The sequence below is a fragment of the Acinetobacter sp. ANC5681 genome, assembly GCF_023488045.1.
Classification (GTDB): Bacteria; Pseudomonadota; Gammaproteobacteria; order Pseudomonadales; family Moraxellaceae; genus Acinetobacter.
The window spans coordinates 1-100,696 of the sequence record NZ_JAMFKZ010000011.1 but is presented as its reverse complement, the minus strand read 5'-3'; the positions used below and the strand labels follow the sequence as shown (position 1 = coordinate 100,696).

General features: G+C 38.7%; 83 protein-coding genes, 5 pseudogenes and 1 CRISPR repeat array. Of the genes and pseudogenes, 37 read left to right on the top strand and 51 right to left on the bottom strand.

What is annotated here, in order from left to right; translation table 11 throughout:
• Positions 1–54: 54 nt before the first annotated feature.
• A CRISPR array of direct repeats spans positions 55–6,989; the repeat unit is 28 nt; unit sequence TTTCTAAGCTGCCTATACGGCAGTGAAC.
• Between the two features lie 131 nt (positions 6,990–7,120).
• The 8 genes from cas6f to M5121_RS08580 form a co-directional block, all read right to left on the bottom strand.
• The gene (cas6f, locus tag M5121_RS08615; RefSeq protein WP_249570935.1) at positions 7,121–7,735 is read right to left on the bottom strand and encodes a type I-F CRISPR-associated endoribonuclease Cas6/Csy4; all 615 of its coding nucleotides are present in this window, start codon (positions 7,733–7,735) and stop codon (positions 7,121–7,123) included.
• 2 nt (positions 7,736–7,737) lie between these two features.
• On the bottom strand, positions 7,738–8,760 hold the full coding sequence (csy3, locus tag M5121_RS08610; RefSeq protein ID WP_249570934.1) for a type I-F CRISPR-associated protein Csy3: 1,023 nt from the start codon (positions 8,758–8,760) through the stop codon (positions 7,738–7,740).
• A gap of 28 nt (positions 8,761–8,788) precedes the next feature.
• Entirely contained in the window at positions 8,789–9,778 is a 990-nt protein-coding gene (csy2, locus tag M5121_RS08605; RefSeq protein WP_087547275.1) for a type I-F CRISPR-associated protein Csy2, read from the bottom strand.
• A complete protein-coding gene (locus tag M5121_RS08600) occupies positions 9,775–11,043 on the bottom strand; it encodes a type I-F CRISPR-associated protein Csy1 (RefSeq protein WP_087547276.1) in 1,269 nt (422 codons plus the stop codon). The genes csy2 and M5121_RS08600 overlap by 4 nt, the downstream gene beginning before the upstream one ends.
• Before the next feature lie 9 nt (positions 11,044–11,052).
• Entirely contained in the window at positions 11,053–14,415 is a 3,363-nt protein-coding gene (gene cas3f, locus M5121_RS08595; RefSeq protein ID WP_249570933.1) for a type I-F CRISPR-associated helicase Cas3f, read from the bottom strand.
• A complete protein-coding gene (gene cas1f, locus M5121_RS08590; RefSeq protein ID WP_249570932.1) occupies positions 14,412–15,380 on the bottom strand; it encodes a type I-F CRISPR-associated endonuclease Cas1f in 969 nt (322 codons plus the stop codon). The genes cas3f and cas1f overlap by 4 nt, the downstream gene beginning before the upstream one ends.
• A 148-nt stretch (positions 15,381–15,528) precedes the next feature.
• Positions 15,529–16,578: an HNH endonuclease gene (locus M5121_RS08585; protein ID WP_136700184.1), complete on the bottom strand. Its 1,050-nt coding sequence runs from the start codon at positions 16,576–16,578 to the stop codon at positions 15,529–15,531.
• A gap of 2 nt (positions 16,579–16,580) precedes the next feature.
• Positions 16,581–17,171, bottom strand: a complete 591-nt coding sequence (locus M5121_RS08580) for a class I SAM-dependent methyltransferase (protein ID WP_136700185.1) — start codon at positions 17,169–17,171, stop codon at positions 16,581–16,583.
• A 67-nt stretch (positions 17,172–17,238) separates the two neighbouring features.
• Between M5121_RS08580 and M5121_RS08575 the strand changes: the two are divergent.
• A pseudogene (locus M5121_RS08575) lies at positions 17,239–17,406 on the top strand (DUF4236 domain-containing protein); the annotation flags it as partial.
• A gap of 100 nt (positions 17,407–17,506) precedes the next feature.
• The gene (locus M5121_RS08570) at positions 17,507–17,821 is read left to right on the top strand and encodes a hypothetical protein (protein ID WP_136700186.1); all 315 of its coding nucleotides are present in this window, start codon (positions 17,507–17,509) and stop codon (positions 17,819–17,821) included.
• Between the two features lie 69 nt (positions 17,822–17,890).
• On the opposite strand, the gene M5121_RS15915 is transcribed toward M5121_RS08570, so the two are convergent.
• Positions 17,891–18,100: a hypothetical protein gene (locus tag M5121_RS15915; RefSeq protein ID WP_329603207.1), complete on the bottom strand. Its 210-nt coding sequence runs from the start codon at positions 18,098–18,100 to the stop codon at positions 17,891–17,893.
• 248 nt (positions 18,101–18,348) lie between these two features.
• Between M5121_RS15915 and M5121_RS08565 the strand changes: the two genes are divergently transcribed.
• The 8 genes and pseudogenes from M5121_RS08565 to M5121_RS08530 all read left to right on the top strand — a co-directional run.
• Positions 18,349–19,020 (top strand): hypothetical protein, encoded by a 672-nt coding sequence (locus M5121_RS08565; RefSeq protein WP_125268711.1) that lies wholly within the window; start codon positions 18,349–18,351, stop codon positions 19,018–19,020.
• Positions 19,020–21,302, top strand: coding sequence for a hypothetical protein (locus M5121_RS08560; RefSeq protein WP_249570931.1), 2,283 nt, complete (start codon positions 19,020–19,022; stop codon positions 21,300–21,302). Before M5121_RS08565 ends, M5121_RS08560 begins: the two co-directional genes overlap by 1 nt.
• On the top strand, positions 21,286–24,471 hold the full coding sequence (locus tag M5121_RS08555; RefSeq protein WP_249570930.1) for a site-specific integrase: 3,186 nt from the start codon (positions 21,286–21,288) through the stop codon (positions 24,469–24,471). Before M5121_RS08560 ends, M5121_RS08555 begins: the two co-directional genes overlap by 17 nt.
• A gap of 130 nt (positions 24,472–24,601) precedes the next feature.
• Entirely contained in the window at positions 24,602–24,964 is a 363-nt protein-coding gene (locus M5121_RS08550) for an antitoxin Xre/MbcA/ParS toxin-binding domain-containing protein (RefSeq protein WP_005403920.1), read from the top strand.
• 107 nt (positions 24,965–25,071) lie between these two features.
• Positions 25,072–25,215, top strand: a pseudogene (locus M5121_RS08545) (transposase domain-containing protein); the annotation flags it as partial.
• A gap of 188 nt (positions 25,216–25,403) precedes the next feature.
• A complete protein-coding gene (locus M5121_RS08540; protein WP_044431308.1) occupies positions 25,404–25,706 on the top strand; it encodes a helix-turn-helix transcriptional regulator in 303 nt (100 codons plus the stop codon).
• 4 nt (positions 25,707–25,710) lie between these two features.
• Positions 25,711–26,970, top strand: coding sequence for a type II toxin-antitoxin system HipA family toxin (locus M5121_RS08535; RefSeq protein ID WP_249570929.1), 1,260 nt, complete (start codon positions 25,711–25,713; stop codon positions 26,968–26,970).
• A gap of 17 nt (positions 26,971–26,987) precedes the next feature.
• Positions 26,988–27,683: pseudogene (locus M5121_RS08530) on the top strand (type II toxin-antitoxin system HipA family toxin); the annotation flags it as partial.
• Positions 27,684–27,700: 17 nt separating this feature from the next.
• On the opposite strand, the gene M5121_RS08525 reads toward M5121_RS08530, so the two are convergent.
• The gene (locus M5121_RS08525; RefSeq protein WP_249570928.1) at positions 27,701–31,048 is read right to left on the bottom strand and encodes a DEAD/DEAH box helicase; all 3,348 of its coding nucleotides are present in this window, start codon (positions 31,046–31,048) and stop codon (positions 27,701–27,703) included.
• Positions 31,049–31,463: 415 nt separating this feature from the next.
• On the opposite strand from M5121_RS08525, the gene M5121_RS08520 reads away from it, so the two are divergent.
• Positions 31,464–31,727, top strand: coding sequence for a type II toxin-antitoxin system Phd/YefM family antitoxin (locus M5121_RS08520; RefSeq protein ID WP_000557943.1), 264 nt, complete (start codon positions 31,464–31,466; stop codon positions 31,725–31,727).
• Positions 31,714–31,977 carry a Txe/YoeB family addiction module toxin gene (locus M5121_RS08515; protein ID WP_004907133.1) on the top strand — a complete coding sequence of 88 codons (264 nt, stop codon included), beginning with the start codon at positions 31,714–31,716 and terminating at the stop codon, positions 31,975–31,977. The genes M5121_RS08520 and M5121_RS08515 overlap by 14 nt, the downstream gene beginning before the upstream one ends.
• A 71-nt stretch (positions 31,978–32,048) precedes the next feature.
• On the opposite strand, the pseudogene M5121_RS08510 reads toward M5121_RS08515, so the two are convergent.
• The 12 genes and pseudogenes from M5121_RS08510 to M5121_RS08455 form a co-directional block, all read right to left on the bottom strand.
• Positions 32,049–32,198 (bottom strand): annotated as a pseudogene (locus tag M5121_RS08510) (IS5-like element ISAba27 family transposase); the annotation flags it as partial.
• Positions 32,199–32,249: 51 nt separating this feature from the next.
• Positions 32,250–32,575 (bottom strand): annotated as a pseudogene (locus M5121_RS08505) (transposase); the annotation flags it as partial.
• Between the two features lie 443 nt (positions 32,576–33,018).
• Positions 33,019–33,684 carry an RluA family pseudouridine synthase gene (locus tag M5121_RS08500; protein ID WP_005218885.1) on the bottom strand — a complete coding sequence of 222 codons (666 nt, stop codon included), beginning with the start codon at positions 33,682–33,684 and terminating at the stop codon, positions 33,019–33,021.
• Between the two features lie 177 nt (positions 33,685–33,861).
• Positions 33,862–34,314, bottom strand: a complete 453-nt coding sequence (locus tag M5121_RS08495; protein WP_249570927.1) for a hypothetical protein — start codon at positions 34,312–34,314, stop codon at positions 33,862–33,864.
• A gap of 579 nt (positions 34,315–34,893) precedes the next feature.
• Positions 34,894–35,781 carry a DMT family transporter gene (locus M5121_RS08490; protein ID WP_249570926.1) on the bottom strand — a complete coding sequence of 296 codons (888 nt, stop codon included), beginning with the start codon at positions 35,779–35,781 and terminating at the stop codon, positions 34,894–34,896.
• Between the two features lie 66 nt (positions 35,782–35,847).
• Positions 35,848–36,426: a DUF4126 domain-containing protein gene (locus M5121_RS08485; protein ID WP_087547297.1), complete on the bottom strand. Its 579-nt coding sequence runs from the start codon at positions 36,424–36,426 to the stop codon at positions 35,848–35,850.
• A 125-nt stretch (positions 36,427–36,551) separates the two neighbouring features.
• Positions 36,552–36,695 (bottom strand): zinc ribbon-containing protein, encoded by a 144-nt coding sequence (locus M5121_RS08480; RefSeq protein ID WP_004665293.1) that lies wholly within the window; start codon positions 36,693–36,695, stop codon positions 36,552–36,554.
• A gap of 161 nt (positions 36,696–36,856) precedes the next feature.
• Positions 36,857–38,110, bottom strand: coding sequence for a hypothetical protein (locus M5121_RS08475; protein WP_125318384.1), 1,254 nt, complete (start codon positions 38,108–38,110; stop codon positions 36,857–36,859).
• A gap of 169 nt (positions 38,111–38,279) precedes the next feature.
• A complete protein-coding gene (gene acnD / locus M5121_RS08470) occupies positions 38,280–40,898 on the bottom strand; it encodes a Fe/S-dependent 2-methylisocitrate dehydratase AcnD (protein ID WP_249570925.1) in 2,619 nt (872 codons plus the stop codon).
• Positions 40,898–42,055, bottom strand: coding sequence for a bifunctional 2-methylcitrate synthase/citrate synthase (prpC, locus tag M5121_RS08465; RefSeq protein ID WP_151812924.1), 1,158 nt, complete (start codon positions 42,053–42,055; stop codon positions 40,898–40,900). Before prpC ends, acnD begins: the two co-directional genes overlap by 1 nt.
• 157 nt (positions 42,056–42,212) lie before the next feature.
• A complete protein-coding gene (gene prpB / locus M5121_RS08460; protein ID WP_004956800.1) occupies positions 42,213–43,094 on the bottom strand; it encodes a methylisocitrate lyase in 882 nt (293 codons plus the stop codon).
• On the bottom strand, positions 43,087–43,797 hold the full coding sequence (locus tag M5121_RS08455; RefSeq protein WP_151826132.1) for a GntR family transcriptional regulator: 711 nt from the start codon (positions 43,795–43,797) through the stop codon (positions 43,087–43,089). The genes prpB and M5121_RS08455 overlap by 8 nt, the downstream gene beginning before the upstream one ends.
• Before the next feature lie 443 nt (positions 43,798–44,240).
• On the opposite strand from M5121_RS08455, the gene M5121_RS08450 reads away from it, so the two are divergent.
• Both M5121_RS08450 and M5121_RS08445 read left to right on the top strand, forming a co-directional pair.
• On the top strand, positions 44,241–45,446 hold the full coding sequence (locus M5121_RS08450; protein WP_249570924.1) for an amino acid aminotransferase: 1,206 nt from the start codon (positions 44,241–44,243) through the stop codon (positions 45,444–45,446).
• 255 nt (positions 45,447–45,701) lie between these two features.
• Positions 45,702–47,072 (top strand): phosphohexomutase domain-containing protein, encoded by a 1,371-nt coding sequence (locus tag M5121_RS08445; RefSeq protein ID WP_161419981.1) that lies wholly within the window; start codon positions 45,702–45,704, stop codon positions 47,070–47,072.
• 53 nt (positions 47,073–47,125) lie between these two features.
• Here the strand turns inward: M5121_RS08445 and galE are convergent, their stop codons facing one another.
• Genes galE through M5121_RS08345 form a run of 20 tightly spaced genes read right to left on the bottom strand, consistent with a single transcriptional unit; the run spans position 47,126 to position 68,150 of the window.
• Complete coding sequence (galE, locus tag M5121_RS08440; protein ID WP_161419977.1) at positions 47,126–48,142, bottom strand: UDP-glucose 4-epimerase GalE; 1,017 nt, start codon at positions 48,140–48,142, stop codon at positions 47,126–47,128.
• Entirely contained in the window at positions 48,135–49,808 is a 1,674-nt protein-coding gene (gene pgi, locus M5121_RS08435; protein ID WP_249570923.1) for a glucose-6-phosphate isomerase, read from the bottom strand. The genes galE and pgi overlap by 8 nt, the downstream gene beginning before the upstream one ends.
• Positions 49,809–49,810: 2 nt before the next feature.
• Positions 49,811–51,070, bottom strand: coding sequence for a nucleotide sugar dehydrogenase (locus M5121_RS08430; RefSeq protein WP_249570922.1), 1,260 nt, complete (start codon positions 51,068–51,070; stop codon positions 49,811–49,813).
• Positions 51,071–51,087: 17 nt separating this feature from the next.
• Positions 51,088–51,963: a UTP--glucose-1-phosphate uridylyltransferase GalU gene (galU, locus tag M5121_RS08425; protein ID WP_249570921.1), complete on the bottom strand. Its 876-nt coding sequence runs from the start codon at positions 51,961–51,963 to the stop codon at positions 51,088–51,090.
• An 11-nt stretch (positions 51,964–51,974) separates the two neighbouring features.
• A complete protein-coding gene (locus tag M5121_RS08420) occupies positions 51,975–53,849 on the bottom strand; it encodes a nucleoside-diphosphate sugar epimerase/dehydratase (RefSeq protein WP_249570920.1) in 1,875 nt (624 codons plus the stop codon).
• 43 nt (positions 53,850–53,892) lie between these two features.
• Positions 53,893–54,420 carry an acetyltransferase gene (locus M5121_RS08415; RefSeq protein ID WP_034426728.1) on the bottom strand — a complete coding sequence of 176 codons (528 nt, stop codon included), beginning with the start codon at positions 54,418–54,420 and terminating at the stop codon, positions 53,893–53,895.
• Entirely contained in the window at positions 54,413–55,426 is a 1,014-nt protein-coding gene (locus M5121_RS08410) for an MraY family glycosyltransferase (RefSeq protein ID WP_249570919.1), read from the bottom strand. The genes M5121_RS08415 and M5121_RS08410 overlap by 8 nt, the downstream gene beginning before the upstream one ends.
• A gap of 7 nt (positions 55,427–55,433) precedes the next feature.
• The gene (locus tag M5121_RS08405; protein WP_249570918.1) at positions 55,434–56,372 is read right to left on the bottom strand and encodes an NAD-dependent epimerase/dehydratase family protein; all 939 of its coding nucleotides are present in this window, start codon (positions 56,370–56,372) and stop codon (positions 55,434–55,436) included.
• A gap of 2 nt (positions 56,373–56,374) precedes the next feature.
• Positions 56,375–57,133 (bottom strand): glycosyltransferase family 2 protein, encoded by a 759-nt coding sequence (locus M5121_RS08400; protein ID WP_249570917.1) that lies wholly within the window; start codon positions 57,131–57,133, stop codon positions 56,375–56,377.
• Positions 57,134–57,138: 5 nt separating this feature from the next.
• Positions 57,139–57,909 (bottom strand): glycosyltransferase family 25 protein, encoded by a 771-nt coding sequence (locus M5121_RS08395; protein ID WP_249570916.1) that lies wholly within the window; start codon positions 57,907–57,909, stop codon positions 57,139–57,141.
• Positions 57,910–57,916: 7 nt separating this feature from the next.
• The gene (locus M5121_RS08390) at positions 57,917–58,996 is read right to left on the bottom strand and encodes a hypothetical protein (RefSeq protein ID WP_249570915.1); all 1,080 of its coding nucleotides are present in this window, start codon (positions 58,994–58,996) and stop codon (positions 57,917–57,919) included.
• Between the two features lie 10 nt (positions 58,997–59,006).
• Positions 59,007–59,987, bottom strand: coding sequence for a glycosyltransferase family 52 (locus tag M5121_RS08385; RefSeq protein WP_249570914.1), 981 nt, complete (start codon positions 59,985–59,987; stop codon positions 59,007–59,009).
• The gene (locus tag M5121_RS08380; protein ID WP_249570913.1) at positions 59,977–61,176 is read right to left on the bottom strand and encodes an oligosaccharide flippase family protein; all 1,200 of its coding nucleotides are present in this window, start codon (positions 61,174–61,176) and stop codon (positions 59,977–59,979) included. Before M5121_RS08380 ends, M5121_RS08385 begins: the two co-directional genes overlap by 11 nt.
• Complete coding sequence (locus M5121_RS08375) at positions 61,177–61,881, bottom strand: acylneuraminate cytidylyltransferase family protein (protein WP_249570912.1); 705 nt, start codon at positions 61,879–61,881, stop codon at positions 61,177–61,179.
• Positions 61,881–62,942, bottom strand: a complete 1,062-nt coding sequence (locus M5121_RS08370; RefSeq protein ID WP_249570911.1) for a nucleotidyltransferase family protein — start codon at positions 62,940–62,942, stop codon at positions 61,881–61,883. Before M5121_RS08370 ends, M5121_RS08375 begins: the two co-directional genes overlap by 1 nt.
• Positions 62,935–63,579, bottom strand: coding sequence for a PglD-related sugar-binding protein (locus tag M5121_RS08365; RefSeq protein WP_249570910.1), 645 nt, complete (start codon positions 63,577–63,579; stop codon positions 62,935–62,937). The genes M5121_RS08370 and M5121_RS08365 overlap by 8 nt, the downstream gene beginning before the upstream one ends.
• Complete coding sequence (locus M5121_RS08360; RefSeq protein ID WP_249570909.1) at positions 63,580–64,674, bottom strand: N-acetylneuraminate synthase family protein; 1,095 nt, start codon at positions 64,672–64,674, stop codon at positions 63,580–63,582.
• Positions 64,664–65,800 (bottom strand): UDP-N-acetylglucosamine 2-epimerase, encoded by a 1,137-nt coding sequence (gene neuC / locus M5121_RS08355; RefSeq protein WP_249570908.1) that lies wholly within the window; start codon positions 65,798–65,800, stop codon positions 64,664–64,666. The genes M5121_RS08360 and neuC overlap by 11 nt, the downstream gene beginning before the upstream one ends.
• A 5-nt stretch (positions 65,801–65,805) precedes the next feature.
• Positions 65,806–66,954 carry a LegC family aminotransferase gene (locus M5121_RS08350; RefSeq protein ID WP_249570907.1) on the bottom strand — a complete coding sequence of 383 codons (1,149 nt, stop codon included), beginning with the start codon at positions 66,952–66,954 and terminating at the stop codon, positions 65,806–65,808.
• A complete protein-coding gene (locus tag M5121_RS08345) occupies positions 66,954–68,150 on the bottom strand; it encodes a UDP-N-acetylglucosamine 4,6-dehydratase (protein ID WP_249570906.1) in 1,197 nt (398 codons plus the stop codon). Before M5121_RS08345 ends, M5121_RS08350 begins: the two co-directional genes overlap by 1 nt.
• A 421-nt stretch (positions 68,151–68,571) precedes the next feature.
• Between M5121_RS08345 and M5121_RS08340 the strand changes: the two genes are divergently transcribed.
• The 5 genes from M5121_RS08340 (at position 68,572) to bamJ (M5121_RS08320) (ending at position 73,924) form a co-directional block, all read left to right on the top strand.
• Positions 68,572–69,672, top strand: coding sequence for a polysaccharide biosynthesis/export family protein (locus tag M5121_RS08340; protein ID WP_249570905.1), 1,101 nt, complete (start codon positions 68,572–68,574; stop codon positions 69,670–69,672).
• Positions 69,673–69,674: 2 nt separating this feature from the next.
• The gene (locus tag M5121_RS08335; protein ID WP_249570904.1) at positions 69,675–70,103 is read left to right on the top strand and encodes a low molecular weight protein-tyrosine-phosphatase; all 429 of its coding nucleotides are present in this window, start codon (positions 69,675–69,677) and stop codon (positions 70,101–70,103) included.
• A gap of 16 nt (positions 70,104–70,119) precedes the next feature.
• Complete coding sequence (locus tag M5121_RS08330; protein ID WP_249570903.1) at positions 70,120–72,309, top strand: polysaccharide biosynthesis tyrosine autokinase; 2,190 nt, start codon at positions 70,120–70,122, stop codon at positions 72,307–72,309.
• Between the two features lie 177 nt (positions 72,310–72,486).
• The gene (gene bamJ / locus M5121_RS08325; RefSeq protein ID WP_249570902.1) at positions 72,487–73,194 is read left to right on the top strand and encodes a BamJ family beta-barrel-assembly machinery protein; all 708 of its coding nucleotides are present in this window, start codon (positions 72,487–72,489) and stop codon (positions 73,192–73,194) included.
• Between the two features lie 46 nt (positions 73,195–73,240).
• On the top strand, positions 73,241–73,924 hold the full coding sequence (gene bamJ, locus M5121_RS08320; RefSeq protein WP_249570901.1) for a BamJ family beta-barrel-assembly machinery protein: 684 nt from the start codon (positions 73,241–73,243) through the stop codon (positions 73,922–73,924).
• A gap of 44 nt (positions 73,925–73,968) precedes the next feature.
• Here bamJ (M5121_RS08320) and murJ read toward each other — a convergent pair whose 3' ends face one another.
• Both murJ and ampD read right to left on the bottom strand, forming a co-directional pair.
• Positions 73,969–75,519 carry a murein biosynthesis integral membrane protein MurJ gene (gene murJ / locus M5121_RS08315; protein WP_249570900.1) on the bottom strand — a complete coding sequence of 517 codons (1,551 nt, stop codon included), beginning with the start codon at positions 75,517–75,519 and terminating at the stop codon, positions 73,969–73,971.
• A 62-nt stretch (positions 75,520–75,581) separates the two neighbouring features.
• Entirely contained in the window at positions 75,582–76,160 is a 579-nt protein-coding gene (gene ampD, locus M5121_RS08310) for a 1,6-anhydro-N-acetylmuramyl-L-alanine amidase AmpD (protein WP_249570899.1), read from the bottom strand.
• 145 nt (positions 76,161–76,305) lie between these two features.
• Between ampD and nadC the strand changes: the two genes are divergently transcribed.
• Entirely contained in the window at positions 76,306–77,151 is an 846-nt protein-coding gene (nadC, locus tag M5121_RS08305) for a carboxylating nicotinate-nucleotide diphosphorylase (RefSeq protein ID WP_161420029.1), read from the top strand.
• On the opposite strand, the gene M5121_RS08300 is transcribed toward nadC, so the two are convergent.
• The 4 genes from M5121_RS08300 to M5121_RS08285 all read right to left on the bottom strand — a co-directional run bounded on the left by M5121_RS08300 (position 77,148) and on the right by M5121_RS08285 (position 80,650).
• Positions 77,148–77,315: an ABZJ_00068 family colistin stress protein gene (locus M5121_RS08300; RefSeq protein WP_249570898.1), complete on the bottom strand. Its 168-nt coding sequence runs from the start codon at positions 77,313–77,315 to the stop codon at positions 77,148–77,150. The two genes, nadC and M5121_RS08300, sit on opposite strands and share 4 nt — an antisense overlap.
• Before the next feature lie 311 nt (positions 77,316–77,626).
• On the bottom strand, positions 77,627–78,343 hold the full coding sequence (gene rph, locus M5121_RS08295; RefSeq protein WP_004665354.1) for a ribonuclease PH: 717 nt from the start codon (positions 78,341–78,343) through the stop codon (positions 77,627–77,629).
• Positions 78,344–78,451: 108 nt separating this feature from the next.
• Positions 78,452–79,594 carry a fatty acid desaturase family protein gene (locus M5121_RS08290; RefSeq protein ID WP_249570936.1) on the bottom strand — a complete coding sequence of 381 codons (1,143 nt, stop codon included), beginning with the start codon at positions 79,592–79,594 and terminating at the stop codon, positions 78,452–78,454.
• Between the two features lie 30 nt (positions 79,595–79,624).
• A complete protein-coding gene (locus tag M5121_RS08285; RefSeq protein ID WP_249570897.1) occupies positions 79,625–80,650 on the bottom strand; it encodes a flavin reductase family protein in 1,026 nt (341 codons plus the stop codon).
• Positions 80,651–80,963: 313 nt separating this feature from the next.
• On the opposite strand from M5121_RS08285, the gene M5121_RS08280 reads away from it, so the two are divergent.
• Together M5121_RS08280 and M5121_RS08275 are read left to right on the top strand one after the other, a co-directional pair.
• On the top strand, positions 80,964–81,614 hold the full coding sequence (locus M5121_RS08280) for a TetR family transcriptional regulator (protein ID WP_161420026.1): 651 nt from the start codon (positions 80,964–80,966) through the stop codon (positions 81,612–81,614).
• 107 nt (positions 81,615–81,721) lie between these two features.
• Entirely contained in the window at positions 81,722–82,357 is a 636-nt protein-coding gene (locus tag M5121_RS08275) for a TetR/AcrR family transcriptional regulator (protein WP_004665358.1), read from the top strand.
• Between the two features lie 48 nt (positions 82,358–82,405).
• Here M5121_RS08275 and M5121_RS08270 read toward each other — a convergent pair whose 3' ends face one another.
• Positions 82,406–83,026 carry a thiol:disulfide interchange protein DsbA/DsbL gene (locus tag M5121_RS08270; protein ID WP_249570896.1) on the bottom strand — a complete coding sequence of 207 codons (621 nt, stop codon included), beginning with the start codon at positions 83,024–83,026 and terminating at the stop codon, positions 82,406–82,408.
• Between the two features lie 181 nt (positions 83,027–83,207).
• On the opposite strand from M5121_RS08270, the gene ubiG reads away from it, so the two are divergent.
• From ubiG to M5121_RS08220, 10 genes are all read left to right on the top strand, one after another.
• Positions 83,208–83,921, top strand: a complete 714-nt coding sequence (ubiG, locus tag M5121_RS08265; protein ID WP_249570895.1) for a bifunctional 2-polyprenyl-6-hydroxyphenol methylase/3-demethylubiquinol 3-O-methyltransferase UbiG — start codon at positions 83,208–83,210, stop codon at positions 83,919–83,921.
• Positions 83,921–84,619 (top strand): HAD family hydrolase, encoded by a 699-nt coding sequence (locus tag M5121_RS08260; RefSeq protein WP_087544425.1) that lies wholly within the window; start codon positions 83,921–83,923, stop codon positions 84,617–84,619. Before ubiG ends, M5121_RS08260 begins: the two co-directional genes overlap by 1 nt.
• Before the next feature lie 31 nt (positions 84,620–84,650).
• Entirely contained in the window at positions 84,651–85,397 is a 747-nt protein-coding gene (locus M5121_RS08255; RefSeq protein ID WP_005163614.1) for a YciK family oxidoreductase, read from the top strand.
• Positions 85,398–85,576: 179 nt separating this feature from the next.
• Complete coding sequence (locus M5121_RS08250; RefSeq protein WP_087536667.1) at positions 85,577–85,960, top strand: RcnB family protein; 384 nt, start codon at positions 85,577–85,579, stop codon at positions 85,958–85,960.
• A 111-nt stretch (positions 85,961–86,071) separates the two neighbouring features.
• Complete coding sequence (gene argA, locus M5121_RS08245; protein WP_249570894.1) at positions 86,072–87,427, top strand: amino-acid N-acetyltransferase; 1,356 nt, start codon at positions 86,072–86,074, stop codon at positions 87,425–87,427.
• A gap of 310 nt (positions 87,428–87,737) precedes the next feature.
• Positions 87,738–88,730 carry a sulfonate ABC transporter substrate-binding protein gene (locus M5121_RS08240; RefSeq protein ID WP_249570893.1) on the top strand — a complete coding sequence of 331 codons (993 nt, stop codon included), beginning with the start codon at positions 87,738–87,740 and terminating at the stop codon, positions 88,728–88,730.
• 141 nt (positions 88,731–88,871) lie between these two features.
• The gene (gene ssuD, locus M5121_RS08235) at positions 88,872–90,047 is read left to right on the top strand and encodes an FMNH2-dependent alkanesulfonate monooxygenase (RefSeq protein ID WP_249570892.1); all 1,176 of its coding nucleotides are present in this window, start codon (positions 88,872–88,874) and stop codon (positions 90,045–90,047) included.
• Positions 90,044–90,847: an aliphatic sulfonate ABC transporter permease SsuC gene (ssuC, locus tag M5121_RS08230; protein WP_249570891.1), complete on the top strand. Its 804-nt coding sequence runs from the start codon at positions 90,044–90,046 to the stop codon at positions 90,845–90,847. Before ssuD ends, ssuC begins: the two co-directional genes overlap by 4 nt.
• A gap of 13 nt (positions 90,848–90,860) precedes the next feature.
• Positions 90,861–91,667: an ATP-binding cassette domain-containing protein gene (locus M5121_RS08225; protein ID WP_249570890.1), complete on the top strand. Its 807-nt coding sequence runs from the start codon at positions 90,861–90,863 to the stop codon at positions 91,665–91,667.
• A gap of 242 nt (positions 91,668–91,909) precedes the next feature.
• Complete coding sequence (locus M5121_RS08220) at positions 91,910–92,521, top strand: TetR/AcrR family transcriptional regulator (RefSeq protein ID WP_004907340.1); 612 nt, start codon at positions 91,910–91,912, stop codon at positions 92,519–92,521.
• A 48-nt stretch (positions 92,522–92,569) separates the two neighbouring features.
• On the opposite strand, the gene M5121_RS08215 is transcribed toward M5121_RS08220, so the two are convergent.
• On the bottom strand, positions 92,570–93,136 hold the full coding sequence (locus M5121_RS08215) for a phosphorylase family protein (protein ID WP_249570889.1): 567 nt from the start codon (positions 93,134–93,136) through the stop codon (positions 92,570–92,572).
• Between the two features lie 184 nt (positions 93,137–93,320).
• On the opposite strand from M5121_RS08215, the gene ribF reads away from it, so the two are divergent.
• The 5 genes from ribF (at position 93,321) to M5121_RS08190 (ending at position 98,877) form a co-directional block, all read left to right on the top strand.
• Positions 93,321–94,322 (top strand): riboflavin biosynthesis protein RibF, encoded by a 1,002-nt coding sequence (gene ribF, locus M5121_RS08210; protein ID WP_004907352.1) that lies wholly within the window; start codon positions 93,321–93,323, stop codon positions 94,320–94,322.
• A gap of 63 nt (positions 94,323–94,385) precedes the next feature.
• Complete coding sequence (gene ileS / locus M5121_RS08205) at positions 94,386–97,223, top strand: isoleucine--tRNA ligase (protein WP_249570888.1); 2,838 nt, start codon at positions 94,386–94,388, stop codon at positions 97,221–97,223.
• On the top strand, positions 97,216–97,755 hold the full coding sequence (gene lspA / locus M5121_RS08200; RefSeq protein ID WP_087539515.1) for a signal peptidase II: 540 nt from the start codon (positions 97,216–97,218) through the stop codon (positions 97,753–97,755). The genes ileS and lspA overlap by 8 nt, the downstream gene beginning before the upstream one ends.
• Positions 97,748–98,230, top strand: coding sequence for an FKBP-type peptidyl-prolyl cis-trans isomerase (locus tag M5121_RS08195; RefSeq protein ID WP_249570887.1), 483 nt, complete (start codon positions 97,748–97,750; stop codon positions 98,228–98,230). Before lspA ends, M5121_RS08195 begins: the two co-directional genes overlap by 8 nt.
• A 104-nt stretch (positions 98,231–98,334) precedes the next feature.
• The gene (locus M5121_RS08190) at positions 98,335–98,877 is read left to right on the top strand and encodes an NADPH-dependent FMN reductase (RefSeq protein WP_249570886.1); all 543 of its coding nucleotides are present in this window, start codon (positions 98,335–98,337) and stop codon (positions 98,875–98,877) included.
• Positions 98,878–99,613: 736 nt separating this feature from the next.
• Here the strand turns inward: M5121_RS08190 and M5121_RS08185 are convergent.
• Positions 99,614–100,330 carry a Cthe_2314 family HEPN domain-containing protein gene (locus M5121_RS08185; protein WP_162620844.1) on the bottom strand — a complete coding sequence of 239 codons (717 nt, stop codon included), beginning with the start codon at positions 100,328–100,330 and terminating at the stop codon, positions 99,614–99,616.
• Between the last annotated feature and the right edge of the window lie 366 nt (positions 100,331–100,696).

The following is a 100,696-nucleotide window of genomic DNA, read 5'->3' as shown; positions in this document are numbered from 1 at the left end:
AGCTGCCTATACGGCAGTGAACCGTGAAATCTATGAAACAACAGTGAATGCAATTTTCTAAGCTGCCTATACGGCAGTGAACATATAACGAGTCAGATTTTGAAGCATTTATGTTTTCTAAGCTGCCTATACGGCAGTGAACTTGGCGTGGTAACAACGCAGCACGAAACGCAATTTCTAAGCTGCCTATACGGCAGTGAACGCCGCCAGTTGAAGGATTTGCAGCAATCAACGTTTCTAAGCTGCCTATACGGCAGTGAACAGTTCCTAATGTCAGACCTATTGAAATCGACTTTTCTAAGCTGCCTATACGGCAGTGAACGTGAGACTGCATAAAGGGTTTTACCTGCGCCGTTTCTAAGCTGCCTATACGGCAGTGAACACTCTTCACTACTTATTGCGGCTTTTTTGCTGTTTCTAAGCTGCCTATACGGCAGTGAACGAAGACTTGGATCAATCGAATTACATCATCAATTTCTAAGCTGCCTATACGGCAGTGAACGCCAATCCATCATAGGTGCTACGGATATACGTTTTCTAAGCTGCCTATACGGCAGTGAACTCACTTTCAAAGACCTTGTGCTTTGGTTCTACTTTCTAAGCTGCCTATACGGCAGTGAACAATATCAGCCCAGTCTTGCATCATTTTTCTACTTTCTAAGCTGCCTATACGGCAGTGAACACCAAACTATTTCCAAACCAACGCCACCTATGTTTCTAAGCTGCCTATACGGCAGTGAACAAATTAGGTATTAAAAAACCCGACTCTTGGTCTTTCTAAGCTGCCTATACGGCAGTGAACACATGGTGTTCCGTGCGCTTGTTGCAACCAGTTTTCTAAGCTGCCTATACGGCAGTGAACATCCACGTCCCAATCATCACCAATTTCACCAGTTTCTAAGCTGCCTATACGGCAGTGAACATTTACTGATGGAATGAGTTGGGAAAATTATGTTTCTAAGCTGCCTATACGGCAGTGAACGATATTTTAATCGAGGATTGATTTTTAAGAATTTTCTAAGCTGCCTATACGGCAGTGAACCATAGTCGACTCGCTTTGCCATAGCTCCCTGTTTTCTAAGCTGCCTATACGGCAGTGAACGATTGGATATGCACCGACAGGATTCAGTAAATTTTCTAAGCTGCCTATACGGCAGTGAACTCAATGATGAAGAATTGAGTGATATTTTCGCATTTCTAAGCTGCCTATACGGCAGTGAACGTAACGGCTTGATCCGTTTGCCGTTCCCCGAACTTTCTAAGCTGCCTATACGGCAGTGAACGTAATTGATCGTTGAGATAATCAAAATGATCATTTCTAAGCTGCCTATACGGCAGTGAACTGAGACTTTTTATCAAATCAGATTGACGGGCAATTTCTAAGCTGCCTATACGGCAGTGAACAACAGGGATCAGAACAGAACGATGATAACAGTTTTCTAAGCTGCCTATACGGCAGTGAACGCCCACTTGTTTAATGTCAAAGTTGGGTAAAATTTCTAAGCTGCCTATACGGCAGTGAACGTGATGAGAAGCCAAAAGTAAAACGTGATTGTTTTCTAAGCTGCCTATACGGCAGTGAACATCATCCTGTTTTTACCGCTTTAGAAAAATCATTTCTAAGCTGCCTATACGGCAGTGAACTTGATGATCGAATTGGTGATAGTGCGAGTAACTTTCTAAGCTGCCTATACGGCAGTGAACGGCTTTCGACTGTTCCTGCAATAATGTACGACTTTCTAAGCTGCCTATACGGCAGTGAACAATCTGTTCGTTGTTTGGTTCCTGAACCACTTTTTCTAAGCTGCCTATACGGCAGTGAACACAACAAAGCCGACAAGTTTTTAAGCTATATCTTTCTAAGCTGCCTATACGGCAGTGAACTAAACCAAACTGAATGATTTCTTGTTTGGCTTTTTTCTAAGCTGCCTATACGGCAGTGAACATGTTTGCAGGCGGATACGGGCGTATCGCACGTTTCTAAGCTGCCTATACGGCAGTGAACTGATAATTGCAGCTTGTGTAGAGTTACTTACATTTCTAAGCTGCCTATACGGCAGTGAACATAGTTACTCCAGTAACTGCTTGATCCGTTGTTTTCTAAGCTGCCTATACGGCAGTGAACCAGGTGAAGAAAAAATACCCACAGGCGGTAATTTTCTAAGCTGCCTATACGGCAGTGAACGGTGCCGTTAATGCCACGTATTTCTGTTTCTATTTCTAAGCTGCCTATACGGCAGTGAACGCATTTATGCACCTTTTCGGCCTGAGACTTTCTTTCTAAGCTGCCTATACGGCAGTGAACGTGCAGGTTTGTAAAGATCAGGATGTTTACTGTTTCTAAGCTGCCTATACGGCAGTGAACTTTTGCCCATATAAACGTTTGAGCTTGAAAATTTTCTAAGCTGCCTATACGGCAGTGAACTTGGTGAACATTATCACTTACATCGACCTTATTTTCTAAGCTGCCTATACGGCAGTGAACGTATCCTGTATCAAGCTGTACAGTTAATGAAATTTCTAAGCTGCCTATACGGCAGTGAACATTGCCGCAATTAAACTTATCGCTGATGCAGCATTTCTAAGCTGCCTATACGGCAGTGAACATTTGAGAAGCGAATAAAAAGGGGTGAGCCATTTTCTAAGCTGCCTATACGGCAGTGAACAAAACAATCCCACTGTGCAGAAATCATCATGTTTTCTAAGCTGCCTATACGGCAGTGAACTGTTGCATTTGATTACTGGTACACCTGGTGCATTTCTAAGCTGCCTATACGGCAGTGAACTGGATTTCACAGGCGCAACAGAAGAACTTTCATTTCTAAGCTGCCTATACGGCAGTGAACATAAGCTTGGTTGCTCTAGGGGCTATTATTATTTTTCTAAGCTGCCTATACGGCAGTGAACGTGATTGGTGGGGCATCACCGATAGTGTCAGTTTTCTAAGCTGCCTATACGGCAGTGAACAGCAAAGAAGTTCAGGAGTTGTTTTTTGAGTTGTTTCTAAGCTGCCTATACGGCAGTGAACTCAGGATTAGATAATACGCTAAGTTGATGCTTTTTCTAAGCTGCCTATACGGCAGTGAACGCCATTAACTACATGCATACCAATTACACTCATTTCTAAGCTGCCTATACGGCAGTGAACGACTCCATTTGATTACCAACGATTGACGGTTGTTTCTAAGCTGCCTATACGGCAGTGAACATAATATTTTTGGATATGATGACATTCAAAGCTTTCTAAGCTGCCTATACGGCAGTGAACTTTTAAAAGCGTCTCCAGCTAAGCTTCTACTTTTTCTAAGCTGCCTATACGGCAGTGAACTTTACGCTTTCTATCGCTTGATTATTTCAGATTTTCTAAGCTGCCTATACGGCAGTGAACGCTTCGTGATACCAAAATGCTCGCGCATCTTTTTTCTAAGCTGCCTATACGGCAGTGAACAATTCGTTTTTAGTGTAGCTATTAGCTTATACTTTCTAAGCTGCCTATACGGCAGTGAACGAACACTCAGATGAAAAAAAATAGGGGGATATTTTCTAAGCTGCCTATACGGCAGTGAACTTTGTCTGCTTTAGGATCATCGAGAATATCTATTTCTAAGCTGCCTATACGGCAGTGAACGATTCAGGAATCACACGATCATATTCATCAGTTTTCTAAGCTGCCTATACGGCAGTGAACAGTGTTTACCCGCAGAATTAATCGCTTTTAATTTTCTAAGCTGCCTATACGGCAGTGAACCCCTCTCCATCAGTTCTAACACTGATGCCTGCTTTCTAAGCTGCCTATACGGCAGTGAACAGTCCGTTGATAAATCAGTCACGACCGATTCATTTCTAAGCTGCCTATACGGCAGTGAACCATTAATCGTGCAGCGACATCTATACCCGTTTTTTCTAAGCTGCCTATACGGCAGTGAACGGATCTAGTTTCGATTTTTCATAAAATGGAATTTTCTAAGCTGCCTATACGGCAGTGAACTTTTTAAAATCCACATGCACACCTCTATTTACTTTCTAAGCTGCCTATACGGCAGTGAACTTGTACCAAGCTGAACATGGTAACGAGTAATATTTCTAAGCTGCCTATACGGCAGTGAACGTATAGATCGTTCTATAACTTAGCGATTGTGCTTTCTAAGCTGCCTATACGGCAGTGAACGAATACAGATGCTTATCTAGTGGTGAGCAGATTTTCTAAGCTGCCTATACGGCAGTGAACGCCAAATTCCTTATAAAACGGCTCGCCGTATTTTTCTAAGCTGCCTATACGGCAGTGAACAATCCTAAAATCTCAGAATCAAGCGGAATATATTTCTAAGCTGCCTATACGGCAGTGAACATGAAGGTACGGTCAATGAGTTTGCTCAGTATTTTCTAAGCTGCCTATACGGCAGTGAACATCCGCTTTCATCGGCCATCAAGCTGATCAAATTTCTAAGCTGCCTATACGGCAGTGAACCCATTACAGCTGGCCACAGTAATACTGACCCCTTTCTAAGCTGCCTATACGGCAGTGAACACTACTCATCTACTCCACCAGTAGCAACAGCATTTCTAAGCTGCCTATACGGCAGTGAACGCAAATATAGTTGCAAGAGTTGCAAAAAGATATTTCTAAGCTGCCTATACGGCAGTGAACTCCAGCTCGTGCCCTGATTGTTCTGGGTTACGTTTCTAAGCTGCCTATACGGCAGTGAACAGTAGTAAACACTCGCCAATTTTGCGCCATAATTTCTAAGCTGCCTATACGGCAGTGAACAATGCCCAATTGGTCAAACTCTCGATGCTTCATTTCTAAGCTGCCTATACGGCAGTGAACGATCCGTTTGCCGTTCCCCGAATGGTCATAACTTTCTAAGCTGCCTATACGGCAGTGAACGGTCAAACATTCACTGGTTCAACTCCTGAACATTTCTAAGCTGCCTATACGGCAGTGAACCAATGGTGGTACTTGGGGCTAAATCTTCAAAATTTCTAAGCTGCCTATACGGCAGTGAACTTGCTGACGTAACCTTGGAACAAGTGTCGAACTTTCTAAGCTGCCTATACGGCAGTGAACTGATCCAAGCCTTTGCAAATTTTATGGATAGCTTTCTAAGCTGCCTATACGGCAGTGAACTTTTAGCCGCATCTACTCAGTATACATATGCATTTCTAAGCTGCCTATACGGCAGTGAACTTACGATATAGCAAGCCAGTTCGATCAACAAATTTCTAAGCTGCCTATACGGCAGTGAACCCCCGTCAAACCCAATCAATAGTTTCTTTACGTTTCTAAGCTGCCTATACGGCAGTGAACATAACGGTGACTATCGTTGCGATCGTAGTTCGTTTTCTAAGCTGCCTATACGGCAGTGAACTTTCGGATAGTCAGTGCAAAGGACTTTACGTTTTTCTAAGCTGCCTATACGGCAGTGAACCTTAAAGACAATGGTACTGGGCGATTGGTTGCTTTCTAAGCTGCCTATACGGCAGTGAACAGTAGTAAACACTCGCCAATTTTGCGCCATAATTTCTAAGCTGCCTATACGGCAGTGAACGGCTTGAGTGTAAAATTATGATTGATTTAGTTTTTCTAAGCTGCCTATACGGCAGTGAACAATATCCGAATGACCGAGCAACGTTGACACATTTTCTAAGCTGCCTATACGGCAGTGAACTGGTGGTGGAAATAAAACACTGATTACCAGTCTTTCTAAGCTGCCTATACGGCAGTGAACCAGTGTTTGCTGTGTTACCTGCATGAACAGGCTTTCTAAGCTGCCTATACGGCAGTGAACTTGATCCGACCTGCATAATGCTCAGGATTATATTTCTAAGCTGCCTATACGGCAGTGAACAGAAAGATGGCAAGACAAAAATACTGGGGAATTTTCTAAGCTGCCTATACGGCAGTGAACCCAAAGTTCTGCACCAGTGTCACCAATGTATTTTTCTAAGCTGCCTATACGGCAGTGAACATCACGTAATGGCTTATTTCCTGCTTTAACTATTTCTAAGCTGCCTATACGGCAGTGAACTTACCATTTGTTGTAAGTCGTGGGAATATTGATTTCTAAGCTGCCTATACGGCAGTGAACCAGTTAATCCGACTCCAGTACTTGATGAAAATTTTCTAAGCTGCCTATACGGCAGTGAACGAGATTCAAGGATTTTATTCCCCATTTCATCATTTCTAAGCTGCCTATACGGCAGTGAACCTGACCCTGATGCTCTATGTAAATCTCTTACTTTTCTAAGCTGCCTATACGGCAGTGAACTTACGTCACCAACTGGAGGAGTATTTGGCTGTTTTCTAAGCTGCCTATACGGCAGTGAACATGCTCTATGTAAATCTCTTACTGGTGTTGAATTTCTAAGCTGCCTATACGGCAGTGAACTGTTCGGCTTGTTGTTTATATCGCCAACTGGGTTTCTAAGCTGCCTATACGGCAGTGAACCCTGATACTGTGACCAGTTGTGTGTCGTCATCTTTCTAAGCTGCCTATACGGCAGTGAACTGAATTGCGAGACTGGTGGCTCGTACCAGTCATTTCTAAGCTGCCTATACGGCAGTGAACATCACGTAATGGCTTATTTCCTGCTTTAACTATTTCTAAGCTGCCTATACGGCAGTGAACTGGGGAAACCTGATTTATGCAGTGAATGCAGCTTTCTAAGCTGCCTATACGGCAGTGAACAACCTTGTGAATATCCACTTGGGCATCCACTATTTCTAAGCTGCCTATACGGCAGTGAACAGCTAGGATTTTCAGTATTAGCATTTTCTTTATTTCTAAGCTGCCTATACGGCAGTGAACTTTGCGACCAATTATCTGAACCTGACGTTAATTTTCTAAGCTGCCTATACGGCAGTGAACTCGCAGAATCCCACCAATTTGTTAATGTGATATTTCTAAGCTGCCTATACGGCAGTGAACTCTTGAATAGTGGAAATGCCGTATTGAGTGTCTTTCTAAGCTGCCTATACGGCAGTGAACAATAGTTTTAACATAAAAAATAAAGCTATAACAGCAAGTTATGCTTAAAATCCTATAAAAGACCCAAGTATTAACTTACTATTATAACTTATTGATTTTATTAAGCTGTTAAAGAGTGAAAAAATATTGGGTTAAAATTCGGGTACGGATGATACTGAACTTAATCCATAAGTGCTAAAAACCTGAGTTTCAGATTTTTCAGCAGATTGCTTTTCGATAAACAATTTAAAACGTTTTTCACTTTGCTGATCTGAAGTGCTCAGGCTTTTCATTTCAATATAAGGCATGTTGGTTGTCGTAACTACATTGCTGTATCTGGCTAATGCCTCATCAAAGCCAATATCTCCACGTTTAATACGATGCCGTGCCAAACGCTGGGCATTGGTTTTCACTTGCTTACGCTTGTAAATGGCATAGCCTTTAATATCGCTAGGTACTTCACGAATTGATGTAATATGCACATAATCTTCTAAACGTTCCAGCCATTTTCGAATATCTAATTTTTTTAAATCAGCTTCAGACTCAGCAAATAAACGAAGTTTGTTACCTAGATTGATCCTAGCTTTTTGGTTTTCTACTTTTTCCTCAAAAATATATTGAGGGAAAGAAGCACCAATTCCCACCTTATCTGAATCATCCTTTATTTCAGCCAATGCGATATGTACTTGTGTATACAGCTTTGACCAAATGAAATATGGGGAAATTTCAGCCTGATCAATCAAGGTAATTTCCTGATAAAATTTCATAATCAGTCATTTCCACCAAAGACGCCACCACGGATTAAATTTGCAACCACAAAATGTTGATCATCTTTAGAGATCTCTTCATTTTCTAGCCAGTTAATAAGTAGAGTATAGAAATCTGTTTTACTGATTCGATATGCTTGACCACGGTTTGGTACTGAGCCATATGGTTCAACTGCAATAGGTGCTTTTAAGGAATCACTATTTTCTACTGTGTACCAATCGTCAATCGTTCGAATAGCATTACCAATTTTTTCAGAGTGGATACCGGCACACATACCTTGATTCGTTTTAATCTGATATAAATATTTAGACTTTTGGCCTTTTGGTGGTTTATCTACAAATTCTTGTGATGGAAATATATGTTGCCCTTCACCAACTTTAGCAAATGCCGTCACCTCTAATAATAAATAATTATCTTCACTAAAGCTTTTAGCAACTAGCTCTGCAATTTCCATCGCTTGTTTATCTTCTAGCTCATCAAAATTATTTAATGAATGCTGATAAGCATTTTCAAAGTTCCAAATCTGATTAGTGTCTGTATTTCTAATTTGTAAAGCAATATTTTCTGCACCCAAACGATTTCGCCATAAGAATCGAGCATTGATCAAGTTTTGAACATAGCGTTTTGCTAATGTTAAAAATCCAATGTCTTGCTGATATGTTGCAAATTTTTCTTTTAATTTAATCTCAAAATCTGGACGATTATGCGTAGTAGGTTCAGCAATATTTCCTAAGAATTTCACTGTAAAGAAAACTTTTAAAGTATCCGCTTCAAATGGTAGACGCGCATCATCTCCCCATACTAAATTTGGGTCAGTTTTCTCGGCATCATCTACGCCATATTGGCTTTTTGTACCTCTATTACGCTTTTCATGTAGATCGATATTTTTCCATGCTGTTGAATTAGCGCGCTCTGACCATAAGCCTGACTGCATTAAGGCATCCGAAGGTTCAATTTTACGATTAAATGCGAGTACGCTTGGTACTTTCGCGCTATCAGTTGCTACTTTAGGTTTCTTCGCCATGTTATTTTTTCCTTTTTAGTTTGAAAGATTAATTGAAATCAAAGTTAAATGAACCATCATCTAAGGCTGGTTGTGGTTGTTCAATAGGTTCTATATTTGCTTGAAAATTTTGCTTCTGTTGGCATAAATACCATTCGTCTTCTATGTGATATCTCCAAATCAAATCAGATAAGTTCTGTATTCGGTGTGTACTACGCCATTCACCAATACTATGTACAGATTCAACAAATCGGAAGGGATATCGTGGATCACGATGGTGTTCAACTTCTTGCCCCTCATACAATGGACTAATCCCTTTAAAACCAATCATCAAGGGTACAAACCAACCTCTAGGATTGGGTTTATCTTTACGTACCCATTGCACAGTACTTTGATCTTCATCAATTTTAGATTCTGCTTTATAGGCAAAAAAATCTGTCCATAAATCGAATAAATCAGAATTTGGATCATCTATTTTTGATTGTTCCACATGCTTTTCTAAGGTGGATGTCGCATCAAGTAATACAAAGCTAGGTAAGAGCTTTCTTTTTAATTTGTTGAGATCTGATTCTTCAGTCCAAAAGCTAATATTTTTAATATTCGTAATACTTCCACCGACTAAACGTGCTTGATATACCCATTTTTTTAAAGATTTTTGATAAAGTTTTTTTTGTTCATCTACACCTGACAACACCTGTTTACATTGTAATAGTAAGGAAATTGTTAAATCCATTTTCCCTTCTTCAATAATAGGTGGTGTTTTATTGGCTTCTGCACGATATTTTTGCCCTTGTAATGTCACAGGCGGGCGTTTACTTTGAATAAATCGAACATCATATTGTTCATTGGTATGCAAGGTAAAATCATGACTAAAAATCGCACAACCTACAATTTCTATGCCAAACTCAGCATTAAATTTACGGGAGATCGCATGAGTAAAGCCTAAAAAACCTGTGATTGCTGGAAAACCATAGGTAAATCCCGCAATACAATTTGCATCTTCCACGCTAACTTTTTCTAATAAAATATATGAGGTCATTCAATTGACTCCACTGTTAATACTGCATGAAAATCTTTAAAAACAGGATGTAGTGCATTAAACCAAATTGCTTTTAATTCTCTATGCTCATATTTCTCACCCATATTTTTATTGATCCACTTCGAAACTTGTTCTGTAAATTCATCAATAAATGCTTTATTTTCCTGTTGCTTACTTTCAATTGGATCTAAAAACGCACGTAAATAAGGTTCAATTTCTAGATCATTTGCCCAACCTTTGGCATAACTTTGCTGAATCCATAAAATTTGATGAATCACTTCATCTGCGATTGATTCGAGTAATTCTGTTAAAACATTTCTTCGATTTAAATTAATGCTCAGATTCTCTTTTTTCATGACATAGAATAATCTTTTAATTTCTTTGAATATTTCTACACTATGAGTTGTGCGACAACGTGCTAAAAAGTTTTCCATATTCGGAGGTGGTAAAGCATCTTTTCTCCACTGTGGCGGATTTGCTTGGAAAAAATATAAGCCTCCCCGACGTGTTCCATTTAATTTAGACGCATTTTGATGATTACTTTTCGTCACACTTAAAAAAGCAGTTTTAGGAAAAAATGTATAAACACCTTCATAGCTTAGATTTTGTTTTCTCGCTTGATTAACAGGCGTATCCTTAGAACGACTATATGTGATTTTTTCAAAAATTTTATGTGCCAAAGCACTCGATTTAACAGGCGAAATGACATGATAATGATCATCTACTGGAATATAGACTTGTTTGGCTAAGACGTGACTATTTAACTTTTTTGCCACATAGGCTTCTGAAATTTGCATTTGCCATTGTTTTCGAACATCGGCATTGTCTGATATTTTACTAAAATAAATTTCATCTTCCGCTAGAAATTGCCCTAAGTTTTTGTCTAAATCAATAACGTTAAAGCTTAAGAATTCGGCAACAGGTGCATAACTCGCATCAGTATAAGCACTGTCTGATTCATTTACATTTGCTGTTTGTGTCGTCAGTAAATAATGATATTTTTGTTGTGGAATCAAATCGATTAAATTAATGGCTTTATTACTAGAATGAGTGAGTTTTGCTACATGGCTGACATTCAAACTCACTTTACTCGCATTTTCAGCAATATAAGTTATCCATGATACAATTTCATGATCGCTGTGGATCTTAGATAATTGCTCATCGGTAAAAGCCTCTTTCAGTTTTTTTCGCTCAGCTTCTACTTTTTTATCTATACGTTGCCTTAAAAAGCTTTCGATACTGGCATGTATCACATCAACATTCATTATAATCTCCTATAATTTTTTATCTAAGAACACGCCTAAAAAAGGGTGATAGTAATATTGAATATTTTTATCATCCAACAGAGATACTTCCCCATAATTTAAAACAACTTGCCTTTGTGAACTTTCTAAAATTTCTTCAATATCATGATAACGTTGATTTTCATCTGTACTAAACCACATTTGACTGTTTGGATGAAAACTTAAATTTTTATAGCTCCGAATCTCATCAACCATAGAAAATGTATAATTTTTTTCATCGTAACTATACCACTGCATTTTTCCTGTGCTAGTAGGTATAAGATAAAGACTTTTTTCAGCTTGAAATTTTCGAAATGGCTGACGTCGTTGTAACTCCCCGCTCCAAGAGAGTGAATTACACCACCATAAACGTGCGTTATTATCTTCTTCACGTGCACCCAATAACGTCATGGCATAGGCCGTTTGTTCCAGTGTTACTAAGTCGTTAAAAATAGGTAGCTCTGTTCTTGTGGGTGGTTTAATAAAATAAATACTTGGAATAGCATTGATATATTGATATTGCTCTATTGTCAGTAAATTTCGTATTTCTTTATTCTCACTTAAATGACGACCACTTTTATAATTTCCTTCAAAACCAGGTTTAGTAAATGCTACCGTTTGCTTTTGTAAAGCACGAATGTTTTGATTCAAAATAAATAAGTTTTCCTTATTCACATTTTGTTTTCGATGTCTTTGAATACGCCCTGCTAACTGTACCAAAGATCGCATAGAACTCGGCTCAGCAATTGCCCAATCATAGTCATGATCTCGTCCAACCTCACAGACAGATGTCGCCAATACGATAAAAATATGTTTTTTAATTTTTGGATATTTATGGATTGCATTAGAAATTTCTGGTTGCATCCAAATTTTATCTGCTCTTTTTCGATTTAAAATTCGATCTAGTTTTTCTTCAATAAAAGAACGCTGTGCTAAGGTGAATTTACTATGATAAATACAGTAATGAAGCATCGTTTGTTCATCAATATGCTGAGTCAGCAAATTTTGAGCAACCTGAACAAGAGGATTAATATTCGCAAAGCGAATCACACCTAAAGAAATTTCCACACCGTTTTCACTTGTCTGATGATGATGTGTATGTGCTTCAGCAATCCCTTTTAATAAAGTATTGACTACTTTTTCTTGAATATTTAGGCCTTCTTGAACCTCTAATATTTTGGCTTTTCTTAATCTATTTTCATCTGCTTTGAGTTTTTTAATACGCTCATTCACATAGAGAGTATGATGCTTACAGAATTCAGAAATAGTTGAACTTTCTAGCTCTTTTACTGCAAACTCATCAAACCAAGCACATACAATCGGCTTTTGTTGTTGATGACCTAACATGGCTTGTTGATATTTTTGTCGACCTAAAGCATAGGATTCATATAAAGCAAAAGCCATAGCAGGAGGAATGGTCGCACTAGATAATAAGACTTTAGCACCTAACATCCCTGCCCAATTGACCAAGCGCGAAAGTGCAGGTAAATCATCTGGTCCAAACTCATCAGGTTCATCTAAAATTAAATCTGAGCTGAGTAATCGTAAAATGGGGGCAATTTGTCGCCCACCTCTTAAGCTTTCTGTCGCTGGGATTAAATAATCGATTGTGCTGACCAAAATTGGGGCATGTAATAATTTTTGAATTTTAGGGTCTTTCCCAAACCATGTTTTTAATAAGCTATCTGCATCTATATCAGGATAATCCACATCAAAGCTGTCTTCGGTATCTTCTAGGCTTTCACTGCCACGCATAGCAAATTCATTTTTTTCTAAATCGGCTAATAATTGCTTTTGTTGTTGAGCATCTTTATCTTGTTGAAAAGCCTTTTGTAGGCGTTGTATCGCACTTGAACCAATAATGGTCGCAATATCACTGTCATCTAAATTCAAGTTTTGCTTTAGGGCATCTCCTGTTTGTGTTGTTAATGTACGAAGACCTAAAGCAATACTAAAGCGGGTGCCTTTTTCGATATCAGATAAAGCGTACATGATACGGGCATTGGCAATCGTTTTGCCCTTTCCTGTACTTGCCATATTAATACCAAAGAAACCACATTCATTACTACGAATATTCAGTTTTTTGCATAGCTTAACGGCTTTATCTTGCCACTCACTCAACTGGGGATCTGAATTTGAAAATCCTCGATCCAATATTCGATTCACCCCCAATTCAGGGAGTTCAGCAATAAACTGTGGAAGTTTACGACTGTAAATATAAGCATAAAAACTAACTGCTAAATTATGTTCATCTAATTTTTGTTTTAATTTTTGTTCATTATCTGTATTGGCATATGCCTGATAAGTTTGATCTTGTAGTTCAACTCTCGCATTTTGTGCTGAATACCAATGATCGGTCATCATTAACATTAAACGTGATAAATGCATGGTTAAAGGATCATCTAACCAGTTCAATTGTTGAATTTGAGCAATTTGATTACAACCTCTTTTTGAAAGTAATTGTGCTTTTAACCGCCACTCTTGGCTACGTACAGGTAAACCATGACTAAACATCCAGTTTTTTTCTATTTCTGTTGCAGTCCAGTCATATTTAATGCAATTCGGCGAATTCCATTTCACATCACATTCAGATAGCCAATATTGGCTTAAATTTTCAAATTTTGATAAACCTGACTTATGGATATTTAAGACAGGTGGGCTATTTTCAAAAAAAGGATAAATAGGTAAACGATGATGACTGAGTATCAGCCATGCAACTAATTGTGCAAATTGTGGTAAATAAGCAAATGTATCTCCGAGTTTTGGTCTTGAACGCATTTCCGATAATTTTTCAAGCCATCTACATTCATCAGAAGCCTGTAAATTCCCTAATTGGGTAAGCCACTGTTGATCACTTTGATCTACAATAAAAGCTTCAAATATTTTTAGTGAAATCCATTCGTGTCGGTATGGTTCATAACCCTTTTCAGTTTTAATTTCAGGGTTTAACTTGGCTTGAAATAAATCATTTGCTTTGCCAAAATCATGAAATAAACCTGCGATTCCTGATGCAATTGCAACCAATTCCAAATTTTGCCATAAATGCGATGATTTCCAAGGGTTTAGACTTTTCTGCGTCGTATTAACTGGCACCACACCCTCACGATTAAACTTATTCCGATTCCCCACAATCCATAGCAACTCACTTCGACGTCTACCCCGAATCCAGTGACAACTTACCGCTGTACTTTTGGTCACGGTTTTACGCAGCAATTTTTTAACTGCAATTAAACCTTCCTCAGTAATCACTGTCTGCCAGGTGTTATCACCAATTCGGTCTGCAAAGGCATCTAATACCCGACGCGTTCGTGGAATGGCTTTCTTTTCACATTGACTAATAAACGTCACAATCATAATGTTTCTCCATCTACATCATGATTTTTACAAGCTTGTCCTTTGACTTGATCAAACATAAAGTCCAGACATTTATGCTCGGTAAATTTCTGCAAAATCTGCTGTCTAAATTCTTGTTCAGTCATTTTTTCTTTGGCGCAAATAAAGGCATAAGGCAAAACCACAGCATCCTTAATTAAATCTGCCACATCAAACACTAAAGCCCCTCGACGCGTCTTGCCATGCATGACTGCAAAACCGTGTGGAATTCCAAGTACCCAAAGTGTTGTCGCTGCTAAACCATAAGCCAGATAATTGCCATGATTTAAAAAATCATTGGCTAAATCACCTTGTTCAGGATTGCGACTAAAATCCTTTAAACCTGTACGAGTCGCTGCAATTTTATAAAGTTGTTTTGTGGTCGCAGCTTCTGCAAGTAGTAAGTCTCCAACTTTAGTTTGTTGTGAAATTCTTGCTGCATAGCCCGTTAAAGCCTGTTGAATATCTAAATCATCCACATGAAAGGTATATTCTTTTAAATCTCGGTCTTTCGACCAAATCTTCTGAATATATTCAACTCGTGCCAATTGAAAATGTTTAGCAACATCTAAGCGTTTGGCTTCATCAAACCAAAATTGCATCCAACCTTGCATATACTCAGTTGGACGGTATTCACTTTGTGGTGTCATCCATTCAATTTCACAGCCCATAAACAAAGGCGTGCCACCTCCACCTGCAAAACCAACCAGAACACCTGCACTTGCGAGCATGCGCATTGCTGCTTGAGTAATTGATGTGCCTGTACCCAATAGAATCACTGTAGTATTGGCAATCGGAATATTCCAGTACTGATTTTCGTTTTTAGCCTCGGTCAGATAAAGAACTCGACCATCTTTCTGCATCACACGGCAATGTTCAAGATAGTACAAATTGGCACGTTTCGAATGTAATATTGCTTTTAGATCTGATGGATTAAGCTGTTCCATTCTTATCATCAATTATGAAGAAGAGTTGTCCTTAAAATATCCTGTTCGAATAATTATTTAAAGAAATTTTAGGAAATTAACGTCACATATTGACGCAGTCTTTTTCAAGAATTTGTGTGATTCATACAGTTAAAAATATTTTTAAAACTTAATACACTGCGGCAAATATCTTCTTGTCTTTTCCGCCCAACCAAACTAAATACTCATTCTCTATTGCCTGCTTATACGCCCAATCGGCAACCCGATGCGAACGTTGCAGATCGGTTAGAAAACCTAATTGAGAAATTTCTCGAATAATAGATTGATCATGCAGATGATTACGTTCCTGCCACTGATGTAAGAATTGCTGTGATGCTAAATAATTACTTTTTTGTGAGTTGCATTTTTCATCCGCCAGGACAAAATTATGTCCGGTATCGGCAGGATATAAAGACCATGGAATAAAATGATCCACGGCATATTTTGAATTTTTGAGACTTTTTCCACAGTAAAAACACTGGCATTGCTGTAAGTCAATTAAGAAGTCCGCGACCTGCCCCAATTGATTACGACTTGGAGCAAACATGAATTCATCTAGGTCAGGCAAACCATCCAGTACCACCAGGTTCTGCTTGTTTAGCCGAACAAAATCAATCCAGCGCTTCTGGCACAACTCTTCAATAATTTCACTGAACTGTCTCAAACAATACATCACTTTGGGTAAAAGCTTGAGGGACTGTTTGGAGTCTTCAAGGCAATAGAGAAATTCTACCGTTTGACCATTCAGATTCTGCAAATATACTACCGGCATTTGCTTAACCCTTGTCGCAACTGTTCGCTTCAGCCTGTTCCAGTAAAGTACATCCTTTCTCAACGCGGCCAAGGTCTTGAATTGTTGCTGTGCATTCTGAATTTCACTGATGATCTTTGCCTGCTTACCAGTACTTTGATGAATAGTAAAAGGCTCGTACTGGTTAAACTGAAACGGCATTGACTGTTTCCAGTACAGGTCAATAAACTTTTCAGCAATATCCTGATAGTCCAAATGCAACACAGCGCCGGTATCTTGACCCTGTTCAATCGCCAGACGCGTGATACTTATCAGCAAAGCAAACTTATATGTCGAAGTAAATGCCCCTGACTGCAAAATCTGCTGAATATGCTTCAAGAATTTTAACTGTTCTTGAGGGGTTGGTATTTCGGCTATACTGAATAACATATCTAAGCCTGCACTTTTCTAATCAGAATATTCAGCCACTCTTCTGTACGGTCTGAACGTTTATCTACAGTAATCCATTGCTGTAACAGTAAAGCCTGATCTATTTGTTTGAGTAAGTCGTAAGCTTGCTGCTCATTCAAGTCAGTAAAGCTGCGCCCTTCTTTCTCACGGTCTGTATCGCCATATTTAAAAGACATATAACACACACCATTTGGCTTTAATGCTTTAAATATGCGCGCCAGCACTTCAGTCAGGCGATTTCTTTCACAGTGCAAAAGAGAAGCACAAGCCCAAATCCCATCATACTTAGCTACTTCATTCAGCTCATAAAAACTTTGCTGACGTACCTCGATGCCTGTCAGCTCTCTCGCCTTTTCAACCAGCTCGGCAGAATAATCAATTGCCTCAACTTGATAGCCTTTTTTCTTAAATGCCAGAGTGTCACGCCCAGAGCCACAGCCCAAATCCAGGATCAATGCCTGTTCCGGCAAATATCTTAGAAATGGTGCGTAAAGACTTTCCATCTCAACCTGATAGGTATTTTCAAAAAATGCTTGAGCATGTTGATTGTAATAATTTGATGTTTGATTCATTGTCTAAAAGCCAATATCTTATGTTAAAGAACATACTGATATTTCACTAGATAAGTCAAATGATCAGTCCTATTCCAAGCACCAACCCTATAAGAACAGAGCTGGCAACCAAGAGAATCCTGCTCACGAACAACAACCACTCTATACATCAGATACCGAACAACCCAAATCGAATGTCTGGATTTGGGTAATTTTTGGATTATTTTGTTTTATTGTAGGGGCAATTATTTTTTAAATTTAGCCATTCTTTGCACCCATAACATTCATTCCGCTAGGCAAAATTTAATTCATTTATTACTATGGACGGATGTTAAATATAATAAAGGCTGCCGCTGATGTCTGATAATGACAGTACTCTGGATTATGATGAAAATGATTTAATCGATTCTCCCTTGTCTCAAATTTTACAAGAGAATAATGAGCAAGTTGAAATTCTCATTTATCGATTACCTGATAGTAACTGGACACTGGAAGTGGTAAACCAAAATGGTACTTCTACGGTATGGGATGAAACATTCCCGTCAGATCAGGAAGCTCTATCTGTTGCTATAGATGGAATTAAAGCCGCAGGCGGTATTCAAGCATTTTCCGAACTCAGTGACCTCGAAGCAAAGAAAAATATTTTTCCTGAATCCCTTACTCGCCATTAAAAATGAAGCTGCTAGCGTGGATATGAATCAGTATTTTCTGGATTCTTAGAACCTATCGTGATGATAGGTTCACTTCAAGCCTAACCCCTCTAGGGTCGAAGGGTCAAAATTTTCATCAAACACAAACTCATCTGCTCGCCCTTTTCTTAATGTCGCTAAGGCATAAAAGAAACATTTCTCACATAACTGCAATTCATATCTTTCCCCGTCATGCTTGGAACCATAGCCCCAATGCGCCGATAAAGTGCCAAACTCTAGTTTCGTTGATTGGTTGCATATATCACATACAGCATCTGTAACGACTTCTACCTGTTTCTATTGTTTAATTTCCATATTAAGAAACTCTTAGTTTTAAAATAAATAGCATTGCTATAAGTTGTGACCCCGTTCTTAAAAATATAAAAAATCACAATATATTGTATATAGTTTGTAAATATACACAAAATATAGGGTAGATCAATCTTGTTTAATATTTCAAAAAATTATAAGAATATTCACTTGATTATTTTTTACACTTATGAAGGACTATGGAAAACGCTTTTGATTTCAATGAAAAATTTGGCACACCTAAAAAATTGTTGTGCAAAAATTTTAATAAAATCCAAATCAGTATCCACCCTGATTTTTCTGGAATTTATCTTTGCTATCAAGAGGCTTTCAAATCCTTAAAAGCTGATCTATCAATATTGACTTCTTACCCTGAAATCCGTGTCTGGAAAGACCCTAATAGATCTGGCTATACCATCGCAAATGCCTGTCAGTGGCACTTATATTGGTCTAAGAACACACCTAAGAATATCAACTTACTCGTCCATTCTTTTCCTCAAGATGAAGACAAAATTGAGCTATTAAAAAAAGAGGCAAGTTTGGAATTCATGAGATTTCTGGCCTCTTATCACCATGATCTGGATCGAATGAATCCTGCAAAAATGCAATCGCTGATCAATGCACATATCTCATATGAAGTTATCTTGGTTTTAAACAAAGAAAATTCTTTCAAACCTCACCGTACTATGAGCTTAGACCTGCTAGCAAAACTACTCTCATTCACACGAAATCAGCTGAATTATCGAAATAAAGTTATAAACCGGCAAAGACAGAAGATTTTTGATCAACTGCAACAAACCAGTGGAATTGTGCAACAACTTTTAAACAATGTGGACTTCGTTCTCACGCCAGATCAGCTATGGAAAGCATAATGTCAGAATATAACCCAAACCATCAAAATGCTGCTGATATTCCGCGGGTATCATTAAAACAGACACTGGAAAAACTCTTTGGTAATGAGCAGTTCAACCGTGCAGAACATATTCAATATATTGCTGATTTACTGACTTTACACCCCACTGATCAATATCTGAAGGAGCTGAATCTCGATCTATTAGATTTTGATCTACAAACTAATTCTGTTGTTGCTAGACCCGCTGCCTTGGTCTCCTCTCGAAAACATACTGTTAGTGCAACACCCGTTACTTGGTATGTGAACTCAATTGCACAATTAGCAAAGTCAGAAGAAAATGCCTTAACCTGGAATATTCTAGTTTTAAAAGCAGCAATTTATTTAATTGCTCTTCCTGAGCTCAAGCCAGATCTTTTTAAACAAGCGCACGCCGAACACTTCAATACCGTAAAGCGCTTATTCCAGCGCTTTAGGACTGCAAATAAAAATTTAGATACTGAAAAAAAATATCATAATACAGAAGAATATAAACGCCTCTGGAATGTCTATCTTAAAGATCTAACGCTGAGCTTAGAGCAATTTATTCAACATCTGATCACATTAGATACGGATGAATTGCCTGAGTTTGATCGCAATCTACTCAATGATATTCGCATTACTTTTAACTATGTTTTAAAAAACAAAGCGAAGATTGCACGTGCAAGTATCGATACGCAGCTTCAACATCAGTTTCTTGATGAAGAACAATTCATTGAAGAAAGTATCGAAATCAAAAAAGGGGCTAAATCTAAAGCACTGAATATAGAAACCTTAATCGATGAGCCGATTAATCGGCAAATTGTTGTCAATCCAACTGACGTCACACCACTCGCAGCACATTCAGAAACGAGTCAAAGCTATGTTCTACCGCTTGTTGCAAAACATATTCAACGCAAAGAACATTTACTCACGTCGAGTAGTTTTTTTCCGAATCCATCTAGCGTGAACCATCTACTGAAAAGACTTCATGTGGACTACTCTGAACATCAAAATAAAAGTGCTTTGATCCTGATGCTCGCATTTTTAACAGGCAACAGTGTGAATGAGTGGCTATATATACAAAGCAAGCGAGCTAAAAACTTAAATAACCGCCAAAAATTGATCCATAAAAATGATCAGTTCTTCTTAAGCAGTAAATTTAATGTATTTGAGAACCGTGATTTTGAGTATTCAAAAAGCTTGCTTAATCAGACGATCTATTTAGACATTCCAATCCCGAATCTATTCATTGAGGATCTCCGCAAAATGGATTCGGTTAGTTTCGAGGATATACAGCAATATTTACGCAAATTAAGACAAGAATTATTGATTCCAAAACTGTCTGTCGTAAAGGTGAGTTCTCTACTGCATCATACGGTTCTTGCAAAAACAGGGAATAAACAACTCGCAGATTTAATCACAGGGATTGATGCCAATCAGTCATCATCTGTTTCTTATTGTCATCAGAATATTCCACAATTACATGCACAATATGTTGATATTCTAAAATCACTTTGTGCAGATGTAGCAAACACATATGAAAGTTGTGTACCTTCGCTCCCTGATTCAATAATTCATTTTGGTAGTCGTAAGGCTCCAAAACCACAGGTCATTACAGAGATTTTTGCTGTATTGAAATTTAATATTTTTTCACAAGCTGAAGACGATCTGATTGCTATATACAACCACTACAACATATGGATGTGGCATACCCTCCTTCTTTTTACAGCAGCACGCCCCGTTGCTGAATTCCCTGGATTTCTTAAAAACTTTAATTTAAAACGCCAAATTTTGATGGTTTCTGACAAAGAAGTAGGCGGCCGCAATGGATTCGGACGTCTAATCCCACTTTGTTCATTTTTAGTTGAAGAGATAAAAAAATTCCTTAAATTTTTAGAATATTTTTCGACTCAAATCATAATGAGCCATCCAGCTTTAAGTGATGTTATACAACAAATAGAAGCAAGTAAGCTGCCCTTTTTGGGGATCATCCAAGATGATGAGTGGAAACCACTAAGTCCTTCTACAGTCAAAGATTTCCATCCTGAATTAGGACTTGATCATGCAAATTGGCATCGCCATACAGCTCGTGCATTTTTGACTCATAAAATTACCGAACCTGAGATTTTAGCTCTCTTTGGACATGAGCTCATGCAACAAGAAGCAGCACATCCTTTTTCCAGTTTATCACTATCTCAATTTTCTAAAATTGCGAATGTTTTAGAGCAAATGAAAGATCAATTTAAAATTAGCGGGATTGAAGTAAATGTCATCATTCAATAAAAAAATCCCAAAAAAACGCTATGCTGAAGATAGACGTCAACTTCAACGTAATGAATTAGAAAGGAACCTACGAGCCGATGCAGAACAAGAGCTCCGACAGTACTTTGATGAGCAAAAATTCTCAAATGAAGACTTAATTCAAGCTTATCCTGCAATTTATGAGTTTATTAAACGTAAAGCACCGAATCTTGCCTGGAAAAAATATGCTCATGAATTCTTCCGAACATATATCAAAGACCTCAATAAAAGTAATAACCTAGACCTCCCACTACCTTATCTCACCTTTGAGATGAAACGCGATGAACCAATTTTCACCCTAGATTGGATCCAAGCCGGTCATGAAATTGACATCATCCTCGAAAAACTGTGGGATTACTGGATTCTTGCTCAAGATAGTTCCGCTTTTTCTGATGATGAAATTATTGGGAATATTCTGCTTTGCTCAATGTTATACGGTGGATTAAATCAAACAGCTTCATTAAATGCTTTGCTCGAACATTTAAACAACCCTGAAAAAATCCAAAAAATTTGCGATTTTAATATCATCTTTTTAGAGCCACTTTCTCCAAGCTATGGCGATCTATTTGTTGATGAAAAAACAATACGAAAATCACGTAATTTTGTTCCAGATCAACTCACACGACTCTGGCTCATTCACTTCAATACAAGACAAATTCGTGACATCAGTCTAGACGTGAATGCGTATCTGCACCTCATTTTTCAAAAAATAAAACATCCATACACCAACAAGACTTTTAAGTTTTTACGTGACTACGCCAATTTTAATTGGCTACAACTGCAGAATGCAGATGTTGATCCTGCCCTTTCACAATGTTTGTTAGAAAACACACTCACGTGTGGTTTATCAGAACATGAGTTTGAAAACTTTGCATTCCCAAAATTTAAAACTCAATTAAGTGATGAAATCGAACGAAATGTCTCTTCTACAGCCAAAGTCCTACCAGATCTCAATACGTCTGAAGCAGTAGAGAATGTGATATTTATTCATAAAAACTTGCTGAAAATAATTCGCACATCATCAACGGACCAACCTATTGCTGAACTCATTATTGATTTTTGCCTGCGTCACCAAGAGCAGTTTAATGAGTTTTCTAAACGTATTATTTTGTGGCTCATCAGTCTCTATCTACCAAGTTCAGAGCAAATAAAAAAATTATCAGCCACCTTTGATTTTGATACAACTCAGTACACGAAGGCATTTCAAGACAATCAAAAACTCGCAGATAGTTCAATCTATACATATTACACTCGGATCGCAGAACCGTTTTTAACTCATGCCTTACAATACTTCGATGCCGACGATGACATTAATGATCTGCTGAACAAAATCTATCAACAAATCATTAGCAATACACGACTTGCTGATGAAGCAGATCGACCTGAGTTCAAAAAATCTAAAGACCAAACAATCCGCATGTTGAAACGCTTTCACACCTTTCAACAAATTGTTTTTCAAGTGGAAGATTTCGAACTTGAATTTATTGCATCGCAAAGTCGACCACGGGCACGCATCATAGGTCACACAGCCTTCCAGGTCATATTAAAGAAGTTAAATCAGCTCTTACATGACCAATCCATCTCAGACCATCACTATAAATTATTAAAAATCATTTATATTTTGGCTTACCGTACTGGTATGCGTATTAACGAAATACTCGGGTTACGTGTAAAAGATATCGAGGGTTTAAATCAATTTTCTATCTGGGTTCAACCTTATGGTTCAAAAAAACAAGGGAATCAACATCTGCTCAAAACGGATAGTGCGGAACGGATTGTGCCTGCATACGCTTTGCTAAAAGATGATGAGTACCAATTCTTTAGCGATTTTGTTGTTGAAAAACGTTTAGAGAATAAGAAAAGTTTATATTTATTCAGCAACTTGAATGAAAATAAAAAACTGAATAAACATACTGTCACCGTACCCCTAAAACTGATATTAAATCAGGTCTTTAAAGGGCATCATTACTCCTTTCACTCTTTTCGTCACACTGCAGCGAATCATTTATCGCTTTTACTGAACTGTGAATATGCACCACTTGTGCAAAAGCTAACCGACTATAGCGAAAACGAATATCAAAAAATTCGAGCTGAGCTACTTCAAAATCAACATGGACAAAACCATTGGTTTGTTATTGCACATCTCTTAGGACATATAGAGCCAGTTGAAACATTCAAAAGCTATATTCATTTAAGTTATCTCATAGCTGGTCAAAAACTACTAAAACATCATCCAGATATGCCTAATGAATTGGCTAAAAAAATTATGGGACACAATGCAACGTTTAAAAATTTGCAAATAACAAATGGTGAAAAAGACTTTAATTTTGAAAAAAACCAGGCCGTTCTAGCAACTATATTATTGAACGATCAAACAAAATGGCTTCAAAGTAATGCTACTGACATTTTAGATGAACTGTCGTTACAAATAGATCAATCCCATGATTTTTTTGCTTTCTTTGTTGGAACAGAAGATTCTAAAATTTCACTTCAACGCTTCTATGAAACGCTCAATATATTGGAGACTACTAAAGATCCTAAAAGTACAGCTCAACGTATGTGCTTGCCAGAAGAACTCGTCAATTATTGGTATGAAAATGCTCTAAATTTAGCAAACATTAAATCAAAAAAAGGGAATCCACGTTTATTTAGTATTGATAGCTCAACCCACTTAAAACCAGCAATGCTTGATAGCACTGAAGAGCTTCATGCGGTGACTTATTTTTTTGAACATCTACAGAAAATAGCTCGTAAAAATCCAATACAAATTGCATGCGTCCTGAATATATTTTTGAATCGAGTGACCGCATCACACACAGGTATCCATTATCGCTGGAAGGATATCGATCAACTCGAACATTTTTACTCCCAAGTTAAGGCTTTATTTCCTGCCAAATTTTGGCACTTACTTGGACAAGATTTGCAAACAAAGTTAGATGCTAAACAACAGCCTCTACTTTTCAAATTAGCAAAAGCATCAACAGATAAACATCCACCAACTCAAGAGGAGTTTCCTCGTCTACAACTCTACTCAGTAAAAGATGGTCATGCTCTTGCTGCATTTAAATTTTGCTTACATCTAGCATGTATCGGCAGACCTCGATCTCTTGAACTTAAAGCTGAAGGTCTAAAAACAACCACATGCTGTTAAATAATTTAACCGTTGTTTCCTTATCTAAAGTCAAATTTAATATATCTTTAGTAAACATTGGATGTCTAATCAACGATAATTAAATCGTATAAACTCTATGAATTAGCAGCGTCTGAAACAGGGATCGGTCATGTATACAACATCAGAAAAAACTGCAAAACAGAAAATGATATTAGCTAAGGCAGTTTTAGCTGCTGCTAAACGACTTGGTCTTGCACAGGATCAACTAGCCTTAACACTCAATATAGATTCGGTGAAAACTTTAACATCTCTTGAATTAGATCCCACTTCAAAACAGGGAGAAATCGCCCTCACTTTAATCCGTATTACCACATCACTAGATGCTCTGACAGGTGGGGATACAGCCTGGATGCAGCATTTTATGAGATCACCCAATAAATTGATGAGTGACATTCCAATAGAACAGATTCAGAACCCTCAGGGATTGGCCTCTATTTTACAATTGGTGGAAGGTCTTCGGGCTAAACTTTAAGATAAGCAAAGTATTACAGAAAAATTTGAAAGTGATGGCCCTCTCCAATAATTCAAATGCAAGGAATAAGAATTTCCCCTCTTCTCAAGATGTATATGTCTGGCCTAATTCCGTCAATAATACAGTCAGCAAAGCTGAATGGCCTAGATCCGTATGCCTATTTAAATGATGTGCTGAAAAGGCTGCCGACACATAAAGTGACCCAAATAGAAGAATTACTAACACACCGCTGGAAACCTGAACCGAATTAAAATAGCTATGGGGCTCAGCGGACGCTTACGTATTAGATTCCTTTAGATTTTAAATATCTAATTAGACTTCTTTAATCTAATAGGATCTAATCAGCCCATAAAACACCTTCCTTACATCAAATGGTTTATTTATATAAATCCATTATTTTGTGTTTTAATATACATATATACACATAAGACCCAATATTATGGATTTAAACTTCAAAAAACCTGAAGAGATTGTTACTTTATTATGTGAAAGGCTTCGCAAAGAACGACTTTATCTGGAAATGACTCAGGCAGACGTCGCTACACGTGCTGGTATTAGTGTGAATACAGTATCTAATCTGGAAGCTGGTCGAAATGTTTCATTTGAAAATTTAGTACGCGTTGCCATGGTATTGGGCCGATTAAAAGAATTAGAGGAACTCTTCAAACCTCATTTAAACAGTGTAAATGACATTCTCCGCTATGAGAGCAATACGGCTCGCCAACGTATCAAAAGGAAATAAGTCCATGCTCAAAAAACTTAATGTTTACTACAATGGATGGGGTGAATATTGGCTTTGGGGTACACTGGTCTCCTCAACTGCAATCACAGGTCGGCCATTAATTGCCTTTGAATACAGTGCAGAAGCGATCAGTAAGGGTTTAGAACTTTCCTCTTACCTACTTCCATTAAAAGGTGACTCATTAAGAACGAACTTTCCTACACATCAAATGGGATTGCCAGGTCCTATATATGATGCCCTACCCGATGGTTGGGGCATGCTTCTTATGGATCGCTTATTTAAAAAAAATGGACTCAATCCAGCACGGATTGGGCCATTAGAACGACTCACGTATATTAATACACATGCAATGGGGGCATTATCCTTTGAACCTTCAGCACCTGAGTTAGCATTAACTGAAAATATTCCACTGATTAAACTCGCTCAAGAAGTTCAGGAAGTTCTCAAAGGAGAAGGTGCAGAATTTTTACAGCATTTATTAATTATGGGTGGATCTCCACAAGGTGCAAGGCCAAAAGCGCTCGTCTACCGTGATCCTGTCACCAACGAATTCTCAACAGTTAGCTCACATCAACATGAAGCTTGGCTGATCAAATTTCCAGCTCAGCAAGAGCATCCTGAAGTTTGTGCAATTGAAGCTGTTTATGCAGAATGTTTACGTCATTGTGATATTGACACCCCTGACACTCAATATTTTACTCTTCCGAATGGATTAACCGCATTTGCATCAAAAAGATTTGACCGCCACGATGGCATGCGTATCCCTATGCAAAGTTTAGCGGCCTTCACCGGAGCTGATTTTAAATCACCAGGGAGTTTAGACTACAGTAAATTTCTTCGCGCTGCACACTTTTGCACCAATGATGTTCGCGAAAAAGCAATTGCATTCAAGCGAGCTGTTTTCAATGTAGTCTTCAATAATCGAGATGATCATTGCAAAAACTTTTCATTTCTGATGTCCCAAAATGGGCAATGGAAACTCTCGCCTGCCTATGATGTTACTTTCTGTGAAGGGCCAGGTGGATATCATCAAATGGATATCATGGGTGAGGCACTGGATATTCCTCGACAAGCTCTTGTAAAACTTGGTACTCAGGAAGCGGAACTTTCTGCCCAAGAAGTCGATGAAATTATTAGTTCGATTTGTAAGGTTGCAATCCGATTCAGCAATATCGCTCATGATCTATTACCTGGACAAATTCAAGCAGAGACTATCCAAATGATCCAAAATAGGATTGAGCATAATATCAATTTATTGCACTAAATAGCTTTTACAAAGCTTCTATGAAGAGCCTTGCCAAAATGGTCGGAATAGATGTCCCTGAGATTCGCTTGGTGGATATGGCACTCTTACAAAACCTTCCAGCATTAAATTTACCCCAAGAGCAATATGCTTTTGCAATCAAAAGATTTGATAGACAGAGTACTGCTGATACTACAGAGCTTATTCACATCGAAGACTTTGCTCAGATCTTCGGTGCATATCCACAGCAGAAATACAGCACCACAAATTATGAGCAGATAGGAAAGATCATTTATCACTATTCAGATAACAAAATTTTTGATATTCAGCAATTTGCCAGCCGTTTACTCGTCAATATTTTACTCGCCAATGGAGATGCACACTTAAAGAACTGGAGTATGATTTATCACGATAAAACAACGCCAAGATTATCCCCTGCATACGATATATTGATGACAAGTGTATATATTGAAAATGAGCGTCATTTCGCCTTAAATCTTGCCAAAAATAAAGATTGGTATTTAGCTGAGATGAAACACTTTGAACAATGGGCTGAAAAAGTCGGTGTTCCATGGCGTGTTATTGAAAAACAACTTCAGGCGATCATGGACAAAGCACGGTCAGTATGGCCAGTGCTATTACTAGACTTACCTATGATTTCTGTTCATAAAGAAAAATTAAGAGAACATTGGAAAAAATTGCATCCAGACTTTCAGATACTTACAGATGATTAGGGTAATCTGAAACCAAACTAAAATTTCTCAAACAAGTTCATCACTTCATTTTCCGTCAGTTTCGCTTCGCCTTCATGATCTGTACTTAGAATAGAATGTGCCAGTTCTGCTTTATTTTGCTGTAAGGCAAGAATTTTTTCTTCTATGCTTTTATTAGTAATCAGCTTATAGACAAATACCGGCTTGTCCTGTCCAATCCGCCATGCACGATCTGAAGCTTGATCTTCAGCAGCAGGGTTCCACCATGGATCATAGTGAATGACCGTATCTGCGGCAGTTAGATTCAAACCGACCCCTCCTGCTTTCAGACTGATTAAAAATACCGGCACTTGTCCAGACTGAAACGCTGTAATGACTTCATCTCGCTTTTTGGTCTTTCCAGTCAGCTTCACATAGCCAATTTCTGCGTGATGGAGCTGTTGTTCAATCAGTTCCAACATTGAGGTAAACTGAGAGAAGATAAGAATTTTTCGCCCCTCTTCCACCATTGGAACGACCATATCCATCAACTGTTCAAGTTTGGCAGAGTGTGCCTGCCCAATTTTCACTGAATCCAGCTTTAGTAAGCTAGGATGGCAGCACACCTGACGTAGCTTCAGTAAGGCATCTAAAATTTGGATTTGACTACGCTTAAAGCCTTTTTCTGCCACAATTTTCTGAATATTTGCCTGCATCGTGGCGCGAACAGCCTCGTATAGCTTGGATTGCTGGTCATTCATATCAATATTGACTTCAATCGTGGTTTTTTCAGGCAATTCCTTGGCAACGTCAGTTTTCAAGCGACGTAAAATAAAGGGTTTAATGCGGTTTACCAACTTTTGCCTTAGCTGCTGATCACCGCGTTTTTCAATCGGATTACGGTACTTTTTATTAAAGATTTCTTGTGAATATAAAAATCCTGGCATCAGGAAATAAAATAGTGCCCACAGCTCACCCAAATGATTTTCCATAGGTGTACCGGTTAGACATAGACGATGTCGTGCTTTTAATTGGCGTACTACCTGTGCAGCTTTGGCACGCGGATTTTTGATATTCTGCGCCTCATCCAAAATGAGTTGATGATATTCATATTGCTTTAGTTGCTCTTCATCTCTCGCCAGAAGCGGATAGGTGGTTAACACAATATCATAGTGCGGAATCTGCTCAAAATACTGATGGCGATCGGGCCCCTGTAGCAACAATACCTTGAGCTCAGGGGTAAATTTCTCCGCTTCTTTGAACCAGTTATGCATCAGCGATGTGGGTGCAACAATTAAGGCGGGTCTGTCCTGCAAATGACCAGCCTGCTTTTCCATGAGTAAGTGGGCTAAAGTTTGTGCTGTTTTACCCAAACCCATATCATCCGCCAGAATCCCGCCATGCTGGGTTTCCCTTAAAAACTGTAACCAGCCTAAGCCCTGCTGCTGGTATGGACGCAACTCCCCCTGAAAACCTTGTGGTGTCGGCAGTTGTTGCTGATAGCCTTGTTTGAATTTCTGTACAAATTGCTGCAGGCGATCACTGACCTGCCATGTCATCCCAAGATTATGCTGCAATTCTAATAATTGACTCGCATCATAGCGATCAATACTGCGCTCTTCTTGCTGTAAAATGCTCTGCAGATGCAACAATACCGGCTTAATATCCCTAGCGGATAGAGCCAAATCAGGTTGATCCACTGCAGTTTTCAGGGTGAAAATTTGACCGTCATTCAGATGACTAAAAATCCGTGGATCAAGTAAATCAGGCTGTTCTTTCACCAAAGCCACAAGTGCATCGAGTAAATCATAGCTATTGCCTGCACTGTCCTGAACGGTCGCCCCGATATTGAACCAGTCTTGTTGGCTTTCAGATTCAGTGATAGAAATATTTAAATTTTCAACATATTGCAGCTTAAATGGGCTGTGTTCCAGATGCTCTATCTGCCATCCCATCAATTCAATTTGATTGAGGGGCATCAGCTGTTTGATCCAGTCTCCATAGAAAGCAAAAACCATAGAATCAAGACGTTGTTTATCCAGTTTTAATTGCTGGTCATAACTAAGATCTTTCACCCACTTCATTGATTCGACCAATAGCTGTAAACGCTGGATTGACTGTTGTTCCTGAACTAAGTTCCGAAGCTGTCGCACCATTTTGCCATGCTGCTCACCAATAAAACTGTCACCTGATGTACCTGCTTTTATTCGTCCGCCTACATAGGAGAATTCAATTTCGGCACAAACAGACTCTTCCCATTTCCAATCAAATTTATCTAAAACACCGAAGCGTAAAATTGGCTGGGGACTTCCCTCAAGGACATCAATATGCTGAATAGACTCGGGCTGAGGCAGATTTTTCACATCTGAATATTGATGAGTCAGTTTCTCAAACTCTGGCAAGAGCATAGTTGGAAGATCAGGCATCTGTAAAAAATGGTACAGAAGATTTGCCGTATATTCACCATATAACTGGCCCACCGTGTTCTGTTGAATATCCACATAACATGGTGGATGGCTTGCGAGAATCTGAATATGAGGATTTGATTTTAAATCGAGTCGAATATCACCATTGACCAATTCAATGTTTAAATGCTCTGTCTGTTTGTTTAGACCTTGTTGCCAGATCAGTTCGATGTGATAGCCTTGTTCTGACCATTGAAGTGCAGCATGGCTCTTTTTTTTCCAGTACACATCGCCACTTTGAATAAAAGATTTGAAATGCTCCAATAAAATGCTGGAGATATCAAGATTGCTTTGATAAAAGCGTTCGTCGCTGTTTATTTTGGCGTAATAATAAATCTGGTTAAATAATTGTCGTTTTTGTTCAGGTAAAGTCAGATGCTTTCTGGTGATATTTTCATATTGGGTATAATAACTTTCCCCCGCAATTGAGCCGTTTTTATTGCGTCTGGCCTTCTGAACATCAACTGTCAATTTCTTTAAGCTGACAGACTGATCTAGCAGGTAAATTAAATAATTGTTTGTTTTGACAGATTGCTCTGGTTCAGTCTGTTGTAAATACCGTTTAAAATCATTCAACCAGCGCTGTGCCTGATCATCCCCACGTTGGCGTTTTGCGATTCCCTGCGGGGATTGAGAGTCAGCATAACGCTGCTGAAATTCCTGACGATATTCTTGAAAGAATAACCGCGCTAAAGCAGCAGCATGTTTACAGTTATATCCAACCGGACAAGTGCAGTCGTCATCGATTAAACGGTCTTTTTGGGGATTATAGGTAATCGCGGTATCGTAATAATCTGTCCCTTCAATTTGGGCATACATCGTAACCCCGTCTTTGTCCTCAAAGAACTCAATCGTTTCCCTATCAATGTGTTTAGCATAGCTCAGACTGCGCTGAAGAGTTGCTGTACTAAAGCGAGATAGAAAATTGATCAATGACGACATGATTACCAGATACTAAAAATGTTTATACAATTATAACGGACAAAGCTGTCATTTCAGAACAGTAGGGCTTTGTTGCACAAAGATTTATAATTTGAAGCATCCCCCAACTCACTCAAATTTAAATTATAACTCGCTATCTGGTAGTGAACTTTGGTGTTTTTTCTATTGGCTGGGGCTTTGTTGCATAAATATGTAAGCAACTGATTTAAATAAATTTAATTTTGGATCAAAAAATAATCAAAACTTTTAAAATCATATAGTTATGAAATCTTTGTGCAACAAAACCTATTTGATATAAAACTGTTACAACATTGACAACATGTACAGAATCCTGTACATTTTAGATTGTAAAGTTCAATCACTATCATCTAGTCAGTAGCGTTTTAATACAGCTTACTTTATGAGGGAGAAATATATGCATGTATTTACATATACAGACGCACGTAACAACTTAAAATCTGTTTTAGATAAAGTTATTGATGATGCAGATGTCGCTTTCATTACAAGAAAAGAAGGCGGTCATGCTGTAGTAATGGGACAAGATCATTACGACAGTTTAATGGAAACGTTGTATCTCCTTTCATCTCCAAATAATACCACTCGTTTAAACGAATCAATTGCTCAATTACGCGCAGGTAAAACCAAACAAAGAGAGTTGATTAAAGATGACGAGTCGTAATGTCGAATGGACTGAAAATGCCTGGGATGAATATATCTATTGGCAAACACAGGATAAAAAAATACTCAAACGTATCAATACCTTAATCAGAGAATGTCAAAGAACACCCTTTGAAGGAACTGGAAAACCAGAACCTTTAAAAGCAAATCTTTCAGGATTCTGGAGCCGTAGAATTGATGAGAAGCATAGATTAGTTTATGAAGTGACGGATGAACGAATTTCCATTGTTCAATGTCGGTTCCATTACTAATAATATTCCCTATTCTTAGTATGAGAGAATATTTTATAAGTACTTATTGACCAGATCTCTTGCGAAAGTGATTATTTCAAGTTTATCCGGTTTACGAGTGCAGCAATTAAGTTAATGCGTAAACTGAATCTTTTCCGTCTATTTCGATAGCGTTCACTTAATATTCTAAATGTTTTCAATTGACTATTAATGTGTTCGATCACAACTCGTATTTTTCCAAGGCTTTGTTGCATAAAGATTTTAAAGATAGAGCTTTCCTAAGTTATTCAAATTTAAGTGGCAACTTGGGTGTGAGGTCGGCCGAGCTCCGTAAACTTATTTAAGATGGCCACACGTGCATGAATCTCGTTGACTTGGCTATCAAAATTCCGAGCATTGAGTTTATCGCCTAATAATTTGATGCAGTGCATCTTGGTTTCTACCAGACTTCGCTGATGGTAACCCGACCATTTTTCCATAGTGTCCTGCCTAAACGTTTAACAGTGCGAAGTCATTCATTTCGCTCTAGCGAATGAACTTTTGTATCTTTCCAAGGCTTCGCATTTTTTCTGGGTGGAATAATCGCATGGGCATTTCAATCTGTGATCAACTGGCGACACCCCTCTCATTATAAAATTATACCAGTCAGTAAAATACCCTTAGATTAAGCATATGTATGTTGGTTATTATTGTTGATTATCACAATAAATTTGTGACCCTAAATCAAAGTACCCCACCCCATCTTAAATTACGTCACACAAAATAAAAACTCTATATAACTGTTATATATAGAGTTTATTAAGGTGCTAATTATGTTGTTTAGTGTATTTTATGTCGGTGACTCTTGCCAAGGTTGGTGGTTTTTTTATATATTATTTTTATGTCAGTTTTTAGACGCAACAATTATATGATCATCAAAAAATGATAGAAATTTTTAACTACTCGCATCCATCTCATCCAACAAAGGCTCAAAACATTATATGATTTTATAATCTATTATAGATTTTCAAATTTGACTAGCCATACTATGTTTTTCTTTGAGAATGCTCTTTTGAGCATACTTTAAAAAGGAACTACCGACTCAAGCTCGATCGCAGATTGTTTTAATGGATGTTGGAAAGCAAGATAGGTGGCATGCAATGCCATACGTTTAAAATGGAATTTGGCAGGTTCAGGATGATAAAGTTTATCGCCCATAATGGGATGCCCAATATGCATCATATGTACACGAAGCTGATGTGAGCGTCCTGTCACTGGTTCTAAACGCACTCTACTTTGATCCGTTGTCACGTCATACTCAATTGATTGGAATAGCGTTTTGGCAGGCTTTCCCAATTCAAAATGCACCATCTGACGAGGACGATTTTCCCAATCGGTAATCAAGGGCACTTCCACACTGCCGTCTTGCTGAATCTGTCCTTGCACAAGTGCCACATAATATTTTTTAACCGTTCGTGCTTGGAACATTTTGCTAATCGCAACTTCAGCATCTCTATGCTTCGCGAACATCAACAATCCTGATGTTGCCATATCTAAACGATGTGTCACTTTAGCAGAAGGATATTGTGCTAAAACGCGTAAATACGCACTATCTTGATGTTCAGGCAAACGCCCCATAACCGACAATAGCCCTGCTGGCTTATTAATCACCACTAAATCTTCATCCTCATAGATCATCTCAAGTGGATCTTGCGGCGGTAGATAAATAAAGTTGTCATTTAGGGGCATGAGCAGTAAAGGTTCTAAATAAAGCGGGGCAATTATAGCGAGTTCTCAGCCAAAAACGAATTTTGAGATGAAATCCTGAACAGAGAACTCGTTCTATTGAAATGCGATTGAAGATGTCTAGAGTTAATGCCGTTGCCTGTTTTAATTATTATTGTTACGACATTAACTCGTATATTTTTATGATGCTGTTTTTATCGCTTTATTTAAACTGTCTTTATAAAGCTGCTCTAAAGTTACAATGTCTCGATTTAAAAAAGTAATCAAATATTCTTTGGCACGACTCAAGGTTAAGTAATTAAAAGAAATCGTGTCTTTGCTCTTACGTGTCACCAATCCGAATAAATCTTTTTTAGGAATAAACACAGGAATATCGCTTTCTAATTTAAATTCAAGCTGCTGTGTTTGTGAAAAGGCATCTATTGTGATGCGTAAGGTTTGTTCAGTGTAATCATCTCGTACAATAAAGCTGGTACTTACACCATCTAGCTGTAACTGACGAACCAATTGCTGACGCCATCCCATCTCATCGAAACGAGCAACGATCGTTTCTAAATCAAAAGCACCCAAATGATCAGCTTCATTTCGATTAGTTTGATGCGGATAACGTATTTTAAGATCGAATTCTTTCATTATTTTTATGACCTCTTCCAATATGATCAATTTTCTAGTTTCAATTATATCATTTTGTTTTTTATTATAAAAACAGGAGTTTATATTCAAAAAATAAATATTATAAGACCTATTTCACACTTATATTTAAATTCATTGATCGGGTTTTTATTATTTATATCTGATTGGTCATATTCTGTTTATATTAAATTTTTAGGGTATCAAGGGAAAACATGTTGTTTACTTCAACACCTATGACTTTGTAAGCCATAACCTTTGCCTATAGAGTTTTGATCTATAGCGTCCTAAGCCGAATCGAGACCTTTTGGGTTTGTACACACTTGCTTTATAAGCATCGGTGCATGCTACTCTTTTCGATCCCCTTACGGAACTTTAATCGTTCCTCAACCCTTGAGACATAGTTTAGGCAGATCAGTGCGGGATTGTTTTCCTAAAAACTGGTATTTTTCACCACTAATGAAATAATTTTGCATATCTCATAAAAAAATAAGAATTATTTTCCATTTCAATAAAAAATAGCTGATTTAAATTTCAATATATTCCAATTTAGATGTGTATTTTTTCATTTAAAACCTAAATTTATGCCCAGATCACCATAATGGCCGCCACAATTACCAGCCATAAACCTAAATGATCCGTTTTTGCCAACTTTTCTTTAAAGAAAAATACTGAGATCAGTAAGCTAAATAGAATTTCGATCTGACCCAGTGTTTTCACAATCGCCACAGTTTGCATACTCATGGCACTGAACCATCCCAAAGATGCTAAAAAACTGCAAATACTTACACGAAAGGTCAGACCAAGACGTTGCCACATGTTATACAACGTACTGCGACTAAAGATTCCCAAATACAGCAATAATGCAATGCACTGAAAACTAATCAAACTGCATAACACCCATCCTGCACGATGCAAAAATGGCAACATGCTCAGCTCTAAACTGGCTTCACGTACCAGAAGTGAAGTAATGGCAAAACATAAACCACTGCCTAAACCAATGATTAAAGTATTGAAGGAAAGTTGCGTACTATGTCGACCTTTACTCAATAAAAAAACTGCGACTGCCCCAATCAATACACCAACCCAGCCCAAAGTGGTCAACCGCTCCTGTAGAAAAACCACTGCAATCAAGGCTGCCAAAATCGCTTCGCTTTTAGCCAACCCGATACCAATCGCATAGTTCTTTTGTTGAAATAGTTTCACCATCAACGCTGTCGCAAAAATTTGGCTGATTCCTGCAATCACTACATAAAGCCAAAATGTATTGGAAAAATGGACTTGAACAGTGACAGGTTGATGCAGATAAAGGAATGCTAAATAACTAAACGCAAAAATCGGAGAAAAGATAAATCTGGCCAATGTCGTACCATAAGCATCGACTGTGGTACTGAGCTGTTTTTGAAATGCGTTGCGCCATGCTTGCATAAACGCAGCCATGATCGTGAATAGAATCCAAGTAAATGCCATAAACGCCAACGCACCATCAAAATGTGTGTGTAATTTACTCGCTTCCTTATGATTTTTCGAGTGTTATTAACACGCTGACGGATTGATCTGATTTTTTCTCTTTTTATGTATCCAACGTGCGACCACAATCACGAGAATAATCACAAATACCGTAATCACGACAGGCATCACAAATGCCAAGATCGACAAGACAATTGAGCCAATCAACTCACCTGTTGCCACTACAAAATTCCCCAGTCCACCAGTTGTTGCAGTTGAAACCCCACGTGCAGCTACCGTGCTCATTTGCACCACACCTGCTGTTCCACCACCCACGATTAGCGCGGCTGCCCAAGTCGCAAATTGTGACATTTCTCCACTACTGACTGCCATCGTACTAAGTGTGCCTGCCACTACAGCAGCAGGCGTAGCGATGGTATCCAAGAGATTATCGACCCACGGCACATAGTAAGCTGCGATTTCACAGATGGTTGCAAATCCAAGTGCAGCGCATACGGCAGGGATCGCTAACCATTCAAAACCTTTTGCAGGTTCATACCAACCCATCAGGGTTGCAATGCTCATCACCAATAAAGGAACAAAGACACGAAAACCACAGGCTGCGCTTAATCCTACGCCGATACAAAGTCCTAAAATTGTTTCCATCTGGGTTTTCCTTATTTTTGTCGGATATCGCTATCTTGTTATTTCATATTTTACAGTAACAAAAAAGCCCTATCGAGTGACAGGGCTTTCATCAAAACAGTGGGTAACTGTTTGGTGTTTGCGGCTTAGGCATTCTTACTGTTGAATTGATTGCCAAGGCATTTGGTACACGGAGGTAAACGATCAGTACCAATTTCTAAATAGGTGCGATGTCCGCATTGGACACAAAAATAGAAGCCAGTTCCAGGTCTTTCGCCAGCAGTAACCATCTTTGTTCTCCATAGATTTTAGAAATGGTTCATATACTATAGCGTGATAGTTTTGATTATTTATTGACCTTGCTGACGAGTGGTGGTGTCGGAAAGGTGAAATAACTTTCTATCTATGGCTTACTTTCGCAATAATTTCATACCATTTAAATATGAAATCTTTATAATCCCTCAACATACTCAATAATTTCATCAATTTCATCTTTGCTAGCTTGAATTGTCATTTTGTCTTGGATATCAGATAGAATGCCCAATGCTATAGCTTTAGGTCTATGCTGAAATAACTCTTCCGTAACCCTAGTATTATTTTCAAACATTCTCGCCACAGTCATGAGTTGGGTGCTATTAAGTTTTTCAAATAAAACTTTAAGAATTGTATATGCTTCTGAACGCCCCCAATAATTTCCGCATATTACAGCTAATACTTCTTGATAAACGTCCTCAAAAGCAATTGAAGGAATTGCTGTTCCAAACTGTACTAAAGCTTTTGCTGCTTTAACCTCATCATTCCACCCATAAGCTGTGTTTTTCGCCTGAGCTAACTTTTTTACAGCCCTTCTAAATAATGTTGCTCGAGCTGCATCTGGAATATATTTTATTCCTTCTACTTTCAGTAATGTCTCTAAAACACGAACTTTAGCACCTTTATCTGAACTAGTATCAGCTTCTTGATCTAAAAGATATGTATGATAACGCTGACCCGCTGAACATTTTAGATCTTCATTCGCACGCTGCCAGACGGCTGAGAATAATGCTTTCGCATTTTCAGAGGCTGGGGCTTCTCCTTTGCAAATCATATCAAGTAAGAAGCCAAAGGTAATACGAATATCACTTAATTTAAACGCATTAATTTGATCTCTTAGTAAAGCTAAATTTTCGTCATCTAAAATTGATTTTTTTATAGGATCAAATAAACCTGAAGGTGAATGTCCTGGATCTGGCATTTCTGCTTCAAATAAATTTTTCTGTAAAATCAAAGCAATTCCGAAAACATCCTCTTGCTCAACAGTATTATCACTTGCATGGGCTGGAGACGCATGATTTCTCATCCAATTAATCATTTCCAAAGCTTTTCCAGCTTTTTTATTCAAAACACCTAGTTTTATTGATCCATTAATAAGCACTAGATCATCAACACCCGCCCATCTCTCAGTAAGTGTTTCTCCATTATTTTCATATTTCTTCCTTCCAGATTCATCTTTAATCGCCGAGTTAAAAAGTTCAACTCCATATAGCTCAACCCTCCGACGTAAATTATGTACAGAAGCATTCCAAATATTTAATAGTGCATGATCAGGAAAACCAATATCTAATAATTTTCTAGCATCACTTAAAAAATTAATTTCCACCTTAGTAACAGCGGGAAATTGAGAAACGGTTGTATTGGTTAAAATAGCTGGTAACGTTGAAGACATAACTCCACCTAAATAATTAAAAAATAATCAGTTTTTAGATTTAAAGTTTAAAATAAAAACATATATAACATTTTCATAATATCATTAGTATTTATCTCTTTTAAATTAAAAACCCCATCATCAAGATAGGGTCTTTTTTAAACAATATCAATTATTTTTAGCTAAAGTATTAAGCCACTTGACCTTCTAAAAAGTCTTGTGCAAAACGCTGTAATACACCGCCCGCTTCATACACAGAAACTTCTTCTTCTGTATCTAGGCGACAGGTCACAGGCACTTCAACAATCTCTTCTTTACCATCCGCTGTAGCACGTTCAATCACTAAAGTTAAAGTCGAACGCGGTGAGATATTACCAATCACGCTATAAAGCTCAGTACCATCTAGCTTTAAGGTTTTACGGTTGACACCTGCTTTAAACTCTAGCGGTAAAACACCCATACCCACCAAGTTAGTACGGTGAATACGCTCAAAACCTTCCGCCACAATCGCTTCAACACCTGCAAGACGCACACCTTTCGCTGCCCAGTCACGGCTTGAACCTTGACCATAATCCGCACCCGCTACAATGATCAACGGTTGCTTGCGGTTCATGTAAGTTTCAATCGCTTCCCACATACGCATCACTTCGCCTTCAGGCTCTACACGTGCTTTTGAACCTTGTTTAATCGTGCCGTCGGAACGAACCACCATTTCATTAAACAGTTTCGGGTTAGCAAATGTTGCACGCTGTGCAGTCAAATGGTCACCACGGTGTGTCGCATATGAGTTGAAGTCTTCTTCAGGTACGCCCATTTTGTGTAGGTATTCACCCGCAGCCGAATCCATCATGATCGCATTTGAAGGCGATAAATGGTCAGTCGTGATGTTATCACCCAAAATTGCAAGCGGACGCATGTTGGTCAACGTACGTGGTGCAGCCAACGCTCCTTCCCAATACGGCGGACGACGGATGTAAGTACTCATAGGACGCCAGTCGTAAAGTGGGCTTTCCGCTTGCTCAACTTCACCGAGGTCAAACATAGGAATGTAGACTTTACGGAATTGTTCAGGCTTCACAGCTTCTTTTACCAGTGCATCGATTTCAGCATCAGATGGCCAGATATCTTTCAGGTAAATTGGATTACCGTCTTTGTCTGTACCCAATGAATCTTTTTCGATGTCAAAACGAATTGTCCCTGCAATCGCATACGCTACGACAAGTGGAGGCGATGCCAAGAACGCTTGTTTTGCATATGGATGGATACGACCATCGAAGTTACGGTTACCCGAAAGTACCGCTGTCGCATACAAATCACGGTCAATGATTTCTTGTTGAATCACTGGATCAAGCGCACCTGACATCCCGTTACAGGTTGTACATGCATACGCCACGATACCAAAACCAAGTTTTTCTAGGTCTTTGAGTACACCAGCTTCTTCAAGATAAAGTGCCGCCGCTTTAGAACCTGGTGCAAATGATGATTTCACCCAAGGCTTACGTACTAAGCCCAGTTCATTGGCTTTACGTGCCAATAGACCCGCCGCCACAGTGTTACGTGGGTTTGAAGTATTGGTACAAGAAGTAATTGCCGCAATGATGATTGCGCCATCAGGCATTAAACCATCAGTACGGTTTTCAACAACACCTGCAATACCTTTTTCTTTCAAGTCAGCAGTCGATACACGTGCATGTGGGTTTGATGGACCTGCAATGTTACGAGTCACGGTTGAAAGATCGAAACGAAGTACACGTGGGTACTGCGCTTTGCTCATATCCGATGCCCAAAGACCGATTTCTTTGGCATATTGCTCAACCAATGCCACTTGTGCATCTTCACGACCTGTCAGGCGTAAATAATCAATCGTATTTTGGTCGATGTAGAACATCGCAGCCGTTGCACCGTATTCAGGTGTCATGTTCGAGATGGTTGCACGGTCACCAATCGACATGGTGTCTGCGCCTTCACCAAAGAACTCAAGGTATGCACCAACTACGCGTTCTTTACGTAAGAATTCAGTGAGTGCCAATACGATATCCGTAGCCGTGATGCCTGCTTGACGCTGACCGACTAGCTCAACACCGATAATGTCTGGAAGACGCATCCAAGATGCACGACCCAACATCACATTTTCAGCTTCTAAACCACCTACACCCACAGAGATCACACCAAGTGCATCCGTATGTGGTGTATGTGAGTCTGTACCTACACATGTGTCTGGGAACGCTAAGCCATCACGATTTTGGATCACTGGAGACATTTTCTCCAAGTTGATCTGATGCATGATGCCGTTACCCGCAGGGATCACGTCGACATTTTTAAATGCGGTTTTCGTCCACTCGATAAAGTGGAAGCGGTCTTCGTTACGACGATCTTCTACTGCACGGTTTTTCTCAAACGCGTCAGGATCAAAGCCGCCATATTCCACTGCCAAAGAGTGATCCACGATCAACTGCGTTGGAACGACTGGGTTCACTTTAGAAGGATCGCCACCTTTGTCAGCAATCGCATCACGTAAACCAGCAAGGTCGACGAGTGCGGTTTGACCTAAGATGTCATGACAAACTACACGCGCAGGATACCAAGGAAAATCCATGTCCTGACGGCGTTCAATCAATTGCTTTAAATAATCAGTTAAGTTTTCCGCATCAGCTTTACGTACAAGCTGCTCTGCTAACACTTTAGATGTGTATGGCAAAGTTTCATATGCGCCTGGCTGAATATCTTCAACGGCTTGACGCACGTCATAGTATTCGAGCTGGGTATTGCCATTCTGATTTGGCAGCGGTTTACGGTATTGATTTGACATTAACCACGCTCCGCCAATGGTTTGAATTCTAGGTTTTCAGGGCCAGTGTAGTTCGCGCTTGGACGAATGATCTTGCCATCTTGACGTTGTTCAATCACATGTGCTGACCAACCTGCGGTACGTGCGATTACGAATAATGGCGTGAACATTGCCGTTGGAACTCCCATCAAGTGATAGCTCACCGCACTGAACCAGTCGAGGTTTGGGAACATGTTCTTTACTTCTTTCATCACTGCTTCTAAACGTTCAGCAATGAGGTACATTTTGGTGTTCTCTTGAGCATATGCAAGATCACGCGCCACTTTCTTGATCACTTCGTTACGTGGATCAGAGATGGTATAAACAGGGTGACCAAAGCCTATGATCACTTCTTTCTTTTCTACACGGCTACGGATGTCTGCTTCTGCTTCATCCGCATTGTCATAACGCTGTTGAATTACAAATGCAACTTCGTTCGCACCACCATGTTTAGGGCCACGCAACGCACCAATACCACCTGTAATTGCTGAATACATGTCTGAACCTGTACCCGCAACAACACGTGAAGTAAATGTAGAAGCGTTGAATTCATGCTCTGCATACAAAATCAAAGAGGTATGCATGGCTTGAATCCATTCTTCAGATGGCGCTTCGCCATGAAGTAAATGGAGGAAATGTGCAGCGATTGAGTCATCATTGGTTTCAACTTCGATACGACGACCGTTGTGGCTAAAGTGATACCAATACAACAACATTGAACCCAAGCTTGCCATCAATTTATCAGCGATGTCTTTTGCACCTGCTTCATTGTGGTCTTCATGTTCAGGCGTTAAACAACCTAAAACTGATACACCTGTACGCATCACGTCCATTGGGTGTGCAGACGGTGGCAGTTGCTCAAGTGCAGTTTTTAATGCTGCGGGTAAGCCACGAAGTGCTTTCAGTTTTGCTTTATAGGCTTTCAGCTCAGCTTTGTTGGGCAGTTTGCCGTGTACAAGCAAGTGTGCCACTTCTTCAAATTCGCTACCCACTGCAAGGTCAAGAATGTCATAACCACGATAGTGCAAGTCGTTGCCGCTGCGGCCTACGGTACAAAGTGCTGTGTTACCTGCAACTTGACCACTTAACGCAACTGATTTTTTTGGCTTGAAGCCTGTTGGCGTTTCATTACTGCTCATAAGATTGTCCTTTTTATGGTGTTTATGTGTTTGCACTTTTACCTCCTCTAAATCTCCCCCTTATAAGGGGGAGACTTTCACGAAATCAAAATGTGATCTGATTGGTGAGGTTCCTCCCTTTTTTTAAGGGGAGGTTAGGAGGGGTAAATTTCAAAGATTATTTATTCTTTGCGAAAGTTCCATCTAGGTATTGTTCAAACGCATGGTAGTTAATGCGTTCATACAATTCTTGACGGGTTTGCATGGTGTCAACAACGTTCTTCTGTGTGCCTTCTTGACGCAAAGTCACATACACATTTTCTGCTGCTTTGTTCATCGCACGGAATGCTGAGAGTGGGTACAACGCAATGCTCACATCCGCAGAAGCCAATTCTTCAGTGGTAAACAATGGTGTAGAACCAAATTCTGTGATATTCGCCAATACTGGAACTTTGGTCAGATCAGCAAACTGCTTGTACATTGCCAATTCAGTGATCGCTTCAGGGAACAACATATCCGCACCTGCTTCGATATACGCACCTGCACGGTCAATTGCTGCTTGTAAGCCTTCAACTGCAAGTGCATCAGTACGCGCCATAATCACAAAACTTTCATCGGTACGAGCATCAACCGCAGCTTTAATACGATCAACCATTTCTTGTTGGGTCACGATCGCTTTGTTAGGACGGTGTCCACAACGTTTTGCACCCACTTGGTCTTCGATGTGCATTGCTGCTGCACCGAACTTAATCATTGATTTAGTAGTACGTGCAATGTTGAATGCTGAAGCACCAAAACCAGTATCCACATCAACCAATAATGGGAGATCACAGACATCCGTAATACGGCGTACATCCGTCAATACATCATCAAGGTTACTAATCCCTAAATCAGGTAAACCTAACGAACCTGCGGCAACACCACCACCTGACAAATAAATTGCTTTATAGCCTGCACGTTTTGCTAACAATGCATGATTGGCGTTGATCGCACCAACCACTTGTAATGGTTTTTCATTTGCGACCGCGTCGCGGAATAGCTGACCAGCAGATTTAGCCATGTTGATGTTCTCCTTGGGTTTGCAGCAATGTTTGCTCAACAATTTTGTAAGATGCATTGATGTGACGGTGCATCAGCATTTCGGCAAGTTCACCGTCACCTTCTGCGATCGCATCTAAAATGCGGATATGTTCGTCCCAAGCTTTGCTCGGTCGATTTGGGGTGTTTGAAAATTGAATTCGGTACATACGGATGAGGTGATACAGCTCATCACATAACATTTTTTCTAAGGTTTTATTGCCACTGCTTTTGATAATGCAGTAATGGAAATCGTCTTGACCTTCTTGTAGGTAATAACCCTTACCTGCTTTAAAATTTTCATCTTCAGCATGCATTCGCAACACATCACGCAATGCTAAGATTTGTTTTTTATCAATATGCTGTGCAGCCAGCTTACAAGCTAAGCCTTCAAGTGAAGCACGAATTTGGTAAAGTTCTTTAAATTGTTGTAGAGAAAGAGAAACAACTCGCGCGCCCACATGTGCGGTACGCTCAACCAATCGCTGCCCTTCTAGACGATGAATCGCCTCGCGCAATGGGCCACGACTAATCCCGTAAATACGTGCTAACTCAGGCTCAGAAATTTTACTGCCCGCAGGAATTTGTCCTAATACAATCGCCGATTGAATTTGCTTAAATACGTGTTCCGTCAGAGTAATACTCTGACTCATGCTGATGGCTTGAGGAACAAGGGTATCTTGCATATTGTCGACAATCTCTACGGTTTTGATGATTTTATAACGGGATAATAGAAATAATGCAATAGGATTGTCGACAATAAAATAGACCTGTGCAGTCAGTCAGACATTCCATCCATTCTGATTAGAATCATTCAAAACCGTCATAAAAATCATAATAATTATAAATAAAACAAATACTTATGATTTTTACACAATTAGTCTATGCTCAATTTTGTATATCTTTGGACTCATTGATATTGCTTATGCTACGACTATGGTATGACAGCTTGATTGTAGACAATCTTTATAATCGAGCACTTTGCTACAAATTTTTGTAAGTAAATACTGCACTAGAAATGTAAATAACAGCGTGCTTCATCATCGCTTTATTGGTACATTATTGGGCATCTGGAGCAGCGCTCCACAAGACACATCCATGCACCTTGTTGAATAAAAGGACATTGTTAATGTTTCAACATATCCCACCTTATGCAGGCGACCCGATTCTCTCTTTAATGGAACAGTTTAATGCTGATCCACGCGCTGAAAAGGTTAATCTAAGTATTGGTTTGTACTATAACGAAGACAGTATCGTTCCTCAGCTTGATACCATTATCGAAGCGCAAAAACGTATTGCACCTAAAAATACTCAAACCAAACTTTATCTACCAATGGAAGGTTTTAAACCTTACCGTGATGCGATTCAAGCGTTATTGTTTGGTGCAAATAGCCCTGCAATTCAACAAGGTCGTGTTGCTACCATCCAAACGCTTGGTGGTTCAGGTGCATTAAAAGTTGGTGCAGATTTCTTAAAAACTTATTTCCCAAATTCAGAAGTGTGGGTGAGCCAACCAACGTGGGATAACCATGTTGCGATTTTCAACGGTGCTGGCATCAAGAGCAACTACTATCCATATTTCGATGCTGAAACACGTGGCGTTGATTTTGACGGCATGTTGTCGACATTAAAAACTTTGCCAGAGCAAAGCATCGTGTTGTTACACCCTTGCTGCCATAACCCGACAGGTGCTGATCTAAATCCAGCACAGTGGGATCAAGTGATTGCGGTATTAAAAGAGCGTAACTTGATTCCATTCCTGGATATCGCTTATCAAGGCTTTGGCGATAGCATGGAACAAGATGCTTATGCGATTCGTGCTTTAGACCAAGCTGGTCTGAACTTCATCGTAAGCAACTCGTTCTCTAAAATCTTCTCACTTTATGGTGAGCGTGTTGGTGGTTTAACTTTCGTATGTGACGATGCTGAAGCAGCAAAATGCACATTCGGTCAGTTAAAAGCAACTGTACGTCGTATCTACTCTAGCCCACCAACAACTGGTGCATGGTTGGTTGATCAAGTGCTCAATGACGCTGATCTGAATCAACAATGGCAAGGCGAAGTCAAAGAGATGCGCGAACGTATTATCAAAATGCGTAGTATCTTAAAAGATGAGTTGACTAAAGCACTTCCTGACCGTGACTTTAGCTACCTTGTAAACCAAAAAGGTATGTTCAGCTACACAGGTTTGACAGGCGAGCAAGTCGACACCTTACGTGAAGAATATGCAATTTACCTTGTACGTAGTGGTCGTATCTGTGTTGCAGGTTTAAATATGAATAATATTTATAAAGTTGCAAAAGCAATGGCTGAAGTGCTAGCAAAATCAGCTTAACATCTCCTTGCGGAGCTATAATCGCTCCTCATCTCCCTTTTAAAAGGTGGACTTTGTGCATCAAAAAAGGTTGTTTCACGTGAAACAACCTTTTTTATTTTTACAAAACCAGCTTCATTAAAACTAAAATTTATCCGACAACTAGAGCCAAGAATAAATGTACTAAATGATTAAATCTGTATCATTCAATGTTCAATCCAGCTCAGTCTTTGTATACTGCAACACATGAATAAACAACAAACAGCACCTTTAAATATGACTCAACTGACCTGCTTTAAAGCCTACGATATTCGCGGAAAACTAGGCACTGAACTCAATGAAGAAATCGCCTATAAAATTGGTCGTGCCTACGGACAAATCTACCAACCTGAAAAAGTGGTGATTGGTTGTGATATCCGTTTGAGTAGCGAAGGTTTAAAACAAGCAACCATTCGTGGTCTCAATGATGCGGGTGTCAATGTTCTAGATTTAGGCATGACGGGCACTGAAGAAGTCTATTTCGGCGCTTTTCATCTTGATGTTCAAGGTGGGATAGAGGTAACCGCAAGCCACAACCCAATGGATTATAATGGCATGAAATTGGTTCGTGAAAATGCACGTCCAATCAGTGCTGATACAGGCTTAAAAGACATCCAAGCTCTCGCTGAATCAGGTACTTTTATCGAAGTTCAGCAGAAAGGTTCGACTGAAAACTATAATGTTTTGCCTGAATTTGTCGATCACTTATTAACATATATCGACCCACAAAAAATTAAGCCACTTAAACTTGTGGTCAATGCAGGCAATGGGGCTGCGGGTCATGTGATTGATGCGATTGAACAGAAATTTCAAGAACTGAATATTCCTGTTGAATTTATCAAAATCCATCATGAAGCCGATGGAACTTTTCCTAATGGGATTCCAAATCCAATCTTGATTGAAAATCGTGACAGTACCCGTGACGCAGTGCTGCAACATCAGGCGGATATGGGGATTGCCTGGGATGGTGATTTTGACCGCTGCTTCCTGTTTGATGAAAAAGGACAATTCATCGAGGGCTATTACATCGTTGGTTTATTAGCACAAGCTTTCCTGATCAAACAATCAGGCGAAAAAATTGTGCATGACCCACGTTTGGTTTGGAATACTTTTGATATCGTAGAGCAATATCAGGGTATCGCGGTGCAATCAAAATCTGGACATGCTTTTATTAAAGATGTGATGCGTGAACACAATGCTGTTTACGGTGGAGAAATGAGTGCACATCATTATTTCCGTGACTTTGCTTATTGTGATAGCGGTATGATTCCTTGGTTACTCACGATTGCCCTACTCTCAGAAACAGAACAATCACTCTCGACACTCGTTGAAAATATGATTGCCAAATTCCCTTGTAGCGGCGAAATGAATTTTAAAGTAGCAGACACACAAGCAACGGTTCAAAAGATCTTTGATCATTATGCAGACCAAAATCCATTAGTAGACCGTACCGATGGTGTTAGCCTTGATTTTGGTACATGGCGCTTGAATGTCCGCGCATCGAATACAGAACCATTACTACGCTTAAATATTGAAAGTCGTGCTGATAAAAATCCGCAACCTATGCAAAATTATGTGGATGAGTTGACAGATTTGATTCAAGGATAACCGAAAAGTTAAAAAACAGGGAGCTGTTACTCCCTGTTTATATGAAACAATAATTATTGATATCCATTTGGATTTTGTTTTTGCCAATTCCAGCTATCCGCCAGCATATCTTGCAATGTATATTGCGGCTTCCAACCTAACTCTGCTATGGCACGGGTATTATCTGCAAATGAAATGGCCACATCACCTGCACGGCGTGGTGCAAATTCAAACGCAACAGGCACACCATTAATTTGCTCAAAGGTATTTTTGACTTGTAATACGGATGAGCCATTGCCCGTCCCAATGTTCCATGCACGGCAACCCTGTGCCGAGAGGCGATTATTTAAGGCACATAAATGGGCTTTGGCCAAATCGACTACATGGATATAATCACGAACCCCTGTACCATCTATGGTGTCATAGTCATTGCCATAGATAGATAACTTGTCACGGCGACCTACAGCCACCTGAGTCACATAAGGCATAAGGTTGTTTGGAATGCCTTGAGGGTCTTCCCCAATCTGACCACTTTTATGCGCCCCCACTGGGTTAAAATAACGCAGTAATGCAATCGACCAGCGAGAATCTGCCTGTGCCAGTTTTTGCAACATCTGTTCAATGATCAGCTTAGTATAGCCATAGTTGTTGCTTGGCATGCCTGTTGGCATCTCTTCATTCAACGGAGAAGTATTGGCCTCATCATATACCGTTGCAGATGAGCTGAATACCAAGCTGAATACACCTGCGCGTTCCATCGCCTTGACCAACTGAATACTGCCCGTAATATTATTGTCAAAATAAGCCAATGGAATCTGCTGGCTTTCACCAACCGCTTTCAGACCAGCAAAATGAATGACTGCATCAATCTGATGGTCTTGGAAAACTGAATCTAACTCAGCCTGATTGCGAATATCACCCTGCACAAACACCAAATTTTTATTTGCTAATGCTTGTACTCGACGCAAAGACTCTTCAGAGCTGTTTGAGAGGTTATCGAAGACAATCACCTCGTGACCTGCAGTAAGCAACTCTAAACAGGTATGGGAGCCAATATAGCCCGCACCACCCGTCACTAAAACTTTAGCCATCTGTTTTTCCTAATAATATTTTCAACAAACCTTGTGTTGATGCATCAAATTTAGAGAGATCATCCTGTTCACGGTTCAAAATCGGTAACAGCTGATTGGCAATTTCTTTGCCTTTTTCAACGCCCCATTGATCAAAAGGGTTAATATTCCACAACACCGACTGCACAAAAACCTTATGTTCATACATCGCAATCAGCATCCCTAAGCTATAAGGATTCAGCTCTTTTAGTAAAATAGTGGAGCTAGGTTGATTGCCTTCATATTGTTTATACGTTGGTAAATCTTCTAGCTCATCTGCTGCCAAGGCTTGATTCCCAAAGGCCAACAGGCGCGACTGTGCCAAACAGTTGGATAAAGCCAAATGATGCTGCTCAGCCAAGGCCTCTGCACTTTCAGCATAGGTAAACTGATTGGCATTATAGCGTTTCACAGGGGCAATAAAGTCACAACTGACGGAGTGCGTGCCTTGATGCAGCAATTGATAAAAGGCATGCTGTGCATTGGGCCCAACCTCTCCCCACACAATTGGGCAAGTGGCTGAACTGACCTTTTCTCCATTGCGTTGAATCGATTTCCCATTAGATTCCATTTCAAGCTGCTGCAAATAAGCTGCAAAATATTTGAGACGGCCATCATACGGTAAAACTGCATGGGTCTGGATATCCAGAAAATTGTTATTCCACGCGCCTAATAGCCCCATCAAAACAGGAATATTCTGCTGAAATGGTGCGGATTGAAAATGCTGGTCTATCGCATAAGCACCTGCTAACAGTTGCTTAAATCCGTCAACACCAATGGTCAGGGCAATTGGTAAACCAATACATGACCACAAGGAATAACGCCCCCCAACCCAATCCCAGAGCAACAGCTGTTTATCAGCAGCAATGCCCCACTCTGTCATCTTGTCAGGCTTAGTCGAAACCCCGATAAAATGATTTTGCAGAATCTTCTCATTTTGCCCCAATGCCTTTTCTAACCATTGACGTACGGTTTGGGCATTAGAAAGTGTATCAATAGTGCCAAATGATTTTGACGAGATAATAAATAAAGTTGTTTCAGGGCGGAGTTGATGCAGTAACTCAGATAACTGACTACCATCCATCGTTGAAACAAAATGTACATTTAAAGGTTTTGTAGTTGCGACCTTAAAGTCAGACAGCGCATGCGTCACCATGAGTGGCCCGAGATCAGAACCTCCCACACCAATATTGACCACATCTTGAATCACCTCACCCGTCGCACCACGATACTGCCCAGCATGGATTTTATCCACTAAAGCATACATTCGCTCCAACTGTTGCTGTACCAGTTGATTGACTTCGGAAAAGTCTGGACTCGATTGTGGTAAACGTAAAGCCCAATGCATTGCTGCACGATGTTCTGTATAGTTAATCTGCTCAGATGAAAACAGTGTTTTGATCAACCGTTTTAAATCTTGTGCCTGCGCTAAATCCACTAAGCTATTTAAAATCGTTTGATCAATACGATGCTTACTAAAGTCCAAAACAATTTGGTCATACTCAACCGAAAAACGTTTAAAGCGTGCAGAATCTGCTGCAAATAATGTATTTAGATGAACCTCTTTAAATTGCTGTTGTAAAGATATCAGGTGCTCCACGACGGAAGCCTGCTCTTTTACAGCAAAAGGCTGAATCTGCTCGATCATCTTTAACGTCCCACGCCCATATATGCAAAACCTTGTGCTTTGACATAGTCAGGATCATAAATATTGCGACCATCCAAAATTAAAGGATGCCTCATCAACTGTTCAAGCTGCTTAAATTCTGGACTCCAGTATTGTTTCCAAGCCGTAAGTACACAAAGAGCATGCACATTTTTTACCGCATCATACTGATTTTCACAAAGAATCAGATCGTCACGTTGACCATACATTAGCTTTATTTCATCTAAAGCTTGAGGATCATGAAGGTGAACCGTTACCCCTTGCGCCCAGAGTGCTGCAAGCATTTGGTGAATAGGTGATTGCTGAATACTTGAGGTATTTTCTTTAAAAGAAGCACCCCAAATTGCAACAGATTTTCCCTGTAAATCCCCATGATAATAGTTCCAAAACTTACGGAACAAGATTTCTTTTTGTTGCTCATTAATTTGCCATACTTGTGCAAGCAATTGGCTTTTCACGCCTGTATTTGCAACTGTATTAGAGAGTGTCAGAATATCATGAGAAAAATTTTCACCGCCAAAACCAGTACCAGGGGCTAAGTAAGCTGAACCAATACGGTTATCCGCTGCCATACCCTGACGTACTGATGCAATATCAATCCCAAGTTTCTCAGCAACCACGGCCAAATCATTGATATAACTGATCCGTGTTGCCAACATGCCTGAGATACTGAGTTTGGTAAACTCAGCATCTAGAATCGGCATAAATAGATATTGCTGCGCCAAAGGGAAAAAAGGACGAAGTAATTCTTTGACTTTGGTCTGAACATTAGGTTGAGTACATCCCACGATCAACTGCTTAGCTTGGGTCAGACTCTGTAACGCATTTCCCTCTTGGATGGTATCTGGTAAATAGACCCAGTCATCCTCAGAAAGGATTTGTTGAAAATGCTCAGTCCCATGTAAGCCAAAGGTGGATGCATTGATCATCAGTTTAGGATGAATAATCGGACGCTGTTTTAGTGATGCTAACAGTTGAAAAACTTGCTGCTCTTGAGTTTGATTAAAACTAAATAAGTAGGCATCAATGTCTAAAGGAATACCATCCAGATCACGATAAATCAAAAATCCACTACTGAGTTGTTTTTCAAGTAAGCGACTGACATTTTCATCATGAAAAGAATATTGCTGACCACTTTCATTTGGGTTGAGGTGGGAACACCAATATACAAAATGCCCAGATTCAGACAATAATGCAGACATCACGCCTGCATATAATGTATTGCCAAAGATTGCAACTTTCATAACTACACGCCCTAAAACTATAGGACTAATTCTTGAATTAAGCCCTTAAACTCTGCGCCCAATTTTGGATGCTCGATACCATAGTGTAATACAGCTTTTAAATATCCAAGCTTACTACCACAATCAAAGGTTTGTCCCTTCATACGGTAGGCTTCCACAGTTTCTGATCGCTGCAATGCTGCAATCGCATCCGTGAGTTGGATTTCATTCCCTGCCCCACGGGGTGTATCTGCTAATAGACCCATAATCTGAGCGGGTAAAATATAACGTCCCACCACCGATAAATTTGAAGGAGCTGTGCCGACAGCAGGCTTTTCAACAATGCCCTGCATCGTAATACTTTCACCTTCGTTCGGTATAACTGCAACATCCACAATACCATATTGATCGACTAGATGATCAGGCACCGCTTCTACCATGATTTGTGCTGCTTGCGACTGTTCAAAGCGCTGAATCATGAGTGACAAATCATTATCACAGCTTTGATTCTTGACCAGTACATCAGGCAATAACACCGCAAAGGCTTCATCGCCCACGATATCTTTGGCACATAACACCGCATGGCCCAGACCTAAAGGCTGTGGTTGGCGCACACTCACCACACTCACATGCTTAGGTAAAATATCAGTAATTTCTTTCAGCAGGTCAAATTTCTTTTTTTGTTCTAAAGTTGTTTCAAGCTCAAAATTACGATCAAAATAGTTTTCAATTGAAGCTTTTGAGGAATGAGTGACCAAAATAATTTGTTCTATACCCGCCTCAACTGCCTCTCGTACTACATACTCAATTGCTGGACGATCGACTACCGTCACCATTTCCTTTGGAATGGATTTACTTGCTGGTAAAAAACGAGTGCCTAAACCTGCAACAGGTAAAATTGCTTTTTTGATCATACAATACTCTCTTAATTAACTCGTACTTCGCCGCTACGTTTATAGCCATCAACATAATATTCTAACTGACTTAAAGCCCAATCTACATCATGATCTGCTGCAGTCATTTGATTGATTCGACTGAATACAGACTGAATCTCTTGTAACGGATAATGCTTTTCAAAAGAACGTAAAATACGAGTATGCTCAGTATAACCTGTGTTATCTTGATCAATGAGTAGTTCCTCGTAAAGTTTTTCTCCTGGACGTAAACCACTATAAGCGATTTCAATATCACCATCCGTTGTATTTGCTTCTCGAACTTTTAAACCACTTAAAGCGATCATTTGTCGTGCTAAATCCTGAATTCGAACAGGTTCACCCATATCGAGTAAGAACACATCACCACCTGAACCTAATGCCCCAGCTTGAATGACTAACTGAGAAGCTTCAGGAATCGTCATAAAATAACGTGTTACATCAGGATGAGTCACCGTAATTGGGCCACCTTTTGCAATCTGCTGTCTAAATAAAGGTACAACCGAACCAGAAGAACCCAATACATTTCCGAAACGTACGATACTGATCTGAGTATTTGGTTTCGTCTCAGCCACGGCTTGACAATAAAGCTCGGCCATCCGCTTCGATGCACCCATGACATTCGTCGGTCTAACTGCTTTATCCGTTGAAATCAATACAAAGGTTTCCACGCCTTTTTTTACAGCGGCATTTAAACTATTTGCGGTTCCAATTGCATTATTTTTTAATCCAGCAATTGGATTACACTCAACCAATGGAACATGTTTATAAGCGGCGGCATGATAGACTGTCTGCACATGATATTGTTCGATAATACGTTCTAATTTTTGTTGATCTTGTACAGTCCCTAAAATGGGAACAATCTCGCAACTGGCAGTTTGCCTTAACTCTTTATCAATATCATATAATGCAAACTCAGTTAATTCATATAAAACCAGCATTTTAGGTTGATTTTTTATGATTTGTCGACAAAGCTCTGAACCAATCGATCCGCCAGCACCTGTCACCATAACAATTTTATTTTGAATATTTTTAGCCAATAAATGGGCAATAGGTGGAACAGGATCTCGTCCTAAAAGGTCAATAATATCGACTTCCTGAATATCCGACACGCGAATTTCACCATCGACCAGTTTGGTTAGACCTGGAATTTCGGTAATTTTAATATGTGCAGGTTCTAAGAATTTGACGATCTCACTTTTACGCATCCGCCCGACAGAAGGCAGTGCAATCAAGACTTCATCGACATTTTTTTTAGCCAGTAATTTTAATGCGCTGTCTGCGTCATAGACTTTTAAACGTCCCAACTGCTGCCCAGTGAGTGACGGATCATCATCAATAAACAACACGGGTAAGTGTTCATGTGAATTGTATAGTGCCGCTGCAATTTGCTGTCCAGCATTGCCTGCACCATAAATCGCGATGCGTTTTTTTTGTACATCGGCTTGTAAATAAGAACGCACGATAAAGCGAATAAAACCGCGGCTAAACCAAACCCATGCAAACATGAGAAATCCGAACATGAGCGGAATAGAGGTAGGGATAAAGGCATCGGTAAAATAAGCCAGCGCATACAACCCTGCCACAGTCAAAGCAGTACCCAACCCCAACTTGAACATAAACAGTTCGCTGTAGGTGCGCACAATAAAGCGATACACCCCGAAAATAAACAGCGAAACAACTGCAATCACGCTTGCCCAAATTGAACCATAGGCCAAATTAGGCACAACTTCTGCACCTAAATCAAACTGGCGAATGGCATAGCACATCCACAACAGCACAGGAAGAACACAGAAGTCTAAAACAACCAAAAATGCAAGTTTGACTAAGCGTGGGGATTCTACAGCAAGTTCAATTATGGATTTCATAGATATACAATTATTAATATTTGAATTTTAAAACACCGTATTTTTAATGCAGAATACAGGTTCCAACCTCTAAAAATGAATGTGTAGCAACTCTTTGACCACCTGCTACTTTTACCCCTACACTTAAATGGGCAAATGCTTCAATGACAACATCATGATCCAATAATGCACCAATATTTAAAATTACGCCATCGTTGATCACAGTTTTACGACTAATGATACACCCTGCCATGACACTCACCCCTAGGCCAATTTGTGCTGTTGGACTAATCATGCTGTGTGGGTGAATGACCGATGTCAATTCTATACCTAGCCCCAACACGGTTTGTTGCCATTGCAATCTTAAAGCATTATTACCCACCGCCACTATCGCTTGAAGATGCATGGTGTCTAACTGATGCAAACTGGCAATATTTGCAACAATGTTATATTCCGCCACATGCTGTGTTGCAGGCCAACGATCATCGGCAAACATAATCTCTTGCCATTGTCCACTCAATTCTGCAGCTTCTGCAACGGCCAAACCGTATCCCCCTGCACCTAAAATTAACAAGCTGGGTTTATTAGGCATCTGCATGACCTGCCTTGAATTTTATAGCCACAATTAACAATGGTATATAGGCAATCAATACCGCCAGTTCAGGGTACGCCCATGCTTGTGTAACCGTTATATAAGCGATAGGAAATAACCACAATAGATTAATTGCTGCAACCGCCAACGTCACGGGAGTATGACTCCCGCATTTGCGCGATAAAATTTGATAGCTATGGCTTCGATGTGCATCATACATTTTATAACCGCTCAATACGCGTTTTATCAGGGTATAGGTCGCATCGACCACAAATACACCTAGACAAATGATCCACGCACAAAACAATGCCAAGTTTTCTTTGAGGGCGATGAGCGCCAAAATACCCAAAGTGAGGCCGAGAAATCCGCTACAGGCATCGCCCATGAAAATTTTAGCCTTGGGAAAGTTCCACAGTAAAAAGCCAAATACACAGGCTGCCAATAACCAAAGTATGTCTGAATTTAATGTGCTATTGAGTACATAATACAAAATAGCCATACTAACGACAGTGGTAATGGCTTCAACACTGGCAATGCCATTAATCCCATCCATAAAGTTGTATAGATTCAACAACCACACCAAAAATAGTACCGCAATAATATTGGCTATAAAGCCAAGTTGCAGACCATTAAAAGCCGTAACTTCGCTAAAGCCACCCAAGCTGATCACCACACCAATTGCCACCAAAAAATGAACGGCTAAACGCAGCATGGAGTTAATATGTCCATGGTCATCTAAAAAACCAAGTAAAGCGATGACAAAACCCGCTGCTATCAGGGTTAAACCTATATGTACTGTCAGCTGCTGGCTATACATTAAAATAATCAAAGCCAATAAGTAGCTACCCACAACCGCAACCCCACCTCCACGTGGCGTAGGTACATTATGCGAACTACGTTCATTGGGGTTATCTATTATATTTTTCTTGAGGGCGTAGGCACGCATATAACCTGTGAATAGTAATGTCAGTATAAAAAATACGAAGCTCAGTGCAAAAATTGACATGCGTAAACTACTCTTTCATTTTTAAATAATTTTGACCCGCTTGCAGCATCGCTTGCTGGGTACTCAATGGCGCTGTCCAACCCAACAACTTCTGAGCTTTGGTCGTATCGACTTCTAGTGACTCAAACAACTGTTCATAGAGTTTGGATCTGCCAATACATGCTGCACCTAGTTTCATAAGCGGTTCCGGAATATAAATAAAATGTGCTGGTTTTCCCATGCCCTGTTTTAAATATTGCACCAACTCACGTGTAGAAATAGGAGTTTGATCTGCCACTAAAAAGGTTTGATTGGCTGCATTTGGATGTTCAATACAGGTTTGAATAAAGTCTACCAAGTTTTCTAGTGCGACAAAGCTGCGTTTATTGTTTGTGCCTGCAAAAGGTAAAGGTAAATTGCTCGCAACTAGTTTGAGTAACCGAGCAAAGTTACCTGGTGCATGAGCAGCATAAACTAAAGGTGGACGAATAATGACGAGCTCTGTGTCTGATCCTGCAAACAGCTTTTTGAGCTCTTGTTCAGCCTCTAATTTGGAAACCGCATAATCTGCATGAGGTTGTGGTAAAGCATCTTCTGTAAATGGTTGCTGCAGTGTCACTGAACCATTCACACCGATAGAACTCATAAATATAAAGCGTTTTACTTTTGTATCTAAAGCCTGACGTGCTAATTGTAAAGTGCCTTCTACATTGACTTTACGAAATTCGTTCAACGGGTCTGTTGTTTGTTCATTTAAAATATGGGCACGGCCAGCTAAATGAATAATGACGTCTATATTTTCAGGTAAGTCTGCTGCAAAAATATTAGCAGCAACAAGTTGCTGTACATCAGGTATTAATAAATCTATAGGTTTACGTGTCAGCACTTGTATACCATGTAAACTGCTGATCTGTTGAACTAAGGCTCCACCCACAAAACCAGAAGCACCTGTGACTAAAATTTTCAAGATCAAACTCTCTTAAACACAGCTTTAAATACATAGAAAGCGAAATAAAACATTGAAGAAATGACATTTAATTTTAAATGGTGACGATAAATATTCCATGTCCATAGCGCAGACCTTAATTTATTACCAGAGAGACTGGCACCATTTTCAGCCACTCTATAATATGCAAGTGGCTCTTGAATACCAAAACCTTTTACATTATTTGAAGAACTAAACAACTCCAACCAAAATAAATAATCTTCATGACCTATTTTTTTTTGCCGTATGGCAGGAAATTTTTTGAAGTTATAAATAGCTGTTAAGTTACCAATTGGATTTCCTTTTAATAATTGCTTTTTATTTAAAAAATTTGGAGCTCCAACAACTTTACTAATACCACTACTATTAAATCTATAGTAAGAACTATAAATAACATCAATGCCAGCATACTTATTAAATATATCTAACTGCTTTTCTAACTTATTTTCTTTCCACTTATCATCAGAATCTAAAAATGCAATGAAGTCTCCTAACGCATGATCTAAACCAGTATTTCTAGCAGATGCAACGCCTTCATTAACTGTCTTATCAATAAATTTTATTCGGCTATCCAACTGAATAAAATTTTTAACAATTTTTTTGGTATTATCTGATGAACAATCATTCACCACTATTAGTTCAAAGTTTTTATATGTTTGATCCAACACACTTTCAATAGACTCTGCTATCGATTTTTCTGCATTATATGCAGGCATAATTATTGAAACTAGATGGCTAGGCATATATTTTATCCTTTAAATTTTTTAAAAAATAGCATATTAATATAACCATCTAATCTACGTAGGATGATTTTCATAAATAATTTAAGCCCTAGTTTCACATAAAAGAAATGATGTAGTCTTTCATTACCAATACTGCTATTACCATTAGTAATCTGGTCTATATCAGGATGTTCTAATAAATCTGTTATGTAAAACTGTATATCAGGATACTCTTCTGCAAGACCAGCCCAATCATCTGCTTTTTTACAACCGTCTTTATGATAAGACAATATTCTTTCAGCTGCCTTTCTATCAACAATATAACCCATTGTATAATACAAAAATCTTCTGAATTTTTTATTTACTTTTAAAACATTAATTCCACTAAATAAAAAATTTTTTCCTCTTAGGTTTTTACACAAGGTTAAATCAACTCCACCTAATAGAAAGACAAAGTTTGACTTTAATAGAACAATATCTATATTTTCAAAATTTATATCATTTTTAAAAATAACATCATCTTCTAAAATTAATGCATACTCATTGTCTGATTCCATAAACTTAGCAAGTATTTCCAAATGTGACAAAGTACATCCGAGCTCTGACGGTGACAATGGTGGAAATGATTTTTTAACACCTAGATTATAATAATCAATACTATTTAATTCTCGACCGTCCACCCCTACTCTAGTAAAGTCCAATGGATTCAATTTATTGGATGAAAAAAATGAAGTTATACGACAACCATTAAGATTATCTATTGATACCACAAATTTTGAAATTTTAGAAAAATCCATAACTCACCTATAAAACAAAATTACGTTTATCAACCTGATAAAAATAAGCAGCAATTAAAACATAAAACAATGTGAGATCAAGAACACTAAACAAGCCCACTTGATCATAAAAGTACCTAAAAACCACTACAAAATAAAGAAAAATAAAAAACCACTTTGCCCTAAATGCTAAAAAAATAAAAATAAAAATATTGAATATAAAAACATAAAAACCAAATCTTGAATGCATAAAAAGAAAACTATTATGAAGATTATATTCTAAAGTTGCCAAATAAGAGCAGCAATTATAAATATTACTACCCCAAAAAAAATCTGAAATTGTTTGAACCGAATTTATATACTCACCCTTAATAATTTCTCTTGGACTAGATAAGCCCTGACCAAAATTAGTATTTTCATCTAAGAACAAGAAAATTTTTTCTTGAAAAAAATATATAAAAGTAAATACTACTGAAACAAAGCCTATTAAAAATCTATTTTCCCCTGAAAAATACAACCCTAAAACAAGTAAAAACAATGAAATAAAAATACCTGTCCGGCCAAACAAAACAAAGCACAGGACTATATTTAGAATATAATAAATTAAACTTAATTTTTTATTATTAAAATAAGAAGAAACCATTATATTAACAAGAAGAAGATTCAAAACACCACTTACAAGATTCCTACTGGAACCAAAAAATATTTCATTAAAAAGCTCTATATTTGAAAAACCATTTCTAACAACAAAGTATGAAATATAACTTGCAAACAAAAGGTAAACAAATTTAGTCAAAAAAACCTTATTACTTAAAGAAACAAGATAAATACCATAAGAAAATGAAGACAAAAACCCCAAAATATATAACAAAAGTTTATCGAACTCAAAATTTACACTAAGAAGTCCGAAAAACAACATACAACATAAGTTAATTAAAATAATAGAAAAAATAAATAAATTAAATCGACCAAAAAAAATCGCACCTAAGATTATTATTAAATAATATCCACTTAGAAATAGAAATCCACCAACAACCAAGTATAGGAATAAAAACAAGTTTGCCACAACAAAAAACAACTCGCCCAAATTTTGTTTTGAAAAAATCATTTATCTACTCCTAAGTAAAAGAATTCATATCCATCGTTTCGATTTTTGATTCTTGAAACAACCTATAAATTCCACTATATTTGCTATATAAGAAATCATCATATAATGCTATCTTTTTTAAATTAGGGGCATTTATGCTAAGTAAAGCAGAGCTAATAAAACCCACTACTACAATACTAACATTCGGATTTTCTTTAGAAAAATTTTCAATGTAATCTTCAATTATCATTTGGCTATTAATAATTTCACAAGGAATGTTATAAGTTATCTCTCTTGGATGTGGATAATAAAAGTCTACTTTAAGATTAGAACATACTGTCTTAATTTTATGCTCTAGATAATCTCCAAACTCTTTATAAGGTTGACCTAGAAAAAAAGTTCTGACATCACCCACATCACCCACATCACCCACATCACCCACATCACCCACATCACCCACATCACCCACATATTTGGTCTTCTTAGAAATGTTTTTCAACCCTTTGTATATAGTAGAATGTAAGTTAGTATTATTTCGAATCCACTCAATATCAACTTTAATATTAAAAACTAATTTTAAAAACCTTCTTTTTAACCCAATAGTGTCTTCATAAAAAACTCCATCATAAAAAACGTTTGCAACTCCATCATCATACGTCTCTAAAAGATCAAATTTAATTTTAGAAATTATTTTCTGTACGTATAAGCTATTTATACCTGATATATATACTTTTATATATGGACCTATTCCAGAAAGGAAGTAACTAAGCCTTAAAAGAGAAATTATTATTTCAAAATTATTATCATTTTTAATAAAAAAATAATTAATATTTACATCACAAGTATTCCCCTTTAGCAAGTCAATATAATATTTTATTTTAATACTATCCACCTGTATTAGAAGTAAAACATCTACACTATCATACTTTTCTTCCTTTATAATTTTATCCACCATCCACAAATGAAATGGAGTTTGACAAATCATTAAAATATTAGCATTCTTAGTTTTCATCTTTCAAAAATCTCCACATTATTAAAATTAAAATCAAGTTACTAAATATCAATGAAAAGGGTATATACTCAATTCCAAATAATGAAAAAAAATACAAAAGAATTAAATAAACAATTGCTGATGCTAATGTCATTTTAGAAATAATCAAATTGTGACCATTATAAAAAAAATAATTAACCAACATAAGATATGGTAAATTGGCTCCATATCCAATTAGATACATCACAACATAATATTTTGACTCTGTATAACCATCACCAAGAAACCACTCATAGGTATTTTGAGGTAGAACATAACCAAGCAATGCAGGAATTATAGACAAAGGAAGACAAAAAATCGTGTATTTCTTAATTCTCTCAACAGTCAGCGTATTTTCTTTTAAACCCTGATAATAATATGGTACAACAGCTTTATTTAGAGCCATTAGGATAATTGGCAATACTGCAGCAACTTGTACCCCTGCCGAATATATACCTAACTCTGCTTTTGTATACTGTTGATAAATAAAAATACGATCTAACTGCCCTTTAACAAAAAAGCTTGATTGATGCAGAATTAAAGGAATGCCAAAAGAAAATATATATAGTGCACTTAACTTCAGACGTTTTAGACTAATCCTATTTTTATTAGAAAATAAGTCACCTAATACAACACTAGCAATAAAAAAGGTTAGGGCATTAGCTACAACTATTGCAAGAATACGATAAGCAACCAAATCTTCATTAAATAACTCTAATGCTGCAATCGTAAAAATAACGCTTGTTAGAGATAAAATAATTTGCAGTGTAATATATTTTACAGGTTGCTTCTGGCATTGCCGTAAAGCTAGTTGTACATTAATAAAAGACTGAAACATGGTGGCGAGTACAATATATGCCATGATTTCAGCTTGAAAAAACCAACAGCCTAAAAGCAGTATTGCTGAAATCACAACATTGTATAAATAACCCGCAGTCACAACTGTATTTAAAGCCTTCTTACCATAAAAGTAAAAATAACGAGTTACTGCCCCTTCTTGACTTAATCCAATAAAAATTCCAAACAAAGCCAACCATGTCAAATAATAAGATAGCTCCCCAAAACCATCGGGGCCAAGTTTACGCGTTAAATATGGCAACATCAGAAAGGGGAGACTTTTCGCAAAAAGCTCCCCAATCAAATAAATAAAGCTATCTTTTAATACTTTCATTCAATAAGCTCTATTCTTCATGATTGTTTCGGCAATTAAAAAATCTAATCCTGTATCTATATCTACAGCTGTCTCTAAAGATGTTTGAAAGCCATATACATTTTCATTAAAAAATATTTTGGATTGTTCTAATAAAGATAAAGTTTCATAGATATAGATTGAACCATTCAAACGGAAAAACTTAGGTAAATCCTGACTTCGCTTACCCTGTACTTCTGGGCGAATAAAATCTGACATACAACCATCTTCTGGCAATGTATTTGACCACATTGGACTATGCTCAGTTTCAGAAATTGATACAACACCTTTTGCATTTTTCTGAACAAAAAACTCTAAAGCCGTATCAATCTCCGATACTAAACGCAAAGGAGATGTAGGTTGAAGTAACACAATGAGTTCATTTGACTTACTTAAAGTTAAAAAATCAATAGCATGCTTTATTACATCGAAGCTTGATGCATGATCATTTGACAAATAATCTGGACGCAAAAATGGTATTTCTGCTCCATACTGTTCAGAAATTCTTTTAATTTCCTCATCATCAGTAGACACAATCACTCGATCTACATATTTACATGCTTTAGCAACTTCTATTGACCATGCAATTAAGGGTTTATCAACCAATAATTTTATATTTTTACGCGGTAAACGTTTACTGCCACCACGTGCAGGAATCAAAGCTGTAACTCTATATTGCCCTATCATTAAAACTTACCAAAATCTAAATTAATAATATCTCGCTGAGCACGGTTATAGTCTTCCATATGACCGATGTCGAGCCAATATTCATGTAAAGGATAACTTAAGACTTTATTTTTCTTTTCCATTTGCTGTTCTAAGATAGTTGGCATACCAATAAACTGTGCATTAACTTGAGCCAACAATTCAGGTGAAATGACATAAATACCTGTATTAATATCAAAGAAATAACTTGGTTTTTCAGTCATGCTTTGTATTACGTTATCTTCGGAGTTTACTACGCCATAAGGAATTTGATATTGGAACTCTCGCACACACATCGTTGCTATAGCTTCACGCTTCTCATGAAAATCCAATAACTTTTCAAAATTCATATTTGTTAATACATCACCATTAATCACAATGAATGGCAATGTAATCTCTGATGCTGGCAATAAACTCAATGCACCGCCAGTCCCAAGTGGATCAGTTTCATGTACATATTGGATCTGTACGTCAAACTTCTCGCCATTACCAAAATGCTCATTAATCACTTCTGGTAAATAGTGGGTAGAAATATAAAATTTGTAAAAACCTTGATTTTTAAAGCTTGAAATAATGGTTTCTAGTAAAGGCTTACCACCAACAGGTAACATCGGTTTCGGGCATGTATCTGTGAGTGGGCGCAAACGCGTACCAAAACCGCCAGCCATAATAAAAACTGGATTTTCTTTGCGTTTTTTACGAATCAAATCATCAAGCGTAATAATATTAACAAGTTGATTATTTTTAATTATAGGTAACGCCAGATAGCTTTTTTCACGCATGATCTCAAAAATCTGACGATTATCTAAGCTCCCTTCCTCAATGCTATAAGGATTAGTATGCATAATTGTATCAACAGATGCATGCAAATCTTGCCCTTTTAAAAGACCTCGACGGATATCACCATCTGTAATACTACCAATCAACTGATTACGATCATCAACAACTAGTACAATTCTTAAAGCATATAAATCAAGTAATTCTAATGCCTTCAAAACCGTATCATTTTTATGTAAAACTATTTTATTAACGTCTCTAGTCACGACTTAATTCCTTAGCAGGTGATCCGATATAGACCTTATTCGGTTCCGTATGTTTCACAACCACAGCACCCGCACCTATAACGGAGTTTTCACCTAAATATGTCAATTGCTCTGGGCTTTTGCCTGGCAAAATAGCAGCATTTGTTCCAATGTAAGCACCTTGCTTCAGATGAATACAACCAGATACATTCGCACCTGGCATGACAGAAACGTAGTTTTCTAGAATACAGTCGTGCCCAATTGTGCTGTTAAAACTTACTATAACAAAATGACCAAAACGACATGAATTTGTAATCCGTGCTCCAGCCGCAATTACCACACCTTTACTATGTTCTAGCAACTCCCGAATGCCATACCCAAGTGATGATTGAGAATGAATCAAATTGGGATAAGGTAAATCGGGATAAGCTTCATATATTCTTTTACGAATCTTTGGATCAGCAACACCTATCACATATACCGTATCCGTTAATGTCGGTATTCCTGATTCAGACAAAATGGGGAAACCAAGTAAGGTATCACCATCTTTAGCACTTCTTTTTTCTAAAAAACATATATCGCGATAGCCTTGATCTATTGCTAAATCTACTAGCTCTTTTGCAAAGCCACCTGAACCAAAAATTGCCAATTTTTTCATTTAAATTTCAATAAAGTCATTCTTTTTAAAGCTACGTTTTGCTTTTGTACCAATAACATCCCAATACTTATTTGGTTCTAAACAAACGTGACCTGCTCGTTTTGTTGTGACATTGTCAGAGGTTAAAAGCTCCCCTTCCGCAATATCTGTTTTAGCTACAATACTACGACGTACTAGGTAATAGTTATCGCTTTCTTGCTCTAGCATAAATTTAATACCGTCGCCTAAAGCTGCATGTGTTTTATGCAAAATTTCGACATAATGCTTAAATTCATCTGGTTCCATTGATGCTGCATGGTCTGGGCCAGCCATCGTTTTATCTAATGTAATATGCTTCTCAAAAATGCGGGCACCAAGACTTACACCAATAACCGCTGCATATTCATCAAGCGTATGATCAGAAAACCCTGTTACCAAATCAAATACTTTTTTTAAAGTTGAAATGGCTTTAAGATTACTTTCTTCAAATAATGCTGGATATTGTGTCACACAGTGTAAAATAGAAACCTGTTCCTTCAACTGTTTACGGACTGAAATTTTAGAATAAGCTTCTCTAAATAACTGCTGAGACGGTCGAACACCTGTTCCCTTATCGATAACAAATGCAAATACTGATAAGGCTTGTTCAATATCACCCAAACTTGCCGTTCCTGTAGATAAAATGACATGTTTTTTTGAGCATGCAATTTCATAAAGAAATGGTAAATTTGAAATATCAGCAGATGATACTTTTAAGTAAGGTACATCGATGTCATTTACTAAAAACTTCAAACTGTCCGAGTCAAACGGCGTTGAAATAAAAGTAATTTGATGTTCATCACAAAATTTCTGTATTTCTTCTGTCTGCTCATAAGTGAGCTCTAAACTTTTTACAAGCTCTAATTGGCTTTGACTAGAACCTGTATTTTCTTTTTGATATGCAGCCATTTCAGTTTGATCAGATAACAAACTATCTGCTTTAAATGTTTGAAATTTAACAGCGTTCGCACCACAATCTTTGGCTTTTAAAATAAGCTCTTTTGCTAACTCTACAGAGCCATTATGATTTACACCAATTTCTGCAATGACATAAATTTCGTCTTGATTAAAGATCATAAAATGGCGCCTTCTTTTTAAAATCAATCGTTTTGATAAGTTCAATTATTTTCTGAGAGGTATTACCCAACCCTAAAGGTGGCACAACTCGATTCAATTGATCATCTGGAAAATCTATTGCTTTTTGCAATGCTTCTAAAATTTCATTTTTGTCTAATTTAACATCAAGGATAGATTCACAACGCAAACGTCCTTTTTGACGATCACCAATATTTACTGTTGGAACCTGTAATGCTGGAGCTTCTGACAAGCCACTTGATGAGTTACCCACCATACCTAAAGCATTTTTCAAAACACTTAAATAGTTTTGAATACCAAAACTCTTTACAAGTAATACACGATCTGGCAACTGTGCTTTTAAATCAAGCATCGCTTTCACGATATTAGTATTACCATTATCGGCATTTGGATAACTAAAGACAAAATTGACATCTTTTAAGTGCTTAAGTGCATCAAATAAAGGCGCAACATTTTCTTCTAGTAAATTAGTTTCAGGATGATAAGTAATGAGAAAATATGGTTTTGAAAAATCAAAATCATATAATTCACTCAATTCTGCACTATCTTTAAATGTTGTACGCTGGATATGATCTAAGCCTAGTGCGCCGACATTAAATACTTTTTCTGGTTGCTCGCCTAACTGAATAATTCGTTTCTTATATTCCTCTGCCGCAGCAAAATGGATATTAGACATTTTAGTGATCGCATGACGAATTGATTCGTCATATGCACCTTCAGTGATTTCACCACCGTGCAAATGTGCAACAGGAACATGCATGATTAAAGCAGCTTGCGTCACTGCCAAAGCTTCGAAACGATCACCCAAAACAACTAATAAATCAGGTTGCATACGTTTCAATGCATCTGCAAATCCAAGTAAGCCGACACCCATCGATTTTACAACAGCGGACGATGTATCAGATGACAATAGCATTTCTACCGATTCGGTAATTTCGAAACCATCTTGAACAATAGTTTTCCAAGTTTCGCCATGCTCAGGTGAATAATGCATAGCCGTAGCTAGAATTTGTAACTCTAGCTCTGGATCTTGCTGAATATCTCGCATTAACCAATACAGCAAACCATATTCAGCTCGAGTTCCTGTAAAAACGGCTATTTTTTTCATTCTTATTACTCCAGAGGAACTGAACTTGGAATATTTACGACTCTTTCTTCCAGCCATAATGAGTTAGTTAAATCACCTTGTAATGCAGTTTGGTACATTGGCAATCTGGTCATTAAAGTCCAGATTGGGCGAGTCATCACCTTATTTGAATTGGTTTCATCCAAAATCAAATCTCGTTGTGCTTTATCTTTGCAAACAATGGCATTTAACCAATAGTTAGATCGGCAGTCTTCAGGTTCCACAACAAATGAAACATCACTATCTTTCAAGAAATCTTGATATTGCTGAGCTAAATCACGCTTTTTAGCAAGGAAACTTTCCAAACCTTCCATTTGTGCACAACCTAAAGCAGCATTCAAATTCGGTAACCGGTAGTTAAAACCATTTTCATCATGATAAAACTCATAAGGATGCGGTATTTTTGCAGTTGTCGTAATGTGCTTCGCTCTTATGCCAAGTTCTTCATCTTGACACAAGACCATACCGCCACCGCCTGTAGTTATGACTTTATTTCCATTAAAGCTAAGTGCTGAAACTAGACCAAAAGTTCCAGTATGTTTACCTTTGTAGTAAGAACCTAAACTTTCGGCAGCGTCTTCAACTAATGCAATATTCCACTTTGTTACGACCTGTTGAAGCTCATCAATTTCCACAGGATGGCCAAATGTATGCATTGGAACGATTGCAGAAATTCGTTTATTCGTTGCTTTGTGTTTACATACACCTTGGTCATCAACAAAAGCATTAACTTGCAAATAAGCGTCTAATGCTTTTGGACACAAGCCGAGTGTCTTCAATGAAACATCAATAAATAATGGTTCCGCACCGATATAAGACAAGGCATTACAAGTTGCGACAAAAGTCAAAGCTTGTGTAATTACGATATCGTCGCGCTTTACACCAGCTAGTAAAAGAGCAATATGTAAAGCCGCTGTTCCATTAACAGTCGCAATAGCTTTAGCACAGCATGTAAATTGTTGAACCTTGGCTTCAAAGTCATTTACATACGCACCAACACTAGAGACAAAAGTACTATCAATCGTATCTAATACATATTTCTTTTCATTACCAAAAAAACGAGGTTCATGTAAGGGAATAAAATTATTGGTACGATAAATATCTCGTACAAACTGATTAAATTTAGAAGTATCCATTACATTTTCCCATCTAAATATAAACCTGTTTCTTTGTGTCCAAAGTTAGGCATCATATAGTTAAATAGATCAACAATTTCTTCTTTATTCCACTGCTTATTTGAAAGCATTGCATGAATTTTTTCTTCAAATACATGCAATTTATCTTCTTCAACATTTAGCTCGTTTTTAATAACACCTAAATTATTAAAACGTTGCATATCTAAAGTTTCATTATCGGTAAAGAATTCTTCAAAATCTTTCTCCCCCGTAGTTGTGCTTCCAGCAAATAAACAAGGCCATTTTCCTTGTTTTGGCAAAGTCTGAATTAGGCTACGCGCTTCATCCTCAGACTCACACAAATACGGCTCATACCCAAGGTTATTAAGATATTTGACTGCAATATCAGCAAAAGTAATGAGGTGTAAGTGTTCGCTAAGTTTAGGGAAGAAAATATCTCTATTTTCACCTAGTAAACAGGACATTAGACATAGCTCACCAGATTCTTTTGGAGTAACGAAATAGCGGCGAATATCGTTTGGCGCCGCTATTGGCTGATTTTTCTGAATACGTTGGTTAAAACCATGCAATAAAGAACCATCAGAAAATGCAACATTAGCAAAACGAGCAGTTGAAATATCTATATGCTGACTTTGACGCATAAGGAACATTTCCATAATGCGCTTCGAGCCACCCATCATATTGACTGGGTTTGCAGCTTTATCTGTTGAAACACAGAAATACTTTTTCACACCTTTTTCAATAGATTGCTGAATCGTTTTTTCAGTATTTAAAATATTGACATGAATCATTCGCATCAATGTAAACGGGTCTTTTTCACTGCGCACATGTTTCAAAGCAGAAAGATTTAAAACGTAGTCAAAATCACCATCATTCCTGATATAAGCATCATATTCAGCAGAGCCAATATCCAATGCAAAAGTCTGGAAATCTCCATCAATATACCCAAATGAACTACGAATATCACGAACAACTTCTGTTAAGTTATTTTCAGAAATATCAACAACATGAAGCTTCCTAGGATTGCGTTTAAAAATCTCTTTAACAACGGCCTGTCCAATTGAACCAGCACCACCCAAAACTAAAAACTTAGATGTCGAAACAATCTCAATTAATTTATTGTTCCAATGCTGAATATCATCAACAAAAAGTTCTTGTGTTCTGCCAATTAAATTTAATTGAATATCTGTAGACATTTTCAACCCTATTTAAAAACTTATTCCATATAAATATTGATTATATTTCGGCCAAACTTTATGAAATCACCTTCATTTCATCAACTATAAAATTAAGGCAGAAAGTTAGCTTTTAAAAAGTTGGCTAAATCACATACTTTAAATTCAGCAACAATATATCAGAATTTTTTTATACTCTAGAATGAAATTGTATGACGACTTTAAAAGTAACGCATATCATATTGATAATTTCAACTAAAATACAATATTATCAATAATTAACAAAATCGCTTGTCCAGTCAGATAAACTTAACATACAAAGCTAAACGATTAATCGGTGATTTTTTAGGATTTTTGAGCTAGAATTGGGAAAATTCTAAGTCTAAACACACATGATTGTGTCTAAGCTGATATAAATTTTATAAATATTCAAGGGTAAATTGTGAAGCATTATCAATTATTTTCCATCCTTGCAATTAGCTTAAGTGCTGTTGGATGTGCTGTCACTTCTGGTCTTCAAACTTACGACATTCCAAATGAAGGGGTTTATAAAACTGATCTTGGGACAACTGTAAGTGTGATAAAAATTACACAAGATACTTTAGAGTCTATAAAACCAACCCAGTCAAACTACCAACAAAACTATACTTCTTTATTTAATCAACCACAGCGTGTTTATCGTTTAAGTCCTGGTGATGTTTTATCCATTCAACTTTGGGCATACCCTGAAATCACCCCACCTGTAAACAATCTGTCGAATGATCAATCGATTCAAGCGAACGGATTCCCTATTGATTATAATGGGTTCATACAATTGCCCTTAGTCGGTCGATACAAGGCATCTGATAAAACGTTAAGTCAATTAAATTCAGAATTACGAAATCAATTTGCTCATTATTTAAAAACCCCTGACGTAATTGTCAGAGTCTTAAACTATCAAGGGCAACGTTACTCTGTACAAGGAAGTGTAAGAAAAGGTGGTCAATTTTATTTAAATGACCAACCTATCAATTTATATACAGCTCTTGGTGTGGCTGGTGGTGTATCTGAATTAGGTGATAATACTTATATACAATTAGTACGTAATGGTACTACTTATAATATCAATACACTTGAATTAGAAAAAGCAGGCTATTCGCTACACAAACTTTTAATTCAACCAAACGATACAATTTACGTAAGTACTAAAGACAATCAGAAAATATATATTATGGGTGAGTCTGGTAAAAACCAAGCTCTGCCAATGCGTGATCAGGGCATGACTTTGAGCGATGCTCTCGGTGAGGGTTTAGGTTTGAATCCTTTATCAGCAAGTGCCAGCCGAATTTATGTATTACGCACTAACGCAAATGATCGACGAACTGAACTTTATCATTTGAATTTAATGAGCCTTGGTGACTTTGGGTTGGCAAATCAATTCCGTTTACGTAGTAACGATATTGTATATATTGATGCAACAGGCTTAACTCGCTGGCAACGTGTTATGAACCAGATTGTACCGTTCTCGAATGCACTTTATAGCTTTGATCAGCTAGGTAAGTAATCATGCAGATTCGAAGTATTTTAGTGGTTTGCGTTGGTAATATTTGTCGTAGCCCCATGGCAGAATACCTACTAAAACAGGATTACCCTCAGCTAACGATAGAGTCAGCTGGTATTTCCGGACTTTCAGGTCATCCTGCCGATGACAAAGCACAGCTATGTATGCAACATTTAGGTATTAATATAAGTGGGCATATCGCAAAAAAATTAAATGCTGAACATTTAAAAAAAGCGGATTTAATTCTGGTGATGAGCAAAAATCAGCAAGCTTATATTGAACAAACTTGGCCTTTTGCTAAAGGAAAAGTTTTCAGATTAGGTCACTGGCAGAATAAAAATGTGCCAGACCCATATCAGCATGATCAGGCTTTTTTTGATGAGACATGTCAGCTTATTCAACAGTGTGTCACTGATTGGAAAAATTATATTTAACTTTTAGATTAAGATTATGAGCCAAAATACCAATACTGAAGACACAATTGACTTGAAAGAGCTTTTTTTCTCTCTTATTGCTCAATGGAAATTAATCGCTTTATTTATTATTCTTAGTCTTGTATGTGCACTTTTGTACCTTCGTGCAACACCTGATACCTATTCAGTTGATGCCTTAGTTCAAGTTGAAGACAGTAAAGGGGCTTCAGCTGCTTTATTGGGTGATTTATCACAAATGATTGAACAAAAATCACCCGCTCAGTCTGAAATCGAAATTCTAAAATCCCGTTTAGTTTTAGGATCAGTAATTCAAGCACTTCATCTTGATCTAAAAGTTTCAAGTGAAGATGATAACTTTAGCCAGCGCTTAATTCATAAAACTGTTTATGAAACAGAATATGCGCCCAAAGCAGTCACTTTTCACGATGGCCAAAAAGCTTTTGATGTACAGCAATTTGAGGTTCCCAACTATTATTTGGATAAGACCTTAAGTTTAAGCTTTAAAGGTAAGAGTTTTAGCTTAACCGATACAAAAACTGAAGAGGTTCTATTAACAGCACCCCTGAATCAGTTGAACCAATTAACCACGCGTGCGGGTGTTTGGAAAATTGCTATTTTTTCTTCGGATATATTTGACGCACATTATTTCATAGAAAAGCAATCGCTGCCTGCTGCGGTACAAGCGATTAACTCAAATTATTCAGTCGCAGAAAGAGGTAAACTCACTGGGATTTTAGGTCTAAGTTATCAAGGGCAAGATAAAGAACATATCACAAAAGTTCTGAATGCAATTTTAGCTGCTTACAGCGCGCAAAATGTAGAGCGTCGCTCTGCAGAAACAGCGCAAACGTTGAAATTCTTAGATGAACAACTTCCAGATTTGAAAAAGCAACTCGATGATGCTGAACGTGTCTTCAATAAATTTCGTCAGCAACACAATACTGTTGATGTGACTAAAGAATCTGAGCTTTATCTAACACAAAGTATTACTTTAGAAACAAAAAGAATAGAATTGCAGCAACAACAAGCAGATCTTGCAGCAAAGTACACAGCTGAACATCCAGCGATGCGTGAAATTAATGCTCAAATTGCTGCAATTAATAAACAAATTGGTGATTTAAATAGTACATTAAAAAAATTGCCAGATATACAACGACAATATCTTCAATTGTACAGAGAGGTTGAGGTTAAAACCCAACTTTACACTGCTTTATTGAATTCGTATCAACAGCTTCGAATTGCCAAAGCAGGCGAAATTGGTAATGTTCGTATTGTAGATACTGCGGTTGAACCTGTTGAACCAATTAAGCCAAAAAAATTACAAGTACTTGTCTTGGCTATTTTCTTGGGTGGATTCATTGGTACACTTATTGCTTTGTTACGCAATATGTTACGTACGGGTATCAAAGATAGTGGGCAAATTGAAAATGAATTCAATCTACCTGTTTATGCAACTGTACCACGCTCTCCGATTCAAGAGACACGTATCAGTATTTTAAAGAAAAAGAAGAGTATTCCTATCCTTGCGGTTAAGCATAATGATGATATTGCGATCGAAAGTTTACGTAGTATTCGAACAGCGATTCATTTTGCACTCGTAAATGCGAAGAATAATATTATTGTTATTGCAGGTCCTTCTCCTGAAGTTGGTAAATCATTTATTTCAACCAATTTGGCCACTATTCTTGCACAAACTAACAAGAAAGTTTTGTTGATTGATGCAGATATGCGTCGTGGCTATATACATAAATATTTTAATTTAGATGTAAAGCCTGGTTTATCTGAATTTTTAAGTCATCAAGCTGATCTAAACCAAGTAGTTCATACAACTGAAGTAGATGGCTTAAGTATTATTACACGGGGTAAAAGTCCAGCGAATCCATCGGAAATGTTAGGATCTGAACAGTTTGCGGTATTACTTAACCAATTAAGCCAAGAATATGATCATATTATCATTGATACACCACCTGTACTTGCTGTAACCGATGCAATTATCATTTCTCAATATGCGGATGTGAACTTACTTGTAGCACGCTATGCTAAATCACAAATGAAAGAGCTTGAACTAAGTTTAAGTCGCTTTGAACAAGCGAATGTCAAAGTAAATGGCTTCATTTTAAATGATATTCAACGTGCTGGTGCTGGGTATGGGTATGGGTATGGATACAATTATTCATATGCTTACAAAGCAAATAAAGATGATTAAAAATCCATCATAACAGTCATATCAAAAAGCCAGATCTCAAAGTCTGGCTTTTTATTGATAAACACAGAAACTATATAAAAAATACACGCATTTTTTAGCTGAGTTATTCAATGCTTAAGCTTAGACATGCTAAGATCATGACCATATTTTTTATTAAAATCTTACTTCGGACATCTCATGAGTAAAGCTTTACCTGTCATTGCAGCAGTCGTTTTAGGTGGCGCAGCCCTTGTTCCTGTTTACTATGCTACTCAGCACCCGACGACTGAACTTGGATCAAAAGCGGATAAAAATGCAGCCCCTGTTGCAAAAATCAGTTATGCCTTAGGCTATGAAGTTGCAAAACAAACACCACCTGAATTGGAAACAGCTGCATTTATCACAGGTTTCCGTGATGGGCATGCCAAAAAGCCTGCTGCATACACCGAAGAAGAATTACAAGCTGCTTATATGGAATTCCAAAAGGAACTTCAACAAAAACAAATTAATGAAACCAAAAAAGCTGAAACCACAAACAATGGTTTTTTAGCTGAGAATGAGAAAAAAGAAGGTGTAAAAAAAACGGCTTCCGGTTTACAGTACAAAATTATTAAAGAAGGTACTGGCAAACAACCTGTTGCAACCTCTGTTGTGAAAGTTCACTACAAAGGTCAATTAACCGATGGTAAGGTCTTTGACAGTTCTTATGACCGTGGTGAGCCAATCGAATTTCCACTCAACCAAGTCATTCCCGGTTGGACAGAAGGTTTACAATTAATGAAAGAAGGTGGCAAAGCAACGCTTTATATCCCTTCTCAACTTGCTTATGGAGAACAAGGTGTTCCTGGTTCTATTCCACCAAATAGCACATTAATTTTTGATGTCGAATTAATCGCTGTAAAATAATTAGTACCAAGGAGAGCATACGCTCTCCTTTATTTTGGAAGAAATAATGAAAAAACTAAGTTTGATTTTAATTGCCTCAATGATGAGCACAGCAAATGCAGCACCTATTACTTTAAAAAGCCCACAAAAAGATCAGTTAGGATATAGTTACGGTTATTTAATTGGTAAGAGTTACGCTGAGACATTAAAAGATCTTGATATTGCAACAATCTCACAAGGTCTAGAAGAAGCGATACAAGGTAAGTCTGCATCGTTAACTGATGAAGAAATGATTAACCTATTAAGCCAATATAAAAAGCGTCTCGAAGCAAAACAACTGATAGAATTTCAGGAACTTGCTCAAAAAAATGAGCAAATTGGAAAAGCGTTTTTAGCTGAAAACACAAAGAAAGCTGAGATTATAACCACCAAATCAGGTTTACAGTACCAAGTGATCCAAGAAGGCAAAGGAAAATCTCCAAAGGCAACCTCTACAGTTAAGGTGAATTACGAAGGTCGTTTACTGGATGGTACTGTGTTTGACAGCTCAATTGCCCGCAACCATCCAATTGAGTTTAAACTGAACCAAGTGATTGCTGGTTGGACTGAGGGTGTGCAAACCATGAAAGAGGGTGGTAAAAGCCGTTTCTTTATTCCAGCCAATTTGGCCTATGGAGATGTTGGTGCAGGTGATGCAATCGGACCCAACAGTACCCTGATTTTTGATATTGAATTACTTGAAGTTAAATAGTAAAAAACCCTCCATCAGGAGGGTTTAGTTTTTTTAGAGAGGTATTAGGCCTTTAAATGTCTTGGGCGGAACCCTGTTGCCAATAATCCTACCGCATAGGCCACTACCCCAACGACACACAGCCCAACCACTTCAGCAATCCGTAACCACTGTGAAATATCACCCTGATACCAAGTCAGTGCATACCAAAGTGCAGCAATCATGGTGAGGTTGGCAATGGTAAATTGCATTGCCAGTTTCTTCCAGTGCGTTCCAAAACGATAGATATTGCGTTTGTGCAAATAGAAATACAACATGCCTGCATTCACCAAAGCTGAGCCTGAAGAAGCCAACGCCAAAGCCATATGTTCTGCATGCCAGTCAATCAGTTTAAATAAACCAATAAATACCACGTTTAAAATGGCATTTGCCGCAACTGCCATTAACCCGACACGAACAGGGGTTTTGGTGTCTTGCTGAGCGTAAAAACCAGGTGCAAACACTTTGATCAACATAAATGAGATCACCCCTGCACTCATACATTGCAAGGCCAGTGCCGTCATGTGGGTATCTTCCAGTGTAAATTCACCGCGCTGAAACAATGCCTGAATAATTGGGGTGGACAGCATAAATAAGGCAATACTTGCAGGAATGCCCACCAACATAATGATCTTGGCAGCCCAGTCAATCATACTCCTGAATTTGGCCTGATCCTGTTCGGCATGACGTGCTGATAACGAAGGTAAAATCACTGTACCGATTGCTACGCCAATTAAACCCAATGGCAGCTCTGTCATACGTTCAGCACTATATAACCATGACACTGAACCATCTTGCATGAATGAAGCCCAAATCGTATTCAGCAATAGGTTGATCTGTGTGACTGACACCCCAAACAGTGCTGGCAGCATCAGCTTTAAAATACGGTCAACACCTTCATGTTTAAAATCAACTTTAGGGGGAATCAGTAGATTCTTTTTCCATAACTCTGGAATCTGGATGGCAAGCTGCAAAATACCCGCCACAACTACCGCCCAACCCAATGCCATAATCGGTTCAGCCATATACGGCGTTAGCCACCACGCCCCTGCAATCATTGCCAGATTCAGCAACACAGGTGAAAACGCAGGTGAGGCAAATGAACCATAACTATTTAAGATGCTACTCGCAAAAGCCGTTAATGACATGAACATCAGATAGGGAATCGTAAGACGAAACATATCAACGGCAAGGTCAAATTTCTCAGGATCGTTATGAAATCCGGGTGCGTAGATATAAATAATTGCAGGTGCAGCAACCATTGCGACAAACGTCAATAATGACATGGCTGTGAGTAGACAACCAAAAACTCGACTGATGAGAATCTGAACTTCGGCATGCGCACGACTGGTTTTATATTCTGTTAGAACAGGAATAAAGGCTTGTGAAAATGCCCCTTCAGCAAATAAACGCCGAAAAAAGTTGGGAATACGAAAGGCAACAACGAAAGTATCGAAGTCCTTGCCCGCACCAAATACATTGAGTAGCACAACATCACGTACCAATCCCAAAATTCGGGATAACATCGTCATTGCACTGACAATGACAGTCGATCGCCACAATGCCATCGCATTCACCTACGGCTTATCTTTTAAAAAGCGTTATTGTAATGAAAGTCAAAATAGATTTCGTTGTGAAATCATAAATTCGACGAAGTTTTTTTAGATAGTAATTGACGGAATAATTGCCAATCAAAATATAACCCGGGATCAGTTTTACGTTTTGGGGCGATATCAGAGTGACCTGCAATATGATTCTGAATTTTTGGATAGGCCTGTCGCAATACCGTTACGATTTCTACGAGAGCCTGATATTGTTCAACTTCAAAAGGCAAATCATCGCTGCCTTCTAATTCGATCCCAATCGAATAATCATTACATTCTTTTTGAGCCAGATAACTTGAGCGCCCTGCATGCCATGAGCGATCATTAAAGTTTACAAATTGAATGGCCTCTCCCGTACGCAAGATCAGCAAATGTGCGGATACCTGCATCCCTTCAATGGTCTGAAAATATGGATGGATAGACCAATCTAATTTATTTTGAAAAAACTGCTGAATATAGCCTCCACCGAACTGTGAAGGTGGCAAACTAATATTATGAATAACAATTAGTTGAATATCTGTATCATCAGGACGAGTATTAAAATTAGGTGATGCAATCTGGGTCGCACCGATTAATTTTCCATCTTGCACTTGAGTAAATTTAGTCTGTTGCATTACGACCCGAATCAGCAATTTAATGTTTATTTACTGCATTCTGACATGCTTTATCAGGAATAATCGAGATGAAATACTTATTTTTTATGAGGAGGGTGCTAATATATCGCACAAGTTTTTTGGTCATAAATATACTGGAACGGGTATGAGTATTCCTCAATCTTTGCTTGAACAATCTATTCAAATCAATATTCAACAAGCATTACAAGAAGATATTGGGGATGGTGATATTACCGCAATGCTTACCCCTGAAGAAGAGCAAGCAACCGCAACGATTATTACCCGTGAAGATATGGTATTGGCGGGTCAGCCTTGGGTGAATGCACTCATTCAAGCATATGACAGTAATGTTCAAATTACATGGCTAAAGCAAGAGGGTGAACTTGTAGCGGCAAATGAGGCGTTTTTAAAACTTGCAGGTTCTGCACGTAGTTTACTGACTGTGGAACGCCCTGCTTTAAACTTTATTCAAACTCTTTCTGCTGTGGCGACTAAAACTGCAAATTATGTGCAACAACTTGAGGGTTTAAATACCAAATTGCTTGATACACGTAAAACCTTACCTGGTCTACGTATTGCACAAAAATATGCAGTTGCTGTGGGTGGTGGACAGAACCATCGTCTAGGTCTATTTGATGCATTCTTAATTAAAGAAAACCATATCATGGCAGCGGGTGGCATTGCTCAAGCAATTGCTAAGGCACATGACATTGCACCGGGTAAACCTGTCGAAGTAGAAGTTGAGACTTGGGACGAGTTAAACCAAGCACTTGAAGCTGGTGCAGATATCGTCATGTTAGATAATTTCAGCCAACAACAGATGATTGACGCGGTTAAACATGTTGCAGGGCGTTGCAAATTAGAAGCCTCAGGCAATATCACCATTGAAAATTTACGCGAAGTTGCAACAACTGGCGTCGACTATATTTCAATGGGTGTACTCACTAAGGATGTGAGAGCTGTCGATTTATCTATGCGTTTTAATGCTTAGACATCATCTATCTCAGTTGAATGCTTATGAGTCGAAGTATCGATAGATGCTTCGGCTTTTTCACTCCATGCTGACTTAGCTTGTGTCAAATCTGTTGGTCTTGGATCCGCAGCCATTAAAACAAAAGTCACTGCTGTTAAAAAAACCAAAAAAACTTGTACCATGCTTCCCGTCCTTCTTTATTTTTCATTTTTCTAATCTATCAAAGCAAAATGATTCAAATAAATGGGTTATGTGACAAACTGCAAAGATTGTGTGATTTTATGTTGAGAAATAAATTGACCTGTTTATTTCGTTACTTGCGGTTACAGCCCTTGGCAACAAGTTCGTGTTGATATGCTATGGTTGGACTTTTGACTTGGGTTGTACTCATTTTCCTGAGTATTTATAGGTTTATGCTTCATTAGCATCTAAATTGATAAATAAAAAAAAGGCGGTCTAAAGTAGCCAGACCGCCCGCACTATCAACTGGAGATTACCAACCAAGTGCCTGCTGTTGCTTCTGAATCAATTCTGCGATTCCTTTTTCTGCAAGCTCTAACATGGCATTAGACTGCTGGCGAGTGAACGGTTTCTCTTCTGCCGTTCCTTGAATTTCAATAAATTCGCCCGCTTGTGTCATCACCACATTCAAATCCGTTTGGCAATTTGAATCTTCTTCGTAACACAAATCGAGTAAGACTTCGTCTTGGTACATTCCTACTGAGATTGCTGCTACGAGACCTTTTAACGGGTCTTGTTTAATCTTTTTATTGCTCAGTAACACATTCATAGCATCAACTAAAGCTACCGCTGCGCCTGTAATGGCTGCTGTACGAGTACCGCCATCTGCTTGAATGACATCACAGTCAATCGTAATCGTGTTCTCACCCAACTTCTTCAAATCCACCATGGCACGAAGACTACGACCAATGAGACGTTGGATTTCTTGGGTACGTCCTGTTTGCTTACCGCGCGCTGCCTCACGGTCACTACGTGTATGCGTCGAACGTGGCAACATACCGTATTCAGCAGTCACCCAACCTTGCCCTTGACCTTTCAAGAAACGTGGAACTGAGTTATCAATACTTGCTGTACACAACACTTTGGTATGACCAAACTCAACCAAAACTGAACCTTCTGCGTAACGGGTATAGTTACGTGTGATTTTTACTTCACGTAATTGGTCTAATGCTCTTTGGTCAATACGCATAACGATTCCTTAAAACTATGGCACAAATATGATTGCGCCATAGTATAGCTCAATTACACGTGCTTTCAGTTTTACTTATTCGTTACAATTCCACGAATAAGCAATCCTTTAAGCAAATTTAAATCTCGCTTTTAAATTAGTCCAACCTTGTGCCAATTGTGCCGACGTATCATTTGGCAATGAACATTTTGCTAAGCGCACCCAAACTGTCCAAAATTGCTTCATGAAATTCGCTTCGTTATAGTTCACGCCATATTCAGCACATAAAGCTCTGATCTGTGGTGCCACTTGCTCATAACGATTGGCTGGCATATCTGGGAACAAATGGTGCTCAATCTGATGGCTTAAGTTACCACTCATAAAGTGCATCCACTTACCACCTGTGAAGTTGCTTGAACCACGGATCTGACGTAAATACCATTCAGCCTTGCTTTCGTTCTCAGTATTATCGGCTTCAAAGGTTTCTGCATCTTCAGTAAAATGACCATTAAAAATCACTGCCGAAGACCATAAGTTACGAATCACATTAGCTACAGCATTGCCTGCCAATACTGGGATAAAGTTAATGGTCGCAATCGTAGGGAAAAACACATAATCTTTGAGGACTTGTCGAGTCGCTTTTTTACGAAACTCGGCTGCATCTGCCCACACTTGTTTCCATGTTTTGGTTTTATACACTAGCGCATCTTCCAAATGTAGGTTTTGTACGCCCACATACCATTGGAAAAAGAACATTAACTGTAATGCCAATGGAATATTGGCCAAATGACGAACTTCCCATTTTTGATCTTCCGTGACACGTAAGATGCCATAACCAACGTCATGGTCTTTGCCCACAATATTGGTATAAGTATGGTGCATATAGTTATGGGTAAAACGCCAATCATTCCCTGAACAGGTATTGTCCCAGTCATAATCTTCACCACGTAAACTTGGATCATTCAACCAGTCAAACTGACCATGCATAACATTGTGTCCAAGTTCCATGTTTTCGACGATCTTAGATACGCCTAACATTGCTGTACCCAATAACCATACAGGTGGAATCCAACCACCGAACATCAACATGCCACGAGATGCAATCTCGGTATAACGCACAAAATTACGGACTTTATAGATATATTTTGAATCTTCTTCGCCTAAATTCTGCATCACAGCTAGACGAATTTCTTCGACACGACGACCAAATGCTTCAACTTGCTCTGGCGTCAAATGTGCTGACTTTGATGCTGCTTTAAATTCTAATGCCATATTCATTTCAATTATCCTCAATATTTGTTTTTATAGGTCAATCGTGACTGGGCTAAGGGCTTGGCTTACACATAACTTGATCGCACGATTAGGCTGATCATCAATCTCACCCGTAATCACGTTCTGTGTTACACCACTAACTTTGGTACAGCTACAGCGATTACATACCCCCATGCGACAACCATGCTGTGGGCGTAAACCTGCTTGCTCCGCACTACTTAATAGATTGGTCGTTGCAATAAAATTCTGTTGCGCACGGCGGAAAGTAATCGGTTGAGCTTCGTTAGATTGCTCAATTTGTACAGGTTGGAAAAACTCTTGATGAAAATTTCCTACCGCATCCTGTTGAGCATAAATCTCTTGTGCTTGGCGCATCATGCTGTGATGCCCACAAGCATATGCCTGTAATTCTTTAAAATTCGGAACTAACTTTTCTAATAAAGCGGTATCTAAATGCTGCTTTTGCTGTGCTGTATTAAAAAAGTGATATTTCAGTTGTGGATATTGTTCTGCTAAAGCCAATATTTCCTGATGGAACACTTCAGCACGGTTAAAATACACGACATGAATTTCTTTAAGCTTTTGAGCAACTGCCTGTTTTAACAATGAGTAAGTTGCAGTAATCCCAGAACCAGAAGCAATCAAGAGTGCAGACTGTTGTCCTTGATGTAGCACAAAATCGCCTTGTGCTTGAGAGATTTCAAAACGATCCCCTACACGCAATTGTTGTGCTGCTTTTGACACTAAACCTTGAACCTTAATGCCTAATCGAATTTCACCATTTTTAGTAATATCGACAATTGAATAGCTACGTTGGTGATAAACCCCATTGATCATTAACGTGATCAAAACACTTTTACCAGCTTCCACTTCAATGAAATCAAAGTTGTGGTTTGGTTTTATGGTGAGTAAAACCATATCTGAGCTTAACGACTTTACAGCGGTAACTTCTGCAAGAATACGTTTCCAAGCAAACGTTGGCTTTATTTTTTGCAAAACAAAATCAACAAAATCTTCGCGAATCCAATGTGGCTGATAACTTAACTCTGCGTTCATACGTTCCTCGTTTTGTATCTGGCTATTTATTTTGAGTGAACAAATGTTCTTGTAGTGAACATATGTACACTATATTTATTTGTGTTCACTGAGTCAACACTTGTTCACTATTTTTTTGAAAATTTTTTATGCTTTTTTATAAGTAGTTAGAAATATTAATAAAATAATTATTCTTAGGCTTCACCACGCCAAAAGCGATTGCTGATATTTCTTTGTCTAATTGAAAATGTGTCTGATTTAGCTATGGATTAGGGCTAAAAAAATGATGTTTTTTTTGCTAGACTCTACCGTATGGTTTTAATGGATCTTATTCATGTCGATTAGAGATGAACGAAAACAACAGAGTCGTCAGGCTTTACTTGATGCAGCGCTCCACCTCAGTACTTCTGGGCGTTCATTTAGTAGTATTAGTTTGCGTGAAGTTGCACGTGAAGTTGGCTTAGTCCCAACGGCATTTTATCGTCATTTCCAAGATATGGAGGCATTAGGGCAAGAACTAGTTGACCAAGTGTCTTTGCATTTAAAAAGCTTGATTCATCAATTGGGGCAAAGCTATTTAAAACATAGCGGATCTGCTAAAACACGGACAAGCATTGAACTGTTTGTACAGGCTGTCAATCATAGCCCTCAGCAATGGCAATTTATGATTGCAGAACGTTGGGGCGGCTCCGAAACTGTTCGTATTGCGATTGCACGTGAGATTGAATTTTTGATTGAAGATCTCGCAATCGATTTATGCAAACTCGAGACTTTTAAACACATTCAAGAAGCCAAAGATTTACAAGTGTTATCAGCGATTCTGATTAATATGTCATTTACATGGGCAATGACGTGGATCAACTTACCGAAACAATTTCCAATTGATCGTTTGTTAGAACAACAAAACTTATTTATTGACAATGCAGCGACTCAAGTCCGCTTACTTTTCCGAGGTATCTCGAACTGGGAACCACAAAACGCCTGATCTTATCAAAGCTAAAGTTTGATATATAAAAGCATTGCTTAGCGTTATGATTAATAACACACTAATGCAAATGCCGTTTAGAACACTATGAGGAGCCTATAAGCATCATGAATCCTGATCGTCATACTCAGTTCTTAATTCGTAAAGAAAAAATTTTGCAGGTTGCAGAAAAACTTTTATTAGAAAACAACCAAGAAATGACCTTGGATGAACTGGTTGCCGAGCTAGATATTGCTAAAGGTACTTTATATAAACATTTCCGCAGTAAAAATGAATTACTGTTGGAACTGATTATTCAAAATGAAAAAGAAATCCTAAAAATTTCAGAAAAATATAACACTGATGTTAAAGAATATGCGCCTCGCTATATGCTTTACCATTTAACCTCACCGAGTCGTACGATTTTACTGCATCAGTTAGAAGAACATCTGACGATGACTGAGTCCAAGCTCAAACATTTGTTCGATGAGCTTTATGCAATCCGCCAACAGCGTATTATTTCGCTCAAAGATATGACTGAAAAATATTTAAAATCACAGAATTATGATATGTCGATTCGTGATTATCTTTCTTATATTTGGTCTCTGACTTACGGCGCAGCTTTGCTCTTGAATTCAAGCTATTACCAGCGTTCAATTGGTTCTCGTGAGAAGCTGATTAACCTGTATGTAAACCAAGCTCTGTCTTTACCGACACAAAAAGTTCAAATCGATTTAAAAGATTTACAAATCGATCAAAACTAAATAAAAAAGGACTGCTACTGCAGTCCTTTTTATTGCTCATAGTATGAACTATTTCGCTTTACGTTCTTTTTCTAATAAGTAATCAATAACTTGTGTCACTTTGCCATCTTCACCTTGCACAACATACTTACCGTTTACAACAACGGCAGGTACGCCCGTAAGTTGATATTGCTGTGCCAATTTATTTGACTCAGCCACTTTTGCAGTGATTGGGAAAGAGTTAAACATACTGTTAAATTTCTGTTCAGGCACGCCATAACGAGCAAAGAATTTTGCTTGTGATGCTTGATCAAAAATTTGTTGTCCGCCGTCATGGATGGCATGGAATAATGGAATATGGGTTTTCTTACGTACACCTAGTGCCTCAGACACATAGTAACCTCGAGCACCCTGCTCCCATACTTTATTCATCGCTGCTGGCGTACGGAGGAAATATACATCACTTGGGATCTTCTTTAACCACGTTTGCATATGTGGTTCAAGCTTAAAGCAGTGCGGGCAACCGTACCAAAAGAATTCACGTACTTCAATTTTTCCCGCTGGCGCTGCCGTCTTACCAGGGTTAGCCACCACGGTATAGTCTTTACCAGCAACAAAATCAGCAGCCATTGCATTCATCGAAAATGCCATTACAGCTGCACTTAAACCACCTAATACTAACTTTTTCATTGAGTTTGCGTTTCCTCTAAGCATTTTTCGTAAGTTTATATGCTAAATATAAATCAAACACGACTAATTCGTTTTGCTTGTGTGAAGTTTTTTATTGGATTTATCGCTTTTTTTTCAAGAAGCGCTACACTAACAACAGATTAAACCGAAATAATCATCCTAATATGAATGAGGTGACACCATGTCGCAGTTGAATGTTGACCCACAGGAAATCGCAAAATTTGAAGCATTGGCTGCTAAATGGTGGGACCAACATTCTGAGTTCCGCCCACTTCATCAAATCAATCCTTTACGTTTAAATTGGATTGACGAACGTGTTGGTGGACTGGCAGGCAAGAAAGTGCTTGATGTTGGCTGTGGTGGCGGTATTTTGGCAGAAAGTATGGCTCGTCGTGGCGCTGATGTTTTAGGGATCGACATGGGCGAAGCCCCGCTGGCTGTAGGACGTTTACACGCACAGCAAGAAAATGTGCAAAATATTGAATATCGTCAAATCCCAGTTGAGGAGTTAGCGCAACAACAAGCAGGACAATATGACGTAGTGACCTGTATGGAAATGATGGAACACGTTCCTGATCCAGCCTCAATTGTCAAAGCCTGTCAAACACTGGTTAAACCAGGTGGACACGTCTTCTTTTCGACCATTAATCGCAACCCAAAATCCTATTTATTCGCAATTATTGGCGCAGAATATGTCCTACGTTTGTTACCAAAAGGTACGCATGATTATCATAAATTTATCCGCCCTTCAGAAATGGCGCATGATATTCGTAACGCAGGCTTGAGTCTAAAAGAAATGATAGGCTTACATTACAACCCTATCACTAAGCATTATTGGTTAGCACCCAATGTAGATGTGAATTATATGGTTCATACCACAAATACAGGTGTCTAATGAAAGCCGTTTTATTTGATCTTGATGGTACTTTGATCGACACTGCTGCTGATTTTATTCGCATCATTCAACAAATGTGCCGTGATGAACAGCGTCCTGTTGTTGATGCAGCAACCATTCGCACTCAAGTGTCTGAAGGCGCACGGGCAATGGTCAAATTGGTGTATCCAGAATTGGATGTGACCGATCCCATCTTTCTCGCCCATCGCCAGCGCTTTTTAGATGTATACGGTGACAATATTGTGGTGGATACGGATTTATTTGTTGGGATGTATGCTCTGCTCGAAGAACTTGAGGCAAACCAGATTCCTTGGGGAATTGTCACCAATAAACCACGTGGTTTAAGTGAATCATTATTGGCTGAATTAAATTTAACTGAACGCTGTGCAGTTTTGGTTTGCCCTGAAGATGTCACGCATACCAAACCCGATCCTGAACCGATGTATCTAGCGGCGAAACAGTTGAATCTGGATGCCAAAGACATTATCTATGTGGGGGATCACCCACGTGATATTGATGCAGGTCGAAATGCAGAGATGTATACCATTTTGGCGGCTTATGGGTATTTACCAATAGAATCTCGTGATGATCTGAACGCTTGGCAAGCAGATGCAATTATCCAAACTGTGACTGAGTTACATCAACTGCTCAAACAGAAAATCTCTGCTTTATCAGAAAATCAGGGTATGATGAGCTAAACATTCAACATAAGAACTAGGAGGCATAACAATGAAATATTCAGAATATCAACCTCGTCCAGATCTACTCAAAGATCGTATCATTCTCATCACGGGCGCAGGTGATGGAATTGGTCGAGCTGCTGCTCTTAGTTATGCCCTTCATGGTGCAACTGTGGTTTTGCATGGACGTAGCCTGAATAAACTTGAAGTCATTTATGATGAAATTGAAGGTTTAGGTGCACCACAGCCTGCAATATTGCCATTACAGCTTTCAACTGCATCCAGTCATGACTATGAGCTCCTTGTCGATACGCTTGAGCAACAATTTGGTCGCTTGGATGGAATTTTACATAATGCGGGCATGTTAGGTGATCGAGTTGAACTAGCGGATTACCCTGTTGATGTTTGGGACGATGTCATGGCCGTAAATTTACGTGCACCTTTCGCGTTAACTCAAGCATTATTACCACTGCTTGAAAAATCTGAACATGCTTCAGTGGTATTTACCAGTTCGAGTGTAGGTCGTGAAGCTCGTGCTTTATGGGGAGCATACTCTGTTTCTAAAGTTGCAACCGAAGCAATGAGTAAGATTTTTGCAGCAGAAAACACCTATCCGAATATTCGTTTTAACTGCATTAATCCAGGCGGTACCCGTACAGCGATGCGTGCGAAGGCTTACCCAGAAGAAGATCCAAAAATCCTTCCAACGCCGGATAGTATTATGCCTGCTTATCTTTATTTGATGGGTGATGATAGTTTAGATATGAATGGACAAAGTATTGACGCTCAATCTTAACCAATTGAATATAATAAATTTAAACTATATTAAATACGGGCTTCGATGATACTTTTCTAGAGAAATTGCTTAAGGATCTCCATCTTTTTAATGGAATAATGAATTGATCTTCACAGTTTCTCTGCATTTTTAAGGTACAGTTTTCACATGAGAGACATCCGAAGTCCATAAGGTGCATCATGAAAAAATTTTTCATTATCTTGGTTTTAGGTTCAACAACCCTATTGAGTAGTATGGGTAGTTTTGCAGGTCCACATTTTGATCGTGATGATGACTCACGCGGTGGTGGCTGGCAAGGTCGTAACTTTGATCGTCCAGATGATGAAAACCGTATGCGTGAACGTCGTATGCGTGAAGAACGTGGTGTTGAGCGTTTAAAACAACATCGCTGGCAAGCAGGTTACGTCATGCCACAGCATTATCGCGGAAACGGCTACAAAGTTGATTATAAATATAATAATCTCCCACGCCCTGGTCGTAATGAGCAATGGTATAAAATCAATAATGATTTTATTTTAGTCAACTCTGATGATAATAGTATTATCCGAATCATGGGGTTCTAAACATATTCTCGGACGATGACTGTACAAAGTTGAAGCGTTGTTTTAGGAATAGATTTATCTTTTTATTTTTTTCGTTAGAATCAGATAAATTGATGTATATCTGAGATGAACATGGCGAACCAAATGACTGAAACTTCACATAGCACAACGCAAGATTATGTGCATTGGTTTCGCCACTCAGCACCATATATTAATGCCCATCGTGATAAAACTTTTGTGCTTATGTTTGGTGGTGAGGCCGTCTTACACCAAAACTTTCAGCATATTATTCATGATATTGCCCTATTGCATTCTTTAGGGATTCGTTTGATTTTGGTGCATGGCGCACGCCCACAAATTAATCAAAATCTACGTGAAAGCCAAATTGAAACGCCTTTTCATCAAAGTCGTCGTGTGACAACTCGTGCATCACTACGTAGTATCATGAATGCAGTTGGATCGATTCGTTTAGAAATTGAAGCTCTTCTATCAATGGGCTTAGCAAATTCACCCATGTATGGTGCCCGCATTGATGTCGTTTCGGGTAACTTTGTAACGGCTAAACCCTATGGCATTCGGGATGGAGTTGATTTTCAGCTCACAGGTGAAGTCCGTTCAATTGATACCGATGCGATTCAACGTCACTTAGATAATCATAATATTGTGTTACTAGGGCCTACAGGTTATTCAACCACTGGAGAAGTATTTAACTTATTGGCGGAAGAAGTCGCGACCAAAACAGCAACTGCATTACAAGCCGATAAATTGATTTTGTTGGGTGAAAATCAAGGATTAATGAATGAGCAACAACAATTATTACGTGAATTAAGCTCGTATCAACTTGAACCTTATATTCAACAATACCAAACACAATATCCAGAATTCGCCTTACACCTCAAACAAGCTCAACAAGCTTCATTATCTGGGGTGCATCGTGTTCACCTCATTTCATATACTTATGATGGTGCTTTGATTGAAGAACTATTTACACGCGACGGGATTGGCACTTTAATCACAGATGCCCACTATGAAGAAGTACGCATTGCCAATATTCATGATGTTGGCGGTTTAATCAACTTATTACGTCCACTCGAACAGGAAGGTATTTTAGTCTATCGTTCACGTGAACGTCTTGAAAGTGAAATAGAACAGTTCGCGGTGATTGAACGAGATGGCATGATCTTAGCCTGTGCAGCGCTCTATCCTATTCCTGCTGAATTAGGTGAAATTAAATCCGCTGAAATTGCCTGTGTCGCTGTCGATTCGAGTTATCGTAAATCGAATCGTGGTAGCCAAATTTTGCAATTTTTGGAAACCAAAGCAAAACAACAAGGTATTCAACAACTGTTTGTTCTCACGACCCGTACCGCACATTGGTTTTTAGAGCAGGGTTTCAGCCCAGCAAGTGTTGATGATTTACCGAATGCTCGACAAGCGCTCTACAATTATCAGCGTAATTCCTTAGTCTTCAAAAAAGTTTTGTTCTAATTATATTTGACCTGAAGATATCTTTATTTCTGATAAAGATATCTTTTGACTTCTTTCTTTTCTATTTTTATTCAGCTCATTAGAAAAATAAGCGCACTGAATTTTTAAAAATAAAAATATAAAACAAAAACTTAAGTACTAATTAAATTTCAATGCTTATTCATCTTCTCAATAACATTATCTATTTTTCTATTTTGCACTTTTCATCATAAGCAAAGCCCAATTATTTATTTTTTATGCATTAAAAAAAGTTTTAGCTTAATTGCTCAACTTATTTAGATCTTGTAATTTTCTGGGGAGCACAATCAACATGACTATTTTTATCAATCGCTCATGGGCAACTTCAACCATCATCGCAGCAACTATTGCTGGCGTAATGGGCATTGCAGGTTGTGCAAAAAAACCTGAACAGCAAGCAACACCAAAACAAGAAACCACCACATTAAATATCGGCTTTCAAAAGTATGGCATTTTGCCGATTGTCAAAGCAAAAGGTGAATTAGAAAAGAATCTTGCTGCTCAGGGCGTCCATGTAAAATGGGTTGAATTTCCAGCCGGCCCCCAACTTTTAGAAGGCTTAAATGTAGGTAGTGTGGTATTTGGCGAGGCCGGTGAAGCGCCTCCGATCTTTGCTCAAGCAGCAAATCCTAACTTGGTCTATGTTGCAAATCAGCCACCAGCACCTACTGCAGAAGCCTTAATCGTTCAAAAAGATTCACCAATACAATCTGTACAAGATCTGAAAGGTAAACGTATTGCATTGAACAAAGGCTCAAACGTTCATTATCTTTTATTGAAATTACTAGAAGCCAATAATTTAACTTTAAATGATATTCAGCCTGTTTATTTACCACCATCAGATGCTCGCGCAGCATTTGAAAAAGGCGCAGTCGATGCTTGGGTGATATGGGATCCATTCTTCGCAGCAGCAGAGCACCAAATCCATGCACGTGTGATCGCAAACGGCGAGCATTTGGTCAGCAATCATCAATTCTATTTAGCTGATCGTAAGTTTGCGGAAGGACATCCCGAAGTTCTAAAAACACTGGTAACAACATTGAATCAAACCACAGATTGGGTAAAGACCCATCCTGATGATGCTGCAAAATTACTCGAAAAACCAACTGCACTTGAACTCGATGTTTTAAAAACTTCAATTTCTCGTATGGGTTTTGGTGTTCAGCCAATTTCTGAAAAAGTTGCAAAAGAACAGCAGTACGTAGCTGATGCCTTTTTTGCTCAGAAATTAATTCCAAAGCAACTGGTCATTGCAGATGCTGTATTAAAAAACCAAGTTCAATAATTGAGAGTCTACTTTAGGTAATTTCTCATCGGTTTTGATTGTGATCAATCAAAGTGCTTTATCCCCCATGCAGATTGCAATCTAAAACCCGATGCAATCTGTCTCATTCACATGATCTCATTCTTCATAAGGAATATCGACATGAATATTTTCTGGTTCATCCCCACTCATGGTGACAGCCGTTACTTAGGCACCAGCAAGGGCGCACGTCAGGTCGATCATGCTTATATGAAACAAATCGCCGTTGCTGTCGACAACCTTGGTTATGCTGGCGTATTGATTCCAACAGGTCGTTCTTGTGAAGATCCATGGATCACAGCAGCCAGCCTCATTGATGCAACCAAACAATTAAAGTTTTTGGTGGCACTACGTCCCGGAATTACGACACCAGCATTGGCGGCGCGCATGGCTGCTACCTTTGATCGCCTCTCCAATGGTCGTATTTTACTCAATCTTGTAACAGGCGGTGACGAGCAGGAACTCAAGGGCGATGGTCTATATGAAGATCACAGTACTCGTTATCAGACTGCCTCTGAATATGTCAAAATTTGGCGTGAGATTCTGACTCGCTCCCATACAGGTGAATCTTTTACTTTTCATGGCGAACGACTCAGTGTCGATGAAGCAAAATTACTTTATCCACCTGTGCAAAAGCCCTATCCTCCCTTATGGTTTGGTGGATCATCAACAGAAGCAACTGAACTTGCCGCTGAACAGGTTGATACTTATTTAACTTGGGGTGAACCACCTGCTGCGGTGGAAGAAAAAATTAATCATTTACGTGCTCAGGCAGCAGCCAAAGGACGTACTCTAAATTATGGTATCCGATTGCACGTGATTGTTCGTGAAACCAATGAACAAGCTTGGGCTGCCGCCGATGAACTCATTCAATATTTAGATGATGAGACTATTGCAGCAGCGCAGAAAAAATTTGCACAAATGGACTCGGTCGGGCAGCAACGCATGGCGGCTTTACACGGCGGACGCAAAGATCAATTAGAAGTCTCACCAAACTTATGGGCAGGTATCGGTTTAGTTCGTGGCGGTGCAGGTACAGCTTTAGTCGGCGATCCAAAAACTGTTGCTGCACGTATTCAAGAATATGCTGACTTGGGGATTGATACCTTTATTTTCTCTGGCTATCCACATTTGGAAGAATCGATCCGCTTTGCTGAATTAGTATTTCCACTTCTGCCACTCAAAACTCGTGAGAAACTGACACAACCACATCTCACAGGTCCTTTTGGTGAAATCATTGCCAATAACTATGTGCCTGAGGTCAAAACACCAAAAGCGTTGGTTCAGGAGGAGGCATGAGTACAACACCATTTCTAAATAATGTTTCACGTGGAACACAAAAAATAGGCAAAGGTCTCTTGCCGTGGTTGTTTCCAGTTTTATTGCTACTGATTTGGCAAGCTGCTTCAAGTTCAGGTCTATTACAAAGCCGTGTATTACCTGCTCCAACTGCCGTAGTGAGTGCTTTTTGGCACTTACTGATCAGTGGTGAACTTTGGCATCATGTCAAAGTCAGCGCAGGTCGTGCCTTGCTTGGTGTGTTGGTCGGCGGTGGTCTCGGACTACTTTTAGGACTACTTAATGGTTCATCACGCATTGCATCGACCTTACTTGATACCACATTGCAAATGATCCGCAATATCCCCGCACTAGCACTCATTCCGCTGGTAATTTTGTGGTTTGGTATTGATGAAACAGCCAAACTCTTTTTAGTCGCAGTAGGTGTATTTTTCCCAATCTACATCAATACCTATCATGGTATTCGCTCGGTAGATCCTCAGTTGATTGAAATGGGTAAAAGTTACGGACTCAATCGCTGGCAATTGTATAAAGAGATCATTCTACTCGGAGCAATGCCTTCTATTTTAGTTGGACTACGCTTTGCTTTAGGTTTGGTTTGGGTATTGCTCATCGTGGCCGAAACGATTTCCGCTCAAGCAGGTATCGGCTATATGACCATGAATGCACGTGAGTTCTTGCAAACCGATATCGTTTTGGTCGGTATTTTACTTTACGCCATACTTGGAAAATTAGCGGATGTATTGGCAAGAGCACTAGAGCGATATTTATTACGGTGGCATGCAGGCTATCAAAAATAAAAAGGTCAACTATATGAGTAATCTAAATTTAAATTTCTATGAAAATCCCTTGATTCAACCCCTTGGCGAATCTGAAGCATCGACTACTGCAAGCAATAGCAATGGTGCAAATATTCTGATTGAACAATTGTATAAGTTTTATGGTGAAGTCAAAGTGCTTGAAGACTTAGACTTAAATATTCAAGCAGGTGAATTTGTCGCCATAGTAGGTCGCAGTGGTTGTGGTAAAAGCACCCTACTCCGCTTAATCGCCCAACTTGAAAAACCAAGCTATGGCGAGATTAAATTTCAGTCCGCAAGAAACTTTCGTGAAGGCATCACAAACGATGATATTCGCGTTATGTTTCAAGATCCACGCTTACTTCCGTGGAAAAATATTTTACACAACGTACAATTAGGTTTACCAAAAGATCAACACCTGCTTGCTGAAAATTTATTAGAAAAAGTAGGCTTAAAAGACAAATCCACACAATGGCCAACTCAACTCTCTGGAGGTCAACGTCAACGTGCCGCATTAGCCAGAGCACTTTCTCATGCACCACGTATTTTATTACTGGATGAACCCTTAGGGGCGCTAGATGCTCTCACACGTTTAGAAATGCAAAGCCTGATTGAACGCCTTTGGAAAGAACAAGGTTTTACTGCAATTTTGGTCACACACGATGTGAGTGAAGCGGTACAATTGGCAGATCGAATTATTTTGCTAGATCAAGGACATATTGCACATCAATTTCAAGTGAATTTACCACGACCACGTAAGAAAACTATTGCATTTGCGCAGTTGGAACAACAAGTGTTAGATGCGGTTTTAGCAACTTAAAACCGCACCATGATCATAAATTCCACTGGATATGCATCAAAAACTGAGCTTATTCATCAGCATTTAACACTGAATTGTTTACAAAATATGTAATTCATTTTTTAGATTTCAAGTATTATCAATTAGATCGCTTCAATTCATCTTGGAACTGCGTATTTTTCGACAAAAAAACTGTGTTATTGTGCACAAATCGGACAATTTATCTTACAATGTCAATGACATTTTTTGAATCAAGCTCGCAGATGGAACAGAAAAAAAGTACACAAAAGCGCAATCAACTGCTGAATGCTGCCCTCGATGTTTTTTCCGTCTATGGATTCAGTGGAGCTAGTCTGGATGAGATTGCCCAGCTCGCAAATATGCATAAATCCAATATTTTCTATTATTATGAAAATAAAGAGTCACTTTATGTTGAAGTGCTCACCACGGTATTACAAAAGTGGCTTGCACCCTTGCAAACCCTAGAGTCTGAGCTTGAGCCAACTGAAGCCCTCACTCACTATTTAATTCAAAAAATTGAAAGCTCGCGTGATCAACCGAAAGCCTCACGTTTATTTGCCCTTGAGATTATTCAAGGTGCGCCGCATATTTTACCGATCTTAAAAGGGCCATTAAAAAAACTGTTTAAGCGTAAAACCAAGGTGATTCAAACTTGGCAAGAGCAAGGTAAATTGTCGGCAGAGATTGACCCTGAATTGTTGATTCTCAATATCTGGGCAATCACCCAAAACTATGCTGATTTTTCGACGCAAATGGAAATGGTCACAGGTAAAACTTTGCGTAACCGTAGTATGTTTCAACGTACGGTTGAGCACACTGTGCATATGATGTTGTATGGTGTGTTGCCACGTTAAAACCAGAAAGCATTGATCAGGCCTATCTCAGCAGATAGGCTTTTTTATTTAAAAATGCGCCTGATACAACGCCAATAATTTCTGTGCCCCCACCAGCAGATTCTCTTCCCAATCTAAATGAGCCGTATCATTGGCACCATCTGTAATATATTTGACTGAAATCAAACGCACCCCAAGCTTCTGGCACACTTTGGCGAGGGCATAGGCTTCCATGTCCACCAGATTACAGGATACTTTTGGCTGTCCTGTTTCAAAGGAGTCACCTGTACCACAGATCCCTTTAGGTAAATATTCAAAATGCGGCTGAACATGGATTTCGGCAGGAATGTCCTCATCCATCGGTGTCACACCCACCGCAAAACCCAGCGGTGACACATCCATGTCCCGTTGTACAAAAGTAATCACCTCAACCAGACTATGTGCATCGAAGTGCGAACTGCCTGCACTGCCTAAATTGATCAGCGTTTTGCATCCCGTCTTTTGAATCACCTCAAATGCCTTGAATGCTGCATTAATTTTGCCAATGCCACTATAGTGAACCTGAATGCCTGCCTGCTCAAACAGACCCTTTGATTCATTCGGCAATGCCATGATTAAAGCAATATCAGACTGCATCGTGATCACCCAACAATTTAAAATGCGTAGTGTAGCGAATTATCCACCAGAATAAAGCGGGCTAAGCAATCACCCTAAAAAGCCTTTCTCCGAATTTTTTACTGATGAAAAACACAACAACAAGACGAATCGCTGAGAATATGGCAATATATAGCCTTTGCAAAATTCACTGAATTTAACGCCCATGAAGTTGCTTCGTCTCAACGCATTATCGCCAGATTTTCAGTTACCTCCGAGCGCGGTAACGATTGGCAATTTTGATGGTGTCCATCTGGGTCACCAAGCGATGATTGCTCAACTGAAAACATTGGCTGATGCCAAAGGCTTAAAAACATTAGTGATGATTTTTGAGCCACAACCGCTTGAATTTTTTAAAGGTTATGACGCACCACCACGTATTAGCTCGCTCAGAGAAAAAGTAGAATATTTAACTGAGTTAGGGGTGGATTATATTGCTGTCGCCAAGTTTGATCAGTATTTTAGAAGTCTTAATGCAACCGAGTTTGCTGAGTTACTCAAATTAAAACTCAATGCTCAAAGCTTAGTATTAGGTGATGACTTTCATTTTGGTAAAGACCGCCAAGGCAATAGCGAATTCCTACGCGATTATGGATTTGACGTCACTAATTTAAATACGGTGGCTTTAAATGGTGAACGTGTGAGTTCAACTCGTATTCGCCAAGTTTTACAAGCAGGTGATCTTGCTTTAGCTGCTAAATTATTGGGTCGTCCATACAGCATTACAGGTCGTGTGCAATATGGCGATCAGATTGGACGTACCCTTGATTTTCCAACGATTAATGTCCGTTTAAATCGCCATAAACCGTGTTTAAGTGGTATTTATGCGGTGGACGTGGTATGTGAGAATGCTTCTCTCACAGCCAAAATTCAACATATAGATACTGAGTTGAATGGAATTGCTGGTTATCAAGCTGATAGTTTGTTTGGTGCAGGTCATGTCGGGACACGTCCAGCTATTCAACAAGATCATCCAGAGTGGCGATTAGAAGTACATTTCCCTGATGTTTCTGCTAATCTGTATGGCCTATTGATGCGGGTAACTTTTCTTCACTATTTACATGGCGAACTGAATTACCCTTCGCTTGAAGCACTCAAAGCTGGGATTGATGATGATGTGCAAAAACTACGAGACTATCGTAAGCGCACACCAGAATTTCCTTTTTAAATTTTAAATTTCATTTTTGTAGAACATGTCAGTTTAGACTGATAAAACTGGAAGAAAACTTGCATGAGCGATAAGCAAACTCCTGAAAATGCAGTGGATTATAAAGCCACACTCAATTTGCCTGATACTGAATTTGCGATGAAAGCAAATTTGGCTGTGCGTGAAGCCAAATGGTTAGAAGAGTGGTATGCCGACAACATTTATCAGCAGATTCGCGCATCGCGTATTGGCAAGAAAAAATATGTACTTCATGACGGCCCTCCATATGCCAATGGTCAAATCCACTTAGGTCATGCAGTCAATAAAGTTCTAAAAGACATCATCATCAAAAGCCGCGTGATGGATGGCTTCGATGCGCCATACGTACCAGGTTGGGACTGTCACGGTCTGCCAATCGAACTGAAAGTAGAAGAAAAAGTCGGTAAAGTGGGCGTTAAAGTCGATGCTTCAACTTTCCGTAAAGCGTGTCGTGAATATGCCTACACCCAAGTCGAATTACAGAAAAAAGACTTCGTGCGCATGGGCGTGTTTGGTGATTGGGATAATCCTTACCTCACCATGAACTTCAAACAAGAAGCTGACATAGTACGCTCTTTGGGTGCGATTGCTAAAGCGGGTCATATTGAACCAGGTTTGAAGCCTGTGAACTGGTGTTTGGACTGTGGTTCTGCACTTGCAGAAGCAGAAGTTGAATACGAAGACAAAAAATCTGATGCAATTGATGTAGGTTTCACCGTCATTGATCTTAAAGATTTAAGCGCACGTCTAAGTATTGATGTTCAAGATGTGACTGATATTGTCATTTGGACAACTACACCGTGGACTTTACCTGCCAACCAAGCTGTTGCAGTACATGCCGACATTGACTACCAACTGGTACAAGTAAGCACTGAACGAGGCTCACAAAACTTCATTCTTGCCAAAGATTTAGTTGAATCAGCAATCGAACGTTACAAGCTCGAAAATCCAGTTGTATTGGCTGATTTTAAAGGCGCTGTCATTGAGAAGCTATTATTACAACATCCTTTAATTACTGATCGTCAAGTCCCAGTAATTGTTGGTGAGCACGTAATTGCGACTAGCGGTACAGGTGCGGTACATACTGCTCCTGGACACGGTGTGGACGACTATAAAGTAGGACTGCAATACAATCTAAAAGTCGATAATCCAGTCGGTGGTAATGGCGTATATTTACCAACTGCACCGATTTTTGCGGGTGAGCACATCTACAAAGCCAATCCAAAAATTATCGAAGCTTTGGGTGCTGTAGGTCGTTTATGGGCACATCAGCCGATTAAACATAGCTATCCACATTGCTGGCGTCATAAAACACCGATTATCTTCCGTGCAACACCACAATGGTTTATCAGCATGGATGCCAAAGGTTTGCGTCAAACTGCTTTAAATGCGATTGAAAATGACATCGAATTTGTTCCAGATTGGGGTAAAAATCGTATTCAATCGATGATCGAAGGTCGTCCTGACTGGTGTATCTCACGTCAACGTACTTGGGGCGTACCAATCCCATTCTTTGTACATAAAGATACTAATGCATTACACCCTCGTACACCTGAACTCATTGAAGAAGTTGCTCAACTGATCGAACAAGAAGGTATTGATGGTTGGTATAACCGCGATGCTAGCGACTTCATTGGCGCAGATGCTGAACAGTACAATGCCGTACGCGATACACTTGACGTTTGGTTTGACTCAGGTACTACACATTATGCAGTGTTGCGTGAACGTGAAGAGTTACAAGACCCTGCAGATTTGTATCTTGAAGGTTCAGACCAACATCGTGGCTGGTTCCAATCGTCATTGTTAACTTCAATTGCGATCAATGAACGTGCACCATATAAAGGTCTACTCACTCACGGATTCGTCGTGGATGAGAAAGGTCGTAAAATGTCTAAATCATTAGGCAACATCATCACCCCACAAGACATCATCAAAGATATGGGTGCAGATGGTTTACGCTTCTGGATTGCTTCGGCTGACTATCGCTATGAAATGACCGCAGGTAAAGAAATCTTTAGCCGTGCGTCTGATGGTTATCGTCGTATCCGCAACACTTTACGTTTCTTGTTGGCAAACTTAAATGGTTTCAAGCCATCAACAGATGCTTTACCTGTAAACGAATTGATCGCATTAGACCAATACATCTTGCAACGCGCGGCTGAAGTACAAAAAACCATTCAGCAAGCCTATGAAGAGATGAACTTCCACATTGTAACTAACGCATTGACCAATTTCTGTATCAATGACTTAGGTGGTTTCTATCTTGACATCATCAAAGATCGTCAGTACACCACCAAAGCGGATTCACAAGCTCGCCGTTCAGCACAAACTGCGCTGTATCATTTAGTACAAGCTTTTGTGCGCTGGATGTCACCAATCCTGAGCTTTACTGCTCAAGAAGCTTGGCCATTGATCCCAGAGCAAACTGAGAAATATGTATTTACTGCTGAATGGTATGACATCCCAACGGCATCAACAGCAAACTTGCTTTCAGAAGTAGATTGGCAAACATTGATTAGCGTAAAATCAGCAGTAAATAAACAGATTGAAGCAGCACGTAACGCTAAACTTGTTGGTAGTAACTTATCTGCAAAAGTTGAACTTTGGGCAGATGAAGCATTACAAACATTATTAAATCAGTTGGCTGATGAATTACGTTTTGTCTTGATTACGTCTCAAGTCATCGTTTACCCGTATGCTGAACAAGGTGAAAGCACTGACTTAACAGGATTACGTGTCAAAGTTTCTGCGGCTGATGGTGAAAAATGTGTACGTTGCTGGCATGTATTGCCAGACGTGAATACCCACGTTGGTCATGCTGGTTTATGCGCTCGTTGTATCGTCAATGTCACTGGTAGTGGCGAAGTGAGAAAGTATGCCTAATACACAAGCAAAAAAAGGCTTGTTCCAGTTTTATCCTCATAATCTCATGTGGCTTGGACTTTCAGTCCTTGCCATTGTGTTAGATCAATGGACAAAATGGATTGCAAGTACACACTTAAACTATGCCGATCCTGTTCCTGTATTACCTTTCCTGAATTGGACATTACTGCATAACTATGGTGCTGCATTCAGTTTTCTTTCTGATGCTGGTGGCTGGCAACGTTACTTTTTTACTTCTTTAGCAGGCTTTGTCTCGATTATCTTTATTTTTTGGTTAATGAAAATGCCAAAAAAGATGATCATCCTTCCGATGGCAATTGCATTAATTCTCGGTGGTGCTATAGGCAACCTCATAGACCGCGTCTCATTGGGTTATGTCGTTGACTTTATTCATGTCTATTATCAAGACAGTCACTTCCCTGCTTTTAATATTGCAGATAGTGCGATTACCTTAGGAACAATCCTGCTACTTATTGATACTTTCTTCCTTGAAAAGAAACGTATCCAAAATGCGGAAACAAGAAATGTCTGAAATTATCCAACCAAACGAAGAAATTCGCATTCAAGATGGCTCAAAAGTCGACTTACATTTTTCTGTATCCATTGAAAATGGTGTTGAGATTGACAATACACGTAATCGTGAAGAACCCGTCAGCCTCGTAATTGGTGATGGTAACTTACTGCCAGGATTTGAAAAGGCATTGTTTGGTTTACGTGCAGGCGACCGTCGTACTGTGCATTTACCACCTGAAGATGCGTTTGGTCCTTGGAATCCTGAAAATATCCAAATCTTCGATACTGTAAAGTTTGAGCAACGTCCGATCGTTGGTCATATGATAGAATTTGAAGACAAAGCCAAAGCCACCTTGTTCGGTATCGTAAAATCCGTCAATGATGACACTACAGAAATTGATTTTAACCATCCTCTTGCTGGTAAAAATATTACCTTTGAAGTAGAAATTTTCAGAGTCACCCCGGCTGGTCAGCAAGGCATCAAATTGATGTAACAAAAAAGCTCTCAAATGAGAGCTTTTTTTTACGCTAAAGAAAAGTATAAGATCATTAAAAGTATTCATTTTTAAAATCAAAGCAATAACACAGGAATTTTACTATGCTCATTTATATTATTGTTGGTAGTGTTCGCGAAGGCCGCACGGCAATTAAAGTGGCCAATTGGGTACAACAAGCGACAACTGAAATCGCATTAAAAGATATTCAAGCCGAAGTTGTTGATCTTAAAGAATGGGACTTACCGCTATTTGCCGGTTCTCACCCTCCAGCTTCTGGTATTTATGATCAACCTAAACAACAGCAGTGGGCAGATAAAATTGCGCAGGCACAGGCATTTATCTTGATTAGCCCTGAATATAATCATGGCTATAGTCCAGCACTCAAGAATGCCTTGGACTATCTCGGTAAAGAATGGCAAGGCAAATCTGCTGCTTATATTGGATATGGTTCAACCAATGGCTCACGTTCAATTGATCAAATCCGTCAGGTAGGTACACAACTTGGGCTGGTTGATTCTAATGCGGTTCTTGAAATCCGAGATATTTTTAAACGAAACCAAACAGAAACTTTTGAGGCAAATGAATTTGAAATTAAGGCGCTCGAATCCATCATTGAAAAGCTACAAAAATATCATGTGAGATAGATGTCAGCTTAAACCTACAATAATCAGCGTCTTTAACCAATATACTGCCATCAACTTTAGCTTTAATCTATCAATCATAGAGAGACAGGAAGTCTCATTCAAAACAACAAGATGCACAGGATGTAGTTGTTTAAAGGAAATAAACGACAATAAACTGAATATCAAGAAGCCCCTTCAGGATGATGGGGCTTCTTGTATTTTGGGCAGAAAAATATCCAAAAGACTGTCGCTGCTAATCCAGAAATCTTTGCGGAGCATCGATACCAAATTGTACACAAAGATGTAACGCTAAGTTATGTGTCTTTCACCCAACCAATACTTAGAACGTACCGACTACCTTTTAAAACCCTACTTACTGCGTGCTCCGAAATGTCAGATCTAAAATATTTGATGCGCCTATTTTCAAATATTGGTGATCTACCAATGAACTCGCCTCCGCATTCCGCCGCCTTCAGAACTATATTAAGCCGATAATGTTCGCCCCGATCTACCTTGTCTACGTGAGGAGGTATTTCTTGGCCCTCGCGAAATCTTAGTATGTAGACATCGAATGGATATGGCCATAGCCCACCACCAACAAGCATCTTGTCGTAACCAGTATTCTGTCGACCTTTCTGCCACCGAAATAGCTTGGAAAAGAATTTATTCCTGTTCAATAAGGAGATCTCTCTACACATATCGCCCGCGTAATAGGCGCGAGCTTACGAGCGTCCTGATTGACGCGATTGTTATTTTTTTATTTGGCACGTAACTTATCTTTATGATGATTATATACAGGTAAAATAGCATCGTATAGGTCAAACAATTTTTGCTCTATTCCGTCTAAATACTTTCCAAGCTCTTCCTTTTTTATGCCTAGGTAAGCTTGAGTAATAGCATTAAGCTCGTCTGGATCCATGAATTGACCTTTACCAGCTTCTTTAGATAGTTGGTCTGCACTAATAATCAATGTAAGTTGATTAAGCTGCTCTTCTGTGTAACGATCATGATGTATTACAGTGTTTCTAATAAGCCTATAATCATTACACACCTTATTAATTGCTTTCAGCTTACCTTCTAAGCTAAATTTTTTAACATTCTCGTTCGTTACTAATAGATTATGGTTTATCGTTTCATTGCTGATCCCTAGATCAAGAATCCTATTAGTAAAGATAAGCGCTCGATCATATATTGATTGAACTCTTATGATGCTATTTTCAATTAGCATTTCTATATAGGCACTTTTTGAGTAGTCCTCAGCAGCAATTGAATCCAAGTATCCGATATCTAACAATGTCAGAGAAAGCCTAGCTTTATCTATCGAAGACTGTATGGCACTAAGTGATTTGCTACAAACTAGAATATATACACTAAGATCATCATCTACAGCTACTTCAAGGTTTTCATTAGCAACTTTTGCCGTAAATAATGGGCTTTCTTCGTCAAGGATTATTGATTTTTCAATCTGATGCATAATTATCTCGAAAAAATATAACTACTCTTATGCGGTAGAGATAACACACAAGATGCGAAAACTTGCTGCATAAGATACCTGTTTGATTATAAATTGAATAAAAAATAATTGATTTATTTGAACTATAAACCATTTTTTAATAAAAAATATCAACTCAAATAGTGATACACCACAAATATATAACTTATCGAAATGAATAGGCGAATATAGGATAGGTTTTCCTTATATTTCCATTTCCCTCCGCACAATAAAAAACACCCCCTCTGCGCTAGCGGAGGGGGTGTTAGTATTTAAAAGCTGGCGATGACTTACTCTCACATGGCAAATGCCACACTACCATCAGCGCTAAGAGGTTTCACTTCTGAG

What these genes read in the sequence shown, in the direction of transcription:
- cas6f (WP_249570935.1), bottom strand. Translation starts at nt 7,735, where the DNA reads ATGAAATTTTATCAGGAAATTACCTTGATTGATCAGGCTGAAATTTCC.
- csy3 (WP_249570934.1), bottom strand. Translation starts at nt 8,760, where the DNA reads ATGGCGAAGAAACCTAAAGTAGCAACTGATAGCGCGAAAGTACCAAGC.
- csy2 (WP_087547275.1), bottom strand. Translation starts at nt 9,778, where the DNA reads ATGACCTCATATATTTTATTAGAAAAAGTTAGCGTGGAAGATGCAAAT.
- M5121_RS08600 (WP_087547276.1), bottom strand. Translation starts at nt 11,043, where the DNA reads ATGAATGTTGATGTGATACATGCCAGTATCGAAAGCTTTTTAAGGCAA.
- cas3f (WP_249570933.1), bottom strand. Translation starts at nt 14,415, where the DNA reads ATGATTGTGACGTTTATTAGTCAATGTGAAAAGAAAGCCATTCCACGA.
- cas1f (WP_249570932.1), bottom strand. Translation starts at nt 15,380, where the DNA reads ATGGAACAGCTTAATCCATCAGATCTAAAAGCAATATTACATTCGAAA.
- M5121_RS08585 (WP_136700184.1), bottom strand. Translation starts at nt 16,578, where the DNA reads ATGTTATTCAGTATAGCCGAAATACCAACCCCTCAAGAACAGTTAAAA.
- M5121_RS08580 (WP_136700185.1), bottom strand. Translation starts at nt 17,171, where the DNA reads ATGAATCAAACATCAAATTATTACAATCAACATGCTCAAGCATTTTTT.
- M5121_RS08570 (WP_136700186.1), top strand. Translation starts at nt 17,507, where the DNA reads ATGTCTGATAATGACAGTACTCTGGATTATGATGAAAATGATTTAATC.
- M5121_RS08565 (WP_125268711.1), top strand. Translation starts at nt 18,349, where the DNA reads ATGGAAAACGCTTTTGATTTCAATGAAAAATTTGGCACACCTAAAAAA.
- M5121_RS08560 (WP_249570931.1), top strand. Translation starts at nt 19,020, where the DNA reads ATGTCAGAATATAACCCAAACCATCAAAATGCTGCTGATATTCCGCGG.
- M5121_RS08555 (WP_249570930.1), top strand. Translation starts at nt 21,286, where the DNA reads ATGTCATCATTCAATAAAAAAATCCCAAAAAAACGCTATGCTGAAGAT.
- M5121_RS08550 (WP_005403920.1), top strand. Translation starts at nt 24,602, where the DNA reads ATGTATACAACATCAGAAAAAACTGCAAAACAGAAAATGATATTAGCT.
- M5121_RS08540 (WP_044431308.1), top strand. Translation starts at nt 25,404, where the DNA reads ATGGATTTAAACTTCAAAAAACCTGAAGAGATTGTTACTTTATTATGT.
- M5121_RS08535 (WP_249570929.1), top strand. Translation starts at nt 25,711, where the DNA reads ATGCTCAAAAAACTTAATGTTTACTACAATGGATGGGGTGAATATTGG.
- M5121_RS08525 (WP_249570928.1), bottom strand. Translation starts at nt 31,048, where the DNA reads ATGTCGTCATTGATCAATTTTCTATCTCGCTTTAGTACAGCAACTCTT.
- M5121_RS08520 (WP_000557943.1), top strand. Translation starts at nt 31,464, where the DNA reads ATGCATGTATTTACATATACAGACGCACGTAACAACTTAAAATCTGTT.
- M5121_RS08515 (WP_004907133.1), top strand. Translation starts at nt 31,714, where the DNA reads ATGACGAGTCGTAATGTCGAATGGACTGAAAATGCCTGGGATGAATAT.
- M5121_RS08500 (WP_005218885.1), bottom strand. Translation starts at nt 33,684, where the DNA reads ATGCCCCTAAATGACAACTTTATTTATCTACCGCCGCAAGATCCACTT.
- M5121_RS08495 (WP_249570927.1), bottom strand. Translation starts at nt 34,314, where the DNA reads ATGAAAGAATTCGATCTTAAAATACGTTATCCGCATCAAACTAATCGA.
- M5121_RS08490 (WP_249570926.1), bottom strand. Translation starts at nt 35,781, where the DNA reads ATGGCATTTACTTGGATTCTATTCACGATCATGGCTGCGTTTATGCAA.
- M5121_RS08485 (WP_087547297.1), bottom strand. Translation starts at nt 36,426, where the DNA reads ATGGAAACAATTTTAGGACTTTGTATCGGCGTAGGATTAAGCGCAGCC.
- M5121_RS08480 (WP_004665293.1), bottom strand. Translation starts at nt 36,695, where the DNA reads ATGGTTACTGCTGGCGAAAGACCTGGAACTGGCTTCTATTTTTGTGTC.
- M5121_RS08475 (WP_125318384.1), bottom strand. Translation starts at nt 38,110, where the DNA reads ATGTCTTCAACGTTACCAGCTATTTTAACCAATACAACCGTTTCTCAA.
- acnD (WP_249570925.1), bottom strand. Translation starts at nt 40,898, where the DNA reads ATGTCAAATCAATACCGTAAACCGCTGCCAAATCAGAATGGCAATACC.
- prpC (WP_151812924.1), bottom strand. Translation starts at nt 42,055, where the DNA reads ATGAGCAGTAATGAAACGCCAACAGGCTTCAAGCCAAAAAAATCAGTT.
- prpB (WP_004956800.1), bottom strand. Translation starts at nt 43,094, where the DNA reads ATGGCTAAATCTGCTGGTCAGCTATTCCGCGACGCGGTCGCAAATGAA.
- M5121_RS08455 (WP_151826132.1), bottom strand. Translation starts at nt 43,797, where the DNA reads ATGCAAGATACCCTTGTTCCTCAAGCCATCAGCATGAGTCAGAGTATT.
- M5121_RS08450 (WP_249570924.1), top strand. Translation starts at nt 44,241, where the DNA reads ATGTTTCAACATATCCCACCTTATGCAGGCGACCCGATTCTCTCTTTA.
- M5121_RS08445 (WP_161419981.1), top strand. Translation starts at nt 45,702, where the DNA reads ATGACTCAACTGACCTGCTTTAAAGCCTACGATATTCGCGGAAAACTA.
- galE (WP_161419977.1), bottom strand. Translation starts at nt 48,142, where the DNA reads ATGGCTAAAGTTTTAGTGACGGGTGGTGCGGGCTATATTGGCTCCCAT.
- pgi (WP_249570923.1), bottom strand. Translation starts at nt 49,808, where the DNA reads ATGATCGAGCAGATTCAGCCTTTTGCTGTAAAAGAGCAGGCTTCCGTC.
- M5121_RS08430 (WP_249570922.1), bottom strand. Translation starts at nt 51,070, where the DNA reads ATGAAAGTTGCAATCTTTGGCAATACATTATATGCAGGCGTGATGTCT.
- galU (WP_249570921.1), bottom strand. Translation starts at nt 51,963, where the DNA reads ATGATCAAAAAAGCAATTTTACCTGTTGCAGGTTTAGGCACTCGTTTT.
- M5121_RS08420 (WP_249570920.1), bottom strand. Translation starts at nt 53,849, where the DNA reads ATGAAATCCATAATTGAACTTGCTGTAGAATCCCCACGCTTAGTCAAA.
- M5121_RS08415 (WP_034426728.1), bottom strand. Translation starts at nt 54,420, where the DNA reads ATGCCTAATAAACCCAGCTTGTTAATTTTAGGTGCAGGGGGATACGGT.
- M5121_RS08410 (WP_249570919.1), bottom strand. Translation starts at nt 55,426, where the DNA reads ATGTCAATTTTTGCACTGAGCTTCGTATTTTTTATACTGACATTACTA.
- M5121_RS08400 (WP_249570917.1), bottom strand. Translation starts at nt 57,133, where the DNA reads ATGCCTAGCCATCTAGTTTCAATAATTATGCCTGCATATAATGCAGAA.
- M5121_RS08395 (WP_249570916.1), bottom strand. Translation starts at nt 57,909, where the DNA reads ATGGATTTTTCTAAAATTTCAAAATTTGTGGTATCAATAGATAATCTT.
- M5121_RS08390 (WP_249570915.1), bottom strand. Translation starts at nt 58,996, where the DNA reads ATGATTTTTTCAAAACAAAATTTGGGCGAGTTGTTTTTTGTTGTGGCA.
- M5121_RS08385 (WP_249570914.1), bottom strand. Translation starts at nt 59,987, where the DNA reads ATGAAAACTAAGAATGCTAATATTTTAATGATTTGTCAAACTCCATTT.
- M5121_RS08380 (WP_249570913.1), bottom strand. Translation starts at nt 61,176, where the DNA reads ATGAAAGTATTAAAAGATAGCTTTATTTATTTGATTGGGGAGCTTTTT.
- M5121_RS08375 (WP_249570912.1), bottom strand. Translation starts at nt 61,881, where the DNA reads ATGATAGGGCAATATAGAGTTACAGCTTTGATTCCTGCACGTGGTGGC.
- M5121_RS08365 (WP_249570910.1), bottom strand. Translation starts at nt 63,579, where the DNA reads ATGAAAAAATTGGCAATTTTTGGTTCAGGTGGCTTTGCAAAAGAGCTA.
- M5121_RS08360 (WP_249570909.1), bottom strand. Translation starts at nt 64,674, where the DNA reads ATGATCTTTAATCAAGACGAAATTTATGTCATTGCAGAAATTGGTGTA.
- neuC (WP_249570908.1), bottom strand. Translation starts at nt 65,800, where the DNA reads ATGAAAAAAATAGCCGTTTTTACAGGAACTCGAGCTGAATATGGTTTG.
- M5121_RS08350 (WP_249570907.1), bottom strand. Translation starts at nt 66,954, where the DNA reads ATGGATACTTCTAAATTTAATCAGTTTGTACGAGATATTTATCGTACC.
- M5121_RS08345 (WP_249570906.1), bottom strand. Translation starts at nt 68,150, where the DNA reads ATGTCTACAGATATTCAATTAAATTTAATTGGCAGAACACAAGAACTT.
- M5121_RS08335 (WP_249570904.1), top strand. Translation starts at nt 69,675, where the DNA reads ATGCAGATTCGAAGTATTTTAGTGGTTTGCGTTGGTAATATTTGTCGT.
- M5121_RS08330 (WP_249570903.1), top strand. Translation starts at nt 70,120, where the DNA reads ATGAGCCAAAATACCAATACTGAAGACACAATTGACTTGAAAGAGCTT.
- bamJ (WP_249570902.1), top strand. Translation starts at nt 72,487, where the DNA reads ATGAGTAAAGCTTTACCTGTCATTGCAGCAGTCGTTTTAGGTGGCGCA.
- bamJ (WP_249570901.1), top strand. Translation starts at nt 73,241, where the DNA reads ATGAAAAAACTAAGTTTGATTTTAATTGCCTCAATGATGAGCACAGCA.
- ampD (WP_249570899.1), bottom strand. Translation starts at nt 76,160, where the DNA reads ATGCAACAGACTAAATTTACTCAAGTGCAAGATGGAAAATTAATCGGT.
- nadC (WP_161420029.1), top strand. Translation starts at nt 76,306, where the DNA reads ATGAGTATTCCTCAATCTTTGCTTGAACAATCTATTCAAATCAATATT.
- M5121_RS08300 (WP_249570898.1), bottom strand. Translation starts at nt 77,315, where the DNA reads ATGGTACAAGTTTTTTTGGTTTTTTTAACAGCAGTGACTTTTGTTTTA.
- rph (WP_004665354.1), bottom strand. Translation starts at nt 78,343, where the DNA reads ATGCGTATTGACCAAAGAGCATTAGACCAATTACGTGAAGTAAAAATC.
- M5121_RS08290 (WP_249570936.1), bottom strand. Translation starts at nt 79,594, where the DNA reads ATGGCATTAGAATTTAAAGCAGCATCAAAGTCAGCACATTTGACGCCA.
- M5121_RS08285 (WP_249570897.1), bottom strand. Translation starts at nt 80,650, where the DNA reads ATGAACGCAGAGTTAAGTTATCAGCCACATTGGATTCGCGAAGATTTT.
- M5121_RS08280 (WP_161420026.1), top strand. Translation starts at nt 80,964, where the DNA reads ATGTCGATTAGAGATGAACGAAAACAACAGAGTCGTCAGGCTTTACTT.
- M5121_RS08275 (WP_004665358.1), top strand. Translation starts at nt 81,722, where the DNA reads ATGAATCCTGATCGTCATACTCAGTTCTTAATTCGTAAAGAAAAAATT.
- M5121_RS08270 (WP_249570896.1), bottom strand. Translation starts at nt 83,026, where the DNA reads ATGAAAAAGTTAGTATTAGGTGGTTTAAGTGCAGCTGTAATGGCATTT.
- ubiG (WP_249570895.1), top strand. Translation starts at nt 83,208, where the DNA reads ATGTCGCAGTTGAATGTTGACCCACAGGAAATCGCAAAATTTGAAGCA.
- M5121_RS08260 (WP_087544425.1), top strand. Translation starts at nt 83,921, where the DNA reads ATGAAAGCCGTTTTATTTGATCTTGATGGTACTTTGATCGACACTGCT.
- M5121_RS08255 (WP_005163614.1), top strand. Translation starts at nt 84,651, where the DNA reads ATGAAATATTCAGAATATCAACCTCGTCCAGATCTACTCAAAGATCGT.
- M5121_RS08250 (WP_087536667.1), top strand. Translation starts at nt 85,577, where the DNA reads ATGAAAAAATTTTTCATTATCTTGGTTTTAGGTTCAACAACCCTATTG.
- argA (WP_249570894.1), top strand. Translation starts at nt 86,072, where the DNA reads ATGGCGAACCAAATGACTGAAACTTCACATAGCACAACGCAAGATTAT.
- M5121_RS08240 (WP_249570893.1), top strand. Translation starts at nt 87,738, where the DNA reads ATGACTATTTTTATCAATCGCTCATGGGCAACTTCAACCATCATCGCA.
- ssuD (WP_249570892.1), top strand. Translation starts at nt 88,872, where the DNA reads ATGAATATTTTCTGGTTCATCCCCACTCATGGTGACAGCCGTTACTTA.
- ssuC (WP_249570891.1), top strand. Translation starts at nt 90,044, where the DNA reads ATGAGTACAACACCATTTCTAAATAATGTTTCACGTGGAACACAAAAA.
- M5121_RS08225 (WP_249570890.1), top strand. Translation starts at nt 90,861, where the DNA reads ATGAGTAATCTAAATTTAAATTTCTATGAAAATCCCTTGATTCAACCC.
- M5121_RS08220 (WP_004907340.1), top strand. Translation starts at nt 91,910, where the DNA reads ATGGAACAGAAAAAAAGTACACAAAAGCGCAATCAACTGCTGAATGCT.
- M5121_RS08215 (WP_249570889.1), bottom strand. Translation starts at nt 93,136, where the DNA reads ATGCAGTCTGATATTGCTTTAATCATGGCATTGCCGAATGAATCAAAG.
- ribF (WP_004907352.1), top strand. Translation starts at nt 93,321, where the DNA reads ATGAAGTTGCTTCGTCTCAACGCATTATCGCCAGATTTTCAGTTACCT.
- ileS (WP_249570888.1), top strand. Translation starts at nt 94,386, where the DNA reads ATGAGCGATAAGCAAACTCCTGAAAATGCAGTGGATTATAAAGCCACA.
- lspA (WP_087539515.1), top strand. Translation starts at nt 97,216, where the DNA reads ATGCCTAATACACAAGCAAAAAAAGGCTTGTTCCAGTTTTATCCTCAT.
- M5121_RS08195 (WP_249570887.1), top strand. Translation starts at nt 97,748, where the DNA reads ATGTCTGAAATTATCCAACCAAACGAAGAAATTCGCATTCAAGATGGC.
- M5121_RS08190 (WP_249570886.1), top strand. Translation starts at nt 98,335, where the DNA reads ATGCTCATTTATATTATTGTTGGTAGTGTTCGCGAAGGCCGCACGGCA.
- M5121_RS08185 (WP_162620844.1), bottom strand. Translation starts at nt 100,330, where the DNA reads ATGCATCAGATTGAAAAATCAATAATCCTTGACGAAGAAAGCCCATTA.